This window comes from Bradyrhizobium sp. CIR48 (assembly GCF_014198315.1).
GTDB lineage: Bacteria > Pseudomonadota > Alphaproteobacteria > Rhizobiales > Xanthobacteraceae > Bradyrhizobium.
The window spans coordinates 1,236,521-1,333,575 of sequence record NZ_JACIHG010000001.1; the positions used below are offsets into that span (position 1 = coordinate 1,236,521).

The 97,055-nt window shown below is 64.3% G+C and carries 92 protein-coding genes and 1 tRNA gene (1 of these 93 cut by a window edge); 35 read left to right on the top strand and 58 right to left on the bottom strand.

Features of this window, described 5'->3' with window-relative positions; all coding sequences use genetic code 11:
• Positions 1-590, bottom strand: the 5' portion of a protein-coding gene (locus tag GGD66_RS06025; protein ID WP_092257407.1) for a COX15/CtaA family protein. The gene continues 493 nt to the left of window position 1, outside the view; only the first 590 of its 1,083 coding nucleotides appear in the window; the start codon lies at positions 588-590; its stop codon lies off the left edge, out of view.
• A gap of 97 nt (positions 591-687) precedes the next feature.
• Here GGD66_RS06025 and GGD66_RS06030 point away from each other — a divergent pair, with 97 nt between their 5' ends.
• Positions 688-909 carry a DUF2842 domain-containing protein gene (locus GGD66_RS06030; RefSeq protein ID WP_018320088.1) on the top strand — a complete coding sequence of 74 codons (222 nt, stop codon included), beginning with the start codon at positions 688-690 and terminating at the stop codon, positions 907-909.
• On the opposite strand, the gene GGD66_RS06035 is transcribed toward GGD66_RS06030, so the two are convergent.
• The gene (locus GGD66_RS06035; RefSeq protein ID WP_183257078.1) at positions 893-1,936 is read right to left on the bottom strand and encodes a polysaccharide deacetylase family protein; all 1,044 of its coding nucleotides are present in this window, start codon (positions 1,934-1,936) and stop codon (positions 893-895) included. The genes GGD66_RS06030 and GGD66_RS06035 overlap by 17 nt on opposite strands.
• Positions 1,937-2,063: 127 nt before the next feature.
• Here GGD66_RS06035 and GGD66_RS06040 point away from each other — a divergent pair, with 127 nt between their 5' ends.
• Positions 2,064-3,245, top strand: coding sequence for a GNAT family N-acetyltransferase (locus tag GGD66_RS06040; RefSeq protein ID WP_183257079.1), 1,182 nt, complete (start codon positions 2,064-2,066; stop codon positions 3,243-3,245).
• A 165-nt stretch (positions 3,246-3,410) separates the two neighbouring features.
• On the opposite strand, the gene GGD66_RS06045 is transcribed toward GGD66_RS06040, so the two are convergent.
• Positions 3,411-5,747 carry an exopolysaccharide transport family protein gene (locus tag GGD66_RS06045; protein WP_183257080.1) on the bottom strand — a complete coding sequence of 779 codons (2,337 nt, stop codon included), beginning with the start codon at positions 5,745-5,747 and terminating at the stop codon, positions 3,411-3,413.
• Positions 5,748-5,952: 205 nt separating this feature from the next.
• Between GGD66_RS06045 and GGD66_RS06050 the strand changes: the two genes are divergently transcribed.
• From GGD66_RS06050 to GGD66_RS06060, 3 genes are all read left to right on the top strand, one after another.
• Complete coding sequence (locus tag GGD66_RS06050) at positions 5,953-7,086, top strand: glycosyltransferase family 4 protein (protein WP_183257081.1); 1,134 nt, start codon at positions 5,953-5,955, stop codon at positions 7,084-7,086.
• 120 nt (positions 7,087-7,206) lie between these two features.
• The gene (locus GGD66_RS06055) at positions 7,207-8,754 is read left to right on the top strand and encodes an undecaprenyl-phosphate glucose phosphotransferase (RefSeq protein WP_183257082.1); all 1,548 of its coding nucleotides are present in this window, start codon (positions 7,207-7,209) and stop codon (positions 8,752-8,754) included.
• A 154-nt stretch (positions 8,755-8,908) separates the two neighbouring features.
• Positions 8,909-10,159 carry an O-antigen ligase gene (locus GGD66_RS06060; RefSeq protein ID WP_183257083.1) on the top strand — a complete coding sequence of 417 codons (1,251 nt, stop codon included), beginning with the start codon at positions 8,909-8,911 and terminating at the stop codon, positions 10,157-10,159.
• Here GGD66_RS06060 and GGD66_RS06065 read toward each other — a convergent pair.
• The gene (locus GGD66_RS06065) at positions 10,134-10,604 is read right to left on the bottom strand and encodes a MarR family transcriptional regulator (RefSeq protein WP_183231737.1); all 471 of its coding nucleotides are present in this window, start codon (positions 10,602-10,604) and stop codon (positions 10,134-10,136) included. The genes GGD66_RS06060 and GGD66_RS06065 overlap by 26 nt on opposite strands.
• 147 nt (positions 10,605-10,751) lie before the next feature.
• Here GGD66_RS06065 and GGD66_RS06070 point away from each other — a divergent pair, with 147 nt between their 5' ends.
• On the top strand, positions 10,752-11,948 hold the full coding sequence (locus tag GGD66_RS06070) for an FAD-dependent monooxygenase (RefSeq protein WP_183257084.1): 1,197 nt from the start codon (positions 10,752-10,754) through the stop codon (positions 11,946-11,948).
• Between the two features lie 114 nt (positions 11,949-12,062).
• On the opposite strand, the gene GGD66_RS06075 is transcribed toward GGD66_RS06070, so the two are convergent.
• From GGD66_RS06075 to GGD66_RS06085, 3 genes are read right to left on the bottom strand one after another with little or no spacing between them, the layout of a single operon-like run.
• Complete coding sequence (locus GGD66_RS06075; protein WP_183257085.1) at positions 12,063-13,241, bottom strand: trans-acting enoyl reductase family protein; 1,179 nt, start codon at positions 13,239-13,241, stop codon at positions 12,063-12,065.
• A gap of 9 nt (positions 13,242-13,250) precedes the next feature.
• The gene (locus GGD66_RS06080; RefSeq protein WP_092257436.1) at positions 13,251-14,033 is read right to left on the bottom strand and encodes a DUF169 domain-containing protein; all 783 of its coding nucleotides are present in this window, start codon (positions 14,031-14,033) and stop codon (positions 13,251-13,253) included.
• Positions 14,034-14,089: 56 nt separating this feature from the next.
• Positions 14,090-14,839: a YdcF family protein gene (locus GGD66_RS06085; RefSeq protein WP_210321494.1), complete on the bottom strand. Its 750-nt coding sequence runs from the start codon at positions 14,837-14,839 to the stop codon at positions 14,090-14,092.
• A 185-nt stretch (positions 14,840-15,024) separates the two neighbouring features.
• Between GGD66_RS06085 and GGD66_RS06090 the strand changes: the two genes are divergently transcribed.
• The 3 genes from GGD66_RS06090 to GGD66_RS06100 all read left to right on the top strand — a co-directional run bounded on the left by GGD66_RS06090 (position 15,025) and on the right by GGD66_RS06100 (position 16,907).
• Positions 15,025-15,966 (top strand): acetamidase/formamidase family protein, encoded by a 942-nt coding sequence (locus tag GGD66_RS06090; protein WP_183257086.1) that lies wholly within the window; start codon positions 15,025-15,027, stop codon positions 15,964-15,966.
• A 200-nt stretch (positions 15,967-16,166) separates the two neighbouring features.
• Positions 16,167-16,364, top strand: a complete 198-nt coding sequence (locus GGD66_RS06095) for a hypothetical protein (protein ID WP_007603456.1) — start codon at positions 16,167-16,169, stop codon at positions 16,362-16,364.
• 72 nt (positions 16,365-16,436) lie between these two features.
• The gene (locus GGD66_RS06100; RefSeq protein WP_092257442.1) at positions 16,437-16,907 is read left to right on the top strand and encodes a GcrA family cell cycle regulator; all 471 of its coding nucleotides are present in this window, start codon (positions 16,437-16,439) and stop codon (positions 16,905-16,907) included.
• A gap of 318 nt (positions 16,908-17,225) precedes the next feature.
• Here the strand turns inward: GGD66_RS06100 and GGD66_RS06105 are convergent, their stop codons facing one another.
• A complete protein-coding gene (locus GGD66_RS06105) occupies positions 17,226-18,782 on the bottom strand; it encodes a porin (RefSeq protein WP_183257087.1) in 1,557 nt (518 codons plus the stop codon).
• 401 nt (positions 18,783-19,183) lie between these two features.
• Between GGD66_RS06105 and GGD66_RS06110 the strand changes: the two genes are divergently transcribed.
• Complete coding sequence (locus GGD66_RS06110; protein WP_026202299.1) at positions 19,184-19,690, top strand: MarR family winged helix-turn-helix transcriptional regulator; 507 nt, start codon at positions 19,184-19,186, stop codon at positions 19,688-19,690.
• A gap of 17 nt (positions 19,691-19,707) precedes the next feature.
• On the opposite strand, the gene GGD66_RS06115 is transcribed toward GGD66_RS06110, so the two are convergent.
• Together GGD66_RS06115 and GGD66_RS06120 are read right to left on the bottom strand one after the other, a co-directional pair.
• On the bottom strand, positions 19,708-20,823 hold the full coding sequence (locus tag GGD66_RS06115) for a S9 family peptidase (RefSeq protein ID WP_183257088.1): 1,116 nt from the start codon (positions 20,821-20,823) through the stop codon (positions 19,708-19,710).
• Between the two features lie 251 nt (positions 20,824-21,074).
• Positions 21,075-22,046 carry an SDR family oxidoreductase gene (locus GGD66_RS06120; RefSeq protein ID WP_092257788.1) on the bottom strand — a complete coding sequence of 324 codons (972 nt, stop codon included), beginning with the start codon at positions 22,044-22,046 and terminating at the stop codon, positions 21,075-21,077.
• 488 nt (positions 22,047-22,534) lie between these two features.
• Between GGD66_RS06120 and GGD66_RS06125 the strand changes: the two genes are divergently transcribed.
• Positions 22,535-22,774 (top strand): hypothetical protein, encoded by a 240-nt coding sequence (locus GGD66_RS06125; RefSeq protein ID WP_092257446.1) that lies wholly within the window; start codon positions 22,535-22,537, stop codon positions 22,772-22,774.
• A 137-nt stretch (positions 22,775-22,911) separates the two neighbouring features.
• Here GGD66_RS06125 and GGD66_RS06130 read toward each other — a convergent pair whose 3' ends face one another.
• On the bottom strand, positions 22,912-23,877 hold the full coding sequence (locus GGD66_RS06130; RefSeq protein WP_183257089.1) for an alpha/beta hydrolase fold domain-containing protein: 966 nt from the start codon (positions 23,875-23,877) through the stop codon (positions 22,912-22,914).
• A 163-nt stretch (positions 23,878-24,040) separates the two neighbouring features.
• Between GGD66_RS06130 and GGD66_RS06135 the strand changes: the two genes are divergently transcribed.
• The gene (locus GGD66_RS06135; RefSeq protein WP_246788768.1) at positions 24,041-24,625 is read left to right on the top strand and encodes a TetR/AcrR family transcriptional regulator; all 585 of its coding nucleotides are present in this window, start codon (positions 24,041-24,043) and stop codon (positions 24,623-24,625) included.
• Positions 24,626-24,653: 28 nt separating this feature from the next.
• On the opposite strand, the gene GGD66_RS06140 is transcribed toward GGD66_RS06135, so the two are convergent.
• Complete coding sequence (locus GGD66_RS06140; RefSeq protein ID WP_312012748.1) at positions 24,654-25,610, bottom strand: outer membrane beta-barrel protein; 957 nt, start codon at positions 25,608-25,610, stop codon at positions 24,654-24,656.
• A 337-nt stretch (positions 25,611-25,947) separates the two neighbouring features.
• Between GGD66_RS06140 and GGD66_RS06145 the strand changes: the two genes are divergently transcribed.
• From GGD66_RS06145 to GGD66_RS06170, 6 genes are all read left to right on the top strand, one after another.
• Positions 25,948-26,265 (top strand): hypothetical protein, encoded by a 318-nt coding sequence (locus GGD66_RS06145; RefSeq protein WP_244550672.1) that lies wholly within the window; start codon positions 25,948-25,950, stop codon positions 26,263-26,265.
• A 194-nt stretch (positions 26,266-26,459) separates the two neighbouring features.
• Positions 26,460-26,825, top strand: coding sequence for a hypothetical protein (locus tag GGD66_RS06150; RefSeq protein WP_092257457.1), 366 nt, complete (start codon positions 26,460-26,462; stop codon positions 26,823-26,825).
• A gap of 946 nt (positions 26,826-27,771) precedes the next feature.
• Complete coding sequence (locus tag GGD66_RS06155; RefSeq protein ID WP_244550673.1) at positions 27,772-28,461, top strand: RNA ligase family protein; 690 nt, start codon at positions 27,772-27,774, stop codon at positions 28,459-28,461.
• 130 nt (positions 28,462-28,591) lie between these two features.
• Entirely contained in the window at positions 28,592-29,044 is a 453-nt protein-coding gene (locus tag GGD66_RS06160) for a cupin domain-containing protein (protein WP_026202295.1), read from the top strand.
• Between the two features lie 269 nt (positions 29,045-29,313).
• Entirely contained in the window at positions 29,314-29,793 is a 480-nt protein-coding gene (locus GGD66_RS06165; protein ID WP_183257091.1) for a DUF4279 domain-containing protein, read from the top strand.
• A 567-nt stretch (positions 29,794-30,360) separates the two neighbouring features.
• Positions 30,361-31,701, top strand: coding sequence for an adenylate/guanylate cyclase domain-containing protein (locus GGD66_RS06170; RefSeq protein ID WP_183257092.1), 1,341 nt, complete (start codon positions 30,361-30,363; stop codon positions 31,699-31,701).
• 353 nt (positions 31,702-32,054) lie between these two features.
• Here the strand turns inward: GGD66_RS06170 and GGD66_RS06175 are convergent, their stop codons facing one another.
• The 8 genes from GGD66_RS06175 to GGD66_RS06210 all read right to left on the bottom strand — a co-directional run bounded on the left by GGD66_RS06175 (position 32,055) and on the right by GGD66_RS06210 (position 37,658).
• The gene (locus GGD66_RS06175; RefSeq protein ID WP_092257469.1) at positions 32,055-32,732 is read right to left on the bottom strand and encodes a hypothetical protein; all 678 of its coding nucleotides are present in this window, start codon (positions 32,730-32,732) and stop codon (positions 32,055-32,057) included.
• A gap of 187 nt (positions 32,733-32,919) precedes the next feature.
• Positions 32,920-32,997, bottom strand: a tRNA-Pro gene (locus GGD66_RS06180).
• 109 nt (positions 32,998-33,106) lie between these two features.
• Positions 33,107-33,691 (bottom strand): MerR family transcriptional regulator, encoded by a 585-nt coding sequence (locus GGD66_RS06185; protein WP_018320058.1) that lies wholly within the window; start codon positions 33,689-33,691, stop codon positions 33,107-33,109.
• Positions 33,692-33,715: 24 nt separating this feature from the next.
• Positions 33,716-34,057, bottom strand: coding sequence for an integration host factor subunit alpha (locus GGD66_RS06190; protein WP_026202294.1), 342 nt, complete (start codon positions 34,055-34,057; stop codon positions 33,716-33,718).
• A 134-nt stretch (positions 34,058-34,191) separates the two neighbouring features.
• Positions 34,192-35,172 carry a beta-ketoacyl-ACP synthase III gene (locus GGD66_RS06195; RefSeq protein ID WP_018320056.1) on the bottom strand — a complete coding sequence of 327 codons (981 nt, stop codon included), beginning with the start codon at positions 35,170-35,172 and terminating at the stop codon, positions 34,192-34,194.
• Positions 35,169-36,230, bottom strand: a complete 1,062-nt coding sequence (gene plsX, locus GGD66_RS06200; RefSeq protein ID WP_183257093.1) for a phosphate acyltransferase PlsX — start codon at positions 36,228-36,230, stop codon at positions 35,169-35,171. The genes GGD66_RS06195 and plsX overlap by 4 nt, the downstream gene beginning before the upstream one ends.
• Before the next feature lie 298 nt (positions 36,231-36,528).
• A complete protein-coding gene (locus GGD66_RS06205) occupies positions 36,529-37,098 on the bottom strand; it encodes a DUF177 domain-containing protein (RefSeq protein WP_183257094.1) in 570 nt (189 codons plus the stop codon).
• On the bottom strand, positions 37,095-37,658 hold the full coding sequence (locus GGD66_RS06210) for a ubiquinol-cytochrome C chaperone family protein (RefSeq protein WP_183257095.1): 564 nt from the start codon (positions 37,656-37,658) through the stop codon (positions 37,095-37,097). Before GGD66_RS06210 ends, GGD66_RS06205 begins: the two co-directional genes overlap by 4 nt.
• Before the next feature lie 98 nt (positions 37,659-37,756).
• Here GGD66_RS06210 and GGD66_RS06215 point away from each other — a divergent pair, with 98 nt between their 5' ends.
• Positions 37,757-38,242: an outer membrane protein assembly factor BamE gene (locus GGD66_RS06215; protein ID WP_183257096.1), complete on the top strand. Its 486-nt coding sequence runs from the start codon at positions 37,757-37,759 to the stop codon at positions 38,240-38,242.
• Positions 38,243-38,460: 218 nt separating this feature from the next.
• The gene (locus tag GGD66_RS06220; protein WP_183257097.1) at positions 38,461-39,459 is read left to right on the top strand and encodes a tripartite tricarboxylate transporter substrate binding protein; all 999 of its coding nucleotides are present in this window, start codon (positions 38,461-38,463) and stop codon (positions 39,457-39,459) included.
• Positions 39,460-39,631: 172 nt separating this feature from the next.
• On the opposite strand, the gene GGD66_RS06225 is transcribed toward GGD66_RS06220, so the two are convergent.
• The 12 genes from GGD66_RS06225 to GGD66_RS06280 all read right to left on the bottom strand — a co-directional run bounded on the left by GGD66_RS06225 (position 39,632) and on the right by GGD66_RS06280 (position 50,387).
• Positions 39,632-41,752, bottom strand: a complete 2,121-nt coding sequence (locus GGD66_RS06225; protein WP_018320050.1) for a sodium-translocating pyrophosphatase — start codon at positions 41,750-41,752, stop codon at positions 39,632-39,634.
• A gap of 234 nt (positions 41,753-41,986) precedes the next feature.
• The gene (thiL, locus tag GGD66_RS06230; protein WP_183257098.1) at positions 41,987-42,979 is read right to left on the bottom strand and encodes a thiamine-phosphate kinase; all 993 of its coding nucleotides are present in this window, start codon (positions 42,977-42,979) and stop codon (positions 41,987-41,989) included.
• Between the two features lie 175 nt (positions 42,980-43,154).
• Positions 43,155-43,652, bottom strand: coding sequence for a transcription antitermination factor NusB (gene nusB, locus GGD66_RS06235; protein WP_018320048.1), 498 nt, complete (start codon positions 43,650-43,652; stop codon positions 43,155-43,157).
• A gap of 3 nt (positions 43,653-43,655) precedes the next feature.
• Positions 43,656-44,147, bottom strand: a complete 492-nt coding sequence (gene ribH, locus GGD66_RS06240) for a 6,7-dimethyl-8-ribityllumazine synthase (protein ID WP_183257099.1) — start codon at positions 44,145-44,147, stop codon at positions 43,656-43,658.
• Between the two features lie 164 nt (positions 44,148-44,311).
• Complete coding sequence (locus GGD66_RS06245) at positions 44,312-44,932, bottom strand: riboflavin synthase (protein ID WP_183257100.1); 621 nt, start codon at positions 44,930-44,932, stop codon at positions 44,312-44,314.
• Complete coding sequence (ribD, locus tag GGD66_RS06250) at positions 44,932-46,080, bottom strand: bifunctional diaminohydroxyphosphoribosylaminopyrimidine deaminase/5-amino-6-(5-phosphoribosylamino)uracil reductase RibD (protein ID WP_183257101.1); 1,149 nt, start codon at positions 46,078-46,080, stop codon at positions 44,932-44,934. Before ribD ends, GGD66_RS06245 begins: the two co-directional genes overlap by 1 nt.
• A complete protein-coding gene (gene nrdR / locus GGD66_RS06255) occupies positions 46,077-46,559 on the bottom strand; it encodes a transcriptional regulator NrdR (RefSeq protein ID WP_011087793.1) in 483 nt (160 codons plus the stop codon). Before nrdR ends, ribD begins: the two co-directional genes overlap by 4 nt.
• A 15-nt stretch (positions 46,560-46,574) precedes the next feature.
• Positions 46,575-47,873, bottom strand: coding sequence for a serine hydroxymethyltransferase (gene glyA, locus GGD66_RS06260; protein WP_018320044.1), 1,299 nt, complete (start codon positions 47,871-47,873; stop codon positions 46,575-46,577).
• Between the two features lie 260 nt (positions 47,874-48,133).
• A complete protein-coding gene (locus GGD66_RS06265; protein ID WP_018320042.1) occupies positions 48,134-48,355 on the bottom strand; it encodes a hypothetical protein in 222 nt (73 codons plus the stop codon).
• A gap of 55 nt (positions 48,356-48,410) precedes the next feature.
• The gene (locus tag GGD66_RS06270; RefSeq protein ID WP_018320041.1) at positions 48,411-48,647 is read right to left on the bottom strand and encodes a hypothetical protein; all 237 of its coding nucleotides are present in this window, start codon (positions 48,645-48,647) and stop codon (positions 48,411-48,413) included.
• A 197-nt stretch (positions 48,648-48,844) separates the two neighbouring features.
• Positions 48,845-49,363 carry a transcriptional regulator LdtR gene (gene ldtR, locus GGD66_RS06275; protein WP_018320040.1) on the bottom strand — a complete coding sequence of 173 codons (519 nt, stop codon included), beginning with the start codon at positions 49,361-49,363 and terminating at the stop codon, positions 48,845-48,847.
• 523 nt (positions 49,364-49,886) lie between these two features.
• A complete protein-coding gene (locus tag GGD66_RS06280; RefSeq protein WP_018320039.1) occupies positions 49,887-50,387 on the bottom strand; it encodes a DUF6163 family protein in 501 nt (166 codons plus the stop codon).
• Between the two features lie 151 nt (positions 50,388-50,538).
• Between GGD66_RS06280 and hemB the strand changes: the two genes are divergently transcribed.
• The 3 genes from hemB to GGD66_RS06295 all read left to right on the top strand — a co-directional run bounded on the left by hemB (position 50,539) and on the right by GGD66_RS06295 (position 53,304).
• The gene (gene hemB, locus GGD66_RS06285) at positions 50,539-51,600 is read left to right on the top strand and encodes a porphobilinogen synthase (RefSeq protein WP_092257493.1); all 1,062 of its coding nucleotides are present in this window, start codon (positions 50,539-50,541) and stop codon (positions 51,598-51,600) included.
• 262 nt (positions 51,601-51,862) lie between these two features.
• Positions 51,863-52,405, top strand: coding sequence for an RDD family protein (locus GGD66_RS06290; RefSeq protein WP_183257102.1), 543 nt, complete (start codon positions 51,863-51,865; stop codon positions 52,403-52,405).
• Positions 52,406-52,527: 122 nt separating this feature from the next.
• Positions 52,528-53,304 carry an arginyltransferase gene (locus tag GGD66_RS06295; protein WP_018320036.1) on the top strand — a complete coding sequence of 259 codons (777 nt, stop codon included), beginning with the start codon at positions 52,528-52,530 and terminating at the stop codon, positions 53,302-53,304.
• A 35-nt stretch (positions 53,305-53,339) separates the two neighbouring features.
• Here GGD66_RS06295 and GGD66_RS06300 read toward each other — a convergent pair whose 3' ends face one another.
• The 4 genes from GGD66_RS06300 to GGD66_RS06315 all read right to left on the bottom strand — a co-directional run bounded on the left by GGD66_RS06300 (position 53,340) and on the right by GGD66_RS06315 (position 60,950).
• Entirely contained in the window at positions 53,340-54,821 is a 1,482-nt protein-coding gene (locus GGD66_RS06300; protein WP_183257103.1) for a Dyp-type peroxidase domain-containing protein, read from the bottom strand.
• Positions 54,818-56,542, bottom strand: a complete 1,725-nt coding sequence (locus GGD66_RS06305; RefSeq protein WP_246788769.1) for a hypothetical protein — start codon at positions 56,540-56,542, stop codon at positions 54,818-54,820. The genes GGD66_RS06300 and GGD66_RS06305 overlap by 4 nt, the downstream gene beginning before the upstream one ends.
• A gap of 104 nt (positions 56,543-56,646) precedes the next feature.
• Positions 56,647-57,777 (bottom strand): cytochrome P450, encoded by a 1,131-nt coding sequence (locus GGD66_RS06310; protein ID WP_244550674.1) that lies wholly within the window; start codon positions 57,775-57,777, stop codon positions 56,647-56,649.
• A 149-nt stretch (positions 57,778-57,926) separates the two neighbouring features.
• Positions 57,927-60,950 (bottom strand): adenylate/guanylate cyclase domain-containing protein, encoded by a 3,024-nt coding sequence (locus tag GGD66_RS06315; RefSeq protein ID WP_210311329.1) that lies wholly within the window; start codon positions 60,948-60,950, stop codon positions 57,927-57,929.
• Positions 60,951-61,295: 345 nt separating this feature from the next.
• Between GGD66_RS06315 and GGD66_RS06320 the strand changes: the two genes are divergently transcribed.
• On the top strand, positions 61,296-61,508 hold the full coding sequence (locus GGD66_RS06320; protein ID WP_183257105.1) for a hypothetical protein: 213 nt from the start codon (positions 61,296-61,298) through the stop codon (positions 61,506-61,508).
• A 109-nt stretch (positions 61,509-61,617) separates the two neighbouring features.
• Here the strand turns inward: GGD66_RS06320 and GGD66_RS06325 are convergent, their stop codons facing one another.
• A complete protein-coding gene (locus GGD66_RS06325) occupies positions 61,618-62,970 on the bottom strand; it encodes an Nramp family divalent metal transporter (protein WP_183257106.1) in 1,353 nt (450 codons plus the stop codon).
• A gap of 167 nt (positions 62,971-63,137) precedes the next feature.
• On the opposite strand from GGD66_RS06325, the gene GGD66_RS06330 reads away from it, so the two are divergent.
• The gene (locus tag GGD66_RS06330; RefSeq protein WP_183257107.1) at positions 63,138-64,382 is read left to right on the top strand and encodes an MFS transporter; all 1,245 of its coding nucleotides are present in this window, start codon (positions 63,138-63,140) and stop codon (positions 64,380-64,382) included.
• Here GGD66_RS06330 and GGD66_RS06335 read toward each other — a convergent pair.
• Positions 64,379-65,638, bottom strand: coding sequence for an adenylate/guanylate cyclase domain-containing protein (locus GGD66_RS06335; RefSeq protein ID WP_183257108.1), 1,260 nt, complete (start codon positions 65,636-65,638; stop codon positions 64,379-64,381). The two genes, GGD66_RS06330 and GGD66_RS06335, sit on opposite strands and share 4 nt — an antisense overlap.
• 163 nt (positions 65,639-65,801) lie before the next feature.
• Here GGD66_RS06335 and GGD66_RS06340 point away from each other — a divergent pair, with 163 nt between their 5' ends.
• Together GGD66_RS06340 and GGD66_RS06345 are read left to right on the top strand one after the other, a co-directional pair.
• On the top strand, positions 65,802-66,956 hold the full coding sequence (locus GGD66_RS06340) for an MFS transporter (protein WP_183257109.1): 1,155 nt from the start codon (positions 65,802-65,804) through the stop codon (positions 66,954-66,956).
• 31 nt (positions 66,957-66,987) lie between these two features.
• Entirely contained in the window at positions 66,988-67,179 is a 192-nt protein-coding gene (locus GGD66_RS06345; protein WP_092257523.1) for a hypothetical protein, read from the top strand.
• A 6-nt stretch (positions 67,180-67,185) separates the two neighbouring features.
• Here GGD66_RS06345 and GGD66_RS06350 read toward each other — a convergent pair whose 3' ends face one another.
• Entirely contained in the window at positions 67,186-68,016 is an 831-nt protein-coding gene (locus tag GGD66_RS06350) for an N-acyl homoserine lactonase family protein (RefSeq protein ID WP_092257526.1), read from the bottom strand.
• Between the two features lie 81 nt (positions 68,017-68,097).
• Complete coding sequence (gene dmeF / locus GGD66_RS06355) at positions 68,098-69,072, bottom strand: CDF family Co(II)/Ni(II) efflux transporter DmeF (protein ID WP_183257110.1); 975 nt, start codon at positions 69,070-69,072, stop codon at positions 68,098-68,100.
• Between the two features lie 198 nt (positions 69,073-69,270).
• Here dmeF and GGD66_RS06360 point away from each other — a divergent pair, with 198 nt between their 5' ends.
• The 4 genes from GGD66_RS06360 (at position 69,271) to GGD66_RS06375 (ending at position 72,997) form a co-directional block, all read left to right on the top strand.
• Entirely contained in the window at positions 69,271-70,089 is an 819-nt protein-coding gene (locus tag GGD66_RS06360) for a chromate resistance protein ChrB domain-containing protein (protein ID WP_026202293.1), read from the top strand.
• Positions 70,089-71,474, top strand: a complete 1,386-nt coding sequence (gene chrA / locus GGD66_RS06365) for a chromate efflux transporter (protein WP_183257111.1) — start codon at positions 70,089-70,091, stop codon at positions 71,472-71,474. Before GGD66_RS06360 ends, chrA begins: the two co-directional genes overlap by 1 nt.
• A 489-nt stretch (positions 71,475-71,963) precedes the next feature.
• Positions 71,964-72,341 (top strand): PRC-barrel domain-containing protein, encoded by a 378-nt coding sequence (locus tag GGD66_RS06370; RefSeq protein ID WP_092257534.1) that lies wholly within the window; start codon positions 71,964-71,966, stop codon positions 72,339-72,341.
• 368 nt (positions 72,342-72,709) lie between these two features.
• Positions 72,710-72,997, top strand: coding sequence for a hypothetical protein (locus tag GGD66_RS06375; RefSeq protein ID WP_183257112.1), 288 nt, complete (start codon positions 72,710-72,712; stop codon positions 72,995-72,997).
• 136 nt (positions 72,998-73,133) lie between these two features.
• Here GGD66_RS06375 and GGD66_RS06380 read toward each other — a convergent pair whose 3' ends face one another.
• Positions 73,134-74,111: an ABC transporter substrate-binding protein gene (locus tag GGD66_RS06380; protein ID WP_092257537.1), complete on the bottom strand. Its 978-nt coding sequence runs from the start codon at positions 74,109-74,111 to the stop codon at positions 73,134-73,136.
• 301 nt (positions 74,112-74,412) lie between these two features.
• On the opposite strand from GGD66_RS06380, the gene GGD66_RS06385 reads away from it, so the two are divergent.
• Positions 74,413-74,829 (top strand): RidA family protein, encoded by a 417-nt coding sequence (locus GGD66_RS06385; protein ID WP_179740221.1) that lies wholly within the window; start codon positions 74,413-74,415, stop codon positions 74,827-74,829.
• Positions 74,830-76,613: 1,784 nt separating this feature from the next.
• Here GGD66_RS06385 and GGD66_RS06390 read toward each other — a convergent pair.
• The 12 genes from GGD66_RS06390 to rpoZ form a co-directional block, all read right to left on the bottom strand.
• Positions 76,614-78,158, bottom strand: coding sequence for a GMC family oxidoreductase (locus tag GGD66_RS06390; RefSeq protein ID WP_210321496.1), 1,545 nt, complete (start codon positions 78,156-78,158; stop codon positions 76,614-76,616).
• A gap of 282 nt (positions 78,159-78,440) precedes the next feature.
• Positions 78,441-80,699, bottom strand: coding sequence for a DNA topoisomerase IV subunit A (parC, locus tag GGD66_RS06395; RefSeq protein ID WP_183257114.1), 2,259 nt, complete (start codon positions 80,697-80,699; stop codon positions 78,441-78,443).
• Between the two features lie 60 nt (positions 80,700-80,759).
• The gene (locus tag GGD66_RS06400; protein WP_018320016.1) at positions 80,760-81,047 is read right to left on the bottom strand and encodes a hypothetical protein; all 288 of its coding nucleotides are present in this window, start codon (positions 81,045-81,047) and stop codon (positions 80,760-80,762) included.
• Between the two features lie 102 nt (positions 81,048-81,149).
• Positions 81,150-81,902, bottom strand: a complete 753-nt coding sequence (gene recO / locus GGD66_RS06405; RefSeq protein ID WP_092257550.1) for a DNA repair protein RecO — start codon at positions 81,900-81,902, stop codon at positions 81,150-81,152.
• A gap of 138 nt (positions 81,903-82,040) precedes the next feature.
• On the bottom strand, positions 82,041-82,421 hold the full coding sequence (locus tag GGD66_RS06410; protein ID WP_183257115.1) for a hypothetical protein: 381 nt from the start codon (positions 82,419-82,421) through the stop codon (positions 82,041-82,043).
• 21 nt (positions 82,422-82,442) lie between these two features.
• Positions 82,443-83,369 carry a GTPase Era gene (gene era, locus GGD66_RS06415; protein WP_183257116.1) on the bottom strand — a complete coding sequence of 309 codons (927 nt, stop codon included), beginning with the start codon at positions 83,367-83,369 and terminating at the stop codon, positions 82,443-82,445.
• Positions 83,359-84,180, bottom strand: a complete 822-nt coding sequence (rnc, locus tag GGD66_RS06420; RefSeq protein ID WP_183257117.1) for a ribonuclease III — start codon at positions 84,178-84,180, stop codon at positions 83,359-83,361. Before rnc ends, era begins: the two co-directional genes overlap by 11 nt.
• Positions 84,177-84,941 (bottom strand): signal peptidase I, encoded by a 765-nt coding sequence (gene lepB, locus GGD66_RS06425; RefSeq protein WP_018320011.1) that lies wholly within the window; start codon positions 84,939-84,941, stop codon positions 84,177-84,179. Before lepB ends, rnc begins: the two co-directional genes overlap by 4 nt.
• A gap of 249 nt (positions 84,942-85,190) precedes the next feature.
• Positions 85,191-85,610, bottom strand: a complete 420-nt coding sequence (gene acpS, locus GGD66_RS06430; RefSeq protein WP_183257118.1) for a holo-ACP synthase — start codon at positions 85,608-85,610, stop codon at positions 85,191-85,193.
• Positions 85,607-86,359 carry a pyridoxine 5'-phosphate synthase gene (locus GGD66_RS06435; protein ID WP_183257119.1) on the bottom strand — a complete coding sequence of 251 codons (753 nt, stop codon included), beginning with the start codon at positions 86,357-86,359 and terminating at the stop codon, positions 85,607-85,609. The genes acpS and GGD66_RS06435 overlap by 4 nt, the downstream gene beginning before the upstream one ends.
• A 45-nt stretch (positions 86,360-86,404) precedes the next feature.
• The gene (locus tag GGD66_RS06440; RefSeq protein WP_183257120.1) at positions 86,405-88,690 is read right to left on the bottom strand and encodes a bifunctional (p)ppGpp synthetase/guanosine-3',5'-bis(diphosphate) 3'-pyrophosphohydrolase; all 2,286 of its coding nucleotides are present in this window, start codon (positions 88,688-88,690) and stop codon (positions 86,405-86,407) included.
• Positions 88,691-88,894: 204 nt separating this feature from the next.
• The gene (gene rpoZ, locus GGD66_RS06445; RefSeq protein WP_008133017.1) at positions 88,895-89,287 is read right to left on the bottom strand and encodes a DNA-directed RNA polymerase subunit omega; all 393 of its coding nucleotides are present in this window, start codon (positions 89,285-89,287) and stop codon (positions 88,895-88,897) included.
• Positions 89,288-89,616: 329 nt separating this feature from the next.
• Here rpoZ and GGD66_RS06450 point away from each other — a divergent pair, with 329 nt between their 5' ends.
• Together GGD66_RS06450 and GGD66_RS06455 are read left to right on the top strand one after the other, a co-directional pair.
• Entirely contained in the window at positions 89,617-90,261 is a 645-nt protein-coding gene (locus GGD66_RS06450) for an NYN domain-containing protein (RefSeq protein ID WP_018320007.1), read from the top strand.
• Positions 90,242-90,916, top strand: a complete 675-nt coding sequence (locus GGD66_RS06455; protein WP_183257121.1) for a uracil-DNA glycosylase — start codon at positions 90,242-90,244, stop codon at positions 90,914-90,916. Before GGD66_RS06450 ends, GGD66_RS06455 begins: the two co-directional genes overlap by 20 nt.
• A gap of 9 nt (positions 90,917-90,925) precedes the next feature.
• Here GGD66_RS06455 and GGD66_RS06460 read toward each other — a convergent pair whose 3' ends face one another.
• From GGD66_RS06460 to dapA, 4 genes are read right to left on the bottom strand one after another with little or no spacing between them, the layout of a single operon-like run.
• Positions 90,926-91,507, bottom strand: a complete 582-nt coding sequence (locus GGD66_RS06460; protein WP_183257122.1) for a peroxiredoxin — start codon at positions 91,505-91,507, stop codon at positions 90,926-90,928.
• Positions 91,508-91,511: 4 nt separating this feature from the next.
• Entirely contained in the window at positions 91,512-91,985 is a 474-nt protein-coding gene (gene smpB / locus GGD66_RS06465; RefSeq protein ID WP_018320004.1) for an SsrA-binding protein SmpB, read from the bottom strand.
• Positions 91,986-92,044: 59 nt separating this feature from the next.
• Entirely contained in the window at positions 92,045-92,458 is a 414-nt protein-coding gene (gene mscL, locus GGD66_RS06470) for a large conductance mechanosensitive channel protein MscL (RefSeq protein WP_183257164.1), read from the bottom strand.
• A gap of 54 nt (positions 92,459-92,512) precedes the next feature.
• Positions 92,513-93,403, bottom strand: a complete 891-nt coding sequence (gene dapA / locus GGD66_RS06475) for a 4-hydroxy-tetrahydrodipicolinate synthase (RefSeq protein WP_018320002.1) — start codon at positions 93,401-93,403, stop codon at positions 92,513-92,515.
• Positions 93,404-93,682: 279 nt separating this feature from the next.
• Between dapA and GGD66_RS06480 the strand changes: the two genes are divergently transcribed.
• Positions 93,683-96,091: a lytic transglycosylase domain-containing protein gene (locus GGD66_RS06480; protein WP_183257165.1), complete on the top strand. Its 2,409-nt coding sequence runs from the start codon at positions 93,683-93,685 to the stop codon at positions 96,089-96,091.
• Positions 96,092-96,587: 496 nt separating this feature from the next.
• On the opposite strand, the gene GGD66_RS06485 is transcribed toward GGD66_RS06480, so the two are convergent.
• Positions 96,588-97,055: porin (locus tag GGD66_RS06485; RefSeq protein ID WP_183257123.1), on the bottom strand; the 468-nt coding region annotated here is incomplete at its 5' end.

Genomic DNA, 97,055 nt, shown 5'->3' on the forward strand with positions numbered 1-97,055 from the left:
AAACGCAGCCGCGCCGGTGCTGCGATCTGCGGCCGCTCCTTGAGCCGCCGCACCGTCCAGACAATGCCTGCGAAGATCAGCAGCGCGAGCACGAGATGCGTCGCCAGCCGATATTGCGACACCTCGACCCGTCCCGTCAGGCCCGAGGCCACCATCCACCAGCCGACCGCGCCCTGGAGCCCGCCAAGCGCGAACAGCAGCCACAGCCTGCGCTTCAATTCACCGGACAGGCCACCGCGCCACAGGAAGAACAGGAACGGCAAGAGATAGGCGACGCCGATGAAACGACCGAGCAGCCGGTGGCTCCACTCCCACCAGAAGATCTGCTTGAACTCGGACAGGCTCATCCCCGCATTGAGCTCGCGATATTGCGGGATCTTCTTGTAGGCCTCGAACGCCTCGGTCCACTGCGCCTCCGACAGTGGCGGCACGCTGCCCGTGACCGGCTTCCATTCGACGATCGAAAGGCCGGATTCCGTCAGCCGCGTCGCGCCGCCGACCAGCACCATCAGCGCGATCAGTGCGGCGACCGAGATCAGCCACCAGCGCACGGCGCGATGCGGGTTGGTTGGGACAGAATTCGTTGTCATTTCAGAGGTTAAAACCAGGGCTTGAACCGGACTGCGTGCCCCTTATAGTCCCCCGCTCCCGCAGCGCAAGTTACGCGAAAGCCGCTAGTAGTCCGTCATGACGATCCGCACCCGCAAGTTCCTCGGCGCTATCCTGCTCCTCGTGCTGGCCACGGTCTGGGCCCTGCTCGGCATGGCGGCGGCGCAGATGCCGTGGATCGCCGAGTCCGGCTGGCGGCAAGCGATCTATTACGTGGTCGTGGGCATGGGCTGGGTGCTGCCGGCGATGCCGATCGTGAGCTGGATGCAGCGGCCTGATCGCGTCAAGTCTGGCTCGTAGCGGTCGGCCTCACCGGCGCAAACGCAACACCCGACACCAGTACGCGCAACATGCGCAGCGAGCGCACGCGGCCATCCCAGGAAATCCGCGGCAGCGCGCGCAGATTGGTCCGCCCCTCCGCGTCCACGATGCCCGGGATCGTCGACACCGCGCTGGCAAAGCCGGCCTCCTCCGCCATCACGACGTGGCTGCGCCGGAACGAGGCGCGGTCGCCGAACGGAAAGGCGAGATGCCTGACATCGCGGCCGAAAGCGGCTTCGGCAACGGCCCTGCCCATCGCCATCTCGCGCAGCGCCGCACTGTCCTTCATGTTGGCGAGAACGGGATAGTTCACGGTCGCGCTGCCGATCGTGACGAGTGGATCGGCAGCCAGGTTCGCCAGATCCTCCCAATCCATCGACGCCTCGCGCGAGAGCGCGGCAAGATCAATGCGGTAGCGCGTACAGAGATCGGCGATCGCGGCCGATAGATCCGCCGGTGACAGCGAGCGCAGCCAGCTCTCGAGATGCGAGAACAGCGCCTGCTTCTCGGTATTGCCGGTGACGGTGAAGCGCTGCTCCCTCTCGCCCATCATCAGGCTGATGCGGCTCTCGCGCGCGATCACCTGTTCGAGCCCGAGCCACCAGGCCTGCCCGACACCATCGGGAAACGCGGTGGGCACGTAGACCGTGAAGGGCACGGCGTGATGCGTCAGCACCGGATAGGCGAAGTCGATGAGATCCTTGTTGGCACCATCGAAGGACAGCGCCACGAAACGCCGTTTCTCCGGCAGTGTCACCGCGCGCCGGCAGACCTCGTCCATGCCGAGAAAATCGTAGTTCCAGCGCTTCAACGCGCGAATGGCACGGTCGAGAAATTGCGGCGTGATCTCGTTCGCGCACAGCGGCTGAAACCCGCCGCCCCGCCGTGGCCGCACCCGCGCAAAGCGCAGGATGGCGCCGGCACCTCGGCTGCGCAGCGCGGCCTGGCCGGTGAACCAGGCCAGCTCGAGGCGCAGCCGTTCCAGCCATCTGTCGTCGGATGCCAAGATCCCACCTTCGCGCCCCCAGGGCGCCGTTCCCTCTCCATTGTCCTTACCCTTTGTTGACATTTCTTTGCAAAGGTCGGCCACAGGCCGAATTACGTCTATTTTGATTTCTCGACAGGTTTCGCGAATGACCATGGCTGCGGCGATGCAAAGCCGGACGGCAGAAGCGCCAGCGCGGTCGAAAGCGAGCCGTATCGCGCATGTCGATATCGTCACCGATCTCGGCGCCGCCGAGGCGGTCTGGCGCGCCTTCGAGGAGCCCGGCCATCTCTTCACGCCCTATCAGCGGTTTGATCTGCTGAGCCCCTGGCAGCGACTGGTCGGCGAGCGCGAGGGCGCGCGGCCCTTCGTCGTGATCGGCCGCGACGCCGATCGCAAGCCAGTGCTGCTGCTGCCGCTCTCGCTGCGCCAGAGCCACGGCGTGCGCACGGCCGCTTTCATGGGCGGCAAGCACACGACCTTCAACATGGGCCTGTGGGATGCCGCGTGCGCCGCACAGACCAGCGCCGCCAATCTCGAAGCACTGCTGGCGCCGCTGCGCGAACATGCCGACGTGCTCGCGCTGACACAGCAACCGCTGCGCTGGCGCGACCAGCCGAACCCGTTTGCGCTGCTGCCGCGACAGAGCGCGATCAACGGCTGCCCGCAGCTGGTGATGGAGCCCGGCGGCCCGCCGCCATCGCGGATCAGCAATTCGTTCCGCCGCCGCCTCAAGAGCAAGGAAAAGAAGCTCCAGCACCTCGCCGGCTATCGCTATCATCTGGCGACGTCCGATGCCGACGTCACCCGCCTGCTCGACTGGTTCTTCCGCGTCAAGCCGGCGCGGATGGCCGAACAGAAGCTCCCGAACGTCTTCGCCGAGCCCGGGGTCGAACAGTTCATCCGCAGCGCCTGCCTCGCGCCGCGCGGCGAAGGCCGCGTCATCGACATCCACGCGCTCGAATGCGACGACGAGGTGATCGCGATCTATGCCGGCGTCGCCGACGGCCAGCGCTTCTCGATGATGTTCAACACCTACACGATGTCCGAGCACGCCCGCTACAGCCCCGGCCTGATCCTGATGCGCTACATCATCGATCGCTACGGCGAGCGCGGCTACCGCTCCCTCGACCTCGGCATCGGTTCGGACGACTACAAGCGGATGTTCTGCAAGGACGACGAAGATATCTTCGACAGTTTTGTTCCGCTGACCTCCCGCGGAAAACTCGCAGCGATGGCGATGTCATCTCTCAGCCACGGCAAGCGGCTGGTGAAGCAGAACCAGGTGCTGTTTGATCTGGCCAGGCGGCTGCGGCAGGCGTTCGGGTAAGAATTCACAGCTCGCAAGCTGCCCTGCTCCTGCAAGGCAAGTATCGTAGGGTGGGCAAAGCGAAGCGTGCCCACGTCTTTTGTTACCGTATCGGACAGGCCGTGGGCACGGCGCAAGTGCGCCTTTGCCCACCCTACGATTCCGAGTGCGCGGAGAAAGAAAAGCCTACGCCGCCACCACGCGGGGCGCATCCACCGCACCCGAAGCCTGCACCGGCTTGCTCAACATCGTCACCTCGCTGAAGCCGACCGCCCTCAGCTGCTCGCACATCAGCGTACGCGCATCCGCCGTCATCGACGCATCGGGCACCACGACGGCGCGGGCATGCGCCGTCAGCAGCTCGGCCGGAAGGTCGGAGGCGCTGCCGGCGTCGATCAGCACGTGATCATAGGCGCGCAGCAGCGCGTCGATGGCCAGCGTCACCCGCGGCGATTGCAGCACGCTGCGGTCGAAGCCGGGACGGCCGGCCATGACGAGATGCAACCGCGATAGTTTGTCCCGGGTGATGATTTGCGCGAACGACGCCTCGCCCTGCATCAGCTCGGCAAGGCCGGGCGCCGAAGCATCGACGGAGACCGCGGCAATCGTCGGCGAGGACGCGGCGAGATCGACCACGACGACGCGCGTCTCGCGGGCCAGATGCCGGGCGAGCGTCAGCGTCGACAGCGTGATGGCTTCACCGGAAGCGGTGCCGAGCACCGTGACCTTCCTCGCCGCAGCGCCCGCGGCGCGCAGGCTGCCGGCCAGATGTTCGATCTCGGTGAATTCTGTGACGTCGGCATCATCAGTCATCTCCGGCTGAAGCGGCGCGGGCTCTGCCATGACCGCATCGGCGATCGGCTCGACCTCGGGTCGGACAACCGGCTGGACGATCGGCTGGACAGCCGGTTCCTGGCGCACCGGTGCCTGCGTTTGCACCGGGCTGAACGCGGCCACCGTGCGGGGCGCGGTCTGGCGCAACAACTCGCCGGTGACGACGACGCCGGACGAAAGCAGCAGCGTGGCGATCGTCGCGATCAGCACGATCGGCAGCTTCTTCGGATAGGCCGGCGTATTCGAGACGATGGCGCGCGAGATGATGCGGCCGTCGGTCGGCGCCGTGTCGATGGTCTCGCGGGTATTGGCCTCGCGGTACTTGGCGAGATACCCCTCCAGCAGGTCGCGCTGCGCCTTGGCCTCGCGCTCGAGCGCGCGGAGCTGGACATCCTGGCCGTTGGTGGCGGCCGCCTGCTTCTTAAGCTGTTCGAGACTTATCGACAGCTCCTGCACCCGACCGCTGGCGGCCTTCGCATCGTTCTCGAGCGCGCGTGCGATCTTGGCCGCCTCGTCCCGAATCTGGTTGTCCAGCTCGGCGAGCTGCGCCTTCAGTTCCTTGATGCGCGGATGGTTGCCAAGCAGCGTCGAGGATTGCTCGGCGAGGGTCGCCCGCAATGCCACACGCTGCTGGGAAGGCCCGCGCACCGCGTCCGAGTTCAGAACTTCAGACGCCTCGATCGGCTTGCCGCTCTGGAGCATCTCCCGGATCAGGCGCGCCTTCGCCTCGGCGTCGGCTTTCAGCGCGCGCGCATTGTTGAGCTGGGTGTTGACCTCGCCCATCTGCTGGTTCGAGAGCGTGGTATTGTTGGTACCGACGAACAGGCTCGACTTCGAACGGAAGTCTTCCACCCGTGCCTCGGCCTCGGAGACCTTCTTGCGCATATCCCCGATCTCGCCGGCGAGCCACTGGCTGGCATTCTTGGCCTGCTCCTGGCGCGCAGTCTGCTGGAGCACGAGATAGCCTTCGGCAATCGAATTGGCGACGCGCGCTGCAAGGTCCGGATCGGCGGACTGGAATTCGACCACGATCACGCGCGACTTGTCGACGGCGTAGGCCTGGAGACGATCGTAATAGGCATCGAGCACGCGCTCTTCCGGCGTCATCGAGAACGGATCGCGGCCGATACCGATCATCGCGGCCAGCGACTTCAGCGGCGAGATGCCTTGCAGCACGGGATCGAATTCGGGGCGTTCGGCGAGCTTGTTCTTCTTGATGATTTCCCGGGCCAGATCGCGCGACAGCACCAGCTGCACCTGGCTGGTGACGGCCTCGGCGTCGAGCGCCTGCCGCTCCTCTGTGCGGTCGCTGCTCGGACGCAGGAACACGTTCTCGCGGCCATCGATCAGGATGCGCGATTCGGACTTGTAGCGCGGCGTGACGAGATTGACGACGGCAACGGAGGCGACGAGCGCCAGCACCGTCGGCACGATGATCCAGCCGCGCTTGCGCGCCAATGCCGCGCCGAGCGCGTGCAGATCGATATCGCCGGATTCGACTTGTGCCTGCTTGGTGACGATCGGCGTAGGCTTTGCTTCAAGCCTGACTTCAGCCTTGGCCTCGACTTTGGTCTCAGGCTTGGTCTCAGCCTTGGTCTCAGCCTTGGGCGCGACTTCGGGTTTGGCCTTTGAGACGGCTCGCGCAACCACGGCCTTGTCCTTGCCGGCACGCCAGAACGCTAAACGCATCGAACACTCCCGCAGGGGCAACGCCACTAAGCTACCTCAACCGGGCCGATTACACTCCATTAAGGTTGCCGCTGGGTTAATCGCGGCATGCGGCGACTTGCGCAGGCGCACTCGTCACCGTTTGTTAACCACGAGGCCCCTTAATCCGTCTCGATATTTTCCTCGGAATTGTTCGGCATTCGCCGTCGCGCGCTGGTTTTGATTCATGCCCCCCTCTCCTGACCGGCCGCTTCGCATCCTGCACGCCGTGCGTGCTCCGGTCGGCGGAATCTTCCGCCACATCCTCGACGTCGCCAACGGCCAGGTCGATCGCGGCCATCATGTCGGCATTCTCGCCGACAGCCTCACCGGCGGCGAGCGCGCCGACAAGGCTCTTGCCGAGCTCGGGCCGCGGCTGAAGCTCGGCGTGCACCGGCTCGCGATCCGCCGCGAGCCGTCGCCGGACGACGTTCTTGTGTGGCTGCGCATGCGGCGCCTGATCGCCATGCTCAAGCCCGACGTCATGCACGGCCACGGTGCCAAGGCCGGCGCCTTCATCCGCATGCGGCGACGCTCCGACGACACCATCCGCATCTACACGCCGCATGGTGGCTCGCTGCACTATCCCCTCAACACCTTCAAGGGCGAGTTTTACGCGCGGCTGGAGCGGACGCTGATGGACGCGACCGATCTGTTCCTGTTCGAGAGCGCATTCGCGCGCGACACCTATCAACGCATCGTCGGCACGCCCAAGGGCGTGGTGCATTGCGTCTTCAATGGCGTCACGCCCGAGGAATTCGAGCCCGTCGTGACCACCGACGATGCCACCGACCTCTGCTATGTCGGCGAGTTCAGGCACATCAAGGGCGCCGATCTCCTGGTCGATGCCGTGGCGCGCCTGCACGAGGGCGGCAAGAAGGTCACGCTGACGCTTGGCGGCGACGGCGAGGAAACCGCGGCGCTGAAGGCGCAGGTCGAAAGACTCGGCCTCACCCATGCGATCCGCTTCATCGGTCACGTCAAGGCGCGCTACGGCTTCTCCAAGGGGCGGCTGCTGGTCGTCCCCTCGCGCGGCGATTCCATGCCCTATGTCGTGATCGAGGCCGGCGCGGCCGGCATTCCCATGATCGCTTCCCGCATTGGGGGCATCCCCGAGATCTTCGGCTCCGACAGCCCGGCCCTGTTCGCGCCGAGCAATTCCGAGGCGATGGCCGAGGCGATCGCCGCGGCGCTCGATGATCCCCAGACCACCGCGCAGCGCGCCGTGTCCTTGCGCGAACGCATCTCGGCGCATTTCTCGCAAGCCGCCATGGTCGACGGCGTGATCGCCGGCTATCGCGACGCATTTGCCAATCATTAACCATCGTTAAGCCCGCTTTAGAAAATCTTCCGATTTGTTCGATAATCGAAGGACCAGGGGATGCCGCCCGGGGCGCCAACGCTATTGGCCCGCGGGTGCTTGAAATGGACGTGGACGCCCGTGGAACCGCTCAACGCACGCTCGATGCTCGATGCCGCGACCAGCGCCGCGGCCAAGCCCGCTGACCAACCCTTTGTGGAGCGCCGCCGCCGGCTCTCACCCGCAGCCCTCGACGTCGTCAACCAGAAGGTCGCCCGCGCCTATTCGCCGATCGTGATCGCCGGTTTCGTGCGCGTGGCCGACTTCGCGCTGCTCAGCCTCGTCGGTATCGCGCTCTATGTCGGCTATGTCATGCCGCTCTCCGGCTTCAGCTGGGTCTATCCCGCGGAGGTCATCGCCGTATCGATCGCCGCCGTGGTCTGCTTCCAAGCCGCCGACATCTATCAGGTGCAGCTGTTCCGCGGTCAGCTCCGGCAGATGACACGGATGATCTCGTCCTGGTCGTTCGTCTTCCTGCTGTTCATCGGCATCTCCTTCTTCGCCAAATACGGCAGCGAAATCTCGCGGCTGTGGCTTGCCGCCTTCTACTTCCTCGGTCTCGCCGCGCTGCTCGCCGAGCGCCTGGTGCTGCGCTCGCTGGTGCGCGGCTGGGCGCGCCAGGGCCGGCTCGACCGCCGCACCATCATCGTCGGCTCCGACAGCAATGGCGAGCAGCTGGTCGAAGCGCTCAACGCGCAGGAGGATTCCGACATCCACGTGCTTGGCGTGTTCGACGACCGCAACGACAGCCGCGCGCTCGACACCTGCGCCGGCGCGCGCAAGCTCGGCAAGGTCGACGACATCGTCGAATTCGCCCGCCGCACCCGCGTCGATCTCGTGCTGTTCGCGCTGCCGATCTCGGCGGAAACGCGCATCCTGGAAATGCTGAAGAAGCTCTGGGTGCTGCCGGTCGACATCCGCCTCTCCGCGCACACCAACAAGCTGCGCTTCCGGCCCCGCTCTTATTCCTATCTCGGCGAGGTGCCGACGCTCGACGTGTTCGAGGCGCCGATCACCGACTGGGATCTGGTGATGAAATGGCTGTTCGACCGCGTCGTCGGCAGCCTCGCGCTGCTCGCGGCCCTGCCGGTGATGGGCCTGGTGGCGCTGGCGGTGAAGCTCGACAGCCCCGGTCCGGCGCTATTCCGCCAGAAGCGCTTCGGCTTCAACAACGAGCGCATCGACGTCTACAAATTCCGCTCGATGTACCACCATCAGGCCGATCCGACCGCCTCCAAGGTCGTGACCAAGAACGATCCGCGCGTCACCCGCGTCGGCCGCTTCATCCGCAAGACCAGCCTCGACGAGCTGCCGCAGCTCTTCAACGTGGTCTTCTCCGGCAACCTCTCCCTGGTCGGTCCGCGCCCGCATGCGGTGCAGGGCAAGCTGCAGAGCCGGCTGTTCGACGAAGCCGTCGACGGCTATTTCGCCCGCCACCGCGTCAAGCCCGGCATCACCGGCTGGGCCCAGATCAACGGCTGGCGCGGCGAGATCGACAACGAAGAAAAGATCCAGAAGCGCGTCGAGTTCGACCTCTATTACATCGAGAACTGGTCGGTGCTGTTCGACCTCTACATTCTCCTGAAGACGCCGATCTCGCTGCTGACCAAGAACGAGAACGCGTATTGAGTTTCCGTCATGCCCCGCGAAAGCGGGGCATCCAGTACGCCGCGGCGCCGGCCGTCGTCTCCAATGGCCCCACGGAGTACTGGATCGCCCGGTCGAGCCGGGCGATGACAGCGGTGTTTGTGGCGTGTGAGTAGCGTAAGCGTATGAGCATGTGATGGCGTATGCGGCGACAGCCGGTGGAGTGAACGTTGCCGTACCGGCTGCGCCCGGCGTGCTGGCGCTGCAGCGTGCGCTGGTGTGGCTGGTCGGCGCCTCCGGCGCGGTCGTCTTCATCGAGCCGAGCCCCTACGAGATCATGACGCTGCTCGCGGCCGTCACGTTCTTCGCCACCGGCCTGCGGCTGCGGCTCGCGCTGATGCCGCTGGTGCTGATGCTGGTCCTGCTCAATGTCGGCTACACGATCAGCGCCATCCCGCTGTTCGAGCAGTCCGAGGTGGTGAGCTGGATCGCGACCTCCTGGTACATGGCGGTGACCGTGGTGTTCTTCGCCATGGTCACGTCCGAGGATACCGCAGCCCGGCTCGACATGCTCCGCCGAGGCCTCGTGGTCGGCGGAATGATCGCCTCGCTGCTGGCGGTCGCCGGCTATTTCCACCTGGTGCCCGGCGGCAACGACCTTCTCACACTCTACGGCCGCGCGCGCGGCACGTTCAAGGACCCGAACGTGCTCGGTGCCTTCCTGATCCTGCCCGCGCTGTTCGCGCTGCAGAGCGTGGTTTCGGACAGACTGGGGAAGGCGTTCCGCAACGTCATCGCCTTCGGCATCATGTCGCTGGCGATCCTGCTCGCCTTCTCACGCGCCGCCTGGGGCGGCCTGGTGCTGACCTCCGCCTTCATGCTGGCGCTGATGGTGCTGACCAGCCGCACCAACGCGCAGCGCTCGCGCATCATCATCATGGCGATCGTGGCCGCGGTGCTGGGGCTCGCGCTGATCGCGGTGCTGCTGTCGTTCGATTCCACCGCCGAGATGTTCAAGCAGCGCGCCAGCTTCGACCAGAGCTACGACGAGGGCCGCTTCGGCCGCTTCGGCCGCCACATCCTCGGTGCGGAGATGGCGCTCGACCTGCCGTTCGGCATCGGCCCGCTGCAATTCCACCGCTTCTTCCCCGAGGACACCCACAATTCCTATCTCAACGCCTTCATGTCCGGCGGATGGCTCTCCGGCGTGTGCTATCCCGCGCTGGTCTTCACCACCGTCATCATGGGCTTCCGGCACATCTTCGTCCCGGTGCCCTGGCAGCGTGCTTATCTCGCAGTGTTCTCCGCCTTCGTCGGCACCGTCGGCGAAAGCTTCGTGATCGACACCGACCACTGGCGGCACTTCTGGATGATGCTGGGCGCGATGTGGGGCATGATCGCGGCCGCGCAGATCTACAAAATTAGCGACGAAGCTTCTTCAGCTTGAGGGCCGGCCGCTTTTCCGGCGGCGTGTCGAGCAGGCCCTTCAAGGCCTCCGTCGCCGCGAGCACACCCTTGTAGCCTTCGTTGGCGAAACGCAGCAGCAGCCGCAATTCCTCGTCGGAATAGCCGCCGAATACCTTCTCCATCGCCTGCTGCATCGGCACGTAGAATTGGCCGATCTTCATCGCCGCGTCCGGCACGACGGCGATGAAGACCTTGCGGCGATCTTTCTCATCCCGCTCACGGCGCACCAGGCCGGCCTTTTCGAGCCGGTCGACCACGCCGGTGATGGCGCCCGTCGTGAGGCCCGTGACCTCGGCGAGCCTCCCTGCGGTGACGCGTCCCTCGAGATACAGGATGTCCATGCATTCGAGATCGGAATTGGCAATTCCGGCAACGTTGGCAACGGTTTGCCCATAGAGCACGCCCTGCGCCGACGACCTGCGCATCGCCTCCTCGAGCTCCTGCAGCAGCGCAGCGCGCGCCTTCGTCCTTGACAAGGCCGACCTCATATCTTAGGCGATATATATCTTAGTCACTAAGAGATTTAGCGACCGTAATTCCTCCTAGCACCACGGAAACGTCGGGAGCAAGCCATGTCCTATCGTCCCCGCAAGGCCCTGATCATCGGCGCCGGCATTGCCGGCCCCGTGGCCGCGATCCTGCTGCGCCGCGCCGGCATCGAGTCCGCGATCTACGAGGCCTGGCCCTATTCCAAGGGCATCGGCGGCGGGCTGCAGATCGCGCCGAACGGCATGCATGTGCTGGACGAGATTGGGCTGGCGAATGAATTGATCAGCCGAGGCTCGATCGCCGAATCCTTCGACTTCTATTCGCAGGGCGGCGCGAGGCTCGGCTCGATCAACCGCGACATGGAGCGGCGCTTCGGGCAGCCCGCGGTGAACGTCTGCCGCGCCACGCTGAACGAAATCCTGATCGACAAGGCCTGGTGCGCCTGCGTTTCGCTCTATTTCGAGAAGCGCGTGATCAAGATCGAGGATCGCGGCGACCAGCCGATCATCGCCTATTTCGCCGACGGCACCACCGCCGAGGGCGACTTCCTGATCGGCGCCGACGGCGTGCACTCGATCACCCGTCGGCAGGTGGTGCCGGACGGACCGCAGCCGTTCAATACCGGACTGATCGGCTTCGGCGGCTTCGTGCCGCACGCCGTGCTCGACGGCAGATCGATCGGCCGCCACGTCGAAACCACGTTCGGCCAGAGCGGCTTCTTCGGCTATGGCTATTGCAGCCCAGATCCCACGGACGGCGTGATGTGGTGGAGCACGCAGCCCGCGCACGGCATGGACGCCGCGATGTTTCGCGCCCTCGACCCGACGACGCTGAAGCGGCATCTGCGCGGCTTCCACCGCGGCTGGCACGATCCGATCCCTGATATCATCGAGGCCGCCGAGAACATCGTCGTCACCGACACGCTCGACGTCGCGACCCTGCCGACCTGGTCGCGCAAGCGCTCGCTGTTGATCGGCGATGCCGCGCACGCGACCAGCCCTCACGCCGGCCAGGGCGCCTCGCTGGCGCTCGAAGACGCGATGCGGCTTGCCCGCCTGATGCAGGAGGACCAGGAGCTCGGCGCCACCTTTAGGGCATTCGAGGCGGAGCGCCGCCCGCGCACCGAGAAGATCGTCGCCATGGCGCGCCGCAACGGCAACAGCAAGCGCGAATTCAGCGCCACCGGCGCGTGGGTGCGCAATCAGATGCTGAAATGGCTGCTGCCGCTGGGATCGAAAAGCATGGATTTCATGTACGCATATGACGCGCGGGCAGCGTAGCGGCACGAACGCTGTCGTAGGGTGGGCAAAGGCGCAAAGCGCCGTGCCCACGATCTCGTCCTAATCGCGACAATGGTGGGCACGCTTCGCTTTGCCCACCCTACGAGAGCCGAGCTAGCTCTCCACCCTGAACGTCAGCCCCGCATTGTCCCGCAGCCGCTTGATCAGCTTGTGCTGCATCGCTGCGCCCGGGGTCCAGAACCCGGCCGGAACGTCCGCGGCGTCGCGGAGCAGGCAGATCGCGCATTCGGAAATCATCTTCGAGGTCGAGCCATAGCCGGGATCGCGGTCGCCGGTGACGCCGGCGCGGACCTGGCGGCCGTCCGGCGCGATCGCGACATAAAGCAAATTGAAGAGTCCGTTCTCGCGCTCTTCCTTCGACGGCCCCTCGCCCGGCTTCGGCGCGTTCGGGCCGGTCTTCTCGGCATTGACCGCCATCACGCGCTTGGCGTTGGCCTCGCCCTTCTCGCCGGGACCGGTCAGAACCATCTCGTCGTAGACGAAGTCCTGGCCGTAGGGAAAGCCCATCAGCATGTTGGAGCGATGGACGTTGCGCGTGTTGATCAGTGCCATCATGAACGGCGCGGCCCAGGATTGCAGATCCTCCTCGTAGGCCGCTCTGTTGCCTTTCGGCTGCTTCGGACCGGTAAATCCGGGCGTCAACGCAAAATGGTCGTTGAGAATGGCGACGAGGCTGAGATCCTTGGCGACAGCATCGAAGGTCGCTTTCGCGCTCGCCGCGGTGCCGCCCGACAGGGTGCCGCGCATGTCGCGCACGCGGCCCTTGACGCGCGCAGCCGGCGCACCGAACACGCGCCTGGCCTCTTCCTGCACGAAGAACGTGCCGAGCTCGAACGGCACGGAATCATAGCCGCAGGAAAACACGATGCGCGCTCCGCTCGCCTTGGCCGCCGCATCGTACTTGTCGATCATCTGCCGCATCCAGACCGGCTCGCCGCAGAGATCGAAATAGTCTGTGCCCGCAGCGATGCAGGCCGCGAGCAGGTCCTCGCCATAGAATTGGTACGGACCGACCGTCGTGATCACCGATCTGGTCTGCGCCACCATCGCCTTCAGCGAGGCAGCGTTCGACGCATCCGCCACGATCAGCGGCGTATCCGCGGGCGCGCCGATCGCGTCACGCACCGATTTGAGCTTGTCGAGACTACGGCCCGCCATCGCCCATGTCAGCGCCTTGTCGTCCCTGTAATGTGCCGCCAGATACTCGGCGACGAGCTGGCCGGTGAAACCGGTCGCGCCGTAGACGACGATGTCGAATTTCGCAGAGCTCATGATCGGCCTTTACTTTTTCGCGTAACTTACGCCCATGCCGGCGCGGACGTCGCTTTGAATGCCATAGGGCGGGATCGGATAGCGCAGGCCGTTTTTGGCCAGCGCCTTCATGCCTTCAATTGCCTTGGCGAGATGCGAAGGCTTCAAGGCCATCAGCATCTCCTCGTCCGGCACGCCGCCATAGCGCCGTTCGGCATAGCATGGCAAGGACAGGCTGGGCTCCCCGGTCTTGAGCGCCCGGCCCCAGGAATCCGCGCAAGCCGTCTCGCCGACGACGCCCCATTCGAACTTCTTGTAGCCGGTATATTGCAGCCCGTTGATCAGGATGATCATCTGCCCGGGCGTCGCATAGACAAGGCAGATGTCCGGCGGATCGAGCCGTCCGCTCGCGAGCGGACTGACGGCAAGCGCCTCATAGTGTCCGAACGGAACCACGTCCAGCGCCTCCTGGCGCTTGCGCGCGTCCTCCGCGGTGCCGTGCCAGACCCCGACATAGTTCTCGCCGGCGAGCCATTTGTCGTCCTGCGGCGCAAGGCCGATCACCGCGCGGCATTGCGCGCCGACAAGGTCATCGGCGGTGATGCCGACGGTCCAGCCCAGGCGCGCGGCCATGCTGACGATCTGGTCCGTGGTGTGGATCGCATTCGGCCGCCGGATTTTCGGGATCGCCTCCATCTCTGCCGCTTGCGCGAACAGCTTCATGCCGATCACTGTCGTCTTCAGCCGCAGCAGGCTGTTGAGATCGGCGACGAGGCCGCCAAGATCGATGCTGTCTGCACTCTGCTGTTGCATGGCTTCCTCCGGCCCGGCGATCGTGCGCCGTGTGTTCTTGTTTTACGGTTCTCGTTCTAGTCCTTGCCCGGTCCCGGAAGCAACTCGCCGGTCCTGCCCATCAGACGGTAAGCCACCAGGCCGATCCACTCGCGCACCGCGACTTCGGTTCGGCCCAGCCCGTCCGCGCCCATATTGGTGAAGGAGAACAGATCGTCACGCCCGCCCATCCGCCAGTCCACGGGATAGGCCTCGACGTCAAATCCGGCCTTGCGGAAGATTCCCATCGAGCGCGGCATATGAAAGGCCGACGTCACCAGCAGCCAGCGCTCGCCCGGCTTCGGCGCCACCAGCTCTTTCGTGAAGATCGCATTCTCCCAGGTGTTGCGGGAGCTGCGCTCCAGGATGAGGCGCTGCTTCGCAATGCCCAGATTTTCCAGGATCGGCGCGGAATAGTCGGCTTCCCGCGCGTCGGTCGAGACCAGGTTCGCCGTCCCCCCGGTAAAGACGATGCGCGCATTCGGATAGCGGCGCGCGAGCTCGGCCGGCGCAAACAGACGATCGGCGGCGTGCGCGACCACGGGCGCGCGATGCGCCGCCGACAAATCGGTGTCGACCGAGCCGCCAAGCACGATGATGCCGTCGGGCGCGCCGCGCGAGGGGTCCCACGCCGGAAAGCGCGACTCCAGCGGATAGATCAGGAGGTTGCCGAGTGGCGAGAACGCCGCCAGCGCCAGCAGCACCAGCGTGGTCACCGCAAGCTTGCGGCCGAGCGCGGCAAAGCGCGTCGCCATCAGCACCAGCGACAGGATACCGAGCTCGACCATGAAGTTGATCGGCAGCAGCGCGGTGCCAAGCGTCTTGGAAAGCACGAAAAACAGGGGAGCCTCGCTGGAATGAACTGGTCGGTCCGCGCGGGGCTTGACCTGCCCGGCGATCTTCAGAAATCTTCTTGAAAGAGGATCGATCGCCGGGTCAAGCCCGGCCTGATGAAAGCGACCGGATGCGGCAAATGACCCATCACCACCTGCATTCCAGCCCCAAAACCTGCCATTGGGGCTTCTTCGAAGCCGCGCTCAAGCCCGTGCTCACCGTCGCGAGCGGCGACGAGGTGACAGTCGACACCATCAGCGGCGGCCCCGACATGCTGCCCGATCGCGACAAGTTTCACATTCCGCCGGAGATGTTCGAGGTTCATGCCAATAACGAGCGCATGCTGCCCGGCCACATTCTCACCGGCCCGATCGCGGTCGAAGGCGCCCAGCCCGGCGACGTGCTCGCGGTCGAGATCCTCGATGTCCAGCTCCGGCAGGATTGGGGCTGGAACATGATCAAGCCGCTGTCCGGCACCCTGCCCGACGATTTCCACGAGACCCGCATCCTCAACATCCCGCTCGACCGGGCGCGGATGGTCGGCCGCATGCCGTGGGGCCTCGATCTGCCGCTGAAGCCGTTCTTCGGCGTGATGGGCGTGTCGCCGCCCCCTAGCTGGGGCCGCATCTCCTCGCTGATCCCGCGCGCCATGGGCGGCAATCTCGACAACAAGGAGCTCGGCGCCGGCGCGACGCTCTATTTGCCGGTGTTCGTGCCGGGCGCGATGTTCTCCTGCGGCGACGGCCACGGCGTGCAGGGCGACGGCGAGGTCTGCGTCACCGCGATCGAGACCGCGCTGCAGGGCCGCTTCCGACTGACGCTGCGCAAGGACCTGAAGTTCGACTATCCCCGCGCCGAGACGGCGACCCACTACATGACCATGGCGATGGATCCCGACCTCGACCAGTGCGTCGTGCGCGCGTTGCGCGACATGATCGCGCTGCTCGGCGAGACGCGAAACCTGTCGCGCGAGGATGCCTACACGCTGTGCAGCCTGGCGGCCGATCTGCGCGTAACCCAGACCGTCAACGGCGCCAAGGGCATCCACTGCATGATCGAAAAGGCGATCGTGCACGGCTGAGCCGGCCCGCTCCTCCCGACCTATCGACGCCACGCCGCCGCCGGGACTCTCGCGCGGCGCGCCTCGTCGCGTCTAATTTCCCGTGCGATTCCAACATGTTGAGCATCAAGCTCAGCCTGCATTTGACTTCCACCCCCGAACCTAAATAGAGTCTTAATCGTTACTTTTATGTACCCGAGTAAGAGGCTAGCGTTCGGGCCATGGCCACCGAAAAAGCCGAGACTGACCGTATTCCCGTAACCTTGGCGCTCTCGACCATCACCTACCTGGAGAAGCTGGTGAGACAGGGCACCCACGGCACCAGCGTTCCCGGCGTCGCACGTACCCTGATCGAGGAAGGCATCCGTCTCGCCATCAAGGACGGGCTTTTGTCGATTCGCGACAATGGCAGGACGTGAGCGCGCGCCGAACGTGAGGCGGACGGATCTCGGAAGGCGGATGGCTACATCTGCAACCTGGGACCGTGACACATGCCTGTTCTTTCACCCACCTGGACCGACGATCGCATCGAACTTCTGAAGCGGCATTTCGAGGCCGGCCTCTCCTGCCGCGAGATCGCCGCCGATATCGGCGTCAGCCGCAACGCGGTGATCGGCAAGCTGTCCCGCCTCAATCTCACGCGCGGCCGCACCATCGACGAGCGCAAGGTTCAGGACCGGCCGGCGCGGGCGCCGAGAGCCGTGCCGCGGCTGCAATATGAGATGCTCGCCACGATCTATGGCGACACCGACGCACCCGTGGCCACAGGTCCGATCGACGACGCCAATCGCTGCTCGCTGATGGAGCTGGCCGAGAACCGCTGCCGTTGGCCGATCTCGACGCCGGGCGCCGAGGATTTCTGCTTCTGCGGCAATGCCGCGCCCGACGCTCAGCCCTATTGCGCCGGCCACAGCCGCCTCGCCTACCGACCGAACGGACGCGCCCGCGTGATGCGCGGGTAGCATCTGTTTGACGCGCTTTCTTGACGCGAACCGGTATCCACTTCGCTCAAAAACGCTTGCCCCCAAAAACGAAAAACCTCCGGCGGGGCATCGCCGGAGGCTTCTGGAGGCTTAGCGTGAAGCTAAGAGCCGCAACTTTCGTATTTGGCTTGGAGATATATAGCTTAGTAACTCATGTAAGTAAATAAATCTGAGGCGATTGAATCGCATAGCTCGTCTTCGCCGTCTGCACGGACGGTTGGATTGCGAAAGATCTCCACAAACAAAAAGCCCCGGCGGTCTCCCGCCGGGGCCCTGTCGCATCGAGGGACGTCAAGCTCACCAGTTGCGCTGGGCGCGCAGCAGCATGCTGTAGGTGTCCTGGTCCTTCAGCTCGTAGGTCGCCGCCGGCTTGGCGACGCCCGTCAGTGCTCCGGTCGTGATCACACCCGAATACTTCTGGTCGAGATGGCTGTAGGTGAAGTCAGCCGAGAAGGTCAGGTTCTTCACCGGCGTCCAGCGGGTGATGACACCGACCTGGCCGATGTTGAAGTCCGGGTTGCAGGACCCGGTCAGGGTGGCGAACGCCGCGCTGCCACAGATCATGCTCTTCGCCGTGCCGCTGTAGTTGACCGCAGCCCACGCGCCGTACAGCGCCGTGTTCCAGTACGGGCTCCAGTTGTGGGTGAAGGCCCCCCGGAAGCCGTAGGTCTTGGTCAGCTCGAGCTGGCCGCCCGGTCCGAACACCGCGTCGGACACGCCGGCGAAGCCGATGCTCTGATAGGCGGCATTCGAGCTGCCGAACATCGAGTAGCTGGTCGCGGCCAGCTCCTGGAAGTTGTAGCGGCTCGCGCCTTCGGTGTAGACGCCCGAGATGTTGATCACGTCGCCGGCGCCGGTCGGGATGTTCTTGATGCCCAACGCGAGCTGAACGGCCCAGCCCCATTTGTCTTCGGGATGACCGGTCACTTCGGTCGCACCGTAATAGGCGACATGGTTGTCGTGCGCGGCGACCGACGCCTGGAACAGGCCCCAGGCCTGGTCGACGCGAACCATGGCGACGAGGTCGGGCGAGCGGGTGCCGCCGAGGTCGTTGGAGCCGTAGGCACCGCCGAGAACGCCGGTGGTGGACATGCCCGCGGTGTTCCAGATGTTGGTCTGGAACACCTGCGTCTGGTCCTGCGCCGAGAACGCGGCCGTCACACCCTGGCCGAAATCGGCGGTGTAGGTGAACTGGGTCACGCCGTTGGTGGTGCCGCTGCCGCCGACGAGCTGGTCGAAATTGTTGCCGGGATAGTTGATCCAGGGCGCGTCGAACTGCGACACGGCCTTACCCATGGTGAAGCCGGCGAACTGGACGAAGGCGTAGTAGACGCCGAGCGCGCCGCCGGAAAGATTGCCGTCGGTGCCGTTGATGTTGCCGCCGCTCGAGCCGGTGAGGCCTGTGCCGGCCGCGTTGAGGCCGATCGTGCCGCTATACTGGGTCGCCCCCGTGCCCGAACCGGTCCCGCCATAGCTGCCGGTCGTCCAGGTGAAGACCGCGTCGAAATAGGTGCGGACCACGCCGTACTCGGTCGCGGTGCGCGTGTCGATGTTGAGATCTTCACGAGCGCGCATCGAGTAGTAGTTGGTGAGGCGGTTGTTGGCCGCGAACACGCCGTTGTACTGGGCGCTGTAATTGCCGCCGGCGTTGAGCGCCACTTCGGCACGCACATAGCCGCCGAGCTTGATGCAGGTGTCGCTGCCCGGGATGTAGTAGAAGCCCGCGCCGTACAGCGTGCAGATCTTGACGTACTCGACTGCCTTGGCCTTGACCGGAAGATCGGCCGCCTGGGCTCCACCGACGGCGATCAGACCCGCCGCAGTGCCGAGCAAAAGGCTCTTCACCACTTTCATCTCAAAAACCTCCAAGTTGCTCATTTTACGGAGACCGGACCGTGAGGCCCCCCAAGATCCCCGTCTCCATCAATCCGCTCGGCCGCTTTCGGACACACCCGCTTTCGACGCGAGCAACGTGAGCGAACCACCTGCAACGGGACGATCGAGAACCCCCCACCGTCAGGACCAATATGCCTGCGTCGTTCACTAATCAAAATACTTTATTAAGTCAGCTTTCCGGTTTTCGCTAAGCCTGTGCCCCGCGCGCAACACCGGGGCCGAGGCAATCGCTGAGCTGATCATCTTTGTAGTTTTAGTGACGAAATTACCCTGCCCTGCACTTGCGTCAGAGCAGGCTTGCGTGGACTATGGCCCTCCACGAACACCGGCCTGAACAATCGGTTCACGGGAGTGACGCTGTGTCCGCGACGAGGAAAGAAGGAGCGCGCCTGCGCTCGATCGGCAATCTGGATATCATCAGGCGCTTCACCTGGGAGATATCGTCGATCAACATGTATCTGGAGGAACTGCGTCAGTTCTGGGCGAAGACGCTCGGCATCAGCGGTCCGCAATGGCTGATCCTGATGGCCATCTCCGATCTCGACAAGGATGACGGCATCCCGGTCAACGTCGTCTCCAAGCTCCTCCACGTCGATCCGTCCTTCGTCACCACCCAGTCCAAGCTGCTCGAAAAGAAGGGTCTGCTGCGCCGTCGCCCCTCGCCGACCGACGCCAGGGTGGTCCGGCTGTCCCTGACCGACAAGACCCAGAAGCACATCGCAAGCCTCAATGAGCAGTACAAGACGATCCGCGAGTTCGTCTTCCAGGAGTTCGACGAGAACGAATTGACGGAATTCACCGGCAAGCTCGCGACGCTGAAGAACCGCCTCCAGAAAGCCTGCGTCCGGATCTCGCTCGACTTCTAGGGTCCTGGGCCCCGCGCTCAGATCCGCCGCGCGGCGGTGCCGAGCCGCGATTCGAGCCAGTCGAAGATGTATTCGTTGGCAAGGCTCGGATTGTCTGCATGGGCCTGCGCCGCGCCGGTTTCGGCCGCGGTGAACACCTTCAGCATGACATCCGAGGTGGCGAGCCGGGAGCTCTCGACGATCTGACGCGCCCGGTCGGCCTTGAGCCAGCCGTCCTCGCCGAGCGTGATCAGCACCGGACAGTCGGCGCTGGAGGCCATCAGCGGCGCATGCGGCACCGGCACGATGCTGACGTCGCTCATCGCAAATCGGCTGGCAAAGAAGGCCCGCTCGTGCAGGTCCCACAGGCCGCCGTCGCAGACGGCGGCGGCAAGCCGCGGCTCCTGCAACACCGCGCGCGCCACGAAGGACGAGCCCCAGCCGTCGGCGATGATCCCGACCCGGGCGAAATCGATGTCGCCGCGCGTCTCCAGATAGTCCATGACGCCGGGAATCGCGCTCTCGAGATCCCGGCGCCGCAACAGCGCGTCGAGATAGTCGTCGCGCTGGTCGCCGAACAGGTCGAGCGCCAGCATCGAGAATCCACGCTCGCGCGCATGCGGCACGAGCTTGAACAGGAATTCCTCCTTGCGATGGCCGGGCTCGCCGATGCAGATCACGGTCGGAGCCCGTCCGCTTCCCGACGGCGCGGGAAGGAAATAGCCCTGCAACGCATGTCCGTCGAGCCAGGGGATCGTCACGACTTCGCCGGCCGGGCCGCGCGCCGCGAGGTAACGGCGGGCACATTCCTGCATCGCGAACACCGCGACCCAGCGGCGCTCGTCGGCCGGGTCGAGCGGCATCGCCGCCGCACCGTAGTAGTTCATGGCGCGCAGCCAGTTGCGCTGCGCGCTCGCCATGTGGCCTTCCGCGAACGCGGCCTCGGCGCGCTGCCGATTGGCCTGCGCGAGCTTCTTCCACTCGCGATGCCATGACCGGTCGTCGCCGCGCTTCAGCTGCCGCGCGATCATCAGGCATTCGGCGATCGTGGCGCCGCCCTCCTGGGCCGCGGTCAAGAGCCGCGTAAATTCAGCGGAGATGTCCTCCCGCTCCGGGCAAAGGATCCAGTCGTCGGAGAGGCATGCGGGAATCATCGGAGCTACGCTCTATCATCGCGTTATCCCTGATTGACTAAACTATTTCAGTTTACCGACCAAGCAGCCGTGCACCGAATGAGAGCCGTTCGAGATCACCATCGCTTGAACGAAACGGCCCCCTCGCATGCGTGACATTCCAATTCGTCATGAGGCGATGAACATTGGCAGGAGGTGGCACGTACAATTATCTGCGCACCTCTTGCCATGATGATTATCATACCTATATCCGCGCGCCTTTCGAGGCGATCTCAACCGAGCCGCCAGCCGACCTCCTGCGTAAAGCTATCGTAGAAGGCGCGGTCATAGGCCTGCTCCGGCGTAGCGCGCACGCGTTCGTCGAGACGCTTGGCGTCCTCGCCGACGAGGATGCGCCATCGCTCCGCCTTGACCCCGTCGAGAATGATCTTCGCGGCCTGTGCCGCCGTCGTCGGCGCATCCTCCAGGAAGCTGCGGGCGCGCTCGGCGAACGCCGCCTGGATGTCCTCGTCCGACATCTTGTCGGCATCCGGCACGCCGGCCGCAACCATCCGCTTGCGGGTCAGCGCGACCTCGTCCGCGTTGAGCCGCTCCGACCCGTCGGCGCTCTGCACCTTGCGCGAGTTGGAGACGATCGAGGTGCCGATGTGACCAGGCATCACCACCGAGCATTTGACGTGCGGGGCGTGCAGTCGGAGGTCGTTGATCAGTGCTTCGGTAAATCCCTTCACCGCGAACTTGGCCGAGCTGTAGGCGGTGTGCGCCTGGCCCATGCCGATCGAGGCCCAGAAGCCGTTGACGCTCGCGGTGTTGACGATGTGGGCCTCGTCCGCCGCGACCAGCATCGGCAGGAAGGTGCGCACGCCGAGATAGACGCCACCCCAGCAGATATTGAAGGTGCGCTCCCACTGCTCGCGCGTGTTGGTGAACAGGCTGCCGCCACCGCCGATGCCGGCGTTGTTGAACAGCAGATGGATCCTGTCGGTCTTCTGCTGCTCGGCGAGCTCGTCGCGAAAACGCTTCAGATGATCCTCGATCGAGACGTCGGCGACATGCGTCGTGACGCGTAGGCCTTGCGGCAGCTTCTCGATCTCGCAGAGCCGCTTGGTCTCCGCCATCGCGGCTTGCGAGACGTCGCACATCGCGACATTGCAGCCCTCGGCAACGAGTTGCCGCGCGAGCTCGCGCCCCATTCCCGTGCCGCCGCCGGTGATGACCGCGATCTTTCCTGCGAAATCCTTCATGGGACTTTCGGCCCCTCCCTTGTCGGTATGTTTCTTCACAGCGCCGCTTGCCGGACGCGCGCACGAAATGTAGCAGCGCCGCATCCGCAATTGAAAGCGGATCGGCGATGCAATCTTCGGCATCAGTTATTTCGGCGCGCGGACTATTGGCCTGCAGTCGCCACGCGGTCGTTGCAGATGAGAGGAGACCGCGAAGCGGTCGTCTCGAAGGACGAGGCGCTTGCTCAATCGTCGCCGGAAGCACACGCGATAGCCCGGCCGTTGCGCGGGAGCGTCCGCGGCGCTGCTGCCACAGTTGGGGCAAAAGTGCCCGGTTCCCGTATTGTCCGGCTTCGGTTTATGGGTAATTTTTTTACAATCCGAATCGTCAAATGGACTCCGGACGCTGGGTCGAGTCGGCCAGGCCAGCGTGTTGTTTGCGTGTCACAGGCTCTGGCACTCCGCTTGCATCCTCTTCGTGGTCTGAAACTACCGATGAGGTGACAGGAATGTTCGTGACCGTCGTTGCCGTGCTCTGCCGGCTGAGTGCAGCCAGCTCAGGCAGTTGCATCGAGGAAATCGTGACCGACAGCAACATGACGCCCGAGATGTCGCTGATGCAATGTGCGATCGGCGCACAGGCGCCGTTGGCGAAATGGATGGGCGAGCATCCGATCTATCACGCCAATTGGCGCCTGGATCGGTACAAATGCGTGCCCGGCCATTACGAGATCAAGGGGCACGCCTAAGGCCCCGCAAAACTACTGATCCGAAGACGACGGATACGAGGAAACGCCCGGGGGCCGCTTGTCCCTTCGCGGGCACTGCCAGCGCCAAGCCCCAGCGAGGCGGCGCGCCCTGTGACCACGGTCACACGCTTCTCCCATCACGCCACCGCGCGCATGATGAGCGCCCGCGCCTTGCGCCCCTCCGGGGTCGGCATCAGCGCGTAATTGTGCGGCTGGTCACGCAGCAGATGCAGCTCGACCGGCACGCCCACCGCCCTCGCCCGCTCGGCGAGATCGACGCTGTCGGGGTAAAGCAGATCGCGCGTCCCTGCGAAGATCGTCATCGGCGCCAGTGCACGGAAGGCACCGTTGAGCGGACTGACGAAGGGATGGCCGATATCGAGCTCGCCGGCGTAGAGTCGCCCGGCCTCGACGATGCCCGGAATGTCCTGGATCGGATCGCGCTTTGCGATCTCGATCTGCTCCGGACGGCTGACCGAGGCATCGGCCGCGGGCGAGATCAGCATCATCTGGTCCGGCTGCCGATGCCCGCGATCGCGCAGCCATTGGCACGCCGCGAGTGCGAGCCCTGCGCCGGCCGAGTTGCCTGCTACCGTGACCTTCGCAGACCCGGCGTCTTCCAGCAGCATGCGCAACAGCTCGGCCGTCGCCGGCACGACATCCTTCGCGGTGGCGCGCGGTGCCAGCGGATAAATCGGCACGACGCACACCACGTTCGCCTTGCGCGTCATCTGACCTATGAGGCGCCAATGCGCCGGCACGATCTCGTTGATATAGCCGCCGCCGTGCAGGAACATCACGAAGTTGCAGCCCTCATGTCCCGACGCCGGTGCGGTGTAATAGACCGGCCAGCCGCCCATCTTCGTCAGCGTCACCTCGACGTCGCGCCCCAGGTTCGGCGGCTCGAACGAAGCCGGCTGCAAGGCGAGCTTCTGCACATGCGCCTGTACCGCTTCGGCTGATGCCAGCTGCTGCTTGTAGGGCAGCAGGGCGAGCAGCGCGTTGAAGCCGCGGCTCTGCAGGCTCGGCCCGGGTTCGCGACTCCGAGGCGCGCAAAGATCTGGACAAAACTGCAGGGCCGACACGATCCTTGCGACGCTCATGGTCAGTTCTCCGCCTGGCTGGGCATCCATATGGCGACGAAGAGGCTTGCCGACAGGTCGCCATATGCGTGTATAATGTGAGCATTCGCTCGCTTTTCCTACTCGCATTCGGATCGCAAAGCCCATGGCGCGCACGCCGCCGACAAAACCCCGGAAAAACGCTTTGCAGGCGCGATCACGCGCCACCGTCGACGCATTGGTCGAGGCGACCGCTCGCATTCTGGTCCGCGACGGTTTCGAGAAGGCCAGCACAAACCGCATCGCCGAGATCGCCGGCGTCAGCGTCGGCTCGCTCTACCAGTATTTTCCGAGCAAGGAAGCGCTCGTCGCCGCCGTGATCGACCGTCACAACGAGGAGATCATGGGCCTCGTCCGCACCGCGCTCGCGGAAGTCGCCGACCTGCCGATCGACAAGGCGGTGCGAAAGCTCGTCACCGTCGCAATCGAAGCCCACCGCATCGACCCGAAACTGCATCGGGTGCTCGCCGAACAGATCCCGCGCACCGGCCAGCTCAAAGACGTCGAAGCCTTCAACCGCGAGGTCCATGACCTCGTGCGCACCTATCTCGAAAGCCGCCGCAAGGAGATGCGCAAGATCGACCTCGACGTCGCAACCTTCGTCTGCGTCAGTTCGATCGAGGCGGTCGCGCACAACACGGTGTTGAACGGACCCGAAATGCTGTCGGAGAAGATGGTGCGGACGCTGGTGGACGAGACGACGCGGATGGTGGTGGGGTATTTGAGGTAGGCGGCCCTTAGAGAGATCTGATCCAGGCTCAAAAGTGATAGTTCACGCCCACTCGCGCCACGTGGAAATCCGCCCGGCCGAAATTCGCCGTGTATTTGGACAGGGTCGGGCCAATGCCCGTTGCGAGTGCGGTGGCCGTCACTGACGATTTGCCGAGGTCGACGTAGAGATATTCGGCCTTGAAGCTCCAGCGAGGCGCAAAGCGCCATTCGCCGCCTCCACCCACCGTCCAGCCAGCCTGAATGCGGGAATCGGTGCCCGTAAAGCAAGTCGATCCGATCGTACAGCTGAATGAAGTGCCGGCGACGGAGACACTGAAAGCGCCACCCGGTCCGTTCGCGATGTAGTCGTCGAATGTCGCCACTCGACCAAAAGCAAAGCCGCCGGTCCCATACAGAAGAACGCTAGGCGTGACCAGCGCCCCCAGACGCCCACGAATGCTCCCCCACCAGTCAATCTTTTGCTCGGCCGAGATGGTCTGCGCGAAAGCTGGGGGCAGAATCGGCGTTGTTTCGCGACCGCTTCCGCGCAAGCTGGATGCGCTCAAGTCACCTTCAACGCCGACGAGCCATTTGCCACCCAGCTGCCAATTGTAGCCCGCTTGCAGGCCCCCCGTGACACCACTCATCGAAAAATCGTGAGGGTTGGGAGCAACCTGCCCCGCAAACGGAGGCGCAATCGGAACTCCAGGATTGAAGATGAAAGCGGAGGCCGCGTCACCGGTGAAATTCACGGTCCGGTCTGCCCATGCGCCGCCAACGTTGCCGCCAGCATAGAATCCCGTCCAGCTTGGGCTGGAGTCAGCCGTGCGCGCTTTCGTGAAAAGTGCGGGGCTTTGGTCAGCAGCTTCCGCCCCCGACGCGACACTCGCCAAGACTGCTACAGCAGCCAGTGCTCTTCCCACGGGACGCCCCCTCCGCGATTCCAACGCGCCCGAAATTCTTAAATCATGTTGACGCTGCACGCTGTGACGCCAGGGCAACACTCGCGGAACGTTGCAACCCAAGCGGAAACGTGCGGCCCACGGTAAACCCGGCCGAAAAGGAATTTGATTCTTTGAAAAATGGTCGGAGCGAGAGGATTTGAACCTCCGACCCCTAGTCTCCCAGGCGACGGCAGATCGTTGCTTCTACGGGAGAATTTTTGGAAACGACGGAGCGGCTTCGGTTTGCAAAGACAGGGTCTTTTACCGAAATTGTAAACCGATCGGGAGGCTGCACACGGCGCCAGCGAACGGCCGAGCGTGGCTGTGCTTGATACACACTTTGCTACACATCGCCGGGAATTTGTTCTCTCTGTGTTCTCATGCCATAACGCCGCCCATGACCGACGAACTCTCCCTGCGCCGCGCCGTGATAGGCGGTAAAACCGCGCCTGACGACCATGTCGTGATCTGGGACCATCTTCACATCGGCCGCATTTTCAGAACCACTGCCGTCGGCGGCGGCGCCGATTGGTCCTGGTCATGCTTTCTGCCCAACGTGCCGCAGCGGAGTGCCCATCGCGGCCACGCCGCCAGCCTGGACGCGGCCAAGATGGCGTTCCGATCCGCTTGGGCGGCTTTGCAATCGGACCCTCAGTTACGACGAGATCAAGCAGGCGCGCGTGACCGACGCCGACCGCAGCCGTCCCTGGCATAAGGGCGCATGACGGGAGCGCCGGCGAGTTCGACGAGCCGATCGCGCTGGCTTTCCAGGAACGAAGGCCCGGGGATGAGATTATGAGTCTCGCTGGCTTGCCGCCGAGCTGGCGGAGCGGACCCCGGCCCATACCCCCCCTAGCGCCCCTGCGAGCCGGGGCCGTCTCTCCGCTGCTTTTGTATCGGAGTATGCGTATGCGTTCCTCGCCCTCGATCGTGCCGGCCGATCGCCTCGACCGCGACATCTACCTGGTGCTTGAGGATTTCGGCGCGGGTGCCGGGTGCGCATGGCGTGAGACCGACGAGGCCGACACCGATCTCGAGACCGTCCTACAGGACATCCTCTCCGGCCAATATGCCTATCCGCTTCGGATCGTGCGCTTCAATGCGATCGAGCGCTGGTCCCGCGACGCGACGTCCGACCTTGCCGACGCGCTGGCCGAGCGCGCCGCCAACTCCGACGCCGAGATCTCGCCGGCTCTGCAGGATTTCATCAACGCCAACGCGACGCGACGATTTGACCTGCAGCTCGCCCTGCCCCTGCGCGGCGCTGCCCGATGACATCTGAAGGCAGGCCTGTGGGCTCGGCGAAATGCGCCGCGGCCGGCCGGCGCGCGGGGCGAACATGCCATTCACGGCCGCGTGTACGAAGCCAATTGAGGCCTCCAACGAAGCGAAGCTGAAACAATGCAATCCGATACTGCGACGGTAACGACCGTTGCGGGAGGCTCAAATGCGTAGCCTGATTTTCGGTACGGCTCTCCTGGCGCTGGCGACCATCGGATGTTCCACGTTTATTTCCGCTGCCCTTTCTGCCGCGAGGGATGCAAAGGCCGCAACATTCTCAGAACGGTTCGCGCCGGCAATGACTCTCCCAGCCGGCTAGGTCCGCCAGCGTGAAACGGCGAGTCGATTGCGACCGCCTTAATGGGGAGCTTTGCCTTCTCGGTTGAGCAGCTCCAGTCGTCGTTCTAGCTCTTGCTTCTTCGCCGCAAGCTTCTCCGCCAAAACATCATTGACGACGGTGTGGAGTCGCCACAGCTCTTCGAGAGACATGCTCTCAAGAGGCTTCCGATCCATGAATCCCCCCGACTCACGTATCGCACAAGGTTAGCGACAAGAACGAGACACTGCCACTTTCTCCCGACGAGATTCACATTTGCGAATGAAGGTACAAAGGTGAATGCCCTCCCTTAGCTTGCTGGGCATATTGGTTGGGAGCATGCTGCATTGACTGATAACATTCCGGCGCAGAGCCGATATTTCGTTCGAATGGGCGGCAAGGGTTGGATGGTTTACGATCGAGTACGCAAGGGCCCGACACTGATAGGGACCGCCTGGGCAGCCAATTTGACAAAGGAGCAAGCCGAACAAATCCTACGCTCGCTTACTTCTTCGGCCGCGGAGAAGCCACTTTCTGCAACCGACCGAGGCCCACAGTTCCCGATCTCGCAAATTGAGCGGGAAGTCTTATTTTCGGTCCATGCGTATGACGTACGAGCTCTGCTTGGCTACCGCCGCCAAGCACGTCCCTTCAGGGCCTGACTGGATCCACGAGGTAAAGTACGACGGCTACCGAATGCTGGTCATTCGGCAGAACGAGCGGGTGCGCCTCCTCTCTCGCAACGGTACGGATTGGACCAAGCGCTACCCCTGGATCGTCCAGGCCGCGCTGAAGAACCGCGAGCGGCACTTCGTCGACGGAGAGGCCGTGGTGCTCGGCGTCGACGGCGTCTCCGACTTCAACGCCCTGCATTCGCGTCGGCATGATGACGAGGTGCAGCTTTACGCCTTCGATATCCTTGTGCGCGGCGGCGAAGATCTGCGGCCCCTGCCCCTCTCGCTGCGCAAGAGCAACCTGGCGCGCTTGCTGCGCGGCCGGCCTGACGACATGTTCGTTACGCCATTCGAGGCAGGCGAGATCGGGAGCGAGGTCTATCGCGCCGCGGTTCGCATGGGCCTCGAGGGGCTGGTCTCCAAGCGTCGCGATCGGCGCTATAGCAGCGGTCGCTCCAAGGACTGGATCAAGGTCAAGAACCGGACGCATCCCGCGATGTCGCGGGTGATGGACGCCCTCAATAGCCCTTCCGTTAGATGCGGTAGTGGTCCCGATCTGAACACGGGAAAGCCGCTGTCATGTCAGCTGTCTGGAGAGGACCGAACGTCACATGATCGTTCGCCTGACGGCTGCTTATGACCCAATTCGGACTTGGTTTGCCATGGGCGATTCAAGCCCTTCCGAAAATGAATTTAAGCGGTTCAGTCTGAGTATTTTTGTAGTATCCTGTTGGACCCTCCAGCTCCGCAATATTTGGAAGGAGGTTTGGATGAACAAGTCCTTTGCCGGTGCCATTTTGATCGCGTTGGCAAGTTCTGCGATGGCTCAAGATGCGATGAAGGTGGTCAAGCCCGATGGGTTGACGTGGATAGAGCATCCGGTCTTCAGGGGCGCGCAAACCGCCCTCTTGATCGGTGACCTAACAAAGGCCGAGACGATCGTCCAGCGGGTCAAATTCCCGCCGAATTATAAAGTTCCGCCGCATACTCATCCCTATGCCGAGGTCGTCACCGTGATGAGTGGCAGCTTTGGGAACGCCATGGGGGAAAAGTTTGATCCCTCGAAAGGCGAGATATTGAAGCCGGGCTCCGTCTTCACGCTGCCGGCGAAGCACCCCCACTATGTATGGACGACAAACGAAGAAACGATGGTCCAAATTGTATTCACCGGGCCGGGGGGCATTGTGTTCATCGATCCAGCCGACGATCCGCGCAAGAAGTAAAAACGAAGCGCCGAAGCATAAAAAGAGGCCACCTCAATCGGGTGGCCTCTTTCGTCATTCCGGCACCGGCGCGATGTCGGCTGTTGGCCCTTAGCGGACCTTCACGGGGATGCTCGCTGAGGGCCGCTTGTGACCCAAAGCGGTCCTCGTTATCGGTCATTCAAAGTTGAACATTCCGGGACAGACAGAGTAGATAAATTCGCCTTATGCAACCGGAGCAGCAACCTTGTCGCGGTGCGTTCTTTGTGCCGTTTAGGATCAGTAGCCGAATGAAGCGACCACGTCCGCAACCGCCAAAAGACGCACCTCCGGACGCAGCATGGCTTGGGGGGCCGATCTCTTGGTTCTCGATTTCGCTGACCGTTCGGGCGGATGATCTCCATCCTGAGCATGTGACCCATCTTTTCGATGTCGAGCCAACCCATTCACAAGTCAAAGGCCTACCGCGTTCGGCGAGGGCAAACGCACCTCCCGCCACGTTCGGTTCCTGGGCGGTTTGTCTAACGTCGGAAGAGACCGACGAATGGGACGTTACGGAAGCAGTTAGAACGCTGATCGCCCGCTTTCCTCAAGCGCCCACTGTCTGGGAACAGCTACCTGTGGGGGCACAAATTCGCTTGAGCTTTGGTCTCCACCTCGAAACTAGAAATCAGGGATTTTCGATACCTGCTGACATCCTCAAGTTCGCGGCCGACCGCAACATCGAGCTTGATTTCGACATATACAGCGAGCGAACGGCGACTGTATGAGGACCGCTTGTGGCCCGTGCCAGACCTCGGCCCGGAGCATCGCGAGGTTCCGCTTACTGAAGGTGATCTGAACAAGGCGATGCGGCGAGCTAATGCGAGGGCGCGATGCCAGACGATAACCAAGGGCCTCAACCGTGCACTTGCACCTTCAAAGAGCAACTGCACTGCCCCAGATTCCGGTCCGGCGAGTGCAACCAAAAGACAATTCCCGGAACCTTCGGGCATCGTAAGTCCAGATTTGGGCGCATCTCGCGACCAGCGTCAGTCCCCAAGAAGGCAAACACCCGCAGCGCGCGCGCTGAAACTGAGTAGGTAGTCGTGCAATTCACTGGCGCCGGGCACTGAGCCGGGTCTGGTATTGGCCCATAGCTGACCAACCTCGGCATGGTGCGTGATGGCAGCTTCTGACCCTAAGCGGCCTTCGCGGCCGTGGCATCACTCTGGTTTCCCCAGTTTTTGCCGGTACCTACGGGTAGGGGGCAGTCAAGCCCGTCAAAAGTCCCACTAGCCTGACGCGGAATGTGATACGACACTCGCGCAGCGTGGTTTGTCCCGCAGTAGGCCAACATGGCTGACATCCCGACCACTCACTACGTCAAAAGTGACGACGTCCATATTGCCTATCAGGTGATTGGCGACGGTCCACGCGACCTGCTGTTCGTCCCCGGTTTTGTCTCCAATGTTGAAGCGCTTTGGCAATCGCCAGGCCGCGCCTATTTTTTCCGCAGGCTTGCAACGTTTGCGCGAGTCATCATTTTCGACAAGCGCGGCACCGGAATGTCTGATCGCGGTTCCCAGATCTTCACACTTGAACAGCGGATGCACGATGTGCAGGCGGTGCTGGACCAAGTCGGTTCCCAGCGGGCCACCTTGTTTGGCGTATCCGAGGGCGGTCCGATGTCGCTGCTCTATGCCGCGACGTATCCCGAACGCACGTCCGCTCTGGTTCTTTGTGGCACTTATGCGCGACGCGCGTGGGCTCCTGACTACACATTCGGATGGACTGATTCGCAGTGGAGCACTTTCCTCGATGACATTGAGCACCACTGGGGCACGACAGATGCAATGAGTTTGCTGATGTGGGCGCCCAGCCTTGCCGGCAATACGCAGGCACTTGAGCAAGTTGCTGCCTACTTCAGGGCCTCAGCAAGCCCAGGGGCGGCATCCGCGATCATGCGCATGAACCGGGAAATTGATGTCAGAAATATCCTCCCCGTCACGCGTGTACCGACCTTAATTTTGCATCGCACCGATGAGCGCGTCATCGACGTGAAGCATGCGCGCTACATGGCGCAGATGATTCCTTCCGCCAAACTGATTGAGCTCAGTGGTCAGGACCATGTGGTCTGGGTAGGCAGTCAGGACGCAATCCTTGATGAGGTCGAAGAATTCGTCACTGGGCATCGGCAGGCAGCCCAGCCAGATAGAGTGCTTGCGACTGTGCTGTTTGTCGACATTGCGGGATCGACGGAACGCGCCGCCATGCTCGGCGACGGCGCTTGGCACGTACTGCTCGACGCGTTCTATGCCAAAGCGCGGGGCGTGCTCGGCCAGTATCGCGGGCGCGAAATCAACACCGCCGGCGACGGTTTCCTTGCCACGTTCGACGGACCCGCGCGCGCCGTACGCTGCGCCAGCGCAATCCGCGATGCGGTGCGCTCGCTCGATCTGAAGGTCCGTTGCGGTTTGCATACCGGTGAGTGCGAATTCGTCGCGCACGATATCGTTGGCATTGCCGTGCATATTGGCGCGCGCGTGGCGGCGCTAGCTGCGCCGGGTGAAGTTCTGGTCTCACAGACGGTTCGCGACCTCGTAGCAGGCTCCGGATTGACGTTTGAAGAGCGCGGCCGTCACACTCTCAAAGGCGTGCCTGACGAATGGCGTCTGTTCCGTGCGGTGATTACCTAGCCCGCTTTCACCCCGCCATGTGGTCAGAGCACCGAAGGACCGCTTTTGGCCCTTCAGCGACATTGGAAGATTGCTGCTTCTCCGCCGCTGTTCGGGCTTAAGCGGACATTAGCGGCGGCCAGCCGCTTAATGAGTACACGGACTAGTCATCGAGCTTTTCGGACGTGATCGCGCCGGTCTTGGCGTCGGCGTGAAATTCCATTCTCTGGCAGCAGCAAGCATCCATGAACGCCAAGAACGTGGCATAGTCCCCCCAGTTGCGATTCCATCCCATGCTATCGCTTCGAGTTTTAGTGTCGCAATACACGCTGGAAGAAGTCCCTGATATTCTCTTCCGATTCTTCGCCCGCGAACTATGCCGGAGGTAGCGGCTCGAGCTCTTCCTTGCCGTAATAGCCAATCACGCGGTAGGAGACGACTTTGCCCGATGACCGCGATACAACAACATCCACAAAATAGATTGCTTGATAAGGATTTTCTTCGTCCCCGATCATTTGCTTTTTTAGATGGCTCATCTCGTCAGTGAAAAACACTGCATGCGGCTTTTCATCTATTTCCTCTATCAAAGCACGGTCTGGAGTTGTTTTGGCTTCCGACTTCACGGAGTCTCTGTCCAACCTTTTCCAAACCATAGGTACGCGCTGCAAAACCTCCGCCTTCGGATTCTGAAGTAGCGTCTTTTCGAGCGCAGCGGTTTCAATAATCGATGACGCTTCCTGAGCTGTGACAGTCAACAATTGAACGGTAACCGGACCGTTGATCACATTGAATGTCTGCGATCCGCCGTGACTTGCGATCGGTTTCACTATGTTCGTTGCATCGTCGCAGTCTTTAATGGAGATATTGTCGGCTGCTGTCGCCTCTCGCTTCTTAGCAAAAAGGTCGATCAGAGACTTAAGATGCTTGCCGAACTTTTCGATCAGCTCGACCTTGTCGATTAGTGGTGCCAGCAAGGGGCCGGCCATTGCCACGGTTGAGACGAGGTCGGGTACTAAGTTGATGTCGATACTGCCGGGTTTGACAACCGACACCAGAAGGCGCGCCTCTGAGTTCTTAGTGGCTAACTCGTTCTCATGTTTCTTTAGGACGCGTCCTAAATGCTGCTCCCCTATGCACGACTGAAGAACAGCGCCAGAACGATTATTGTAAACTGCCTGTAAAGCGGCGGCTCTTTAATAACCGGCCGGCACACGGGACCATTGAAATATTTGAAGAATTTGGTCGGAGCGAGAGGATTTGAACCTCCGACCCCTAGTCTCCCAGACTAGTGCGCTAACCGGGCTGCGCCACGCTCCGAACGTCGTTCCATTAGCTAGGATCGGCGCGATGCGCAAGGCGAGGCCGCAGCATTTTGCCGTCCCGGCCACAGTCCCCGGAACTGCCCGCAAGCCGGCGAAGCCCGCCCCTACCCATCCTTCAGCGCCTGATCCAGCATCTCGCGGCAGGCGACGAGGTCGGCGAGGACGCGCCCTAACCGTTCCCGGTCGATGGCGCTGGGGCCGGCCGGGGCCGCGGCAGCCGTGCCGCCCTTGCGGAAGGTGGTGAGGATTTCCTCGTCGTCGACCTCGGTGAAGCGGAAGTCGATGCCTTCCTCCTCATCACCCTGGTAGTCGTCATCGTCGGTGTCGGTGACGCCCTTGATGGGCGCCTCCTCGTCGTCGGGCTCCATCAAGCTGGCGCCGATGGCGTCCTCGATGGCGCCGAACGAGACCGCGGCGGCGCTGTCGGCAAGGCCCTGCACCGATTTGACGCCGTGCTCCTTCAGGATCCGCTGTACCCCGCGGATGGTGTAGCCCTCCCCGTAGAGGAGACGGCGGATGCCCTTGAGCAGGTCGACGTCGTCGGGGCGGTAATAGCGGCGGCCGCCGCTGCGCTTCATCGGCTTGATCTGGGAGAATCGGGTTTCCCAGAACCGCAGCACGTGCTGCGGAATGTCGAGCTCCTGCGCTACTTCGCTGATGGTTCGGAACGCATCCGGCGCCTTGTCCAAATGCCAAATCCTTTGCGAGAGGCGTTACGCCTCTTGTGGAGCCTTGCTGGCGTCACCGTTGGCGCGGTGCTGGCCGTTGATCCGCTGCTTCAGGATCGCCGACGGCTTGAACACCATGACGCGGCGCGGCGAGATCGGCACCTCGGTGCCGGTCTTTGGGTTGCGGCCGATGCGCTGACCCTTCTTGCGGACCATGAAGGACCCGAACGAGGACAGTTTCACCGTCTCGCCCTTTTCCAGGCAGTCGGTGATCTCCTTCAGCACGAGTTCCACGAAGGCGGACGATTCCGTGCGCGACAGGCCTACCTTCTGGTAGACGGCTTCGCACAGATCGACACGCGTTACGGTTTTACTTTGATCGGTCATCGCCCTGCCCCACATCACGGCGAACAATTGTTGTCTGAAATTATGAGGTTACGATACGGCGGTCAACAGCGCTCATCAATGCACACGCATCGATAATCGGCGCTGATTCCGGCAAAATTTTATCGACTGTGGCCCTACCAGCGCACGAGCGCGGAGCCCCAGGTGAAGCCGCCGCCCATGGCCTCCAGCAGGACCATGTCGCCTTTCTTGATGCGGCCGTCCTTGCGGGCCACCGACAGCGCCAGCGGAATCGAGGCGGCCGAGGTGTTGCCGTGACGGTCCACCGTCAGCACCACCTTCTCCGGCGCGATGTGGAGCTTGTGGGCGGAAGCGTCGATGATTCGCTTGTTGGCCTGGTGCGGTACGAACCAGTCGATGGTCTCGGCATTGAGCCCGGTCGCCTGGAAGGCATCGACGATGACGTCGGTGATCATGCCGACCGCGTGCTTGAAGACCTCGCGGCCCTCCATGCGCAGATGGCCGACGGTCTGGGTCGAGGACGGCCCCCCGTCGACGAACAGCTTTGCCTTGTGGCGGCCGTCGGAGCGCAGATGCGTGGTGACGATGCCGCGGTCGGTCGCGGCCTTGCCCGGCTGCTCCTGCGCCTCCAGCACGACCGCGCCGGCGCCGTCGCCGAACAGCACGCAGGTGCCGCGGTCGTTCCAGTCGAGGATGCGCGAGAAGGTCTCGGCGCCGATCACCAGCGCGCGCTTGAAGGCGCCGGTGCGCAGGAAATTGTCGGCGGTGGCGAGCGCGAACACGAAGCCAGAGCATACCGCCTGGAGGTCGAAGGCCGCGCCGTGGGTGATGCCGAGCCCGTGCTGCACGGCAACGGCCGTCGCCGGGAAGGTGTTGTCCGGCGTCGAGGTCGCGAGCACGATCAGGTCGATCGACTGTGCGTCCATGCCGGCATCGGTGAGCGCGGCCTGCGCCGCCTTGATCGCCAAATGCGAGGTGAACTCGCCCTCGGCCGCGATGTGGCGCTCGCGAATGCCGGTGCGCTGCACGATCCACTCGTCGGAGGTGTCGATACGCGCCGCCAATTGGGCGTTGGTCACCACCTGCTCCGGCAGATAGGAGCCGCAGCCCAGCACGACCGAACGAATTTGAGTCACGAAACAGCCTCCTGCGCGGCCTGCACGGAATTGAGTGCACCACCCTCGCGGTTGAGCATCTGATTGATCTTGTTCAGGAGATCGTAGTGAGCCATCTCATAGCCAACATCGATCGCATAGGCAAAGCCTTCGGCGCTGGTTCCGCCGTGGCTCTTGACCACTAATCCGTTCAAACCCAGGAACACGCCGCCATTGGACTTGTTCGGGTCCATCTTGTCGCGCAGGGCCTGGAAGGCGCTGCGCGCAAAGAGATATCCGAGCTTCGACAACCAGCTCCGCCGCATCTCGTTGCGGAGTAAGTCCGCCATCTGCCGGGCGGTTCCCTCGGCGGCCTTGAGCGCGATGTTGCCGCTGAAACCTTCGGTCACTATGACGTCGGCCAGCCCCTTGCCGATACCGTCGCCCTCGACGAAGCCGATATAGTCGAGCTCCGGCAGGTTCCTCGCACGCAGGATCTCGCTGGCCTCGCGGATCTCCTCGTGCCCCTTGATCTCTTCGGCCCCGATATTGAGCAGCCCGACCGTGGGGCGCTTCTTGTCGAACAGCACGCTCGCCATCGCCGCGCCCATCACCGCGAGCGACACCAGATGGTGCGCGTCACCGCCGATGGTGGCGCCGAGGTCGAGCACGACGGACTCGCCGCGCCTGGTCGGCCATATCCCCGTGATCGCGGGACGGTCGATTCCGGGCAGCGTGCGCAGGTGGAAGCGCGACATCGCCATCAGCGCGCCGGTATTGCCGGCGGAGATCGCGACATCCGCCTCGCCCTTCTTCACGGCGTCGATGGCAAGCCACATCGAGGAGGTCTTGCGGCCGCGCCGCAGCGCCTGGCTCGGCTTGTCCGAGCCGCTGACGGCCACGTCGGTGTGGATGATCTTCGAAGCCGCTTTGAGGGCGGGATGCTTCTCGAGCTCGGGCTCAATCCTGGCGCGGTCCCCGACCAGCAGGAACTCGGTCTCGCGATGCCTCTGAAGCGAGATGGCGGCGCCGGGAATGACCACGGCGGCGCCGGCGTCGCCCCCCATGGCGTCCAGCGCGATGCGAACCTTGCTTGGCATAAAAGTCCTGGAAACCTGGTCTGGTGCGGTCTTGATCAGCGGGACCGCAAAATGAGTTCGCCACGGACATGGCGGCCGGCCAAGCGCCACGCCGCACCCGGGCCGGGGCGCGACAATAGCGTTTTGTACCCCCGAAACAACCTCTTGCCCCCAGCCTTTTGCATCCGGGGCGATCCGGCCGCGAACTCCTGAATCTGCAAGAAATGCACTGAAATCAGCCAGATAAAGAAGGCTTTGAAACTATCCCGGCAAATGCCTCGCGCACCGCCGCAAGACGATCCCTGGGGGAAATGCCTGGCTATTGGCCCTTCTTGTTGTCCTGCAGCGCCTTCAGGGCCGCGAATGGATGGTCCTCCGGATCGGGGGCGGTGACCTCCGGCTCGAACACGACCCCCTCCTTGCGCGGATAGGGATCGATTGCCAGGAACAGGGCGTCGGTGGCGAGCCGGCCAAGGTCGATGATGCCACCCACGATCGCCTCGGGCGGGTCGGCGACCTCAGGCGGCGCCTCCTCGTCCTGCCCCTCGGCGATCAGGTCGGCCAGGCGGCGCGCCTCGGCCTCGGGGGCGAACACCAGGTCCACCTCCTCCTCGATCTCGCTTTCGATCGGATCGAGCGTGACCACGCAGGTCTGGCCGATTCGGGCCCGGACGCTGCCGGTCACCTGGACCCGGCCGCCACTCCTGGGCACCACGTCGAAGTCGGCCTGGGCGGACAGGATCTCGCGGAGGCCGGCGACCTCCGCCATGGCCTGCCGCTCGACGGCCGAGGCCTCGAGCTTGCGATGCAGACCGGTGTCGGGGATTTGCGCGACGATGACGGGGGCCCGCCAGGGATCGGGCTCGGATCCGGTATTGGGTCGGCTCATGGCGTGTCGCCCTCGAGAAGCGCTGGAGGAAACCTGAAGGAGGCGCGCAGCAGCGCGGCCTCGTCGGCCCGGCCGAGATCGGTCTCGGTGGCCCGGGCATAGGCCGCGAGCCGCCTCGCCTGGTCCGGGCCGGTCCCATTCAAGATATTCTTGCAGATCGCCTCTGCCAGGGCCTCGCCGCCGGCCTCGATGGCCTGGTCATAGGCCTGCACGCGGCCGTAAAACGCCTCGCCGAACGCCCGCATCCGCTTCGGCACGGTCTGGTCGCCGACCCCCATCTCGCGCAGATTGTCGTCCATGTCCTCGCAGAAGCGGTCGAACAGCGCCTGCGACAGCTCCGAGGCTCCTGCGGTGGTGCCCTGGACCGTACGCAGGCGCCGCAGCAGCAGCCACAGATGCAGCAGCAACAGGTCGAAACGCCCGTTAACCGTATCGGGCACGCCCAAGTCGCGGTAAAATATGGGTTCTCGCGCCTGCGTCACGATCATGCCATAGATGGCTTCAATGGTGCCCGACGGGGTTAGCCGGGGTTTCCTGAAGTGATTGAACGGCCAAAGCATTGTGGTTTCCGCAAGCGGGCGCGCGCGAGTTGCATTCAGACGCCCAGCCCGGTACTTCAGCGCCTCGCGCGACGCAAGGGGACGGAATCAGTTCCGCTATGACGACAACGAACCAGATCAGCCTGCGCGCGGGTACGCGGCGCGGCCTTCACGCACGCTGGCGCGGCTTGCGCATGCTCGCCGCCGTCGCCCTGGTCGGCGCCGCGCTCACGGGCTGCACCGGCGAGCAATTCCAGAAGGGTTATATCCTGCCGCCCGGTGCGCTGGAGCAGATTCCGATCGGCGCGAGCCAGGACCAGGTGCTGATCGTGATGGGCACGCCCTCCACGGTGGCGACCCTCGACGGCGAAGTGTTCTACTACATCTCCCAGCGCTCGGAGCGCATGGTCGCCTTCATGAACCAGAAGGTGGTCGACCAGCGCGTCATCGCGATCTATTTCGACAAGAACCGGCGCGTGCGGCGCCTCGCGAATTACGGCCTGCAGGACGGCAAGATTTTCGACTTCATCAGCCGCACCACGCCGACGTCGGGCCAGGAGATGGGCTACCTCACGCCGCTGTTCAAGCTGCTCAGCTTTAACTGAGCCCCGGAGCGTTTTCGGGCGAAGCCGGCGACCGGCTCGCTTCAGGAAAAAGCTTCAAGACAAGCACCCAAAACGCCTTCCAATTCCGCCGGAAGGTATATGCCCCTCGCCTGCGGCGTCGTGCCGCCCTCCGCGCGGCACTGACCGCAGCGCGCGACTTGCCGTCGCATCTGCGGTTTCCTACGCTCCCTGCAAAGAAAGAAGCAGGGAGTGGATTCGTGCCTAAGACTTTGTCCCGACGTCGCGTGCTCACCGGTGTGGCCGGCCTTTCGGCCGCAGCGATCCTGCCGCGATCGAGCCTTGCCGACTGGAAGCCGACCGAAAACGTCCGCCTCGTGGTGCCGGCTGCGGCCGGCGGTTCGACCGACGTGTTGGGTCGGCTCCTGGCCGCGCATCTGCAAACCGCCTGGGGTCAGTCGGCCGTCGTGGAAAACCGCTCGGGCGGCGGCGGCACCATCGGCACCGCCGAGGTGGTTCGTGCCAAGCCCGATGGCCACACCATCCTGGTCGGCAATCCCGGTCCGAACGCGATCGCCTACAGCATCTTCAAGAATCTGACCTACAAGCCGGACCAGCTCCAGCCGGTCTCCAACATGATCCGGATCCCGAACATCGTGTCGGCGCATCCGAAGACCGGCATCAAGTCGGTCGCCGAGCTGATCGCCTTTCTCAAGGCCAATCCGGACAAGCTCAGCTACGCCTCCTCCGGTGTCGGCCAGAGCCCTCACCTCACCGGCGCCTGGTTCCTCCAGCTCACCGGCCTCAAGATGACGCACATCCCGTTCCGTGGCGCCGGACCCGCGCTCCAGGCGGCGCTGGCGGGCGACATCCAGATCCTGTTCGACAACCTCTATCCGAGCCTGCCGCAGGTGCAGAACGGCACGCTCAACGGCCTCTGCGTCACCACCACCGAGCGCAGCGACCTTGCGAAAGACCTGCCGACCATGCGCGAGAGCGCGCCGGAGCTGGCGAATTTCGACGTCTCGTCGTGGTTCTCGGTCTTCCTGCCGAAGGGCGTCTCGCCCGAGGTGCTGAACGCGCTCAATCTCCAGGTCAAGGCGATGCTGGAGCGCGACGACATCAAGAAGCAGATCGCGGCCATGGGCGCCCGCGCCGACTACGGCACGCCCGAGCAGTTCGCCGCCTTCGTGGATGCCGAGACGAAGAAGTTCGCCGGCATCATCCAGAAGGAAGGGCTGCAGATGGACGTGCAGTGACGCACGGCCGCGATCTGTAAGGCGGATTAGCGAAAGCGTAATCCGCCTTCGATGCGGTTCGGGCGATGGCGGATTGCGCTTCGCTAATCCGCCCTACGCACTGTCACTACAAACAAAAACCCCGCGGCTCGCACCGCGGGGTTTTGCCTTGTCTTGTCTCGTCTCTCGCCGCTTAGTGCGCCAGGATCGCCAGCAGCAGCAGGGCCACGATGTTGGTGATCTTGATCATCGGGTTCACCGCGGGACCCGCCGTGTCCTTGTAGGGATCGCCGACGGTATCGCCGGTCACCGCCGACTTGTGGGCGTCAGAGCCCTTGCCGCCGAAATGACCGTCCTCGATGTACTTCTTGGCGTTGTCCCAGGCGCCGCCGCCCGAGGTCATGGAGATCGCGACGAACAGGCCCGTCACGATGACGCCGAGCAGCATGGCACCGACGGCGGAGAACGCCGCCGACTTGCCGGCCACGCCGCCGCCCGCGATCGCGTAGATCAGGAAGTAGACGACGATCGGTGACAGCACCGGAAGCAGCGAGGGGATGATCATCTCCTTGATCGCCGCCCGGGTCAGCAGGTCGACCGCCTTGCCGTAATCCGGCTTGTCGGTGCCCTGCATGATGCCCGGCTTCTCGCGGAACTGACGCCGGACCTCCTCGACGATCGCGCCGGCGGCACGGCCCACCGCGGTCATGCCCATCGCGCCGAACAGATACGGCAGCAGGCCGCCGAACAGCAGACCCACCACCACATACGGGTTGTTGAGCGAGAAGTCCGGATTGACGCCGGCGAAGTAGGGATGGCGCGCGGAGTCTGCAACGAAGAACTTGAGGTCCTGGTTGTAGGCCGCAAACAGCACGAGCGCACCGAGACCGGCCGAGCCGATCGCGTAGCCCTTGGTGACCGCCTTGGTGGTGTTGCCGACCGCGTCGAGCGCGTCGGTCGACTTGCGCACCTCCTTCGGCAGGCCCGCCATCTCGGCGATGCCGCCCGCGTTGTCGGTGACGGGGCCGAACGCGTCGAGCGCGACGACCATGCCGGCCAGCGCCAGCATGGTGGCAGTCGCGATCGCGATGCCGAACAGGCCGGCGAGGCTATAGGTGACCAGGATGCCGGCGATGATCACGATCGCGGGGAGCGCGGTCGCTTCCATCGAGACGGCAAGGCCCTGGATCACGTTGGTGCCGTGGCCGGTCACCGAGGCCTGGGCGATTGACTTCACCGGCCGATAGTCGGTGCCGGTGTAGTATTCGGTGATCCAGATGATCAGCGCGGTGACGACGAGGCCGACCACGCCGCATTGGAACAGCGCCATGCCGGTATAGTCGACGCCATCGAGCTTGCCGAAGCCGATCAGGTAGTAGATCACCAGCGCGATGCCGATCAGCGACAGGACGCCGGTTGCGATCAGGCCCTTGTAGAGCGCACCCATGATCGACTGGCTCGGCCCGAGCTTGACGAAGAAGGTGCCGATGATCGAGGTGATGATGCAGATGCCGCCGATCGCGAGCGGCAGCGTCATCATGTTGGCGAGGATCGGCGTCTTGGCGAAGAAGATCGCGGCGAGCACCATGGTGGCGACCGCGGTCACCGCATAGGTCTCGAACAAATCGGCAGCCATGCCGGCGCAATCGCCGACATTGTCGCCGACGTTGTCGGCGATGGTGGCCGGGTTGCGCGGATCGTCCTCGGGAATGCCGGCCTCGACCTTGCCGACGAGGTCGCCGCCGACGTCCGCACCCTTGGTGAAGATGCCGCCGCCGAGACGGGCGAAGATCGAGATCAGCGAGGCGCCGAAGCCGAGCGCCACCATGGCGTCGATGACGGTACGGCTGTCAGGCGCAAGCTTCAGCGAATGCACCAGGAAGCCGAAATAGAGCGTCACGCCGAGCAATGCCAGACCCGCGACCAGGAGGCCGGTGATCGCGCCGGCCTTGAAGGCCAGCTCGAGGCCGCCGGCGAGCGAGGTGGTCGCGGCTTGCGCGGTGCGCACGTTGGCGCGGACCGAGACATTCATGCCGATGAAGCCGGCCGCCCCCGACAGGACGGCGCCGATCAGAAAGCCGATGGCGACGTAGATTCCGAGGAAATAGACAAGCAAGAGGAAGATGACCACGCCGACGATGCCGATCGTCGTGTACTGGCGCCGCAGATACGCCTGTGCACCCTCAGCGACCGCTCCCGCGATCTCCTGCATGCGCGGCGACCCCGCATCCGCGCTTAACACCGAAGACGTCGCCCAAATCGCGTAGACGACGGAAAGCACTCCGCAGAGCACTATCAACCATAATGCTGTCATGTGATTTTTGCCTCAGATCCTTGATGTACCCCCGGCGCCTTTTGTTGTCCGTCGAGCGGTGCGGCGCCTTGATTTCGAACAAAGCCGCCCCTTGCCCAAAAGGGGCGGCCTTAGTCGGTAGCAAGCTTGCCAAAATCAAATTGAGGGTGCAACGCCGGATAAGGCCGAAAACGCCGATCTCGGCAGGTATTTAGGCCAAGTGCAGCGAACTAAGATGCCGGTTTGGAGCAATTCCTAGAAGTGGCTGTAGGACAGCCGCTTCAAAACCAATTCCTGGCCCTGCCCGTCCAGGAAACGCGGCCCCTGCTTGCCCGCGACGATCGTGCCGATCGCGGTGACGGCAAGGCCGGCCGCCCGCCCCGCGGCCATCAGCGCATCGCCCTGCGCCGGCGGGACGGTGCACAGCACCTCGTAGTCGTCGCCCCCCGCAAGCAGCGTCTCGACGCAAACCACGTTGCGGGCAACCAGGCTTGCTGCCGCGGCCGAAAGCGGCACGCTCGTTACGTCGACCGTGGCCGAGACCCCGGACGCCGCACAGAGTTTGGTCAGATCGCCGGCGAGCCCGTCGGAGACGTCCATCGCTGCGGTCGCATGATCGCGCACGGCCCGTGCCAACGGGTTGCGCGGTTGCGGCACGCGATAGCGTGAGATCAGGGCTTCCCTTGCAGCGGGATCGGTCGTGAGCGCAGCCGCGGCAGCACCGCCCGTGAGCACGTCGAGGCCGAGCGCAGCGTCGCCGATCGTGCCGCTCACCAGGATGCGATCGCCTGGCCTCGCGCCGGTCCGGCCGACCATCCGCCCCTGCGGCACGCGGCCAAAGGCCGTGATCGAGATCATCTGCGGGCCCGGCGTCGAGACCGTGTCGCCGCCGAGCAGCGGACAAGCGAATTCCTTTGCATCCTCGCCCAGCGCGTCCGCAAAGGGCCGGAGCCAGGCATCCTCCTGGCTCCGCAGCGCCAGTGTCAGCACGAATCCCGCCGGCGTCGCGCCCTTGGCGGCGAGATCGGACAGGTTCACCCGCAGCGCCTTGCGCGCGATGGTGTCAGGGGGATCGGTGGCAAGATAGTGCACGCCTTCGACGACGGCGTCAGTGGTGACGACGATGTCGTCGCCGGACGACGACAGCACCGCCGCGTCATCTACCAGACCGAACGCACCGGGATCGGTCGCCAGCGGCTTGAAATAGTGCGCGATGAGGGAGTCTTCGGGGGAGGGATTGTTTGCCATCAGCGTCAGCCACACCCACCGCTGTCATCGCCCGGCTCGACCGGGCGATCCAGTATTCCAGAGACGATCGTGTGACATCGACAGGCCGCGGCGCACTGGATCACCCGCCTTCGCGGGTGATGACAGCGGAGTATGGGGCAGCCGTCTCGCATGAATTAACCGCCCTCGCCGTAAATTACCCCCGCCCGAACTCGTCGCCGCGAAACTGGCGGCCGATCTGGTCGAGCACGGCGTTGACCATGCCGGTCTCCTCGCGGTCGACGAAGGCGTTGGCGACGTCGACATATTCGGAGACGACGACGCGGCCCGGCACGTCCTTGCGGTGCTCCAGCTCATAGGCCCCTGCCCGCAGCACCGCGCGCAGGATCGCCTCGATCCGCTTCAAGGGCCAGCCCTTCGACAGCGCCTCGTCGATCAGGGGATCGAGCTTCTTCTGGTCGCGCACGACGCCCGAGACGACGTCGCGGAAGAAAGCCGCTTCGGCCGGCAGGTAGGTGTCGCCCTCGACCTCATTGCCGAGCCAATGGCTCTCGAACTCGGCAAAGATGTCGTTGATGCCGGCGCCGGCAATATCCATCTGGTACAGCGCCTGCACGGCCGCGAGCCGCGCCGCGCCGCGCCGGTTTGCCTTCTTCTCGTTAAGCCCTGCCGGCTTCTTGGTGGGATCAGCCATGGCTCAGGCCCGCGCCATGCGGCGTTTGATGCGCAGCATCGCAAGCGCCGCACGCGCGGCATCGCCGCCCTTGTTGAGCTCGCTGGCGCGCGCCCGCGCCCAGGCCTGCGCCTCATTATTGACGGTGAGGATGCCGTTGCCGAGCGGCAGCTTTCGCGCCACGGCAAGATCCATCAGCGCGCGCGAGGATTCCTGCGACACGATCTCGAAGTGAATGGTGTCGCCGCGGATCACGCAGCCGAGCGCGATCACAGCGTCATAGGGCTTGCCGCTCGCCGCCGCCGCGTCGATGGCGATGGCCACCGCGGCCGGAATCTCCAGCGCGCCGGGAACCGTGATGACGTCGTGGGTCAGGCCCGCCGCCTTCAGCTCGGCGATCGCGCCGTCCAGAAGCGCGTCCTGGAGATCGTCATAGAACCGCGCCTCGACAATCAGCGCGCGCGCGCCGGAAATGTCAGTCTGGTCCTTCAGGGGTGCGCGCCGCGCGTCTGCCATCGTCTCAATCCGTTTACTGGGGCCGGCGCGTTATGTAGTCGCCGCAGGCACGTAAGCCAAGTTTTAAAGACACTGTCATTCCGGGGCGATGCGAAGCATCAAACCCGGAATCTCGAGATTCCGGGCCTGGTCCTGCGGACCATCCCGGAATGACGGCTCTGCCGTCACTTCATTTCCGTCAACCGCGCCGCATAGCGGGCCATCAAGTCGACCTCGATATTGACCTCGTCCCCCGCCTTCCAGCCACCGATCGTCGTGACCGAGAGCGTGTGCGGGATGATCAGCACCGAAAAAGTCACGTCCTTGACCGTATTGACCGTGAGCGAGACGCCGTCGAGCGTGATCGAGCCCTTGGTCGCGATGAACCGCGCCAGCTCCCGCGTGGTCGAGAGCTCGAACCGCGCCATATCGGGCAGATCCTCGCGGCTGACGAGGGTCGCGATACCGTCGGCGTGGCCGGCGACGATATGCCCGCCGAGCTCGTCACCGATCTTGAGCGCGCGCTCGAGGTTGAGCCTGGTGCCGACCTTCCAGTGCTTGGCCGTCGTGAGTGCCAGCGTCTCCGCCGCAGCATCGACGTCATACCAGGTCCTTTGGGAGTCCTTGCCGCCTGCGACGCCGGACGCAACCACAGTCAGGCACACGCCGTTGCTGGCGATCGAGGCGCCGTCGGCGATGGTGGTCTGATCGTAGCGGCAGGCGATGCGCAGCCGGTGCAGCTGGCCCTGTGCCACGGGCGTGAAGCTGATGATCTCGCCGATATCGGTGACAATGCCGGTGAACATTACGCGCGCTCGTAGATGGTGAGAGTATCCTTGTCGAATGTTTCGCTAGCATGAACCTTGTAGGCCTGCGACTGCGTGATTTTCGACAGGGGCAATGCATCGAGCGCATCGACGCCGCCACTGCCGACCGCTTCCGCGCCGCGGAACAGCCAGATTTCGTCGACGAGGTCGGCCGCGACGAACGAAGCCGCAACGCGGCTGCCGCCCTCGACCATCAGGCGGGTGATGCCCTTCCCGGCCAGCGCATGCAGTGCGGCCGGCAAATCGAGCCCGGAGGCGCTTGCCGGCGGGACGCGGATCACTTGCGCGCCAGTCGCGCCGAGACGTGTTGCTGCCGCGGCTTCCGCAAGGTCGCAGCCCATCACCCAGAGCGGCGTCTCGCGCGCGGAGGCCACAAGCTTGCTCGCCCCGGGAATACGCAGGCTCTGGTCGAGCACCACGCGCACCGGCGAGCGTGCCGCCATGCCCGGCAGCCGGCAGGTGAGAAGCGGATCGTCCACCAGCACCGTGCCGATGCCGACCAGGATGGCATCACTCTGCGCGCGCAGGAGATGCACGCGATTGCGCGTCGCCTCCCCCGTGATCGCGACCGGCTTGCCGCCGGCGGCGCCAATCTTGCCGTCGGGCGAGACCGCGAGCTTCAGGATCACATGCGGGCGCTTGTCCCGGATGCGGCGGAAATGCCCGGCATGGTCGAAGGCGGCTTCCGCCGCGCACAGGCCCACGTCCACATTGATCCCGGCCGCGCGCAGCCGCGCGTGCCCCTGCCCCGCGACCTCAGGATTGGGATCCTCGATCGCCGCCACCACCCGCTTGATGCCGGCCGCGATCACCGCGTCGGCGCAAGGCGGCGACTTGCCGAAATGCGAGCAAGGCTCGAGCGTGACGTAGAGCGTGGCGCCGCGTGCGGCTTCACCTGCGCGCCGCAGGGCTTCGGGCTCGCCATGCGGCCGTCCGCCTGGCTGGGTCCAGCCGCGGCCGACGATGACACCGTCCTTGACGACGACGGCGCCCACGGCCGGGTTAGGCCAGGTGCGTCCCTGCCCGCGGCGTCCAAGCGCCAGCGCCAGCTGCATGAAACGAAGATCGGCGTCCTTGGCCTCGCGCGCCTTCTGCGCGAACTGATCCTCCAGGATGCGGAAGATCATTTGCGGATCGCGGCGAGCCGCGCTTCCTCCTCACCGGAGAGCTCGCCGAGCACGTCGGCGAAATCCTTGGCCTCGCGGAAATTGCGGTAGACCGAGGCGAAGCGCACATAGGCAACGTCGTCGAGGGTGCGCAGATGCTCCATCACGGTCTCGCCGATCACCTCGGAGGAGATCTCGGCCTCGCCTCCGGTCTCGAGCTCGCGCACGATAGTGGAGACCATCTTCTCCACCCGCTCCGGCTCGACCTGCCGCTTGCGCAAAGAGATCTGCACCGAGCGCATCAGCTTGTCGCGGTCGAACGGCACGCGGCGGCCGTTGCGCTTGATCACCGTGAGCTCGCGCAATTGCACGCGCTCGAAGGTGGTGAAGCGGAAATTGCAGGCGACGCACACGCGCCGCCTGCGGATCACGGAAGAGTCCTCGGTCGGACGCGAGTCCTTTACCTGCGTATCGAGACTGTTGCAGTTCGGACAGCGCATCCGCGTGACCCAGCCTTACTGATAGATCGGGAACCGATCGGTGAGCGCCTTGACGCGTTCCTTGATCGCGGCTTCCACCAGCGGCGCCTTGCCGTCGTCCGACTGCGCGATCGCGTTGAGGACCTCGGCGATCATGCCGCCGACCTGCTGGAATTCCGCGACGCCGAAGCCACGGGTGGTCGCCGCCGGCGTGCCCAGACGAATACCGGAGGTCACAAACGGCGACTCGGGGTCGAATGGAATGCCGTTCTTGTTGCAGGTGATGGCGGCGCGGACCAGCGCCTTCTCCGAGGCGTTGCCCTTAAGGCCCTTCGGCCTGAGATCGACCAGCATCAGATGGTTGTCGGTGCCGCCGGAAACGATGTCGAAGCCATGGCTCTTCATCGCCTCGGCCAGCGCCTTGGCGTTCTCGACGACGTTCTTGGCATAAACCTTGAAGTCCGGACGCAGCGCCTCGCCGAAGGCGACCGCCTTGGCCGCGATCACGTGCATCAGGGGGCCGCCCTGCAGCCCCGGGAAGATCGCCGAGTTGAACTTCTTGGTCAGCGTCTCGTCATTCCACAGCATCAGGCCGCCGCGCGGACCGCGCAGCGATTTGTGCGTCGTCGTCGTGGTGATATGGGCATGCGGCACGGGCGAGGCGTGCACGCCGCCGGCGACGAGGCCCGCGAAGTGCGCCATGTCGACCAGGAGGTACGCGCCGACGCTGTCCGCGATCTCGCGGAAGCGCTTGAAGTCCCAGGCGCGCGAATAGGCCGAGCCGCCGGCGACGATCAGCTTCGGCTTGACCTGTTCGGCCTGCTTGGCAACCGCATCCATGTCGATGATCTGGTCCTCGCGGCGCACGGTGTAGTGCGCGGCCTTGAACCACTTGCCGCTCATGTTGACGGGCGAGCCGTGGGTGAGATGGCCGCCCGCCGCGAGGTCAAGACCCATAAAGGTGTCGCCGGGCTGCAGCAGCGCCAGGAACACCGCCTGGTTCATCTGGCTGCCGGAGTTCGGCTGCACGTTGGCGAATTTGGCGCCGAACAGCTTCTTGGCGCGGTCGATCGCGAGGTTCTCGGCGACGTCGACCCACTCACAACCGCCGTAGTAGCGCGCGCCGGGATAGCCTTCCGCGTATTTGTTGGTCATCACCGAACCCTGCGCTTCCAGCACGGCCCGGCTGACGATGTTCTCGGAGGCGATCAGCTCGACCTCATGGCGCTGCCGGCCGAGCTCGCCCTTGATGGCGGCGGCGATTTCCGGGTCGGCCTGCTCGAGCGGAGCGGTGAAAAACGAATCGGGCGCGGAGGCGGTTTTGGGTGCGGTCATCTTGCGAATATCTCCACCGCCGCAGCCTTTTGGCGGGCTACGGGCGGTCTGGTGTGGCGATCGGAAGCGGCGAGCGCGATCTACCACATCGCCCGCAACAGGCCAAGCATTTGCGGGTCGGGCCTGATATTTATGCAAGATATGGTGGAGGGTGGCGGTTTTCGGCACTTGGGCCGGCTCTGGAGAGCCGCCCGTCCACCCCTCCCGAATGGGGCCGCTTTGGGCCCTAACTCCTCACCCGTGGAGCCGCCGGCTGCCTGTCACAGCCCGGTATACCCCGCCTTCACCGGGTCCACGCTGCCGTCGAGCTGGCGCAGATACGTCAGGCCGCAGACCGTCAACCGGTGGGTGTCCTTCTCGCCCGCTTCCATCAGGATGTTGAGATAGTTCGTGACCTTCTCCCTCGCCTCCTCGCTGGCCGCGGCGGTGCGGTTGGCGAGCAGGTCATAGGTCTGCATGATGCGGTCGATGGCGGCTTCCATGGCACCCTCTGGTTCGTGCGATATTCTGGGTTCGTCGGTATTTTGGGACTGTTGATCAGGCAACCGCGCGGGCCTCGGCCTGCGCCTGGAACCGGGCGATCGCCGTGTTGGCGAGCCGGATCTTGTTGAACTCCCCGTTCTGGAGCAGCTTGATGATGATCCCGAGCAGGCGTTCGTCGGTGACGAGCGTATCGGGGATCGCGCCGGAACGGCGAAGGTAGTTCGCGGCGATGGCGTAGGCCTCGCTCACGAGTTCCACGTTCATCGCCTGCAGCCCGCGCTCGACCAGCATCGACCTTTCTCCGATCCGAAGGAGATAAGCGCCAGGCCCGGAACTGGTTCCTCGGGTCGCAAAATTTTCTTCGCAGGTGCAAAATGCAAAACGCACCGGTCCGGGGCAACTCCGGGCCGGCGCGCTGGGGAAGTTAGGCACGTTCGGGCGGCTTGCCGGTCTTGTTGCGGGCCGGCTTGGCCTTATCCCTTGGAAACTCAGAGCCGATACAGGATCTGGTCGGTCCAGAACCGCTCGAGGCGGTGCAGTGACTTGTTGAGGGTCGAGAATTCCTCGCCCGAGATGCCGCCGACCTGCTCCACCGTCTTGACGTGCTTCTGGTAGAGCGCATCGACGATGCGGCGGACTTCCTGGCCCTGCGGGGTCAGGCGAATGCGGACCGAGCGGCGATCAACGCGCGAGCGCTGATGGTCGAGGAAGCCGAGCTCGACGAGCTTCTTCAGATTGTAGGAGACGTTGGAGCCGAGATAGTAACCGCGCGTGCGCAGCTCGCCCGCGGTCAGCTCCTTGTCGCCGATGTTGTAGAGCAGGAGAGCCTGCACCGAGTTGATGTCCGCGCGGCCGCGGCGATCGAACTCGTCCTTGATCACGTCGAGGAGCCGGCGATGCAGCCGCTCCACCAGAGTCAAAGCTTCCAGATAGAGCGACTGCACCGAACCCTGCTGGCCGGAGACGCGCTCTGCGGTATCTGCCGCAGTTGCGACGGCTTTCATCATGACACTTCCCCTGTTGTCGTTTTTATCGACACTTATTCGACGAAACTTGTGTCCCGTCTGATAGGTGCAACTTAAGGGGCTCGTTTGAAGATCGGCTTAAATAAGAGAATAAAGAGATCATGAATTTAAGACAGTGAATTGCGGATTAAGCCTGTGCCACAAGCACTTTTCGAAAGCCTCTGTTGACCTTCGCAAGGTCCTGTTCACCCTCCGTCCGCTGCAACTGTCGCATTCCAGAACAGCCCCGCTCCGTTTCGAAACGGGCGCGTAACGGCTGTGGCGGAACCGGCTGGTCAACGAAAACTTACCGCAAATTTTAGGCAACCAACGGTCAACCAATCCGGCACAACTCCGCTAACGCCACTCTCGTGTCCCGGACAAGCGAAGCGCAGATCCGGGACCCAGAGGGCCACAAACGAGATCGCGGAGAGATGGGCCCCGGCTCTGCAACGCATCACGCCGTAAGCGCGGCGCGCTGCGTTGCATCCGGGGCACGAGAGTGTGCCTTGTGATCGTCTGATCGCTACGGCGGCCGTTCGCGCGCGGCCATCCAGGCGAGCGCGAGATATGCGGCGAGCATGAAGGCTTCGACGCCGACGACGATCAGGCTGCCGCCGTAGATGCCCGGGAACATCAGCTCGATCACCGCCATCGACACCACGGTGGTGAGCCACACCACGGCGCCCCACGGCGTTGCCAGCCACAGGCCGACCGCGGCGACGAGCTCGATCACCGCGAAGTAGACGGTCGCGGCCTGCCAGGCCATCGACTGGTTCTCGAACGCCTCGTCCTCGCCGCCGACGAAGCCCGTCACCTGCGCCCAGTGATAGAGGCCCTTCAGGATCGAGAGCAGCGCCATCACCCGCAGGAACAGCACGAGGCGGCGCGTCCAGACATTGTCATCGGACTCCGAGCGCTCCGACGAGATCGCAGCCACCGACATCGCGCTGTCTCTGGCGCTGTCTCTGACGGCGTCCCTGGGGCTGCCGTCACGGGCCGCATCGCGGGTGGAAATCTCGGACATGGCCCCCTTCTGGCTGCTTCGGACTGCAAAATCAATCGGCGCCCAAGCTCGACTGCCAAGGTCAGCTCAATTCTGCCTTGCGGCAGGTCAAGCCGCGGTGGCGGGAACCATGCGAGCTGGTATAAGAATAATTCCAGCCGGAGGAAGAGTGATGGCGATCAAATACGGACGTCCGATCGAATTGCGCGAGGTTTCGCGCCGCGAGGGAGCGGCGGTGCCCCATGCCCTCGATCTGACCGTCCGCCCGCGCCGCAACCGCAAGGCCGAATGGGCCCGGCGGATGGTGCGCGAGAACGTCCTCACCACCGATGATCTGATCTGGCCGCTGTTCCTGATCGACGGCCACAACAAGCGCGAGCAGGTTGCCTCGATGCCCGGCGTCGAGCGCCTCAGCGTCGACCAGGCCGTGCGCGAGGCCGAGCGCGCCATGAAGCTCACCATCCCCTGCCTCGCGCTGTTTCCCTACACCGAGCCGTCTTTGCGCGACGAGGAAGGCTCCGAAGCGACCAACCCGAACAATCTGGTCTGCCAGGCGGTGCGCGCGATCAAGAAGGAGTTTCCGGAGATCGGCATTCTCTGCGACGTCGCGCTCGACCCCTTCACCAGCCACGGCCATGACGGCCTGATCTCGGACGGCAGGATCCTCAATGACGAGACGGTCGCCGTGCTGGTGCGTCAGGCGCTGGTGCAGGCCGAAGCCGGCTGCGACATCATCGCGCCCTCCGACATGATGGACGGCCGCGTCGCCGCGATCCGCGAGGGGCTGGACCGCACCGGCCTGCTCGACGTGCAGATCATGGCCTACGCCGCGAAATACGCCTCCGCCTTCTACGGCCCGTTCCGCGACGCCATCGGTTCGGCCAAGACGCTGACCGGCGACAAGCGCACCTATCAGATGGACAGCGCCAACACCGACGAAGCGCTACGCGAGGTCGAGCTCGACATCGCTGAAGGCGCCGACATGGTGATGGTGAAGCCCGGAATGCCCTATCTCGATGTCGTCCGCCGCGTGAAGGACACGTTTGCGATGCCGACCTTCGCCTACCAGGTCTCGGGCGAATACGCGATGATCGCAGCCGCCGCCAACAACGGCTGGCTCGACGGCGAGCGCGCCATGATGGAAAGCCTGCTCGCCTTCAAGCGCGCCGGCGCCGACGGCGTGCTGAGCTACTTTGCGCCGAAGGCGGCGGAGAAGCTGCGCGCGCAGGGATAAGGTGACGTAGGGTGGGCAAAGCGAAGCGTGCCCACCAATCCATCCATCGTGCAAGATAGCGGGCAATGGTGGGCACGGCGCTACGCGCCTTTGCCCACCTTCCGGCACCGGTGTCCTGCGCGCGAGCGCCGCGCCCCATCCGCCCCCGAATCGCCGGAATATTTCGCCTTGTTAACGTCCCTGCGCCCTTGGCAGGGGAAGAGCCTGTTCCCATGTCCTGCCTTGAGGGTTTTCCTTCTGTTTCCCTCTGGGAGGACGGATCATGTCGTACGACTCGGGCAATTCGGGCGCCTGGCGCAATGACGGCGGCGCGCAGCCGCACGCCTACGACCCTGACCTGCATCCGGAATTGTTTCGCGGTGTCGCGACGCGGCGAGCGTTCGCCTTCCTGATCGACATGGTCATCGTCTCAGTGCCGGTGATCCTCGGCTATGTCTTCATCTTCGTATTCGGCGTGGTCACCCTCGGCTTTGGCTTTCTCCTGTTCGGGATCGCCTGGCCGGCCTCCGTGGTCTGGGCGATCGTCTATTACGGCGCCTGCATTGGCGGTCCCTCGTCCGCAACGATCGGCATGCGGCTGATGGATCTGGAGCTACGCACCTGGTACGGCGCACCCGGTTACTTCGTGCTCGGCGCCACCCATGCCGTGCTGTTCTATGTGACGGTCTGCTTCCTGACGCCTTTCGTCGTGCTGCTCGGCCTGTTCAACGGCCGCCGGCGCTTACTGCACGATTTCGTGCTGGGAACGGTCGTGATCAACAATTCCGTCCGCGCGCCGGTGCCGCAGGCGGCAAGGACCTGGTGATCAACCGCCTACTAACCGGGATCCACTAAGGTGACTGCTGACCTGACCTGCCGAGCTGACCAATTGACCGGGGGCTTCCGTAGCGCGATGCTGATACTCACTTTGGAGGCCCACGACGTCCCTTGACCCAGCACTCGCGCGATACCCCCCAATTTTACCTTACGGCGCCGTCCCCCTGCCCGTATCTGCCGGGTCGGCATGAGCGCAAGGTGTTCACGCACCTCGTGGGAGAGCGCGCCGGTGACCTCAACGACCTCCTGACCCATGGCGGCTTCCGCCGTAGCCAGTCGATCGCCTACCGGCCGGCCTGCGACCAGTGCCGCGCCTGCGTCTCGGTCCGGGTCATCGCCAACGAGTTCCGCCCCTCCCGCAACTTCCGCAAGGTGATGGCGCGCAACGCCGACATCATCGGCGAGCAGCGCAGCGCGGTGCCGACCTCCGAGCAATATTCGGTGTTCCGGGCCTATCTCGACGCCCGCCACCGCCATGGCGGCATGGCCGACATGACCGTGCTCGACTACGCCATGATGGTTGAGGACAGCCATGTCGAGACCCGCATCATCGAATACCGCAAGCGCGGCCCCGACAGCGGCATCACCGGCCGCGGCGAGGAGCTGATCGCGGTCGCACTCACCGATGTGCTCAGCGACGGCCTGTCGATGGTCTATTCATTCTTCGAGCCGGGCCAGGTCAGCCGCTCGATGGGCACCTTCATGATCCTCGACCACATCGCCCGCGCCCGTCGGCAAGGGTTGCCTTACGTCTATCTCGGCTACTGGATCGAGGGCTCGAAGAAGATGGACTACAAGGCCCGCTTCCTGCCGCAGCAGCGCCTCGCGCCTTCGGGCTGGCTGCGCATCGACGCGCAGGGCGACGCGGCGTCCGAGCCGCAGGATTAACCCTCAAGATTGACCCTTCGGCCTCGCGCCGGCTTTCAGGGCGCCAAGGCTGCGACGGCCTCCGGGCCGACCGCTTTGGAAATGCCCTCGCGGCCGAGGATGAAATTGAGCGCAGAGATTCCGGGAAGGAAGAAATAGCCTCCCCCCAGCGTCCGCGTAAAAGCAGCCAGCGACACTTCCTCGCCGCTTGCCAATCCCGGCATGGAGAAGCTCCTGGTGGCAGCGGGCTTGCCGACGAGAGGGTCGTCCTGGTCGTTGAGGCAGACGAACCGGGGATTTCGCAACCAGCGCTGGTAGATGAACTCGAACTGCCGCTCGAGATCGGCGTTGCACGCGATGAAGAAGATGCCCTTGCGCGGCTTATCGTTCGCAACCTCCTCGCGATAGGGCCGACCTCGGCGCAGCAGCCGGTGCAGCTTGACCGACTTGATGCTCGATTGCACGTCGATGCCGAGCGTATCCCTCGGATTGACCCGGCGGATATGGGCTCCCTTCGGACAGCCAAAGCCGTTCGCGTCGTCGACACGAAAGCGAAATGCATCGGCTTTCGAATCCGAAATCGAAACGTCGGGATCGCCCTGCCACGACAATGGCTTTCCATTCTTTCGACGGCCCATCACCTTCTCGCAGACGGCCTGGCCGTAGACCGCTTCAAATTTCGCGAACGCGTCGACATCCTGCTCAATCTGGCGAACCGCGAGATAGGTTCCGTTCAGCGCGAAGCGGCCGCTCGTATACGTGGCATCGCCCGGCCATCGCTTGACGTTGGGGCAATAGGTCAGCTCGTCATATTCGTTGCGATAGCCCAGAATGAATTCCCCCGGGGCGACGACGCGATCCTCGTACAGGATGCCGGCATCCCGCCTGATCTTCCTGCGCTCGGCGCCGCGCTCTTCCCTAAGCTCGCTGATCACAGGCTGCGCGAGGCCATCGCGAAACCCGAAGGACTCGTACAATCTCTCTTCTTCGTCGCCCGCCTTCTGCTGGAAGGCGCAGGGATCGTTGTCGATCTTGATGACATCGAACACGTTGGGATCAAGATCCAGTTCTGCTGACTTCTCCGGCGCGCTCGCCATCTCGGCAGCGCTCCGTCGCATTCTCCATTCGCCAACCAGGACATGCACGGGGTCGCCGGCACCGCCTTCAACATCGGACCAGCGCCATTCTCGCGGGCTGTCCCTCAACAGCAACGCGCGCAGGTCGCAGCCCATGCCGCTGCTGAACGGGGACGGGAACGGATGCGCAGCAGTCTCGTCGCATCCGAGCTTTGCCAGCCCCAAATAGCTGAAAGCGATCGCGACGGCATCGTCGACGGGGTGGGTCCTCGATTTCCTGACGTCGGCGGCACTGACGACCAGCTTCTTGTCGACGAGCCCTGCGAGCCACGCCCGGGCATCGTCCTCGCGGCCCGCCTTGATCGTCAGCAGCCAGAAGCGGCTGGTCTTCAACCAGCCAAAGCCGCTTCCGAGCATTCCCTGAATGTCCTCGAGCTGTTCGGAGAGATGCGAAGCCTTCATGTTTCGATCGCCCTCATGATGAAGTCGTCGTTCCTGTCGTTGCGCTCGCCGAACAGGGCATCGCGCAGCCCGGTCGCGAGGTCGATCTCCTCGATCGTCGCTTTGCACGCGTCGAAGCGATACATGTGCGGAAGCATGCTGTCGCGGGCGTAGGACTTGAATTTCAACTCGCACTTCACACCGCGAAAAAGCACGAAACGCGTCGGCGGAAAATCGCGCGGCACCTTGATGTCCGGCTGCCCGACCGCCGCCGATCCCCGCGGCCTCAGCGTCGTCCATCGCCAGGCCAACGTAGTCCCGATCGTCGCGCCGTTGATGAAATCGTCGAGGTAACCGCCGAAATTGCCGTCATAGTTCGAGCAGAATAGAAAGCGCCGGCCGTCCTCGATAATGTGCCAATGGCCGAAATGGATACCCGGTGCATCACCGAGCCGCCCCTCGGTGAAGAACACCCGCCCAAAGAAGGTCACGACACGCAGGGACACACGGATCCACCAGGCACTCCATCCGTTCGGGCTGCGGATATCAGTCAGGCTGACCATGTGCGCGGTCCCACTGGCCAACAGCGCTTCGCACTGGTCGATTGACGGATGAACCTGCTGGGCCCGGGCAACATCGTCTTCGTAGGGATGGAAGAACCACTTGCTCAAGGCCTCAAACCGGCGATTGATCCAGGAGAAGAAGGTCCCGATGCAGAGCAGCGCGACGATCGCAAGCACGCCGAAGAGGGCGAGCTCCCATCCCGGAACCCGCGCAGTCAAAGCCGTGATCCCTTCCATGATCGGCTTGGGATAGAAGACGAAGACTACCGCGCACACCAAAATGGCAACGAGCAACGGCACGACCACGATCCAGCCGACCACACGGGTGGAGAATGACGACCACGTCTCGGTCGGCCGTTCGAGTTCGCGGCGGACGCTGTCCACCCATCGCCGCCAGGGCGCGAACAGGGCCGGCAGCGCGACCAGGAGCAGCCACCCCAGGAACAGCAGCGCGACAAAGGCGAGAAGCGCCCTGACGCTCGCCCACACGATCTCCATGCTCACAGTGCTTATGACGTCCACCACGGACTGCATCGGGGGATAGGATGCGCCGACGAACCAGGTGATCGCGCCGAACAATCCTTTCGGCAGCGCGCCCACGAGCCAGACCAGGGCCAGCCACAAGCCGAAAATCGTGAGCCCATAGCCGACCTTTGCCGAGATGCTCGCACCCTTCCCGCGCCAATAGGACCGCGGTGCAGGCTGCATCGCCCAGTCGAAGCGCGGGTCCTGGAATGCCCGCTGCGCCAGCGCAAGCGCGAACGATGCACGGTCATCGCCGTACATGGCTCTCAACTTGCGTCCCTCGTCCCGGGTCCATATCAGGAGGTCATGCTCCTTCCTGATCTGGCGGGCCGTTCGGTCGCGAGGACCGACGAAACCGCCATCGGCGAGACTGAGCCACCCGATCAGCTTGTCGAACAATTGTCCGTTGCGCGCGCTCACCAGCGGAGGCCCGCCGCCGGGCCAGTAAGAGCTGAAGAGCGACCACATCGCGCCGCTGGGATGATGGACCAGCCTGTACAGCATGTCCTTGGGATCGATGCCTTCCTCGACGGCAAGCTCGAGCATCAGCGACGGCGCCTGCTCCTGTGCATCCGTGCGCGCCGGCAACAGTGCGATGGACGCGAATTGAATGACCGCAACATCCTCAAACAGTGCATTCAGCGCGGACTGCATGTCTCCCGAGTCGGAAAAATCCACCGCGCCGCGCCAGCCTGGCGCAATGATGCAGATCATCTGCTGACGGACCATTTTGAGCATGGACTGTCCTTCCCAATCCGTCAGACGAAGTTCACGCGCATGCGGGACATCAATGGGCCGTCATAGGCGATGGCCTTGCCCTCGCCCCGCGTGAGCCGCAGCTCGGGCAGGATCAGCAGACCAATGAGCGCACTTGTCAGGATCTCGACCGCGTAATCCTTGGCGGGACATTGGCGGGTGCCGTACCCGAACATCAGCCAGCGCAAATCCTGATGCGGCCCCCAATTGCGGGCGGGACAGAACTGACGGCTCTTCTTGACCACCCTGGAATCGAACAGGGCGGCGATCGACCAGATTGCCATCTTGCCGCCAGCGGAGCACGGCGCGTTGTGCCGCGCCCCGGTCTCGAATTCCGTATCGCGCGGCACGTCGCGCGCGAGCAGCGGAAAGATGGGCCGAAAGCGCATCAGCTCGAGCACGTGCTCGCGCACCAGATCGCGGAACTTGGCGTCTTGCCAAACGCGGGCCGGCCCGAGCCGCTCGGCTTCCGCCCGCAAGGCCCGGTGAACCCCGGAGCGCCCGAGCAACTCCTGCACGGCCAGCGCCCCCGACTGCACCGTGACCGGATGCGAAATCCAGGCAAGACCGGCGGCATTCCGCGTGATGGCGCTGGCGGTGCTGTGGACACCCCAAGCCTGTTCGATGTCGCGGCTCACGGCGGCGATACGTGCCCGCAACGCATCCGAGCAAAGTTCTGCCCGTCGCTGGACCCTCAGCGTCGCAGTGCTTCCGGCAAGGAGCTGGCCTGCGACATATCTGATTTCCAGGAGATATTGCCGTTGCAGCCCGGGGTCGTTGAAATTGCCATGCGCGCCCGCGACCACCTTGCCCGTTGCCGCCCCGAACAGCGGATCCATCGCTCGAAACACGATCCACATCAGGTAGTCGTCAATGAGGTCGAACGACTTGTTCGTGCCGAGTTGCCCAAGCTGCTCGACGCGTCGCTGAACCTCCTGATCGGCCGCGGCCGGCAAGCTCGCAGCCAGCAAAGCCAACCGGGCATCGAGCAGACGCCGGTCGTCGTGGTAGGTAGGGCCCGGATCCATGCCAATCAGGTAATCGCCGGCGGCCAGATTGGCCGCATGGGCAGAGTTCGAGAAACTCTGCGGCCTGGTCAGGACACTCTTGACCGCACTGGCGCGCGCCGCCATGCCGAACCAGCCCCCCGCAAACGGCCAAAGCCGAAACAGGGCACCGACGGCTCGCAACGCCCTCGGACGGCGATTGGCCCAACAGAAGATCCCATAGGAGAGGCTGCGGAGCCCCGGCGGCATTGCATCAGGAGTGCCAGCTGAGATTTTCATGCTGCGTACCCGTCCTTCCGCCAATCTGCGAGCGCCGCGGCGGCCCGCATCCGGTAGTGAGGCATGCCCAGACGCTCCGCCGCCTCGGCGGTTCGCTTGAAATGCGCTTCGGCCCCGGCCTGATCGCCGGCTTGCCGCAGCGTTTCGGCGAGCTCGTACAGGGCTTCGGTCTGGTGTCCGTATTCCTCGGCGGCCTGCTCGACCGCCTTGCGTCCGACGGCGATCGCATCGTCCAGTCGTCCGAGCTTGCGATAGGCGACACCCAGGCTGACGCGCATGAACGTCCTGCCATAGGGGCCGGCCGCCTCGTAGATGCGATCGGCGAATCCCTTCTCCAGCATGGGCACCGCTTCGGCAGCCTTGCCATTGCGCGCCAGCGCGCTGCCAAGAACGCCGGTGCAGACGGACAGCATGGTCGGCACGTTGTGCGTCATGCATTGCTGCACACCCGTGCGCATCAGGGACTCGGCACGGTCGAGCTCCTCGCGTTCGACCCAGATCTGCGATTGGACCGTGTCGATCAACAGACGGGAATATGGGTGATCGATGTTCGACAGAATCTCATAGCTCTTGGCGAAGAAATCGTCCGCCGCACCGCCATCCCCGAGGCGCCACAGCGTGCTGGCATGAAATGCGTACAGGTTGATGATCGGAATCGCCGCCCAGCCCGGCTGGACATAATGCGCCGACAATTCCGGTTCGTAGTCCGACAGCAGGATGCGGCCTTCGGCCGCCGCGTCCGCGTACCGCCCGAGCGCATGCAGATGCATGAGGCGGGTCTGATGCGCCGCCATCATCATGTGACGACGCTGTGCGAGGCGAGCCGCTTCCAGTCCCTGCGAAGCGTAGCCCAGACCTTGCTCGAAACGTCCGCGCATCCACAGAAACACTGCCGTCTCGGTCGAAACCGCCGCTCGTGCACGCTGATCGTTCAGTTGCACGGCGATGGCTTCAGCCCGCTCCATGTTGTCGAAGATCTCGTCGATCTGCCCGAGAGCCAGCATTGCGCCAATGGCCTCCAGCCGGAGCGCGAGCTCCAGGGTCTGGGCGGTCGTCGCGCCCTCGACGCGCCGTGCCGCCTGGATGCCCTTCTCCAGCAATTGGACGGCCTCCCGATTGGCCGAGCGCGAGATGGCACGCGCCATCGACTTGACGGCGAATCTTGCCGCCTGCTCCCATTCCTCGCCCCCGAAGGCATGATGCGCCAGTGCCGGCGCGGCATCGACATCGGCGGCCCCGGGCTGGGCGTGCAGCGCCAGGAAGGCCTGGCGATGCAGCGCCTTGAGCCTGGCGCGCGTGAGCACCCCAAGCACGACGTCACGGACCAAGGCATGGCGGAACGCGAAGGCGTGCGATCCGTGCGAGCCCCTCGCCTGATCCGGACTCGTCAGCAATCCGGATGCGACACAAAGGCCTAGCAATTCTTCGGCGCGATCGAGGTCCACGGCCTGCATCGCGGCAACCAGATCGCGCGTGATGGGATCACCAAGGATGGCCGCAGCCTCGAGCGCCGACTTTGCGGCTTCGGGCAGCCTGTCGACCCGCGCCCCGATCACCGCCGCGATGGAGCCCGGCACCCGCAGCTCTCCGAGAGGCCTCTGCAAACGGTAGGCGCCGGGGGTCCCTTCCAGCGACCCGTCATCGATCAGCGTGAAAACCAGTTGCTCCAGGAAGAAGGGATTGCCGTCGGCGCGCGCGACCAGTTCGGTCATGACGCCAAGCACGGACGGATCATCGCCGAGACAGGCGCGCGCGAGCTGGAGCATTTCTCCGTCGCCCAGCGGCTCGATCACGCGCTCGGAAAACCAGGACGCCCGACGCCACTGATGGTCGAAATCCGGGCGATAAGTGACGCAAATCAGGACCGGCATCGCCTGAAGTTTTGGAAGCAGGCCCTCGAACAGCCGCCGGCTCTCGCGGTCGGCCAGGAAGACGTCCTCGAGCACGAGCAGGAAAGCGCCGGACCGCACGCGTCTGCGCACGAGCCAGAGCAACGCCTCGCCGATCCGGCGCCGTCGTTGCGCCGGGTTCAGCGCCAGCCAGGCCTCATCCGGCGCCGCAAGTCCCAAGAGATCATTGACCGCCGCCAGATGCTCGGCGCCGTCATCGGGCCATTTCGCAATCAACGCCTGCTTGGCGGAATGCCGAATGTCTGCCGCGCTGGTTTGCGCAAGCCCGACCAAACTTGCGGTCAGATCGGTGGCGGTGCTGTAGGCCCGCGTGCTCGCATACCCTCTCGCCTGCGAAAAGCAGACGTCCACGCCCTCTTGCGCGAGGCTGTCCATCCAGTCGACGATCAGGCGCGACTTGCCGATCCCGGCATCGCCACACAACCCGATGGTTCGCATTCCGGACTTTTGAACGGTCTCCAGGGTCCCTTCCAGGACCCTCAAGGTGTCTTCGCGTCCGATCAGAGGCGCCCAGCGCGGCTTCCGCGTCAATGGCGCGGCCGCCGAACTTTCGGTCTCCACCACGACTTCATGCACTTCGATCGGAACATCCAGTCCGCGCACGATCCGCACGCCCGCCGTACGCGTGTCGATCTGCTGCGCGACCAGCCGCTGCGTCGCGGCGCTGATCAGGATGCCGCCGGGCGGCGCCATCTTCTCAAGTCGCGAAGCGAGATGGATTGTCTTTCCGTCCGCGCCGTAGTGCGACCACCGGTACTGTCCGACGATACCGACCAGCACCTCGCCCGAATTGATACCGATGCGCAGCGTCGGGCTGACGACGCCTCCGATATCTTGGGCTGGAATGGATGCTCTCTGCATCTTGAGAGCGGCAAGGCACGCCCGCAGGGCGTGGTCCTCCTGCGCCACGGGCGCGCCGAACAAGGCGACGAGGCCATCGCCGAGCAACTGGCTCACCGTGCCGCCATAGGTCTCGACCGCGTCAGCCAACCGGTCCAATGCCCTGCCGAGATAGGCGCGGGCTTCCTCGGGGTCGACATGCTGCAAAAGGGAGGTCGAATTGCAGACGTCGACGAACAGCACGCTGACCTGCTTGTTTTCAGTCAGCATCTGCGAGCGAACGGGAAGATGATGGTGCAGCTGGACGACGTGCGCATCGCGCTCGGGGGCGCCCGGCTCCTCCGCGTTACGATTGAGACTCGCGCCACATTGAGAGCAGAAGCGATGCTCGCGGGAAATACGGGCTGAACAAGCGGGACACCTGGTCACGGCAGCACACACTCATCAATGACTTGAACGAAATTACCAACGCGTTCTGGCTTGAACATCGCCCCTTCGAGGCGTGAACCCGCTCAGCAGAAAAACAAGCTGTCGAACAATCCAAACGATCAAATCAAAAATTTCGTGCGCCAACTCTATTCGCGCACAACCGATAGATGAGTCCGGAGAATTGCAGTGGCCGCTCTTGGTCCGGCGCAGGATCCGCCGATCATCCCGCCGGAAGCAAAATCAATGCTGAAACAGGGGTTATTATTGTACGCCCGGTCAGCAATTGCAACTAGTATACGCGCGCCGCACAAATTGAAAAGTGACAGTTTGCCAAATCGAGTTCCGACGCCAGGATTTGCAACCCCTGCGCGCGAAATCGAAAGCAAAGTCGCCAGCTAAGACATCTAACCGGGCAGACGCTCGCTTTCGCAAAGGTCACGCTCGCTGCCTGATCGGGGGCCGTCCGAGCAAGGCCCACTTGAACGGGCCGGATAGATAGCCGCCGCTCTCACCCGAACAGCGTATCCACCAGCAGCTTCACGTTCAAAATCACGATGACGCCCGCGACGATCCACGCGATCGTCGCGACATATCCCGGAATCGCGAACTGCCCCATCTTGCGACGGTCGGAGACGAAGCGGACCAGCGGGATCACCGCAAAGGGCAGCTGCATCGACAGCACCACCTGGCTGAACACCAGCAGATCAGCGGTGCCGCGCTCGCCATAGATCGCCGTCACCACGATCACCGGAACGATGGCGATGCCGCGGGTGAGCAGGCGGCGCGCCCAGCTCGGCAGGCGCAGGTCGAGAAAGCCTTCCATCACGATCTGGCCGGCGAGCGTCGCCGTCACCGTCGAGTTCAGGCCGGAGGCGAGCAGCGCCACGGCGAACAGCGTCGAAGCGATGCCGAGGCCGAGCAGCGGCGACAGCAGCTCGAAGGCCTGGCCGATCTCGGCAACGTCGGAATGGCCGCTCTTGTGGAAGGTTGCGGCTGCGACCACCAGGATCGCGGCATTGATGAACAGCGCCAGCATCAGGGCGATGGTCGAGTCCGTCGTCGCCCATTTGATCGCCTCGCGCCGGCCGGTGTCGTTGCGCTCATAGGCGCGCGTCTGCACGATCGAGGAATGCAGATAGAGATTATGCGGCATCACCGTCGCACCGATGATCCCGATCGCGATGTAGAGCATCTCGGGGTTGGTGAAGATCTCGCTCTTCGGCATGAAGCCGTGCAGGACCTCCGCAACCGGCGGCGCCGCAGCCACGATCTGGACCGCGAAGCAGACCGCGATCACCGCCAGGAGTGCGATGACGAAGGCTTCGAGGAAGCGGAAGCCGCGATTCATCAGCAGCAGCAGCAGGAACGCATCGAGGGCCGCGAGCAGCGCGCCGCCGATCAGGGGAATGCCGAACAGCAGCTTCAGCGCGATCGCGGTGCCGATGACTTCGGCGAGATCGCAGGCAATGATCGCCGCCTCGCAGGCGAGCCAGAGCAGGAAATTCACCGCCGGCGAATAGGTGGCGCGGCAGGCCTGCGCGAGGTCACGGTCGGTGACGATGCCGAGCCGTGCCGCCAGCGACTGCAGCAGGATCGCCATCAAATTCGAAAGCAGGATGACCGATAGCAGCGTGTAGCCGAACTTGGAGCCACCGGCGAGGTCGGTCGCCCAATTGCCGGGGTCCATGTAGCCGACCGAGACCAGATAGCCCGGGCCGACAAAGGCGAGCAGCCGGCGCCACCAGCGGCCCGCGGCCGGAATGGCGACCGTGGCGTTGACCTCGGCGAGACTTTTGGTGACGGGCGCATCAGCGCGCCAGCCGGCGACGTCGGGACTCAAATCAGGCGATCGGGCATCCATGGGGCGAGAATACCGAAATCGAGTCTTATTGCAACTCATTTGCAACTGCATCTAGCGGCATGGGTTCCCGTTCCTGCCGTTATTCGCCGCCGTGTCGGGAAGCGGGTGGGTTTGGCGGCCGTTGGCGCCGGATACTGGCGCCAACCCGACTTTGCAGGAAATGAGCCATGTCAAACCCGCCTCGCCTCCCCGACACCTTTGGCCGCCTCGCCTGGTCCAACCTCGCGGCGCAGTCGGCCGAGCAGATCGCGCTGGCCGCAGCTCCCATCGTCGCCGTGCTCACGCTCGGGGTCGCGGAAGGCCAGACCGGCCTGCTGCAGACCGCACTGACCCTGCCCTTCGTGCTGTTCGCGATTCCGGCCGGTCTGCTCGCCGACCGCATCTCGCGCCGCTCGCTGATGGCCGGCGCGGAGGCGCTGCGGGCGGTGGCCCTCGGGACAATCGTGCTGCTGCTCGCGCTCGGCGCCCTCAATCTTCCGCTGCTGGCGCTGCTCGGCTTCGCAGCCGTGTGCGGCACCGTCGTCTACAGCGTGGCCGCGCCGGCGCTGGTGCCGTCGTTGGTGAGCTCCGACCTCCTGCCGGCGGCGAATGCCCGGATCGAGCTGGCGCGCACCGTCGCCTTCGCCAGCGGACCCGCCCTCGGCGGCGCACTGGTGGGATGGTGGGGCGCGAGCCCGGCGTTCGGCTTCGCCGCGGCGCTGTCGGCGATTGCGGTGGTGCTGCTCTCGGGCATCTTCGAACCGGCGCGCGCGCCCGCCCCGCGGCGACATCCGTTCCAGGATATCCGCGAAGGCGCGGCCTTCGTATTCCGTCATCCGCTGCTGCGGCCGGTGTTCATCACCCAGTTCATCTTCAACACCGGCTGGTTCCTGCAGATCGCGGTGTTCGTGCCCTATGCCGTGCGCCATCTCGGCCTCACCGCCGCCGGCGTCGGCACGGTGCTGACCATGTACGGCGTCGGCATGGTGATCGGCGCGCTGTTCGCGACGCGCGTGATGCAGCGCGTGGCTTTTGGCACCGTCGTCGGCCTCGGCCCGGTGACGGGCTTCGTTGCAGCTGTGGTGATGGCGCTGACGGTGCTGGTCCCCTCGCCCTGGCTCGCGGCGTTGAGCTTCTTCCTGCTCGGCGTCGGGCCGATCCTCTGGGTGATCTCGACCACGACGCTGCGCCAGTCCGTGACGCCGCCGCGCCTCTTGGGCCGCGTCTCCGCCATCAACATCATGAGCTACGGCGCGCGCCCGCTCGGCTCGGCGCTGGGCGCGGTCGTCGGCGGCCTCTGGAGCGCCGAAGCCTGCCTTTATCTCGCGGCCGCCGTGTTCGGCGCGCAGGCGCTGGTGATCTGGCTGTCGCCGGCCGTGGCGCTGGATCGGCAGCCGGACATGGTGGGGGATGAAGTCGCGGCGCGGTGCTAGCTCGCCAGGTACCGCTCGTAGCTCCCCGTCACCGGCTCGCTGGCGTCGACCTCGGGATCGAGCGTGTAGAGATCCTGCGCGCGGCCGATGCCGCGCAGCGCGTAGCGGCCGGTGGAGACGAGATAGCGCCGGCCGGCGGCATCCAGGCCCTTGTAGAATTCCGCCGATGCCAACAGCTCGCGGTCGACCGAGCGGCTCATCGAGGCGATGCGGCTGACCTCGTTGACGGTCGGCCCGACCACCGTGAAATCGAGCCGGTCCTCGCTGCCGATATTGCCATAGAAGACCTCGCCGACATGCAGGCCGATATAGGCCGAGGTGGTGGGACGGCCGTCGGCCTCGCGCCGCTTGTTCAACGCCGCGACGTTCTTGCGGAACAGATGCTCGGCGCGGAGCGCAGCGCGCCGCGCATCCGCCATGTCCTCACCCCAGAACATCGCGAGCACGCCGTCCCCGATCAGCTTGAGCACGTCGCCGCCGGCCTCGTGGATCGCGTCGATCACGGCCTGCGCGTAGTCGTTGAGGAACGGGATGATCTCGTCGGGGCCGATGCTCTCGCTGATTCCGGTCGAACCGCGCAGATCCGAGTACCAGAGCACGGCGTTGATGCGCTCGGTGACGCCGCGCGAGATGCGGCCGCGCAGCACCTGCTCGGAGGCGTCGCGGCCGAGATAGACGCGCCCGAGCGTGCGCGCGATGTCGACCTGCTGGGCCGATTTGATCGCGAGCCCCAGCACCGGCACGAGATCGCGCAGCGCTTCGAGCGCGCCGCCGGAGAAGCCGCTGTCGCGGCGCGTGGTCCAGCAGGAGTAGAGGCAGTCCATCAGGCCGAGCGCGCCGTTCTCGCCGAAGCGATGCACGAAGGCGAGATAGTGCTTGTGGCCTTTTTCGGCGAGCTCGCCGATCTGGGAGAAATCCATCGACGGCGCGTCGGCCAGATCGATCACCATCTCGTCGTGGCCATGCTCCAGCATGTGGAAGAACACCGAGCGGCGCCAGCTTGCGGCGGCGTCGCCCTCGGCGGTCGAGCGGTATTCGAACGCGTCGCTCTCGTTGCTGGGACGGTCGCTCCAGCGGAAGCCGCGGCCCTCATAGATCGGATGCAGCGTGTCGATCACGACCAGCGCACGCGACAGCTCCAGCCCCTCGGCGCGGCAGCGCTCGCAGAAGCCGCGGAGCAGTTCGTTTTCGGGAAGGCCCGTGAGCCCCTGGCCGGTCAGCCAGTTCATCAGCGCAAGGCGCGAGGTCAATTGCATGCGCCATTATGGCGTGCATTCGTGACGGGCGAAAGGCCGCGCGCGAACGTGCGCAACGAGGCTCCCGCCCGCAGCAGGTCGAATATGCCACAGGCGCGGTTGACGCGCTGTCGTGCCGGCTGCAAATGGAACCGATGTCACTGCCGACCAGAAATACAGGAATATGAGCCAGCGCCAGCTTCCGATCATCCTGGCGCTCGGCACCACGCAGACCCTGGCCTGGGCGTCCAGCTATTATCTGCCGGCGCTGATCGCCGATCCCATGGCGCGTGACCTCGGCGTCTCCTCCAACTGGATCTTTGGCGCGTTCTCGGCCTCGCTGGTGATTTCGGCGATGCTCGGCCCGCGCATCGGCCGTCAGATCGATCTCGTCGGCGGCCGGCAGGTGCTGTCGGCTTCGAACCTGACCATTGCCGCCGGCCTCGCGCTGCTTGGCTTCGCACATTCCGTCCCGGTGATGGTGTTCGCCTGGCTCGTGCTCGGCATCGGCATGGCGATGGGGCTCTACGACGCCGCCTTCGCCGCGCTGGGGCGCATCTACGGCACCGAGGCGCGCAGGCCCATCACAGGCATCACGCTGATGGCGGGGTTCGCCTCGACCGTCGGCTGGCCGCTCACGGCCTGGGGCCTGTCGCATATCGGCTGGCGCGAGACCTGCTTTGCCTGGGCGGCCGCCAACATCCTGATCGGCCTGCCGCTCAACTTCTTCGTGCTGCCGACGATCAAGGGCGCCAGGCAGGCGGCGGCGGCCGAGAAGCCGCATCTGCCGCTCGACCGCACCATGATCCTGCTCGCCTTCATCTTCGCGGCGGTCTGGACCGTCACCGGCGCCATGGCCGCGCATTTCCCGCGCATCCTCGAGACGACAGGCGCAACCCCGGTCGAGGCGATCGCCGCCGGCGCGCTGATCGGCCCGGCCCAGGTCGGCGCGCGCATCCTGGAGGCCGGCTTCCTCAGCCGCTTCCATCCGCTGTGGTCGACCCGGCTCGCCTGCCTCACCCACCCCATCGGCGCGGTGATCGTGGCGATCTTCGGCGGCGCCGCGGCGAGCGCGTTCGCGCTGTTCCACGGCTCGGGCAACGGCATTTTGACGATCGCGCGCGGCACGCTGCCGCTGTCGATCTTCGGCCCGAAGGATTTCGGCTATCGCCTCGGCATCATCGGCGCCCCGGCACGGATGGCGCAGGCAGTGGCGCCGCTGACCTTCGGCCTGCTGATCGACCTCATGGGCGCCAAGGTGCTGATCGTCTCGTCCGCGCTCAGCCTCTCGGCGCTGGCGGCGTTGTTCCTGATCCGCACCAAGCCGCGGCCGGATTGACCATGCCCGAGGTTTCGCGCACAAGCGGGCCATGACCGAGGACGCTGGCCCGCCCCGCACATTCAAAAGCCTCCTGCGCTGGGCCACCACCCCGCCGCAGGCCTGGGGCGTCTACCTCCTCGCCGTTCTCTTGATCTGGCTGGTCTCATTCTACGCCGGCACCCTCAAGCCGAAGAAGACGCCGGACGCAAGCCCGCCCACAGTGACGGCACCAAAGGGCTGATCCGCCTTAGTCGTAAAACTCCGGCGCCAGCTTCTGGCTGTCGCGCTGGGCCTTGTCGTGGTTGATCCAGAGCTGCGCCTTCTCCTTGGCCAGGGTGTCAGCGATCTTCTGCATCGAGGCCGCGGTCTGGTCCTTGTCGACGTTCATGCTGGGCACGCGGCGGTTGTCCCAATTATCCCTAAAATGGACGGCGTCGCCCGACAGCACCACCGCGCCGGTCTTCGGCAGTTTCACCAGCAGCGACTGATGCCCGGGCGTGTGGCCGGGCGTCGACAGGATGGTCACGCTGCCATCGCCGAACACGTCCTTGTCGCCGTTGAGCAGCTCGACCGGGTGCGATGGCTTGAAGCGCGGCTGGTTGTTGGCGCCGGGCCAGTCATATTCGGCCTTCTGCACGTAGAGCGTGGCCTGCGGGAACAGCTCGACATTGCCGGTGTGGTCGGGGTGCGTGTGCGAGACGGCCATCGCCTTGACGTCATCGGGCTTCAGCCCAAGCTGTTCGAGCTGGGCGGCAAGCGTCTTCGGCCGGCGCCAGGTGACGGCCTTGGGATCGGCGGGCACGAGGCCGTCGGGCATGCTCGCGACGGAATCGGCGATGCCGGTGTCCCACAGGAACCAGCCCTTGCTGTGCTTGACGAGGTAGCAGGTGTCGACGAAGTCCATCGACTTGCCTTCGTTCAGGCCGGGCGTCCAGCGCGAGATATCACCTGCGGTGCCCTCGCCGCAGTTGAGCACATAGAGCTTCTCGACGCCGGCCTTTTCCGATTGCGCCAGCGCCGCGGGGCCGGACAAAGCGAGCGCAGCGAGGGCGACAGCGAACGTGATCCTGGGCATCATTGTTCCTCCGGTACAGCCATGCGGGCTGCGACCGAGGATCAACCCCGGCCGCATCGCAGAATTCCGCTCGCGCGGTTCACGTCAATGCAGGCAGGTCTCGACCTCCACCGTGACGTGGCTAAGGCCCTTCAGCCCGGCGAGCCGCTGCTTGTAGACGGCCGGCTGCTTCGGCTTGTCGGACACCACCGAGAGCAGCACGGCGCAATGGCCAGGACCGACCTGCCACAGATGCAGATCAGTGACGCGGTCGTCGCCGACCTCCATGCGCGCCCGGATCACCCGCTCCAGCTTCTCATCGGCGCGCACGTCGAGCAGCACCGCGCCCGACGTCTTGATCAAGCCGAACGCCCAGCTCGCGATCACCACGCTGCCGATCAGGCCGACCGCCGGATCGGCCCAGACCCAGCCCGAATACATGGCGACGGCAAGAGCTGCGATCGCCAGCACCGAGGTCGCGGCATCGGCCATGACATGGACGTAGGCCGCGCGAAGGTTGTTGTCGTGATGGTGGTGATGGCCGTGATGATCATGGTCGTGATCCCCGTGGGCATCATGCGCATGGCTGTGGCCGTGATCATGGCCGTGATGGTGATGATCGTGGCTGCCTTGCAGCAGCCACGCGCTGGCGAGGTTGACGCACAGTCCGAGGACGGCCACCGCGATCGCCTCGCCATATACGATCGGCACCGGATTGATCAGCCGCAGCACGCTCTCATAGGCGATCTCGACCGCGATCAATCCCAAAATGATCGCGCTGGCGAAGGCGGCGAGATCGCCGAACTTGCCGGTGCCGAAGGTGAAATGCGCATTGCCCAGATGCCGCCGCGCGAAACGATAGGCGAAGGCGGCGATGCCGAGCGCGGCCGCATGCGTGCCCATGTGCCAGCCGTCGGCGAGCAGCGCCATCGAGCCGAACAGCGAGCCGGCGACAATCTCACCGACCATCATGACCAGCGTCAGGACGACCACGAACCAGGTGCGCCGCTCGTTCTCGTCGTGCTTCTGGCCGAGAAAGGCGTGGTCATGGGTCCATTGTTCGATGGAATGGGAATGCATCGAATTCTCCAGGGGATTCAGGTCTGCTGGGGTTTCAGTATAGACCGGCGGGCAGCACTTTTCGAAGGTCCAATCGTCCTGCGGATTGACAGTGCTTCTTAGTTTCGATGTAATCTGCGCCATGGGGATTTGAGCGATCTCCCCACGAGGCGACACGCCCAAGCATCGCGTCCCGTTCGGTTCTTGCGAGGACGCATCATGTCTACATTCACGACCATATCGTCTGACAAATTGGCACGGTTGATCGGCACGGCGAACACGCCTGTCCTGATCGACGTGCGGACTGAAGAGGATTTTGCCGCCGACCGGCGGCTGATCCCCGGCTCTATCAAGCTCAGCCACGAGAATGTGACCGACTGGGGCGGCGACTTCGCCGGCCGCCGGGCTGTCGTCTCGTGCTTCCGCGGCGAGAAGCTCGCGCAGGGCACGGCGGCCTGGCTCCGCCAGCTCGGCGTGGAGGCCGAGACTCTCGAGGGCGGCTTCGAGGGCTGGAAGGCGGCCAAGCTGCCGCTGGTCGACGCCCGCAAGCTGCCGCCGCGCGATGCCAAGGGGCGCACGGTCTGGGTCACGCGGGCGCGGCCGAAGGTCGACCGCATCGCCTGCCCCTGGCTGATCCGCCGCTTCGTCGATCCCAATGCGGTGTTCCTGTATGTGGCGCCGTCCGAGGTGGTCGCCGTCGGCGAGCGATTCAATGCTGCCCCCTTCGACATCGAGAACGTGTTCTGGAGTCACCGCGGCGAGCTCTGCACCTTCGACGTGATGATCGAGGAGTTCGGCATTGCGACGCCGCCTTTGCTGCGGCTGGCCACGCTGGTGCGCGGCGCCGACACCGCGCGGCCCGACCTCGCCCCGGAGGCGCCCGGTCTGCTCGCGGCCTCGCTCGGGCTGTCGCGGATGTATGACGACGACCTCGCGCAGCTCGAAGCCGGCATGACGCTCTACGATGCCTTCTACCGCTGGTGCCGCGACGCCACCACCGAGACCCACAACTGGCCGACCAACAAGGTGAAGGCGTAATGGACACGCGGAATGTTCAAGCAGGAGCTGATGCCGGTCACGGCATCAGCTTCAACGAAGCGTTCCGCGTCTGGCTTCGCGTCGCCTGCCTGAGCTTCGGCGGGCCCGCGGGCCAGATCGCGGTGATGCACCGCATCCTGGTCGAGGAGAAGAAGTGGATCTCTGAAGGCCGTTTCCTGCATGCGCTGAATTACTGCATGCTGTTGCCGGGACCTGAGGCGCAGCAGCTCGCCACCTATGTCGGCTGGCTGATGCATCGCACTGCCGGCGGGCTGATGGCGGGGGGGTTGTTCATCCTGCCCGGCATCATCGCCATCATGGGCCTCAGCTACATCTACGCGGCTTTCGGCAACGTCAGCTTCGTCGAGGCGCTGTTCTTCGGCCTCAAGGCCGCCGTGCTCGCCATCGTCATCGAGGCCGTGGTACGCGTCGGCAAGCGCGCGCTGAAGAACCGCATCATGATCGCGCTCGCGGCAATCGCCTTCGTCGCGATCTTCTTCTTCGCAGTGCCCTTCCCGATCATCATCATCGCCGCCGGCCTTATCGGTTATGCCGGCGCGCGAAGCGGCCGCGCCGAATTCGCGCCGGCCGGTCACGGCCATGGCGCTAGCGGCGCCGCGATCGACAGCATGCTCGGCGAAGCCGTGCCCGACCACGTCAAACCCAACATCGCGCGCGCGATCCGCGTCGGCGCACTGTGGCTGGCGCTCTGGCTGGTGCCTGTCATCGCACTGCTCCTGGTGCTCGGGCAAGGCAACGTCTTCAGCCAGATCGCGCTGTTCTTCTCGAAGATGTCGCTGGTCACTTTCGGCGGCGCCTACGCCGTGCTGGCCTATGTCGCCCAGCAGGCGGTCGAGCATTATCACTGGCTGAAGCCGCACGAGATGCTCGACGGCCTCGGCATGGCCGAGACCACGCCGGGCCCGCTGATCATGGTGCTCCAGTTCGTGGGCTTCATGGCGGCCTATCGCGACCCGAGCGGCCTGTCGCCGATGCTGGCGGCGACGCTCGGCGGATTGCTCGCGACCTGGGTCACCTTCACGCCGTGCTTCCTCTGGATCTTCGTCGGCGCCCCCTATATCGAGCGCCTGCGCGGCAACACCGGCCTCGCCGGCGCGCTCAGTGCGATCACCGCCGCCGTCGTCGGCGTGATCCTCAACCTCTCGATCTGGTTCGCGCTCCACACGCTGTTCCGCGAGACCGTGCCGGTGCATGCGTTTCCGCTGAACTTCGATATGCCGGTGCTGAGAAGCGTCGATTTGCCGGCGCTGCTGCTGGCGATCGCAGCAGCAACGGCGATCTTCCGGCTCAAGCTGGGCATGCTGACGGTGCTGGCGGGCAGCTGCGCGGCGGGCGTGGCGCTAAGGCTGGCGGGGGTGATTTGAGGCACGTACTCGTCGGTTCGTTGGTCCGGTTTGCTGTTGGAAGGCGACATCGAAGCCGACGCGGCTGCATGGCGGCTTTGGGCCAACAAGAGACTCGTGCATCGCACTCGGCCGTGGTCGCCTGAACTATCGGTAGAGCCACGCCGAGGTTGCGCGCCGTACTGGGCACCTCATCGGCCAACAACAGCTTATGCATCGGGTTGTCGGGATTGACCAGGATCGCGATTTGCGAGGCCCCGGGCACCAATTCCCGGAGGATTTCTATTCGCTTTGCTACGAAATATTGCGTCGCAAAGCGGCGCGAAGCGACCCCGCCGGTCGTCGCCAGATCTGCGCCTCATCGTCGTCCCTCTGTTTGAGCTCTTAAAGTCCATGTCAGCGTCGCCAGGCTGGTCATCGGCGCTACGACCGTTACGCCTAACGCAGGAACACCCTCGGAGCGGCAGAGTTAAGCCGACAAACCACCTACCCCATGAAGGAGAAAAAGTCATGGCCCGCGCAACAGCCCATCCGGATCATCACTGCATCTCAAGCGAAGACATTCAAGGAACCGAGGTGTATGGAGCAGATGGAAAGAATATCGGTGAGATTGATCACCTAATTATCGACAAGGTGTCAGGTCGCGTGGCTTATGCCGTTATGAGCTTCGGCGGATTTGTCGGCTTGGGTCACAGCCATTACCCCATTCCCTGGGGCGCTCTGACGTATGACACGTCACTTGAAGGCTTCCGAACCAATATCACGGAGCAACAGCTGAGGGACGCGCCTGAGTTTAGCGATGACTCCTGGGAAGATCGAAATTGGGAGACCCAAACCCACCGGTATTACGGGACGCCCACCTACTGGGAAGGGCGAGGTGGCCTATAACGCCGACTAGATCAGCGATTTCCGATCGTGAGTGCCAGCTGAACTGATCGGCCGGCCCCCACGCGGTCGGATCAGATCTGGCAGGTTTTGATTTCGTCCCAAGGTTAGGAACCCCAATCCGGTCGCCAATGGCGGCGAGGTCTCAAGCTTGGATGACGTTCGCTGCCGCATTGTCGAGCGAAGCTCTGGCCTGTTCCTGATCCATTGGCGCTGCCTTGCCAGCCGCACTGTGGGCCCCCCGATGTCCCGTTCGGGTCACGAGTGCCATTTGGTATGGTAGGCTGGTTGCTTTCGGTCTCCCCAATGAGCCTCCTGGCTTTCGCCCTACCGGCTCGGCGCGAGAGCGTACGTACGCCTAAGAAAGAGGGATGACTGTTTCAGAGGAAGTCCGAGTTTGGCGGTTACGAGCGCGAGTCTTTGCTGTTGCTGGAGCCCTATGTCTCGCCTTGATTTTCTTGCTGAAGATTCTCGATCCAACCGAGTTCGCGAAAGGCTTGATTGGTCCGCTTGTTCTGGTGCTCGTCTTTCTTTGGCTGTACGGGCTGTTTTGCACCTATCGGTATTGGAAAGATTTTAGAGAAGATGAAGTACGGCGCGGCGGATCAGCGGAAACCGCGCGTGAAAAATGGCATAAACTGCACCCGCCCCCAGGCTAGATGCTGGTGGGCCGCAACGAGCCAAAAGCAGCAATAAACGCCATCCTGGATTGCCGTCGGGATTGCCTCTGAAAGCCGAACTGACACGGGTTCGAGCCATCAGCTGCATATCCGGACTCATGCGGCGCAGCAAATTCTATTCAATCACTTCATCCGCGCGAAGGAGCAACGAGGTCGGCACGGTGACGCCGAGCGCTTTGGCAGTCTTCATGTTGATCACTAGCTGGAATTTGGTCGGCTGCTCGACCGGCAGATCGGAAGGCTTCGTGCCTTTGAGGATCTTATTGACGTAACCGCCTGCACGGCGGAACAGATCGGCTATATCGGGGCCATAAACGACCAATCCGCCATTCGCGAATTCTCGTGAGAGATGAATAGCGGGCAAACGATGCTTCGCCGCGAGCGCAACAATTCGGGGGCCCTGGACTACAGTCAGAGGGTCGCCAAGAACGATCATTGCATCGGGGCGCTGGGCGGCGGCCGAGGCAAAGGCGGTATCGAGCTGCTCAGCCGAGGTCGCCTCCACTATCGGCAGAGCCACGCCCAGGTTCCGAGCTGTGGGAGGAACCTCCTCGACTAATATCAGCCTGTGCATTGGATTGCCCGGATTGACTAAGAGCGCGATTTTCGAAGCGCCGGGCACTAGTTCGCGGAGGATTTCGATTTGCTTTCCGATTGTTACCCCTGCGGAGGTCGCGAGACCCGTTATATTGCCGCCTGGACGCGATAGGCTTTGCACGAGGCCAAGCCCCACGGGATCGAACACTGCCACGAATACGATTGGGATGGTGGCAGTTGCGGATTTCAGGGCTGTGGTTGCCCGCGGCGCCGCAGCGACGAGCACATCGGGACTGAGAGCAATCAGGTCGGCAACTGAAGCTGGCAGTCGGTCTGGGGGTTGGGAAAAACGATACTCGACAATCAGGTTTCTTCCATCGATCCAGCCGTGCTTTTGCAGCCCATCAAATAACGCAAGCTCGGCTTGATTGAGGGCCCGCCCGCTCCCATCACCTATAGCAAGGAAGCCGAGTCGATGGTGTCTACCCTGCGCCCACGAACGTCTCGGCGAAACGAGCAGCGCCGCAGTACCCGCTATGAACTCCCGCCGCTTCATTCGATCCTCATTGCAGCTTGAGGACGAGGTGACGCAGCGTATCACGCATCGATGGTCGTCGCACCTGCTGAGGCAGCAATTGCTGCGTCGCAATTGCGGGGCATCGTGCAAGACGGCTTCGGGTCAAAGGCCGAAAGTCTCGCTGAGAGCAAATCTGGTCTGAACTACCACGGATGGCAGACATCGATTCGGCCGTGAGGATTTCTCAGTCGAGCCAGGAGCCGAAGTGTCGCTTGTCGCCTTCGTATGTTCTATTCGTCGCAGTTGCGCCGTTGACCGCGGCAAAAAACAAGGAGCCCCAATGACCCGATCCGTCCATGTTGCTGCAGGGCTCTTTGATAGCCGGCCGTATGGTTTTGCTCAGGTTACAGTCATTCGGACGCCGTTCGGTGACGTGGTAAATGTGTCCGGCCAGGTCGCTTGGGATGCCGATCGAAACATCGTCGGTGCCGGTGACATCGGGCGTCAACTTGAAAAGAGCCTAGAAAACCTGGCTGTCGCATTGGCATCGGTTGGCGCGACGCTCGATGACGTCGGCTCACTCCGACTCTACATCAAGCTAAGTCACATGCATGAAAGTGGAGCGATCACCACCGCTCTCAGGGCGGCGTTCGGCGAGAACCCGCCCTGCGCAACCTGGATCGGGGTGCCGAGCCTCGCCAACGACGCTTTCCTGATCGAGGTCGAACCCTCTAACGTTTTTCTTGCGCGCAAGTAGATGGCTGACGGCAGCAATGGGTCATAAGCCGTCGAGGATGACCAAGCGGGGCGACTTCCGTCTTGCTCTTGGAAGCTGCCATTCACGAGCACCCGTCCTCAAGGAAAAGCTCGTCGCAGCGCGCCCGTCGGGCAAAACAGCTCGGTCAGTTTGACCAAGCCGCCTGTCAAGCCCCACCTCGCAAAATATTCCACTTTACCGAAATTCGGATTTATCGTACACACTGCTCACCCTGGCCCGAGACAAGGGGCGGATCGCGATCGTCACGAACCGCGGGCTGGGTAGCGATGGACGCGACGGCGTCGGGCGCGAGCGGGCATTGCAGGGCGGGACACCGTGAGCAATGGCTTCGCGCAAACGACACGACGCCGACAGCGTCTTCGTATGGCTTCGGGGGCGAGCACACGCCACCCCTCGGATTCCCAGCGAGGACGTGCGCGGACGGAGAAGTCGTGTGGTCCCGGCGCCCGGGGTTCTGGCGTCAAGCCTTGGCGGTGATGTGTGGCCGACCGGCACGCGCATCGATTATCCGCAAGGCGACGGGGGCAATAGTGCAACGCTCCCCGAGGAGAGCACGAAGGACACCGTTAAAACCATTCGCGCAGGGAAGGCCGGGCGATCCGGCGAGACCTGTAGTCCACCCCGTGTGCATCTCTTATGGCGCACGGACTTACGGGTGCCAGCCGGCGCCCGGCCTTCCCTGCGCCCTTGTCTTTGTCGAGGGCGGCACCTGGAGCAAGACTCGGGCGAGACACGCCGCGAGAAGGCGATGGTGCGCCTGCTTGATGCCTCCGTCAGAGTTTTGGAGCCTTCTTAAACCTAGCCCGCACCAAGAGCGCATGCTGTAAGCTACCTCACAGGCGGCCAAGATCTTCGACGTGGCCGAGGGCGATCGCCGCATGCCCGCGTGCTGCCAGGGTTGGACACGGCTGCTCCCTTCTTGCCACCCGCTCAATCGGGGTGACAATTCATCGTGGAGGAGCAGCAGGCGGCGCGAAAATCTCGTCCGCGTTCCATTGCAAAGGCGCAGATCGAAGCCGACAACCTGTCTGCGCGCGAGTGAGTTTCGGCTTGCTCGGCCCGGCACCGGCAAGCATCCTTTCCGTCGCAAGATGAAATGGACCCGGAATAGAAGCGGCAATCCCAGCAACAACGGACTTGCCCAACGATGTCGCTGCAATCGTAATGGTCACCACAGATACGGCGACGACAAGCACATCGGTCACAATGCGCTTCGAAAGGTGCCTTGTCATGAGTGGGACCCTCACAACCAAAATAAAGCACTGCGCAACTGGAATCTTGCATCGTAGGCAAATGGGTATTGAAGCGTGCTCACCGCACGTGAAGTGCTTGAGGCGGTTATACGCCGCTGATGAACAATGGTGTAGCAGCGATCCAGACCTAGTCTGGTGCGAAACGCGCAACAGGTTCTGCGGCTCCCTGGCGCTCGCGAAACTCGACTCTCGTAACCAGAGATCGTGTCGTCGATAATCTCAAGATCGTGGATTGTGTTAGCGACCTCGAGAGATAGGGAAGTGCGGTCGGTCTGTGAACTGGTGAGCAAGGTCCCGCCACTTGCTCGGTCGTTGCGAGCGTAGCGAAGCAAGCGGTGCGTTCCCATCCATCACCGTCACCCTGAGGTGGCCGCTTCTTCAGCGGCCCTCGAAGGGCGACGGCCCGGCTGGCGCTGCCAAGATATCGAAGCATCTCGGCCGTTCATCCTTCGAGGCTCGCGGCGCGATGCTTTTGCATCGCGCCACTCGCACCTCATGGCGCGGCAGAAACTACCGCATCATCATCCGCGCGATCGCTTCGCCGATCACCACCGTGGTGAAATGCGTGTTGGCGCGGCAGTCGGACGGCATGATCGAGGCGTCGGCGACGCGCAAGGCCGCGATGCCCTTCACCGTGCCGTCGGGATTGACCACGCCGTCGGGGTCGCCAGCGCCGGTCATGCGACAACTGCCGGCGGCGTGCTGGATGTCGCCGGTCTCACGGCGAAGCACCGCATCGAGCTCATGATCCGGCAGCGCTGCCGCCTGCGGCAGCGTCAGATCGGTGTCGGCGAGCCGAATCCAGTCGGCAATGCCTGAGAGCGCCGGCTGCGACGTGATCACGGCGAGCCGTCTCACCGCATCCATCATGCGCAGCATGTCGCGGGGATCGGCCAGCATGTCTTCCTCGACGACGGGATCGATCGCCGGATCGGTCGAGGCCAGCTTCAGCGTGCCGCGCGAATAGGCGTTGAACAGGCCCGCACCGATCGCCCCGGGATTGCCGATGCCGCGATGATTGAAGGCGATCAGGATCATGTCGCGCTTGCCGCCGTTCGCGAGGCCCGAGGAATAGGTCACGCAGCAATTGGTGTGACGGGTGTCGGGGTCGGTGGGACGCAGCTCCTCACGAAGCTGAATCGTCGTGCGAAACAGCGGGTGATCGAAGTAGTGGCGGCCGACCGGCAGGTCGCGCGCGACGCCAATTCCCATCGCCTTCAATTCCTCGGCAGGGCCAATGCCCGAGCGCAGCAGGATCGCCGGGCTGTGGATCGCGCCGGCGCACAGCACGATCTGCCGCGCACTGATCTCGTGAGTGCCCTGCCCTTCGATATGGACACGGACGCCGGTGGCGCGGCCATCGCTGATCAGGACGCGATCAACCAGTGCATGGCCGCGGATTTCCAGATTGGCGCGGCCTCGCGCCGGCTCGAGATAACCCTCATTGGTGCTGATGCGGCGACCATCGCGGCTGTTGATGGGATAGCAGGCGACGCCCTCGCCGTCGGGGCCGTTGAGGTCGGCGCACCAGGGATAGCCGCTGGCGAGCGCGGCATCGCGCAAGCCGCGATCGATCGCGCCCCAGGTCTCGGGCGGCGCGCGATAGACCGGCAGCGGTCCGCCGCGGCCATGGCCTTCGGCGGCGCCGAATTCAAAATCGTCCTCGATCACCGAGAAGAGCGGCATCACCTCGCTGGCCGACCAGCCGGTGCAGCCAAGGGCGGCCCATTCGTCGAACGCATCGGCAACGCCGCGGATCGCGATCTGGCCGTTCATCATCGAGGAGCCGCCGAGCCCCTTGCCGCGCCAGTAGAAGCGCGGCTCCTGCCCGGCGACGCGACGCGACAAGAGATCTGGCCACTGCCATTTCTCCTGGTACTCGCGCTTGTGGATGATCGGGATCGGGTTCGGCGTCCGCACCTCCCAGGGCGCCTCATCGGCGCGCCAGTCGCGCCCCGCCTCCAGCAGCAGGATGCGCCGGGCGGGATCCTCGGACAGCCGCGCCGCAACAGCCGCGCCAGCGGAGCCGCCGCCGACAACAATGACATCGTACATCGCGTTATTTCTCGACATTCCAGAACACCGGCCTGGCGAACGGTATCAGACCGCGCGGAGTGGTGGAATGCGAATTGGAGAGCGGCGCCGTCGCAGCCCGTCATTGCGAGCGCAGCGAAAAGAGATGTGCGCAACACACACGCCTGTGCCCCGGACGCAGCGCAGCGCTGCTTCAGCGGTGCGCTGCAGAGCCGGGGCCCATGTCTCCGAGCAATCCGTGCGGCGTGGGTCCCGGCTCTGCGCAGCAGCGTTGCACGCTGCAGCGCGTCCGGGACACGAGCCCTACCCGATCACCTTGCCGAACTTGTTCGACTTCGGGAAACCCTTCGGCGGCAGGCGGCCGGCGTCGGCGCGGGTGCCTTGCCACTCGCTGAGCTCCTTCATGGTCGCCGAGAATTCGCGGCCCGCGGAGTCCTTCCAGGTCAGACCTGCCTTGGCCTCGAACACGGCAACGTCGGAGAGACCGCCGTCCTTGTACTTCTGCAGGCGGACGCCGCGGCCGCGCGCCATCTCCGGCACCTGGTCGAGCGGGAAGATCAGCATCTTGCGGTTCTCGCCGATGACCGCAACGGTGTCGCCGATCACCTCGGTGACCGTGCGCGCCTCGTTCGGCATGTCGACGTTGAGGACTTGCTTGCCCTTCTTGGTGGTGCCGACGCAATCGTCCTCGTTGACGACAAAGCCCTGACCCTCGTGGCTCGCGACCAGGAATTTGCGCCCACCCTTGTTGACGAACAGCGCGACCGGCGCGGCCTCCTGCTCGAGGTCGATGAACAGGCGGATCGGCTCGCCGTGGCCGCGGCCGCCCGGAAGCTTGGCGACGTCGAGCGAGTAGAATTTGCCGTTGGTGGCGAACAGCAGCAGCTTCGAGGTCGTCTCGGCGAAGAAGGCGAAGCCGAGCTTGTCGTCCTGCTTGAAGGCAAGGCCCGAGAGATCCTCGACATGGCCCTTCATGGTGCGGATCCAGCCCTTGTCGGAGACGACGACTGTCACCGGCTCGCGTTCGACGAAGGCCTCCTCGATCGCGGCGAGATCATGCTCGGGCGCATCGGCAAAGGTGGTGCGGCGCTTGCCGAGCGGCGTCTTCGGTCCGAACATGTCGCGGACCTTGCCGACCTGCTCGCCGACCTTCTTCCACTGCTCGGCTTCCGAAGCGAGCACCGCGTTGATGCCCTTGAGCTCGGCACGGAGGTTCTTGTCCTCGGTGCGGATCTCCATCTCCTCGAGCTTGCGCAAGGAGCGCAGGCGCATGTTGAGGATGGCTTCGGCCTGCACCTCGGTGAGCTTGAACTCCTTCATCAACGCCGGCTTCGGCTCATCCTCGGTGCGGATGATCTTGATGACCTTGTCGATGTTTAGATAGGCGATCAGGAAGCCGCCGAGGACTTCTAGCCGGTGCTCGATCTGCGCCTTGCGGTGGTTGCTGCGGCGGATCAGGACGTCGCGCAGATGGTCGAGCCATTCGCGCAGGCACTCCGCAAGACCCACCACCTTGGGCACGCGGCCCTTGATCAGCACGTTGAGGTTCAGCGGAATCTTGTTCTCGAGCTCGGTGAGACGGAACAGCGATTCCATCATCAGCGCGGGATCGACGTTCTTCGATTTCGGCTCGATGACGATGCGGACGTCTTCGGCCGACTCGTCCCTGATGTCGCCGACCAGCGGCAGCTTTTTCTGGTCGAGCAGCTCGGCGACCTTCTCGATCAGCCGCGACTTCTGCACCAGGAAGGGAATTTCGGTGACGACGACGAGCCAGGCGCCTCGCGCGCCCTCCTCCTGCTCCCACCGCGCGCGAACGCGGAACGAGCCGCGGCCGGTGGTGTAGGCCTCGGCGATGGCCTGCTTGGAATCGACGCAGATGCCACCGGTCGGGAAATCCGGGCCCTTGACCCACCGCATCAGCGCCTTGGACTTGGCGTCGGGCTTCTCGATCAGATGCAGCGCGGCTTCGCAAAGCTCGGCCGCGTTGTGCGGCGGGATCGAGGTCGCCATGCCGACCGCGATGCCCTGCGCACCGTTGGCGAGCAGGTTCGGGAAGCCGCCGGGCAGCACGACCGGCTCCTTCGACTGGCCGTCGTAATTGGCGCGGAACTCGACGCCGTCCTCGTCGATGCCGTCGAGCAGAAGCCGCGCGACGTCGGTCATGCGCGCTTCGGTGTAGCGGTAGGCGGCGGGATTATCGCCGTCGATATTGCCGAAATTGCCCTGACCGTCGACCAGCGGGTAGCGCGAGGAGAAGTCCTGCGCGAGGCGCACCATGGCGTCGTAGATCGCCTGGTCGCCGTGCGGATGGAACGAGCCCATCACGTCGCCGACGATTTTGGCGGATTTCTTGAAGGCCGTGCCGGGGTCGAGCCTGAGCAGGCGCATGCCGTAGAGGATGCGCCGGTGAACCGGCTTCAGGCCGTCGCGCGCGTCGGGCAGCGCGCGGTGCATGATGGTGGAGAGCGCATAGGCGAGATAACGCTCCTCGAGCGCTTCACGCAGCGGCACCTCGTGAATTTCGGCCGGTTCTTCCGGCGGAACGATTCGTTTTCCCATGCCGCCCGGTTAAACCGTGGAAGCGAATCGGGCAAGGATGGATTGGTTCCCTGTGGGCGCCTAATGCCCCGCCCAGCCGGCTGTCACGGTCTGGGTCTGGGTCCCACCAGGCGTTTGGGCAGGCGCCGGCACGTTGGTCAGGCACCGCCGGGCGGCCTCGATTTCGGCCTCCGTCGCTCCCTTCGACCGCGCCCATGTCTCTGCGGCCGCAGCAGAATATTTCGCCACATAATACCGGACGACCGTGCAGGACGCCCGGCGAAACACGCCGGGTTGCGGCTCGCCGGCCATTGCATCAGGCGCAAACGTGAGCAGCGCCGCGGACAAGGCGAATCCTCTGATCAACATTTAGGCTGTCCCCGCTATGGAACCTGAGGAAGCGAACTCAACCAGCCCTACTTCGTTCCGCCGGAACTCCATATCCGGAGGCAAGGCAGAGTCCCGCTCCGCTCATGGCGCGGGAATCGCCGCCTTCGCCTGCTGACGGATCAAGGCGTTGATGAAGCCCGCGCGCGCGTCGGAATGGCCCTGCCCGCGCGGCTCCAGCACGTGGCGCAGCAGGAACAGGCCGGTGAGCCGAAAACCGTCCTGGAGATCCTGCTCGGTGAGGTCGCTTGCGGTTTCGCCTTGGCGCAGAAACGGCGGCAGGCGCAACAGGCGGTCACGCCACGGCTCGCCAGCGCCGCGCGACACCGCGCCGCCGGATTTCGGCGAGACATAGATCAGGTCGGTGGTCTCGCCGGTCACGGCACAGTTTTCGAGGGCCAGCCCAAAGCCGAGCTCGGCGAGCATCGCCAGCTCGAAATGGATGAGGTGCACGGCTGCACCACCGATATCCTCGAAATCGTCGAGTGAATGCTCGAGCAGCGCGAAGATCTCCTCATGCGGATCGCGCTCCGGCAAGAGGCGCGCAATCGAGGCGAGATGGGTGACGCCGTAGACGCCATGGGACGAACCCAACAGCGCCGCCGCGCGCAGCTTAAGCCCTTCGATGGCGTAGGTGCCGAGATGCTCGTCGAGCCGCGCTCGCCATACCGCGCTGACGCTGTTCCCCGGCTGCAGCAAGGGCCGCATCCGCGAGCCGGCGCCGCCGCGGACGAGGCCGAGATGGCGGCCGTGCGCGCGCGTCAACAGCTCGACGATGGCGCTGGATTCGCCATGCCGCCGCACGCCAAGCACGATGCCTTCGTCGGTCCATTCCATGAAGGAAGTTTAGCGCATTTAAAGCTGCCGTAGGGTGGGCAAAGCGAAGCGTGCCCACCAATTTGATCGACGGCGCGAGATGGTGGGCACGGCGCGCAAGGGCGCACCTTTGCCCACCCTACGGCACCGCGCGAAACCTCACGCGTTGAACCAGCCCTGCGCGTCGCCGCTGAAGGAGAAATACAGGCCTATTGTCGTCAGCGCGCAGGAAACGATCTCGATGGCGCTGTCGAGCTCCAGGCCCTTCTGGCCGATGATCTGGCCAAGCGAGATCACCGACAGCACGAGCGCCGCCGCCAGCACCCAGCGCGGCCAGTTCTTCCGCTCATGCGCGGCGAGCCTGACGAAGTAGACCAGCAGCAGGATCATGCCGCCGGCGAGCAAGGTCCCCGTCATGATCATCTGCTCGGTCACCTCGGCACTGGGCGTGCGATCCTGCACCGCAACGGACAAGGCATCCAGCATCAACGATGCATAGAGCAGCGCTTCGAAGCGCCGGACATTGCTGGGCACGCTCATCGGATACCGATCTGTTCTTGGTTATTCTCTCGGAAAGTCCAGGCCCATCTCGCGGTAGCGATCGGGATCGTCGCCCCAGTTCTCGCGCACTTTGACGAACAGGAACAGATGCACCGGCACGTCCAGGATCTGCATCAGCTCCTTGCGCGAGTCCGCGCCGATCGACTTGATGGTGGCGCCGCCCTTGCCGAGCACGATCTTGCGCTGGCTCTCGCGCTCGACGAAGATCGTTTGCTCGATCCGCACCGACTTGTCCTTGCGCTCCTCCCACTTGTCGGTCTCGACCGTGGACTGGTAGGGCAATTCCTGGTGCAGCTTCTGATAGATTTTTTCGCGCGTAATCTCGGCCGCCAGCTGCCGCATCGGCGCGTCCGACATCTGGTCCTCGGGATAGAGGAACGGACCCGGCGGCACCATCTCGGCGAGAGTCTTGCGGATATCATCGACGCCGTCGCCCGAGATCGCCGCGATCATGAAGGTCCGCGCGAACTTCATGCGCTCGTTGGCGGCCTGCGCCAGCGCCAGCAACTTCTCGCGCTGGACCAGATCGACCTTATTGATCACCAGGATCTTCTCGTGATTGACGCTGGCCGCCTTGGTGAGGATCGCCTCGGCTTCCTCGTCGATCCCGGTCTTGGCGTCGAGCAGCACGCAGACGAGATCGGCATCATGCGCCCCGCTCCAGGCGGTCGAGACCATGGCGCGGTCGAGCCGGCGCTTGGGCAGGAAGATGCCGGGCGTGTCGACCAGGATGATCTGCGCGTTGTTCTCGATCACGATGCCGCGGATCAGCGCGCGCGTGGTCTGCACCTTGCGCGAAACGATCGTGACCTTGGCGCCAACCAGCGCGTTGACCAGCGTGGACTTGCCGACGTTCGGCGCGCCGATCAGCGCAACGAAGCCGCAGCGCGTGGCAGTGGGCGCCTCGCCGCTTGTTTCAGCCGTCATTGCCGCCGCCAACGCCTTCACGTTCGATCATCACTGAAGCTGCTACTTTCTCTGCCGCGCGCTTGCTGCCGCCGATGCCCTCGGCCGGCGCGAGCCCCGGCAGGTCCACCGCGACGCGGAATTGCGGATCGTGGTGCGGGCCGGTGCGCTCGACCTCGCGGTAAACCGGCGTCGGCAGCCCTTTGCCCTGCGCCCATTCCTGCAGCACGGTCTTGGGATCGCGCAAGGGACGGCGCGGCTTGTGCATGCGCTCGGTCCAGTTGCGCTTGACGAATTCGGCGGCCGCCGCATGGCCGCCGTCAAGGAAGATGGCGCCGATCACGGCCTCGCAGATGTCGCCGAGGATGGACTTGCGCAGGCGCGCGTCGGCGCTGGAGCCGACCGAGCCGAGCTTGATGTCGTCGAGCAGACCGAGCGACTTGGCGACGTCGGCGCAGCTTTCCTTGCGCACGAGCTCGGCAAGACGCTTGGACAGCTCGCCTTCGTCGGCGTTCGGGAAGGCATGATAGAGCATGTCGGAGACGACGAGCCCGAGGACGTGGTCGCCGAGGAATTCCAGGCGCTGATAGCTGTCGCCGCGCTTGCGCCCGGACTTCAGCGCCGAGACATGCGTGATCGCCTGCATCAGCATATTCGGGTCAGCGAAGCTGTGGCCGATGCGCGCCTCGAGCGCCGCGTTGGCATCGGTGCCCTTGGCCTTGCTGCTCCGCGTCCGCTTCTTCTTTGCAGGCGTCTTCGCTGCAGCTTCGCTCTCAGGAGCGGCTTGCGCCTCGGTCGGTTGGATCACGATGTCCTTGGCTTCGTCTTTCATCGGACGATTTTGAAGAACCGATTCCAGCGCACCGCCCACGGCCAGCGCCAGAACATCCAGGCATGCTCGCCTTCGGCGATGGAGAAGAAGATCATCTGGGCGCGGCCGATCAGATTCTCCTGCGGCACATAGCCGACCTGGCCGAGGAAGCGGCTGTCGGTGGAATTGTCGCGGTTGTCGCCCATCATGAAGAAATGGCCGGCCGGCACGGTGTAGACGTTGGTGTTGTCCACGTAACCGTTGTCGGCGCAGTCGAGCGTCTCATAGGACACGCCGTTCGGCAGCGTTTCCTTCCAGCGCTTCACCCGGGAGATACCGCCACCTTCCGAGCCGCAGGGCTCCTCGCCGACATATTCGCTCATGCGCTGCCGCTCCACCGGCGTGTCGTTGATGTAGAGCAGCCCGTCCCGCATCTGGATGCGGTCGCCGGGAAGGCCGATCACCCGCTTGATGTAATCGGTGGAATCGTCCTTCGGCAGCCGAAACACGACGATGTCGCCGCGGTTCGGATCCGAGCCCCAGATCCGCCCGGAGAACAGCGGCGGCGAGAACGGAATCGAATAGTGGCTGTAGCCGTAGGAATATTTCGAGACGAACAGATAGTCGCCGACCAGCAGCGTCGCCTTCATCGAGCCGGACGGGATATTGAAGGGCTGGAACAGGAACGTGCGGATCACCAGCGCGATCAGGAGAGCGTGGATCACGACCCGGATCGTCTCACCGACGCCGCTCTCAGTTTTCGTTCCTGAAGTCACGCTCATTGCTCTCTCAATTCCGGCCGGCGATCACAGAGCGCCCTCCTCCCGCGAACGGCCCACCGGTTCACGGCGCAAGGAGATTGTCCTGATTCTGATAGTGAGGGCCAATTCCGGCGTAAAGCCGAATTCGCCCAAGCTGATTTGCGTCCGCGGACTTTTAGACGGTTGTCGGAGGCCACGCAATCAAGGATCGCATCAAAACTGAATAAGCTATTGATTTATCACACAAATCATAAAATCGCCGGGGCCCCCTCAGGGTTTCGGCAGCGGGACGGCCGAAATGATCACGAAGGCCTGCGCCAACGGCCAGTCGTCGGTGATCGACAGGTCGATCCGCGGCTCGAACCCCTCCGGGGTCAGGGTCTGGAGCCGGGCCAGCGCCCCGCCGGTGAGCTGCATGGTCGGCCGCCCGCCCGGCAGGTTGACCACCCCCATGTCGCGCCACCAGACGCCGCGCCGGATCCCGGTGCCGAGCGCCTTGGAGCAGGCCTCCTTGGCGGCGAAGCGCTTGGCGTAGGTCGCCACCACCATCTTCTCGTTCTTGGCCCGCCGCTCCGCCTTGGCCCGCTCGGCCGCGGTGAAGATGCGGTCGAGGAAACGCTCGCCGTGGCGCTCGATCACCTTGGCGACGCGGGTGATGTCGATCAGGTCGGAGCCGATGCCGATGATCATGCCCGGCTCCGGCCGCGGTCCATCGCCGCGCGCATGCTGCGCACCGTCTCGGCAAGACCGACGAACAGTGCTTCGCCGATCATGTAGTAGCCGATGTTGAGCTCCATGATCTCTGGAAGGGCGGCAATCGTCTCCGCCGTCCCATAGTCGAGCCCGTGCCCGGCATGAACCTCGAGCCCGGCCGCCTTCGCCAGCTTCACGCCCGCCACGATCCGCTGCCATTCGGCCTCGGCCTTGGCGGTGTGGTCGTCGACGACGGCATCGCACCAGGCGCCGGTATGAATCTCGATCACAGGCGCGCGCAGCCGCGCCGCCATCTCGATCTGGGCGGGATCGGCGGCGATGAACAGGGAGACCCGAATGCCGGCATCGTTCAGTCGCGCGATATAGGGCGCGAGCGCGTTGTGCTGGCCGACCACATCCAGCCCACCTTCAGTGGTCACTTCCTGCCGGCGCTCCGGCACCAGGCACACCGCGTGCGGCTTGGTGGCGAGCGAGATGCGCATCATGTCGTCGGTCGCCGCCATCTCGAAATTGAGCGGCTTGGAGATCTCGGCCTTCAGCCGCGCCATGTCCTCGTCGCGGATGTGGCGGCGATCCTCGCGCAAATGGGCGGTGATGCCATCGGCGCCGGCTTCGATCGCCAGCAGCGCCGCGCGCACCGGATCGGGATGGCGGCCGCCGCGCGCGTTACGCACGGTTGCGACGTGATCGATATTGACGCCGAGGCGAAGCTTCGAAGCGGGCATTTCAGAACTCACGAAATCGGAGGGACGGACGGCTGCGGAGGACGCCTATCCATTAACACGTTCGACTTTGGCGACGACCGCCTTCGCGCGCAGCTGGGCCAGGATCGCGCTGAGGTGCTTGAGATCGTAGACTTCGAGATCGATCGTCGTCTCCGTGAAATCAGGCGAGCGGCGCTGCATGCTGATGTTGTCGATATTGCCGTCGTGCTCGGCGATCACGGTCGCGATCTGCGCCAGCGCGCCGGGCTCGTTGACGTTCTCGACCTTGATGCGGGCGGGGAAGCGTTGCGGCGCGGAGTCCTCGATGTCCCAGCGGACGTCGAGCCAGCGCTCCGGCTCCTCCTCGAAATCCTTCAGCGCCGGCGCCTGGATCGGGTAGATCGTGATGCCCTCGCCCGGCGTGACGATGCCGACGATGCGATCGCCCGGCACGGCGCCGCCATTCGGTGCGAACTTGATCGGCAGGTCGGAATTGATGCCGCGGATCGGGATCGCGACCGGGCTGCGCGGCGGCTCCGACGACTTCTCCTTGAGCTTGGCGGCAAGCCCCTTCTTCACGCCGTACCGCGCGATGCGCTCCTCCTTGTAGTCGGGGTACATCGCACGGGCGACGTGGGAGGCCTTGATCTCGCCGCGCCCCACCGCCGCCATGACGTCCTCGATCGAGGTGCGCGCGAGCCGCGGCAGCGCGCCCTTGAGCTTGTCGTCGGCGTATTCGATCTTGGCGCGCTCGAACAGGCGCTCCACGATGCGCCGGCCGAGACCGGCGTATTGATCGCGCACCGCAGTCCGCGTGGCGCGGCGGATCGCAGCGCGCGCCTTGCCGGTGACCGCAAGCGTCTCCCAGGCCGAGGGCGGCGCCGATTGCGCTTCCGAGGTCAGCACCTCGACCTCGTCGCCGTTCTGCAGCTCCGAGGACAGCGGCGCGAACTGGCCGTTGATCTTGCAGCCGACTGCGCTGTTGCCGACGTCGGTGTGCACGGCATAGGCGAAGTCGATCACGTTGGCGTGGCGCGGCAGCGCGATCAGCTTGCCCTTCGGGGTGAAGCAGAACACCTGGTCGTGAAACAGTTCGAGCTTGGTGTGCTCGAGGAATTCCTCCGGATTGGCGCTTTCCGAGAGGATGCCGATGGTGTGGCGCAGCCAGGCGAACGCATTGGATTCGCGCTTGAGGAATTCGGTCGGCGAGCCGACGCCCTCCTTGTAGAACACATGCGCGGCGATGCCGCGCTCGGCGATCTGGTCCATCGCCTCCGTGCGGATCTGCAGCTCGACGCGCTGGTTGCCGGGGCCGATCACCGTGGTGTGGATCGACCGATAATCGTTCTGCTTCGGCGTCGAGATGTAGTCCTTGAAGCGTCCCGGCACGACCGGCCAGGTGGTGTGGACGATGCCGAGCGCGCGATAGCAGGCCTCGATGTCGTTGACGACGAGACGGAAGCCGAAGATGTCGGACAATTGCTCGAAGCCGACCGACTTGCGCTCCATCTTGGTCCAGATCGAGAACGGCTTCTTGCGGCGGCCATAGACCCGCGCCCCTAAGCCCCGGTGGCGCAGATTGTTGGAGAGCTGGTCCTCGATCTCGCCGATCAGATTGCGGTTGCGTTCGGCGAGCGAGTCGAGCCGCTGCATCACCACCGAATAGGCTTCGGGATCGAGGGTGCGGAAGGACAGATCCTCCAGCTCCTCGCGCATTTCCTGCATGCCCATGCGGCCCGCCAGCGGCGCATAGATGTCGAGCGTCTCCTCGGCGATGCGCCTGCGCGATTCCGTCGGCACGAAATCCAGCGTGCGCATGTTGTGCAGGCGATCGGCGAGCTTGACCAGGAGCACACGGACATCGTCAGCAATGGCCAGCAACAATTTGCGCAGGTTCTCGGCCTGCTTGGCCTCCCGCGACACCAGCTCGAGCCGCTTCAGCTTGGTCAGACCCTCGACCAGCGCGCCGATCTCCGGCCCGAAGATCTGGTCGATCTCGGCCCGCGTCGCTTCGGTGTCCTCGATGGTATCGTGGAGCAGCGCGGCCACGATGGTGGCGTCGTCGAGCTTGAGGTCGGTGAGAATCGCTGCCACTTCGAGCGGGTGCGAGAAATACGGATCGCCCGAGGCGCGGGTCTGCGAGCCGTGCGCCTTCATGGCGTAGACATAGGCGCGGTTCAGCAGGTCTTCGTTGGTGTTGGGATTGTAGGACCTGACGCGCTCGACGAGGTCATATTGACGCATCATGCGCGCGCGCGGCTTGGCCGGGCGCGCGACCGGCGCAGTCGGGGCCACGGCAACCGATTCGGTTGCGGCCTGCATCTGCGTGGATCTGCGGCGCCGATATACCATCCCGTCCTGCCTTCAAACGAGCCCGAGCCGGCCCGCTGTATACATCTTAGCTCCGATCGCGCTTGTGTCCGATCAATTCAGTGACAGGACGCATCGCCAACTACAACGCATGGTAACCACGAAAACGTCAACAAAAGCAAAGGCCCGAACACCGGTTCGGGCCTTTGATAAAATCACAAGAAATCGACGATCGCGACGGACGATTTACTCGTCTTCCTCGGGCTGCTCCTCGGGCGGCGCGAGGCCTTCGAGACCCTTCAGGAGCTCCTCTTCGGTCATGCGCTCGACGGCGACTTCGGTATCGTCCGCATCGACGCTCGCGCCCGCGGAACCGATCAGCGGCACCGTATCCGGCTCGGGCTCGTCGACCTCGACGAACTTCTGGAGCGAGTGCACCAGCTCCTCGCGCAGGTCCTCGGGCGAAATGGTCGTGTCAGCAATTTCGCGCAAAGACACAACAGGGTTCTTGTCGTTATCGCGGTCAACCGTTAGTTGTGAGCCGGACGAAATCATGCGGGCACGGTGGGCGGCCAGCAGGACCAGGTCAAACCGGTTGTCGACCTTGTCGATACAATCTTCTACGGTGACGCGAGCCATGGACTGTCGCTCCGTTGTGGGTGGGACGAAATATGTGGATGATTGGGGCTAGTTATAGGGGCTGGGGCCGTTTCGCAAGGCCAATTTGTGATTTGGCCTCGCCAAACGGCTCTGCTACCCCCACATTGGGGCTGGGATGGGCGGTTACCCGGGCTGCCATCGAGGGCGGCGCCGGGTCTATGAAAGTCCGCCATAACTATACCTTGTTTGCCCCGACTTCTCCGGATTTGCGGCTTCGACGGATTTCGGCGGCACCCTAGAACTGCGCGGCCTGCTGCCGCCGCGCCAACAATAAACGATCAATCACGAACACTACGCGAGCAAACTGAATGTCACCTTCCTCCACCGACAAGATCGCGCTCTTCATCGACGGAGCCAATCTCTACGCGACGGCGAAAACTCTGGGCTTCGACATCGACTACAAGCGCCTGCTGAAGGAGTTTCAGAGCCGCGGAACGTTGCTTCGGGCGTTCTACTACACCGCCATCATCGAGGATCAGGAATACTCCTCGATCCGCCCGCTGATCGACTGGCTGGATTACAACGGCTACACCGTCGTCACCAAGGCGACCAAGGAGTTCATCGACGCCTCCGGCCGCCGCAAGGTCAAGGGCAACATGGACATCGAGCTCGCCGTGGACGCCATGGAGCTTGCCGAGCACATCGACCAGATGGTGCTGTTCTCCGGTGACGGTGACTTCCGCTCCCTGGTCGAGGCCGTGCAGCGCCGCGGCGTTCGGGTCACGGTGATCTCCACCATCGCCAGCCAGCCGCCGATGATCGCCGACGAGCTGCGCCGCCAGGCCGACGTCTTCACCGACCTCGTCGAGCTGCAATCCAAGCTCGGCCGCGATCCCTCCGAACGCCCCGCCCCGCGCGACCGCGGTGATCGCGAGGCCCGCCACCACGCCCCGCAATTCCTCCAGCGCGCAACCACGATGGCGCCGAGGGGCGATGACGACTTCGAGGAGTGAGGCGGCCCGGTCAAGCCGCCAGCCTCCCACTCTCGTTCCCGACCGCAATTGTCCGCTCTGTCCGCGCTTGGTCGCCTTTCGTGAGGCGAACCGGGCGCGTGAGCCGTTGTGGCACAATGCGCCGGTTGCGCCCTTCGGCGACATCAAGGCCCGCCTGTTGATCGTCGGCCTCGCGCCGGGGATGCAGGGCGCCAACCGCACGGGACGGCCGTTCACCGGCGATTACGCCGGTGACCTGCTCTACGCCACCCTGCTCGAATATGGATTTGCCAAGGGCACCTATCAGGCGCGTCCCGATGACCGCCTGAAGCTGGTCGACTGCCGGATCGCCAATGCCGTGCATTGCGTTCCGCCACAGAACAAGCCGCTGCCCGTCGAGATCAACACCTGCCGCCAGTTCCTCGTGGCGAATCTCGAGACGATGCCGAAGCTGCGCGCGATCATCGCGCTCGGGCGGATTGCGCACGACAGCGTGCTCAAGCCGCTGAACCTGAAGGCCTCGCAGGCCCCCTTCGGCCACGGCTCCGTGCATCAGGCCGGCGCGTTCAGGCTCTACGACAGCTATCATTGCTCGCGCTACAACACGAACACCGGCGTGCTGACGCCGGACATGTTCCGGTCGGTGTTCGCGAAGGTGAAGGCGGATCTCGATTAGCGCCCTGGTTCAGGCCTTGGCCGGATTGGCCTTCAGCCAGTCCAGGACGTCGCCGGCGTTCCGGTCGGGCGGAAACACCGGGTAGAACAAATGCGTGATCCTGGCGTCGTCGATGATCAGCGCAAGACGCTTGATCAGCGTCAGGCCCGCGACCTCCATCGTCGGCAGATTGAGCGCGCGCGTCAGCGCCAGCTTCTCGTCCGACAGCACGGGGAACGGCAGATGCAGCCGTGACGCCATCTCAGTCTGGTACTCGTTGCTCTGGGTCGAGAGGCCGAACACGTGGGAGGCGCCGGCGCCCTTCAGCTCGGCGAACAGATCGCGAAACGCGCAAGTCTGCGGCGTGCACCCGCGTGCACCCGGGATCATGTCCCAATCGTCGACCAAGGAAATCTTGCCGGGTTCGCCGGTGCGGGGATAAGCGAACACCACGGTCCGGCCGCGCAGCGCCGACAGCGTCACCGAGGTGTCGTTGGTCGCGAGCAGGCCGATTGGCGGCAGCGTCATGCCGGTCAGATGCGCGGCGGCGCCGTCGTCTTCAGGTGCGGGAATCTGGCTCCAATCGACCTCGAGCAGGTTCCGTTGATTCATCTCGCTATCCCCTCGCCCGCATCAGGCGGCCCTTCTCCCGGCTCCAGTCGCGCTTCTTCTCGGTCTCGCGCTTGTCGTGGAGCTTCTTGCCTTTTGCAACCGCCAGCTGCAACTTGGCGCGCCCACGCTCGTTGAAATAGAGCTTGAGCGGGATCAGCGTCATGCCCTCGCGGTCGACGGCGCCCATCAGCTTGTTGATCTGCCGGCGATGCAGCAGCAGCTTTCGCGGCCGCTTCGGCTCGTGATTGAAGCGGTTTCCTTGCAGATATTCGGGAATGGTGGCGTTGATCAGCCAGATCTCGCCGTCCTTGGAATCGGCATAGGACTCCGCGATCGTGCTCTTGCCGTTGCGGATCGACTTGACCTCGGTGCCGGTCAGCGCAATCCCCGCCTCGATCGTATCCTCGATCGCATAGTTGAAGCGGGCCTTGCGATTTTCCGCCATGACCTTGATCGGACGTTCGTTCTTTTCAGCCATGGCGACGAAACCTGAGCGCGATGCGCGGCGATGCTAACAGTTTGGATGAAGCGCGCGCGTCACTTCTTGAGGAGATCGCGGATCTCGGTCAGCAGCACGACCTCCTCCGACGGCTTCGGTGGCTCCGCGAGCTTGGTCTCTTCCTTCCGCTTCAGCGTGTTCATGGCGCGGATCACCAGGAACAGCACGAAGGCGACGATGATGAAGTTGATCGTCAGCGTCAGGAAGCTACCGTAAGCAAGTACGGCGCCTTGCTTTTTCGCATCCGCTAAGTTGGTGGCGGTCACCGCCTTCGACAAGGGGGCGAAGTAGTTCGAGAAGTCGAGGCCGCCGGTCGCAGCGCCGATGATCGGCATGATGATGTCACCGACGAGCGAGGTGACGATGGCGCCGAAGGCCGCGCCGATGATGACGCCGACCGCGAGATCGACGACGTTGCCCTTCATGGCGAACTCACGGAACTCCGTGAGCATCCGCCTGCCCTTTTCGTCGACGCTCATGAACGGCCTCCCCGATAGGTCAACCCATCAGTTGATCAGGCCAGCGTGCACCATGGCGCTGCGCACGGCAACGCGGGTCGGCTCGGAGACCGGCACCATCGGCAGCCGCAGCGTCTCGTCGAGCTTGCCGAGCAGCGACATCGCGTACTTGATCGGCGCCGGGTTGCTCTCGATGAAGAGGTTGTTGTGCAGCGGCATCAGCTTGTCGTGGATCTTCAGCGCGGTGGCATGGTCGCCCTTGGCCCAGGCGGCCTGGAACTCCGAGCACAGGCGCGGCGCGACGTTCGAGGTCACCGAGATGCAGCCGTGGCCGCCATGCGCCATGTAGCCGATGATGGTCGCGTCCTCGCCCGAGAGCTGGTTGAAATCCTCGCCCATCGCCGCACGCTGCTGCGACACGCGCACCATGCTGGCGGTGGCGTCCTTCACGCCGGCGATGTTCTTCAGCTCCCATAGTCGCTTCATGGTGTCGACCGACATGTCGATCACCGAGCGCGGCGGGATGTTGTAGATGATGATCGGAATGCCGATCGCATCGTTGATCGCCTTGAAGTGCTGGTACATGCCTTCCTGGGTCGGCTTGTTGTAGTACGGCGTCACCACCAGCACGGCGTCCGCGCCCGCCTTTTCGGCGTGCTGGGCGAGCTCGATCGCCTCCTTGGTCGAGTTGGAGCCTGCGCCAGCGATCACAGGCACGCGGCCCTTGGCTTCAGCGATGCACCATTCGACCACCTTCTTGTGCTCGTCATGGCTGAGCGTCGGGCTCTCGCCGGTGGTGCCGACCGGCACCAGGCCGTTGGTGCCCTCCGAAATCTGCCAGTTGACCAGGGATCGGAATGCCGCCTCGTCCAGCGAGCCGTTCTTGAACGGCGTGACCAAGGCGGTGAACGACCCCCGGAATTTCGTCTTGGCTGCCATGGACTTCCTCCGTACGCGGCTATCTCTTGAGCAAGCCCCTTTCATATCGGGTCTACCCCGCCGGTAAAAGGCCCGCTTCCGTGTGACGCACCGTTTAGGCCGCGATTTTGCCGCGGTAGTGGTGCAAATCGGCCCGCGGTAAGCGGCTGTTGGTATTTTGTCCGCATATTCAATCAAATACAGCTAGATCTTGAGCCACTTGACTGATTCGGGGCGACCAAACCCGTGACCTCATTCCCTCATGCCGCCTGGCGATCCACCGGTCTCATCGTGTGCCTGATGGCAGGGCTATCGGTCGGCTGCGCCGCCCTCGCCAAGTCCAATGAGACCACGGCGGAAGCTGGCAAGGACACCGCGAAGCCAGCTGCCAAGGACAGCGCGAAGGGCTCGTCCAAGGGAACCGGCAAGGAAACTTCGAAGGACGCGGCCAAAGGAGCAAGCCTGGGAGCAAACAAAGGCGCAAGCAAGGGTGCAGCTCCTGCCCCGGCCAAGGACGCTGCGAAGAAACCGGCCAAGGAGGCAGGCAAGGACGCCGGCAAGAGCGCCGGAAAAGAGCCAGCCAAGGACAAGCCCAAGCCCGCCGCAGCGGCACCTGCGCCGAAATCGCATCCGGCCGCCAGCGGTTCGCCGCCGAAAACGGCCCCCGCGCCGGCCGTGACGGCTACCGTCAGGCCTTCCGCCCCCGTCGCCAGACCGGCCGCAGCGCCCGTGCTGGCCCCGGCGACGCGCCAGCACGCCGCGCCGCGCAAGCCGGTCATACCGGCCGCGGTCGCTGCGACGTCGTCGACGCCCCAGGGTGACAAGGACGCCCTCGAGAGCGTCATCGAGCTCGTGCGCAAGCGCAAGGCGGGTGAGGCCAGCAACGTCGCAGCGGGCATCTCGGATCCGGTCGCGCGAAAACTCGCGGAATGGATCATCCTGCGCAGCGAGGACAATGGCGCGACCGTGGAGCGCTACCGCGCCTTCCTCTCCGCCAATCCGAGCTGGCCGTCGCAGACCTTCCTGCGCCGACGCCTCGAGGCCGCGATGTGGGACGACAGGCGCGACGATTCCGTCGCGTGGTCGTGGTTCGAAAACGAATCTCCGATCTCCGCCAAGGGCCGCTTCACGCTCGCCAAGGCGATGCTGGCGCGCGGCGACCGCGCCAATGCCGAGCGGCTGGTGCGCGAGGCCTGGCGCAGCGATCCGATGTCCGAGGATACCGAAAACAACGCGCTCGACCAGTTTGGTGCCCTGCTGACGCCGAGCGACCAGAAGGCGCGGATGGACACCCTGCTCTACGGCAGCGAGAACGAGGCGGCGTTGCGCGCCGCAAAGCGCCTGGGCGCCGGCTATGTCGCACTTGCCAAGGCCCGCATCGCCGCCGTCAAGAAGGCGCCGAACGCACGCGCGCTGCTCGACGCCGTGCCCCGCGAGCTGCACAACGACCCCGGCTTCACCTTCAGCAAGATCCAGCTGCTGCGCCGCGAGGAGAAGTTCGCCGAAGCAGCCCAGCTCATGCTGTCGGCGCCGAAGGACCCGAACCGGCTCCACAATCTCGACGAATGGTGGATCGAGCGGCGTCTTTTGGCGCGCAAGATGATCGACACCGAGGAATTCCGCAGCGCCTATCTGATCGCGCGCGACGCCGCACTGCCCTCGCGCGACATCTACAAGACCGAGCAGGAATTCACGGCCGGGTGGATCGCGCTGCGCTTCCTCAACGACCCCGCGGCCGCTACCCAGCATTTCGCCCGCATCGGCGTCGGCAGCGTCAATCCGACCGCGCTGGCGCGTGCCGGCTATTGGCAGGGCCGCGCCGCGGAAGCGGCGGGGCACCAGCAGGAGGCGCGCAACGCCTATGCCCGCGCCGCCGAACAGTCGACCAGCTATTACGGCCAGCTCGCCCGGGCCAAGCTCGGCCTGCCGCAGATCGAGCTCAACAGCCAGCCGCGCGGCCGCGGCGCCGAGCGGCTGGAGATCGTCCGCGCCGCGCACCTGCTCTACGAGCTCGACGAGCGCGAGATGGCGATACCGCTGCTGGCCGACATGGGCGAGAACGGCGATCCCGAAGCGCTCGCCGGCCTCGGCGAGCTGACCCAGCGTTACAACGATGCGCGCGGCATGCTGCTGCTCGGCAAGGCCGCGCTCAATCGCGGCCTGCCGTTCGACTTCTATGCCTATCCCGTCAACGGCATTCCGCAGTTCACGCCGATCGGTCCCGAAGTCGAGCGCAGCATCGTCTATGCGATCGCGCGGCAGGAGAGCGCATTCAATCCGTCAGTGGTCTCGCCGGCCCAGGCCTACGGCCTGATGCAGGTGACGCCCGACGCCGCGCGCTATGTCTGCAAGCGCCACGGCGCGACCTACGATCTGGGACGGCTGAAGAACGATTCGGTCTACAACGCCACGCTCGGCTCGGCCGAGCTCGGCGGACTGCTCGAGGATTATCGCGGCTCCTACATCATGACCTTCGCCGCCTACAATGCCGGCCGCGGCAGCGTGAAGAAGTGGGTCGAGCGCTACGGCGATCCGCGCGATCCCAAGGTCGATGCGGTCGACTGGGTCGAGCTGATTCCGTTCTCCGAGACGCGCAACTACGTGCAGCGGATCATGGAGAACCTGCAAGTCTACCGTGCCCGCTTCGGCGGCGGCACGCGGCTGCAGATCGAGGCCGATTTGCGCCGCGGCGCCGGCAGCGTGGAATAGCGATCCGCTCTTTCGATTCAGCCGCGAGCATGGGTGGCAAGCGCCGCCGTTGCCTCGCGTGCAGATGAAGGCGCCTATCGCCAGATCAGCGAGGCGTTGCACGGCCCCACGCCGGCCAACGGCAGTCCTCCCCCAGCGCGCCACTGTCAGGGATGGGAAGCGCGGAGCTCCCCTCTCCCAACCAGAGCAATCGCAATTGGGAGCGACTTCTGTGTGGCCATCAGACGCCCGCCATTGGCCGGCTCTCAGGATGACGGAGTGTGCGGCGGCAGACTTGACGGGCATCGACGCCGCTTGACCTCCAGGAGACCGCCGCCGGGTCCGCGCAAAGCGCTTTGAAGGACACGGCGCGCGCTCAGCTGGCGTATGCGATCGCCCTGCTCTGGCGATGCGCCAAACTTGGCCCATTGCGCCAAGCGAGAAGGCAAGCACCGGGGCAAAAGAAAAGCCCCGGCGGTTTCCCGCCGGGGCTCTCTGTCAGGTCGTTAGACCGAACTTACCAGTTGCGCTGAGCGCGGAGGAGCAGGGTGATGGTGTCCTGATCCTTGAGCTCGTACACGGCAGCCGGCTTGGCCGTCGTGCCGGCACCAGCGTAACCAACCGTACCGGAGTACTTCTGGTCGAGATGGGTCCAGTTCAGGTCAGCCGAGAACGTGAGGTTCTTGACGGGGGTCCAGCGGGTGATGACACCGACCTGCGCAACGGCGAAGTCAGGATTACAACCCGTCACACCGACCAGGCCACCGAACACGCCGCCTGCACCGCCGGCGCCGCAAAGCGTGGTCTTGGCCAGCGAGCCGAACTGCGCCTGAGCGTAGGCACCGTACAGCGCGGTGTTCCAGTAGGGATCCCAGTTATGGGTGTAAGCACCGCGGAAGCCCCAGGTCTTGACGGTTTCCTGCGAGCTGCCGGTCACGAACACGGTGTCCGGAGCGATGGCGAAGCCGACGCTCTGGTAAGCAAC

Coding starts and splice junctions, on each gene's coding strand:
- GGD66_RS06390 (WP_210321496.1), bottom strand. CDS start 78,158: ATGTACGATGTCATTGTTGTCGGCGGCGGCTCCGCTGGCGCGGCTGTT.
- GGD66_RS06450 (WP_018320007.1), top strand. CDS start 89,617: ATGTCACCTTCCTCCACCGACAAGATCGCGCTCTTCATCGACGGAGCC.
- GGD66_RS06115 (WP_183257088.1), bottom strand. CDS start 20,823: ATGATTCCCGCATGCCTCTCCGACGACTGGATCCTTTGCCCGGAGCGG.
- GGD66_RS06125 (WP_092257446.1), top strand. CDS start 22,535: ATGTTCGTGACCGTCGTTGCCGTGCTCTGCCGGCTGAGTGCAGCCAGC.
- mscL (WP_183257164.1), bottom strand. CDS start 92,458: ATGCTCACGGAGTTCCGTGAGTTCGCCATGAAGGGCAACGTCGTCGAT.
- rnc (WP_183257117.1), bottom strand. CDS start 84,180: ATGAAAGACGAAGCCAAGGACATCGTGATCCAACCGACCGAGGCGCAA.
- ribD (WP_183257101.1), bottom strand. CDS start 46,080: ATGATCTTCCGCATCCTGGAGGATCAGTTCGCGCAGAAGGCGCGCGAG.
- GGD66_RS06315 (WP_210311329.1), bottom strand. CDS start 60,950: ATGCTGACTGAAAACAAGCAGGTCAGCGTGCTGTTCGTCGACGTCTGC.
- ldtR (WP_018320040.1), bottom strand. CDS start 49,363: ATGATGAAAGCCGTCGCAACTGCGGCAGATACCGCAGAGCGCGTCTCC.
- GGD66_RS06290 (WP_183257102.1), top strand. CDS start 51,863: ATGTCGTACGACTCGGGCAATTCGGGCGCCTGGCGCAATGACGGCGGC.
- GGD66_RS06335 (WP_183257108.1), bottom strand. CDS start 65,638: ATGCAATTGACCTCGCGCCTTGCGCTGATGAACTGGCTGACCGGCCAG.
- GGD66_RS06120 (WP_092257788.1), bottom strand. CDS start 22,046: ATGAAGGATTTCGCAGGAAAGATCGCGGTCATCACCGGCGGCGGCACG.
- chrA (WP_183257111.1), top strand. CDS start 70,089: ATGGACACGCGGAATGTTCAAGCAGGAGCTGATGCCGGTCACGGCATC.
- GGD66_RS06350 (WP_092257526.1), bottom strand. CDS start 68,016: ATGATGCCCAGGATCACGTTCGCTGTCGCCCTCGCTGCGCTCGCTTTG.
- GGD66_RS06105 (WP_183257087.1), bottom strand. CDS start 18,782: ATGAAAGTGGTGAAGAGCCTTTTGCTCGGCACTGCGGCGGGTCTGATC.
- GGD66_RS06435 (WP_183257119.1), bottom strand. CDS start 86,359: ATGCCCGCTTCGAAGCTTCGCCTCGGCGTCAATATCGATCACGTCGCA.
- GGD66_RS06165 (WP_183257091.1), top strand. CDS start 29,314: ATGAAGCGACCACGTCCGCAACCGCCAAAAGACGCACCTCCGGACGCA.
- GGD66_RS06170 (WP_183257092.1), top strand. CDS start 30,361: ATGGCTGACATCCCGACCACTCACTACGTCAAAAGTGACGACGTCCAT.
- GGD66_RS06040 (WP_183257079.1), top strand. CDS start 2,064: ATGACCATGGCTGCGGCGATGCAAAGCCGGACGGCAGAAGCGCCAGCG.
- GGD66_RS06095 (WP_007603456.1), top strand. CDS start 16,167: ATGGCCACCGAAAAAGCCGAGACTGACCGTATTCCCGTAACCTTGGCG.
- GGD66_RS06330 (WP_183257107.1), top strand. CDS start 63,138: ATGTCAAACCCGCCTCGCCTCCCCGACACCTTTGGCCGCCTCGCCTGG.
- thiL (WP_183257098.1), bottom strand. CDS start 42,979: ATGGCAAACAATCCCTCCCCCGAAGACTCCCTCATCGCGCACTATTTC.
- GGD66_RS06245 (WP_183257100.1), bottom strand. CDS start 44,932: ATGTTCACCGGCATTGTCACCGATATCGGCGAGATCATCAGCTTCACG.
- acpS (WP_183257118.1), bottom strand. CDS start 85,610: ATGATCATCGGCATCGGCTCCGACCTGATCGACATCACCCGCGTCGCC.
- GGD66_RS06480 (WP_183257165.1), top strand. CDS start 93,683: ATGGCAGGGCTATCGGTCGGCTGCGCCGCCCTCGCCAAGTCCAATGAG.
- dapA (WP_018320002.1), bottom strand. CDS start 93,403: ATGGCAGCCAAGACGAAATTCCGGGGGTCGTTCACCGCCTTGGTCACG.
- parC (WP_183257114.1), bottom strand. CDS start 80,699: ATGGGAAAACGAATCGTTCCGCCGGAAGAACCGGCCGAAATTCACGAG.
- GGD66_RS06410 (WP_183257115.1), bottom strand. CDS start 82,421: ATGAGCGTGCCCAGCAATGTCCGGCGCTTCGAAGCGCTGCTCTATGCA.
- GGD66_RS06150 (WP_092257457.1), top strand. CDS start 26,460: ATGCGTTCCTCGCCCTCGATCGTGCCGGCCGATCGCCTCGACCGCGAC.
- GGD66_RS06440 (WP_183257120.1), bottom strand. CDS start 88,690: ATGGTATATCGGCGCCGCAGATCCACGCAGATGCAGGCCGCAACCGAA.
- GGD66_RS06060 (WP_183257083.1), top strand. CDS start 8,909: ATGGCGTATGCGGCGACAGCCGGTGGAGTGAACGTTGCCGTACCGGCT.
- GGD66_RS06455 (WP_183257121.1), top strand. CDS start 90,242: ATGACGACTTCGAGGAGTGAGGCGGCCCGGTCAAGCCGCCAGCCTCCC.
- plsX (WP_183257093.1), bottom strand. CDS start 36,230: ATGCCAAGCAAGGTTCGCATCGCGCTGGACGCCATGGGGGGCGACGCC.
- GGD66_RS06210 (WP_183257095.1), bottom strand. CDS start 37,658: ATGCTTTGGCCGTTCAATCACTTCAGGAAACCCCGGCTAACCCCGTCG.
- GGD66_RS06130 (WP_183257089.1), bottom strand. CDS start 23,877: ATGAGCGTCGCAAGGATCGTGTCGGCCCTGCAGTTTTGTCCAGATCTT.
- GGD66_RS06460 (WP_183257122.1), bottom strand. CDS start 91,507: ATGAATCAACGGAACCTGCTCGAGGTCGATTGGAGCCAGATTCCCGCA.
- GGD66_RS06070 (WP_183257084.1), top strand. CDS start 10,752: ATGTCCTATCGTCCCCGCAAGGCCCTGATCATCGGCGCCGGCATTGCC.
- GGD66_RS06400 (WP_018320016.1), bottom strand. CDS start 81,047: ATGTTGATCAGAGGATTCGCCTTGTCCGCGGCGCTGCTCACGTTTGCG.
- GGD66_RS06080 (WP_092257436.1), bottom strand. CDS start 14,033: ATGCAACAGCAGAGTGCAGACAGCATCGATCTTGGCGGCCTCGTCGCC.
- GGD66_RS06225 (WP_018320050.1), bottom strand. CDS start 41,752: ATGACAGCATTATGGTTGATAGTGCTCTGCGGAGTGCTTTCCGTCGTC.
- nusB (WP_018320048.1), bottom strand. CDS start 43,652: ATGGCTGATCCCACCAAGAAGCCGGCAGGGCTTAACGAGAAGAAGGCA.
- GGD66_RS06270 (WP_018320041.1), bottom strand. CDS start 48,647: ATGCTGGTCGAGCGCGGGCTGCAGGCGATGAACGTGGAACTCGTGAGC.
- GGD66_RS06045 (WP_183257080.1), bottom strand. CDS start 5,747: ATGCGTTTAGCGTTCTGGCGTGCCGGCAAGGACAAGGCCGTGGTTGCG.
- GGD66_RS06065 (WP_183231737.1), bottom strand. CDS start 10,604: ATGCGCAGGTCGTCGGCGCAGGGCGTGCTCTATGGGCAAACCGTTGCC.
- GGD66_RS06325 (WP_183257106.1), bottom strand. CDS start 62,970: ATGGATGCCCGATCGCCTGATTTGAGTCCCGACGTCGCCGGCTGGCGC.
- GGD66_RS06100 (WP_092257442.1), top strand. CDS start 16,437: ATGCCTGTTCTTTCACCCACCTGGACCGACGATCGCATCGAACTTCTG.
- GGD66_RS06215 (WP_183257096.1), top strand. CDS start 37,757: ATGACGACAACGAACCAGATCAGCCTGCGCGCGGGTACGCGGCGCGGC.
- dmeF (WP_183257110.1), bottom strand. CDS start 69,072: ATGCATTCCCATTCCATCGAACAATGGACCCATGACCACGCCTTTCTC.
- smpB (WP_018320004.1), bottom strand. CDS start 91,985: ATGGCTGAAAAGAACGAACGTCCGATCAAGGTCATGGCGGAAAATCGC.
- GGD66_RS06370 (WP_092257534.1), top strand. CDS start 71,964: ATGGCCCGCGCAACAGCCCATCCGGATCATCACTGCATCTCAAGCGAA.
- era (WP_183257116.1), bottom strand. CDS start 83,369: ATGACGGCTGAAACAAGCGGCGAGGCGCCCACTGCCACGCGCTGCGGC.
- GGD66_RS06345 (WP_092257523.1), top strand. CDS start 66,988: ATGACCGAGGACGCTGGCCCGCCCCGCACATTCAAAAGCCTCCTGCGC.
- GGD66_RS06050 (WP_183257081.1), top strand. CDS start 5,953: ATGCCCCCCTCTCCTGACCGGCCGCTTCGCATCCTGCACGCCGTGCGT.
- GGD66_RS06205 (WP_183257094.1), bottom strand. CDS start 37,098: ATGAGCCGACCCAATACCGGATCCGAGCCCGATCCCTGGCGGGCCCCC.
- GGD66_RS06375 (WP_183257112.1), top strand. CDS start 72,710: ATGACTGTTTCAGAGGAAGTCCGAGTTTGGCGGTTACGAGCGCGAGTC.
- GGD66_RS06090 (WP_183257086.1), top strand. CDS start 15,025: ATGACCCATCACCACCTGCATTCCAGCCCCAAAACCTGCCATTGGGGC.
- nrdR (WP_011087793.1), bottom strand. CDS start 46,559: ATGCGCTGTCCGAACTGCAACAGTCTCGATACGCAGGTAAAGGACTCG.
- GGD66_RS06385 (WP_179740221.1), top strand. CDS start 74,413: ATGACCCGATCCGTCCATGTTGCTGCAGGGCTCTTTGATAGCCGGCCG.
- recO (WP_092257550.1), bottom strand. CDS start 81,902: ATGGAATGGACCGACGAAGGCATCGTGCTTGGCGTGCGGCGGCATGGC.
- GGD66_RS06085 (WP_210321494.1), bottom strand. CDS start 14,839: ATGGTCGAGCTCGGTATCCTGTCGCTGGTGCTGATGGCGACGCGCTTT.
- rpoZ (WP_008133017.1), bottom strand. CDS start 89,287: ATGGCTCGCGTCACCGTAGAAGATTGTATCGACAAGGTCGACAACCGG.
- ribH (WP_183257099.1), bottom strand. CDS start 44,147: ATGGCAGACGCGCGGCGCGCACCCCTGAAGGACCAGACTGACATTTCC.
- GGD66_RS06190 (WP_026202294.1), bottom strand. CDS start 34,057: ATGACCGATCAAAGTAAAACCGTAACGCGTGTCGATCTGTGCGAAGCC.
- GGD66_RS06075 (WP_183257085.1), bottom strand. CDS start 13,241: ATGAGCTCTGCGAAATTCGACATCGTCGTCTACGGCGCGACCGGTTTC.
- GGD66_RS06380 (WP_092257537.1), bottom strand. CDS start 74,111: ATGAAGCGGCGGGAGTTCATAGCGGGTACTGCGGCGCTGCTCGTTTCG.
- GGD66_RS06160 (WP_026202295.1), top strand. CDS start 28,592: ATGAACAAGTCCTTTGCCGGTGCCATTTTGATCGCGTTGGCAAGTTCT.
- GGD66_RS06340 (WP_183257109.1), top strand. CDS start 65,802: ATGAGCCAGCGCCAGCTTCCGATCATCCTGGCGCTCGGCACCACGCAG.
- lepB (WP_018320011.1), bottom strand. CDS start 84,941: ATGAGCGTGACTTCAGGAACGAAAACTGAGAGCGGCGTCGGTGAGACG.
- GGD66_RS06280 (WP_018320039.1), bottom strand. CDS start 50,387: ATGTCCGAGATTTCCACCCGCGATGCGGCCCGTGACGGCAGCCCCAGG.
- GGD66_RS06310 (WP_244550674.1), bottom strand. CDS start 57,777: ATGGCGGCGCGCGCCAGTGCGGTCAAGAGTGTCCTGACCAGGCCGCAG.
- glyA (WP_018320044.1), bottom strand. CDS start 47,873: ATGACCGCACCCAAAACCGCCTCCGCGCCCGATTCGTTTTTCACCGCT.
- hemB (WP_092257493.1), top strand. CDS start 50,539: ATGGCGATCAAATACGGACGTCCGATCGAATTGCGCGAGGTTTCGCGC.
- GGD66_RS06300 (WP_183257103.1), bottom strand. CDS start 54,821: ATGAAGGCTTCGCATCTCTCCGAACAGCTCGAGGACATTCAGGGAATG.
- GGD66_RS06360 (WP_026202293.1), top strand. CDS start 69,271: ATGTCTACATTCACGACCATATCGTCTGACAAATTGGCACGGTTGATC.
- GGD66_RS06305 (WP_246788769.1), bottom strand. CDS start 56,542: ATGCAGTCCGCGCTGAATGCACTGTTTGAGGATGTTGCGGTCATTCAA.
- GGD66_RS06145 (WP_244550672.1), top strand. CDS start 25,948: ATGACCGACGAACTCTCCCTGCGCCGCGCCGTGATAGGCGGTAAAACC.
- GGD66_RS06030 (WP_018320088.1), top strand. CDS start 688: ATGACGATCCGCACCCGCAAGTTCCTCGGCGCTATCCTGCTCCTCGTG.
- GGD66_RS06265 (WP_018320042.1), bottom strand. CDS start 48,355: ATGGAAGCCGCCATCGACCGCATCATGCAGACCTATGACCTGCTCGCC.